Consider the following 115,343-nt stretch of genomic DNA (forward strand, 5'->3'; position numbering starts at 1 on the left):
TGGGTGGACTCTGAGTCTTTGCGACACTCGGGTGCCGCTAGGCTCAACTCGTTCAGCCCGGGGAAAGAGGCGCCATGTTGAGGATGAGTCGTTCGCGACGCACTCAAATGAGCCGGAATTGACGCGGCGACGACAGCGACCGAGCTTCTGGTTGGGAGTCTGCGGCGTGAGTGCGTGCGCCGTGTTGTTGGTGTACCGCGTCATTCGTGCTTCCAACGGCGGCCTTGGTGGAATGAGTGTTCTTGCGGTAGGCACCCCTCTTCTGTTTGTTTTCGGAGTGTTCGCCGTCTTCGGCTTCCAGAACGCACGCCGTTTGGCGCGAGCAGAACAGACCTTCCCTTCCGCCGTCGTCGTTCCGATGGTCGTTGCACCGCTTCTCGCCGAACGCCTTAATGTGCTTACGACTGCTTTAGAGCTGGCACGCTCTCGAGTGAAGCCGACTACATACGCGACGCTGGTCGCGGATGGGCAAGACGTGCACGTCCTGGCGGGCCGGGTTTCTGGGGCTCCTGCCGCAGTCTTCCCCTCGGATCGGGTGAGGAGTGTCGTCCTTGGATCGGCACTTGTTGGAATGCGGACGATGACTTCGATCACCATCGAGGTCGCCACCATCGAAGGGTCCGTGTCGCTCCCGGTGATACCGATGCGCCGTCGAGGCAACTGGTTGCGCGCCGTGCCTGATGCGGAAATCGCGAGGATTGCCGAAGATCTGCGGCGGATCATAGGCTGTCCAGCCAAGTCCGGGTGCGGGGAAGGGTAGAGGATACGGTCACGCAAGCCGGGGTCGCAACGGCAGCCACGGCTCTGGTCGTTGGGGCCATGGAGATCGTGGGTCGTAGTGTCCAGGCTGCGCAGTGGGGCGGCACTGAAGTGAGCTCGATCGCCCTCATCCATGCCTCGGTCGCGTCGGCCCGCGAAGCCAATTGGGGACCGTTTCACCGGCCTTCGATGACCACGCGACTATTTGAAGTGTGGGCAGAATCTGGCCAAAGGCCGAATTCGAGTCCGGAGAAAAGACATCCGTTAACGAGAAAAACCCCGGATAACCGGGGATTTCAGCGGGTGGCCCCGACGGGCGTCGATCCCGTGACCTCTCGATTTTCAGTCGAACGCTCTACCAGCTGAGCTACAGGGCCAGAAAGTAACTCGAGAAGTCGCTTTCCAAGGAAAAAACCCTCTCTCGCGAAAGGGCGTTTTACCTTTGCGACCCTGACCGGACTTGAACCGGCGACCTCCGCCGTGACAGGGCGGCGCGCTAACCAACTGCGCTACAGGGCCTCACAATGAGAACCAAACGTACGTTTTCATTTATTCGGTGTTACTTGTACTGATTTACTACCTGCTTATTGTTGCACATTCAGTTAGGCAGGTTGCGTAGCCCCAACGGGATTCGAACCCGTGTTAACGCCGTGAAAGGGCGCCGTCCTAGGCCTCTAAACGATGGGGCCGAGACGCCATAAACATCATGGCTACCGACGAGTAAGCATACGGTCTCTTGGGTGAAAACCCCAAATCGGCACGTGGACCGATGCCCGTGGCGTGTCGCCCGCGCCCCGGCGCGCCCGCGAATGGCGGCCGATCCGCCCGGTTGGGGGTTAGATTCGGGTCCGATAGCGGGCGATACTGGCGCGAACTTGTTACTGTGAAAAGAGTGGCATCGTGACCAGTGTGTTCACGCGGTGCCCAATCAGGGAGTTCTATGCGCAAGGCAGTGACGAGTGACCGCGGGGCCAGCGAACAGTCGGGTCCACTCCGGCCGGCCGGCGGACGCCGCGTTCACAGTCATCGGGGCCTGTTCAGAGGCACCGCCGCAACGGCCCTCGCCACGGCCCTCGCCCTCATCGTGACGCTCGTGATTCCCGCCGGCGGCGCCCAGGCTGTCGACTACCCGAGCTGGCAGGACGTGCAGAACGCGAAGTCGAACACGGCCGCCGCGTCCGCCAAGGTCACCGAAATCCAGAATCTGATCTCGAATCTTCAGACCCAGGTCGCCCAGACCCAGGCCGAGTCCGAGAAGCGCGGCGCCGAACTCCAGGTCGCCCAGCAGAACTACGACGACGCCACCCGGCGCGCATCCGACCTCCAGGCGCAGGCCGATACGAGCAAGGCGACAGCGGACGCCGCGACGAAGCAGGCCGGTCAGCTCGCGGCCCAGCTCTACCGCACGGGAGGCACCGACCTCACCGTCAACCTCTTCCTCGACGGTGATGCGAGCGGCCAGGGCGCCGACGCCCTGCTCGCCAAGCTCGGCAGCATGAGCAAGATGGTCGAGCGCAGCACCGGCGTCTACGAGGAGGCCCAGGCCGCCACGAACTCCGCCCAGGCGCTCGGAGACCAGGCCAAGATTGCCCAGACCGAACGCGAGACCCTGAATGTCGCTGCGCAGGCCGCGATGGTCGCCGCGCAGGCGGCCGCAGAGGCCGCCGCGAGCGCTCTCGCCGAGTCAGAGTCCAAGAGTGTCGAACTCGCCGCCCAGCTCGCCTTCATGCAGGACGCGCAGGCGTCCACCACCGCGGGCTATGAGGCCGGCGTCGCCGAGCGCGCCCGTCTCGCGGCGATCGAAGCCGCCCGGGCGGCGGCTGCTGCTGCCGCGGCCGCCGCAGCCAACCGCGGCAACTCGAGCGGCGGGGCAACCGGCAGCGCCGGAGCCGGCCTCGGCGGCGGGTACATCAGCTCCCAGGGCTGGGCCGTTCCGGCCAGCGGGCGCATCACCGATGGATTCGGCCCGCGCGCATCCATCTGCGGCTCGACCGGCTGCAGCGGAACATTCCACTACGGTACCGACCTCGGCGCCAGCTGTGGCGCTCCGATTTACGCAGCCCACGACGGTGTCGTTGAATACGCCGGCCCCAATGGTACGTACGGCAACTACATCCAGATCAACAACGGCGGCGGAATTTCGACCGGGTACGCGCACATCCGTCCCGGCGGCATCTTCGTGTCGAACGGCCAGAGCGTCAGCGCTGGACAGAACATCGGCAGCGTCGGGATGACCGGGGCCGCAGATGGCTGCCATCTCCACTTCGAAGTGCGGATCAACGGCGTCAAGTCCAACGCCGTGCCCTTCATGGCAAGCAAGGGAGCACCACTTGGCTAACGACGGCACGTCCTTCACGAAACGGAAGCCCGTGCGCCTCTTCGCCGCGGCCGTCGCGATCGGCGCGGTCTCGGCATCCGTCGGCATCATCGCTCCCGCCGCCTACGGCGACCAGGGTTACCCCAGCTGGGACGACGTACAGAACGCGAAAGCCAATGAGGCGACGAAGCAGGCCGAGATCGAGAAGATCACGGCGCTGCTGACCGGCCTGCAAACGGCGGCGGATGCCGCGTCCAAGGCCTCGCAGATCGCCGCGGAGGCGTACCGGGTCTCCCAGGACGAGCTCGACGCCGCCACCCTGCGTGAGACGAGCCTGACCGAACAGGCCGCGACCGCGTCGAAGAAGGCGGACACCTCGAAGATGCGGGCCGGCCTGATCGCCGCGCACCTGGCCAAGACCGGCGCGCAGGACCTCTCGCTCAACCTGTTCCTGAACGGCAGCAGCGCCGACGACCTCCTCGAGCAGCTCGGAACCGCGAGCAAGCTCAGCGAGCAGTCCGAGACCATCTACCGGGAGGCCGTCCAGGACAAGAACTCGGCAGAGTCCCTCGGCGGGCAGGCCGCCGCGGCGACCGTCGAGCGCACCCGGCTCACGGGCGAGTCCATGACGAAGTTCGATGCGGCAAGTGGCGCGGCCCAGGCCGCGGAAGCCGCCCTCGAGGCCGAGCAGCAGAAGTCGAACGATCTCTACGGGCAGCTCGCCCTCCTCAAGGACACCACGGCAGACACCGAGCGTTCCTACCAGGCCGGTGTGGATGCCGCGGCTGCAGCGGCCGCGCTCGCTGCGGCGCAGTCTGCGGCAGCGGCCAGGGCTGCCGCAGACCAGGCGGCGTCGGCCGCGCGGGCTGCAGCCGCGTCTGCTGCTGCTGCGGCTCAAGCCCAGGCTCCGGCCGCGGGGGGCGGGAGCAATTCGGGATCCGGCAGCTCCGGGTCCGGCAGTTCGGGATCCGGCAGCAGCTCCGGCTCCGGCAGCTCGGGATCCGGCTCGTCCTCGGGCGGCGGCGCGGCGACCGCGCCCGCTCCGAACGCGAGCGCCGTGCAGACCGCAATCGCCTTCGCCCGCGCTCAGCTCGGCGACCGCTACCTCCTCGGCGGCTCGGGCCCCGACGCGTGGGACTGCTCCGGTCTGACCAAGGCCGCCTATGCCGCGGCCGGGGTCTACATCGGCACCCATTCCGCCACGAACCAGTACAACACCATGGCAAGCCAGGGCCGGCTCGTCTCCTTCAGTAACGTGCAGGTCGGGGACCTCGTCTTCTGGGGCAGCGGCGGCGACTACTACCACGTGGCCATCTACGTCGGCGGTGGCCAGGTTCTCGAGGCCCCCGACGTCGGCAAGCCCGTGCGCATCCACTCAATCTGGTCGCCCGGCGACGTCGCGTCCTACGTGGGCCGCCCCACCGGCTGACCCGACCGCCCCTCGCCCGTCCCGTCCCGCAGCGCTCGCACCCTCCCGCGCGCCATTTCCGCCGCTACGCTGCCGGCATGCCTGGCGCGCAGTGGCGCACGTGGCGCGCGAGAGCGGATGCCGGGGGGTCCGCGACGCAGAAAGGCCCCCCGGAGCGATCCGGGAGGCCTTCGTGGTGCGGCAGCGCGCGAGCGCGACGCACGAAGCGCGCTAGAGGTCAGTGGCCCTCGGCGGCGAGCTTCTTGATGCCGTCTTCGACGATCTGGTTGGCTTCGGCGGCGTCGCCCCAGCCCTCCGTCTTGACCCACTTGTTCGGTTCGAGGTCCTTGTAGTGCTCGAAGAAGTGCTCGATCTCCTTGCGGGTGTACTCCGGGATGTCGAGGACGTCCTGGATGTGGTCCCAGCGGGGGTCGCCCGCGGGAACGGCGATGACCTTGGCGTCAGAGCCGCCGTCATCCGTCATGTTGAAGACACCGACCGGACGCACCGAGACGCCGACGCCGGGGAACAGCGGGAAGTCGAGCAGCACGAGAACGTCGACGGGATCGCCGTCGAGGCCGAGGGTGTTCTCGAAGAACCCGTAGTCCGTCGGGTACACGAAGCTCGTGTAGAGCACACGGTCGAGGTAGACCCGTCCGGTCTCGTGGTCGACCTCGTACTTGTTGCGGCTTCCCCGGGGAATTTCGATTACTGCGTCATATGCGGCCATGGCCTGGTCTCTCCCTTGTTCACAGTCTCCGGATAACGTTACTGGATGGAGTCAACGCGCCGCCCGAGACTGACACCGGAGATCGCCGACATCCGCCGGGCGATCCGCGCCGTGCTGGCGGACGCCGGGCTCGGCTCCTCAGCGACGCCGCAGGCTTCCGGGTCCGAACCCTCCGCCCCGGGCGCCTCCGTCCCCGGCGCCTCCGCACCAGACGCCGAAACGCGCGGCCTCGTCCTCGTCGGCCTCAGCGGCGGCCCGGATTCGCTCGCGCTCGCGGCCGGGACTGCCTTCGAGGCAGCGCGGGCGGGACTCCGCGCCGGGGCCGTGATCGTCGACCACGCCCTGCAGCCCGGGTCCGCGGACGTCGCCGCCGAGGCCGCCCGGCAGGCAGCGGCCCTCGGCCTCGACCCCGTGCTCGTCGTGCGCATCACCGTCGACCACGGCGAGAACCACCGGGGGAGTGCCGCAGACACCGACCCCGCCGAGACCTACAGCGGCCCGGAGGCCGCGGCCCGCACCGGCCGCTATGCCGCGTTCGTCCGTGCACTCGCCGACACCGGCGCGAGCCACGTGCTGCTCGGTCACACGCTCGACGACCAGGCCGAGACCGTGCTGCTCGGCCTCGCCCGCGGCTCCGGCCCGGTCAGCCTGCACGGCATGCTGCGGGTCAGCGGCGCGTACCTCCGCCCCCTGCTCGGGATCCGCCGCGCCCAGACCGTCGCCGCCTGCACGGATGCCGGCCTCACCCCCTGGACGGACCCGCACAACGCGGAACAACGGTTCGCCCGCGTCAGGGTACGCGACACGGTCCTGCCGTCGCTCGAGCGCGAGCTCGGACCCGGTGTCGCCGAGGCACTCGCCCGCACCGCGGACCTGTTGCGGGAAGACGCCGCAGCCCTCGACGAACGCGCGGCGGAGCTCGCTGGCGGATCCTTCGAGATCGTCGCAGGCGGTATCCGTGTGCCCGTCGAGGTGCTCGCCGAACAGCCCGCCGCGCTCCGGAACCGGCTGATCCGGCTCGCGGCGGCACGCACAGTCCTGCGCGCCGCCGGTGCCGGCGCTGGCACCGTCGTGATGGCCCTGCCCCGCGGGGCGACCCTGGCCGTCGGCCGGCTCGTGACCGATTGGCACGGCCAGGGCCCGCTCGACCTGCCAGGCGTTAGAGTTGTACGGCACGATGGCTGGCTCGTCTTCACCGGGCCCGGCCTCGCACGGCACGCACGGCCAACTGAATACGCACAAAGCAAAGGACCCTCCCTCCCCCATGGAACCCCGCGACATTGATGGCGACCTCACCGAAATCCTGATCGAAGAAGAGCAGATCCACGGCCGCCTCGCCGAACTCTGCCGCCGGATCGAAGCCGACTACGCGGGCAAGGATCTCCTGCTCGTCGGTGTCCTCAAAGGCGCAGTGATGGTGATGGCCGACCTGGCCCGCGAACTCAAGCATCCGATCGCGATGGACTGGATGGCGGTGAGCTCATACGGCTCCGGAACCCAGTCGAGCGGCGTCGTCCGGATCCTCAAGGACCTCGACACCGACCTGCACGGCCGCAACGTGCTCATCGTCGAGGACATCATCGACTCCGGCCTGACCCTGTCCTGGCTGATCGCGAACCTCAAGTCCCGCCAGCCGGAATCCGTCGAGATCTGCGCGCTGCTCCGCAAGCCGGACGCCGCCCGGGTCGACATCGACGTCAAGTACCTCGGCTTCGACATCCCGAACCAGTTCGTCGTCGGTTACGGCCTCGATTATGCCGAGAAGTACCGCAACCTGCGTTCCGTTGCCGTGCTCGCCCCGCACATCTACTCCTGAGAAGCGGATGCCTGCCTCGGCCTCGCATCGCGCTCAGGGCGAACACACGGTGACCGCTCAGTGCGGGCACGGTAGCCTGACAACACGATGAACGTCAAGAAGCTACTCCGCGGGCCACTCCTCTACATCATTCTGGCGATTATCGCCGTCTGGATAGGGTCGAGTCTGATCACCATGTCCGGGTTCCGAGAGATTCCGACCGCACAGGGACTCCAGTTCCTCAAGGACGGAAAGGTCTCGGAGGCCAAGATCGTCGACGGCGAGCAGCGCGTCGACCTCACACTGTCCCAGGCCGACGACAAGCTCGGCACCAAGGTGCAGTTCTACTACGTCGCTCCGCGTGGCACCGAGGTCGTCAACGCCGTCACGAGCGCCGACCTGTCCGGCGGCTTCACCGATGAGGTGCCGCAGACCAACTGGTTCGTGACCCTGCTCGGCTACCTGCTCCCCGTGATCCTGATCGGCGGGTTCGCCTGGCTGATGCTTTCGGGCATGCAGGGCGGCGGCAACAAGGTCATGCAGTTCGGCAAGTCGAAGGCCAAGCTCGTCTCGAAGGAGAGCCCGCAGGTCACCTTCGCGGACGTCGCCGGCGCAGACGAGGCCATCGAAGAGCTCGAAGAAATCAAGGACTTCCTCAAGGAACCCGCGAAGTTCCAGGCCGTCGGAGCGCGCATCCCCAAGGGTGTGCTGCTCTACGGCCCTCCCGGAACCGGTAAGACCCTGCTCGCCCGCGCCGTCGCAGGCGAGGCCGGGGTGCCGTTCTACTCGATCTCCGGCTCCGACTTCGTCGAGATGTTCGTCGGCGTCGGCGCGAGCCGCGTCCGCGACCTGTTCCAGCAGGCCAAGGAGAACGCCCCCGCGATCATCTTCATCGACGAGATCGACGCCGTCGGCCGCCACCGCGGCGCCGGCATGGGCGGCGGGCACGACGAACGCGAGCAGACCCTCAACCAGTTGCTCGTCGAGATGGACGGCTTCGACGTCAAGGCGAACGTCATCCTGATCGCCGCGACCAACCGCCCAGACATCCTCGACCCCGCGCTGCTCCGCCCCGGCCGCTTCGACCGCCAGATCGGCGTCGACGCCCCCGACATGCTCGGCCGCAAGAAGATCCTCGAGGTGCACGCCAAGGGCAAGCCGATGGCGCAGGGAGTCGACCTCGAGGTCCTCGCCCGCAAGACCCCCGGCTTCACCGGCGCTGACCTCGCCAACGTCCTCAACGAGGCCGCCCTGCTGACCGCACGCTCGAACGCGCAGTTGATCGACAACCGCGCCCTCGATGAGGCCGTCGACCGGGTGATGGCCGGCCCGCAGCGCCGCACCCGCATCATGCGCGACAAGGAAAAGCTGATCACCGCCTATCACGAGGGCGGCCACGCCCTCGTCGCGAGCGCAATGAACAACACGGACCCTGTCACGAAAATCACCATCCTTCCCCGCGGCCGTGCCCTCGGTTACACGATGGTCATGCCGCTCGAAGACCGTTACTCCGTCTCCCGCAACGAACTCCTCGACCAGCTCGCCTACGCGATGGGCGGCCGTGTCGCGGAAGAGATGATCTTCCACGACCCGACCACCGGCGCGAGCAACGACATCGAGAAGGCCACGGCGACCGCCCGCAAGATGGTCACCGAGTTCGGCATGAGCGCCGCCGTCGGCCCGCTCAAGCTGGGCCAGGCGTCCGGTGAGATGTTCCTGGGTCGCGACATGGGCCACCAGCGCGACTACTCCGAGCGCCTCGCCGAGAGCGTCGACACCGAGGTGCGCCTGCTGCTCGAGGCCGCCCACGACGAGGCATACGAGGTGCTCGGCAAGAACCGCGCCATTCTCGACACGCTCGCCGCGGAACTGCTCGAGCACGAGACCCTCGGCCAGACCGAACTCGCGCCGATCTTCGCCGGCATCGAAAAGCTCCCGCCGCGCCCGCAGTGGCTCTCGAGCGACAAGCGCCCGGTCTCGGACGTTCCCCCCATCGAGATGCCGCTGCCCAAGGCGCCCATCGAAGAGGGCATCGTTGACGGCGGAGTGTCCAGTGGAGACGCCGCAGAGACCAAGCCCAAGCGCGCGCCCGCCCGCACCCCGCGGCCCGCCACCGCCTAGGCCCCGGGTGGCAGTCGACAGGGCCCGAATCGAGGGTCTCGTCTCGGAGCTCCTCGCGGCGATCGGCGACGATCCGAACCGGCCGGGACTCGCCGACACGCCGCGCCGCGTCGCCGAGTCCTACGGGGAGTTCTTCGCCGGGCTCGGAACGGACCCGCTCGACCTGCTGCGCGACACCATCCCGGTCGGCCCGACGACGGGCGAGCTCGTGCTCGTGCGCGACCTCGACTTCCGGTCGGTCTGCGAGCATCACCTGCTCCCGTTCCTCGGCCGCGCCCACATCGCCTACCTGCCCGGCGAGAAGGTCGTCGGCCTCGGCCGGCTGCCCGCCCTTGTCGATTGCCTCGCCGCCCGCCCCCAGGTACAGGAACGCCTGACCGAGGAGATCGCGGAGGCGCTCCAGACCGGTCTGGAGCCCCGCGGCATCCTCGTTGTGCTCGACGCCGTGCACGGGTGCGTCACGACGCGCGGCGCCCGCCAGGTCAACAGCTCGACCGTCACACTCGCCGTACGCGGCGAACTCGCCGAACCGGCCCGCCGCGCCGAAGTGATGGCCCTGATCGGCGCAGGCTCATGACCCGCATCATGGGCGTGCTCAATGTCACGCCCGATTCCTTTAGCGACGGCGGCAAGTGGGCGTCGACGGATGCCGCGATCCGGCACGGTCTCCTGCTCCGGTCCGAAGGCGCGGACGTCATCGACGTCGGCGGCGAATCGACGAGGCCGGGCGCCGGCCGCGTCGCCCCCGCCGTCGAACAGGCCCGGGTTATCCCCGTGATCACCGAGCTCGCCCGGCAGGGCCTCGTGCTGAGCGTCGACACCCTCAACGCCTCGACCGCCCGCGCGGCCGCGGCCGCGGGGGCGAGCATCATCAACGACGTCTCCGGTGGCCTCGCCGACCCGCTGATGGCCAGCGTCGCCGCCGAGAGCGGCCTCACCTTCATCGCGATGCACTGGCGCGGCCACGCCCGCACCATGGACGACCTCGCGGTCTACGGCGACGTCGTCGCCGACGTCCGGGCCGAACTCGCCTGGCGCGTCGAGGCCCTCGTCGCCGCAGGGGTGCCGCGGGAGCGGATCGTGCTCGACCCCGGCCTGGGGTTCTCCAAGCTCCCCGCCCACAACTGGGCCCTGCTCGCCAACCTCGCGGCCTTCGACATGCTCGGCCTTCCCGTCATGATCGGCGCCTCCCGCAAACGCTTCCTCGCGACCGCGCTCCCGGACGACGCCCCGATCGCCGCCCGTGACCTGCCGAGCGCCGTGGTGAGCGTGCTCGCCGCCCAGGCCGGCGCCTGGGCCGTGCGCGTGCATGACGTGGCGGCAACCCGCGCGGCCCTGAAGGTGCTTGCGCTCGTGGAGTCGGCCAGAATAGAGCCATGATCCGCGATTGCATCACTCTCACCGGGCTGCGGGTCACCGCTCACCACGGCGTCTACGACTTCGAGCGTGAGAACGGCCAGGATTTCGTGATCGACGTCACAGTCTGGCTCGACCTGCACGCCGCGGCGTCGAGCGACGACGTCAGCCGCACCATCCACTACGGCGAACTCGCGATCGAGGTGACGGAGGCGGCGGCGGTCAACCCGGTCGACCTGATCGAGACGGTCGCGGAGCGGATCGCGGGCGTCGTGCTCGCCCACCCCGCCGCCGAGACCGTGCAGGTCACCGTGCACAAGCCGCAGGCCCCGATCAGTGTCCCCTTCACCGACGTCTCCGTGCAGATCACGAGGTCCCGGCCGTGAACCCCGCCCCCGTGACGCCGAACCCCGCCCCCGTGACGCCGAACCCCGCCCCGTGAGGTGTCGCAAATCGACGTTCACGAGGCTCGCGAAGGTCGATTTGCGACACCTCACGAGGCTGTGGACGCGGTGTTGTCGCTCGGGAGCAACCTGGGTGACCGGGAGGCGACCCTCGAAGCCGCCGTCCGAGACCTCGGGAAGGTGCCCGGGCTCTCCGTCACCGGGGTATCTCCGCTCTACGAGTCCGCTGCCGTGAAACCGGACGGGGTCGACGAGGACGCTCCCCGGTACCTGAACCTGGCCGTCGGCATCCGCTTCACCGGAGACGCCCTCACCCTGCTCGACGCGGTCAACACCATCGAAAACGAGCACGGCCGGGTGCGCTCCGAGCGCTGGGGCGACCGCACCCTCGATATCGACGTCGTCGTCTTCGGGGCGCTCGAACAGGCGGATGCACGGCTCACCCTCCCGCACCCGCGTGCGGCAGACCGCGACTTCGTCCTCGCCCCCTGGCTCGACCTCGACCCGGACGCGGTGCTGCCGGGCCGCGGACCCGTGTCCGGTCTCCTCGCCGCGATCGGTTCGACCGTGCGCCGCTATCCGGCCCAGGAGGCGAGCCGATGAAGCGCACGCGTGCTTCCGTGATCGTCGCCTGGGTGCTCGGCGCCCTCGTCGGCGGGCTGCTGCTCGAGCTTACGCTCGCGGCCGCCGGCCGTTCGATCCTGCTGCCGCCGGCGAGCCTCGCCCTCGCCCTCGTGCTCTGCGCGATCGTGGTCTTCGGCCTGGCCTGGCCGATCCGGAAGTCCACGAGAGGCGCCCTGGACGGCAAGCCGCGCAAGCCGGTCAACCCGTTCATGGCGGTTCGCGTCGCCGCGCTCGCAAAGGCATCCGCGTACAGCGGGGCCTTGCTGCTCGGAGCCGCCGGCGGCCTCGGCCTCTATCTGCTGACCCGTTCGGTGACTCCGGCGGTAGCATCGGTATGGCTCACCATTGGGATGGCGTTCGGCGCAGCGGTCCTCCTGGTGAGTGGTTTGGTTGCCGAGCATTTCTGTACTCTCCCTCCGGACGACGACGAGAACAGCAAACGAGGAGAAGTGCGTGCCTGACACCACTGAGGGATTCGCCGCCCCGCTACCCCCTGCCCCCGCACCCGTTGCCGTGTCGGTTTCCGAACCGGCACCCGAACTCGCCCAGACCCTCGACCCGGCCGGTCGCCTCGAACTGCCCGTCGCCGGCGAGTGGAAACGGGTCTCTCCGCGTTACGTCGTCGTCGAAATCGTCGGGACGGTGATCTTCGGACTCGTCCTCTGCGCCGGCGCGACCGCCCTCTGGCTCCTCGCCGAGGTCTCCTGGGCGCCGATCGTGCTCGCCCTGATCGTCGTCGTGACCCTGGTCGTCGTATTGTTCGAGCCCCGCCGGGTGCGCTCGATCGGCTACCAGCTCCGGCAGGACGACCTCCTCTTCCGCCGCGGCATCATGTTCCAGCGTTTCGTCTCGGTGCCGTACGGCCGGATGCAGCTCATCGACGTCACCCGCGGCCCGGTCGCCCGCTGGCTCGGCCTCGCCGACCTCAAGTTCGTCACCGCCGCCGCATCCTCCGGCGTGCTCGTTCCCGGCCTCGCCTTCGATGACGCCGAGGCGCTCCGTGACCGGCTCATCGAACTCGCCGAGAGTCGCCGGGCGGGACTGTGACCACCCTCGCCGACGGGGAGTGGCACCGGCTGCACCCGGCGAGCCCGCTGCTGCGCGGCGGACTCTTCATCGTGGCTATCCTCGGTTTCATCATCAGCAACCTCCGTGAGCGCCTGATCGACTTCTTCTTCCACGTGCCGACCTACGGCGACGACCCGATCGACGAGCTCTTCCGCCGTGGCGCGGTCGGCTGGGCGCTGCTCGGGGTCGTCGTTATCCTCGTCGTGATCCTGGTCGCCTTCTACCTGTCGTGGCGGATGCACACCTTCCGCGTCAGCGGCGAGGTCGTCGAGGTGCGCAGCGGGCTCGTCTTCCGCAGCAACCGCCGCGCCCGCCTCGACCGCATCCAGGGCGTCAACATCGTGCGCCCGTTCATCCCGCGGCTCTTCGGTGCAGCGAAACTCGAAGTCAGCGTCGCCGGCCAGGACGCCAACGTGCACCTCGCCTACCTCGGCTCCGCGGCAGCGGATGCCCTCCGCCGCGACATCCTGCACCTCGCCTCCGGAGCCCGCGCGGCCGCGGCACTTCCCTCCGACGCCGCGGCGGAGGGCGAGGACTGGGTCGAGCACGCGGGCACCCGGGCGGCGGGCAGTGCCCTCGGCCCGTCCCTCGGCAGTGCCATCGGCACCGCGGCCGGCGGGATCGCCGGCGGGATCGGCGGCTTCGCGACCGACCGGGCCCACGAGTTCTTCGCCCCCGAACTCGACCCGGATGCCGCGCCGCCCGAATCCGTTGTGCGGATCCCCCCGGGTCGCCTGATCGGCTCCGTGATCTTCAGCGGCTTCACCGTGTTCGTGCTGATCGCGATCGCGGTGCTGATCTGGAGCGTCTCCGCCGGCGGCAGCGGCTGGCTGCTCATCGCGATCTTCCCCGGACTGATCGCGAGCCTCAGCTTCTACGTCAACCGCTTCACGAAGTCCCTGCGCTACAGCATCGCGGGCACGCCGGACGGGGTGCGCGTGGGCTTCGGCCTGCTCTCGGTGAGCAACGAGACGCTCCCGCCCGGCCGCATCCATGCCGTGCGGGTCTCGCAGCCGCTGATCTGGCGCCCGTTCGGCTGGTGGCAGGTGCGCATCAACACCGCTGGCCACTCCACGAACAAGGGCGCCGCCGGCGAGGCGCACACCACCACCCTCCCGGTCGGCACACTCGCCGACGTCGCCAGGGTGCTCGAACTGATCCTGCCCGGTTTCGACAGCGACTCCGGCTCCGAGAACGGCCGGGAGAAGCTGCTCGTCGACCACGGCGTGCGCTCACCCGGCGGTGACGACGGCTACACCAACGCGCCGCGCCGGGCCGCGTGGCTCCGTCCGTTCTCCTGGCGGCGCACGGGCTTCACCGTCGCAGCCGACACGGTGCTCCTGCGCCGGGGTTTCGTCAGCCGGGAACTCACGCTCGTGCCGCTCGCCCGGCTGCAGAGCATCGCGATCGAACAGGGCCCGATCCAGCGGATGCTGCGCCTCGCGAAACTCCGGGTGCACACCGTCGCCGGCCCGGTCGTCGCCACCCTCCCGGTCATCGACGTCCGCGAGGGGGAGAGCCTGTTCGAGCGCCTCTCCGCGGGAGCGATCTCGTCCGCTCGCGCCGACACCAGTCATCACTGGGCCGACCCCGGGCATCCGCTGAACCGGGCGATGCCAGACCGGCCGGCGCAGACCCTCGCACCGGCAGCGGAGGCGGCGCTGTGAGCGCCCGCCCCGGGCGTCTCGGCATCGGCATCGTCGGTGCCGGCAGGGTCGGCCCGATCCTCGGAGCCGCCCTCGCCGGAGCCGGCCACGCGATCGTCGGCATCTCGGCGATCTCGCAGTCCAGCCGCGACCGGGCGGAGGCGATCCTGCCGTTCGTGCCGATCCTGACCGTGCCCGAGATCGTCGAACGCAGCGAACTCGTGATCCTCGCCGTGCCGGACGCCCAGCTCGCGAGCCTCGTCGCCGGGCTCGCCGCGACGAACACGTGGCAGGCCGGGCAGCTCGTGCTGCACACCTCGGCGAGGTTCGGCATCGGGGTGCTCGCGCCGGCGCTCGCCCAGGGCGCGATCCCGCTCGCCATCCACCCCGCGATGAGCTTCACCGGCACGAGCATCGACCTCGCCCGCCTCGCCGACAGCTATTTCGCCGTCACCGCGCCGACCCCCGTGCTCCCGATCGGGCAAGCGCTCGTCGTCGAGATGGGCGGGGAGCCCGTCGTCGTCGCCGAGGGGGATCGGGCCCGCTACGCCGAGGCCGTCGAGATCGCCACCGCGTTCTCGACGTCCATCGTCGACCAGGCCGCAGCCCTGCTGACCTCGATCGGCATCGACCGGCCGGGCGGCGTGATCGGCCCGCTGATGCGCTCCGCGATGGAGAACGCCCTCTCCCGCACCGCGCCGGACCGCCTCGACCTGTCGGCACTCGACGACGACCTCGACGACCTCGACGATGCCGTCGACCCCGAAGACCCCACCGGCCAGAACGACCGCACCGACCGCACCACAACGGAGGACGAGTGAACGTGCTCATCAAACCAGAAGTCATCGGCACCATCGACGGGCTGCGCGAGCGCATCGCCGCCGCGAAGAGGCGTGCAGAGCCCGGCCCGGCAGCGCGGGTCGTCCTCGTCCCCACCATGGGAGCCCTGCACGCGGGGCACCTGTCGCTCGTGCGTCGCGCCCACGCCCGCGGCGGCATCGTCGTGGTCTCGATCTTCGTCAACCCGCTCCAGTTCGGGCCCACCGAGGACCTCGCGTCCTACCCGCGCACCCTCGACGCCGACGTCGCGGCGCTCGCCGCTGAGGGTGTCGCGTTCGTGTTCGCGCCCGAGGTGTCCACGATGTACCCGGACGGCGCCGCGGACACCCGCGTCACCGCCGGCCCGGTCGCCGCCCTCCTCGAGGGCGCCGTGCGCCCTGGCCACTTCGACGGCATGCTCACGGTCGTGACCAAGCTGATCAACATCGTCGGCCCCGACGTCGTCGTCTTCGGACAGAAGGACGCCCAGCAGGTCTTCCTCGTGCAGCAGGCGTTCGCCGACCTCAACGTGCGCACCGAGATCGATGTCGTCCCGATCGTGCGCGAGGCAAGCGGGCTGGCCCTCTCCAGCCGCAACCGCCGGCTCGAACCCGCGGACAAAGAGGCGGCCCTGGCCCTCTCCGCGGCGCTCACGGCCGCGGTCGCAGCCGCCCCCGACGGGCTGCAGGCGGCCCAGGTCGCCGCGCACACGATCCTCGCCGCCCAGCCACTGGTTAAGCTGGACTATCTCGTGGTCGTGAGCCCGCAGGACTTCCAGCCGGTCGCGGCGGGCTTCACCGGCCCGGCACGGATGCTCGTCGCCGCGCATGTCGGCAGCATCCGGCTGATCGACAACGAGGCCATCGACCTCGGAAGCGTACCCGCCTGAAGCGCTCGCCCGAAGCATCCGCACGACCCGCATGACCGCACGACGCGCACGACCGCACGAGCACGACCTCGCACCTGCACGAACCTGAATCGCCAACGGAGATCCGCATGAGCCAGCACACCGAAACGACCGAGCCGACCGAGCCGACCGCCGAGCAGGCGGTGCAGGCCGAGCAGGCCGAGCAGGTCAGGGTCGAGCAGGAGAACAGCGAGCAGAAGCTCGTGCGCCTCGCCAAGCGCGACCGCCTCATCCAGGCGGCAACCACGCCCGGCGGTGGGGCATACCCGGTCGGCGTTCCCGTCACCGACACGATCCCCGCCGTTCGTGCCCGCTTCGGCGACCTCGAAGCGGATGCCGTCACGGGCGTCACCGTCGGCGTCGCCGGCCGCGTGGTGTTCCTCCGCAACACCGGCAAGCTGTGCTTCGCGAGTCTCCAGGCCGGCGACGGCAGCCGGATCCAGGCCATGGTCTCCCTCGCCGCCGTCGGCGTCGACTCCCTCGCCGCCTGGAAGGACCTCGTCGACCTCGGCGACCACCTCTTCGTCGCCGGAGAGGTCATCTCCTCCCGCCGTGGCGAGCTCTCCATCATGGTCACCGAATGGCAGGTCGCCGCGAAGGCCTTGCTGCCGCTGCCGAACCTGCACTCCGAGCTGAGCGAGGAGACCCGGGTGCGGAGCCGCTACCTCGACCTGATCAGTCGCGAGCAGGCCCGCCGCAGCGTCATCCAGCGCTCGCAGACCGTCGCGAGCCTGCGGAAGACCTTCACGGACCGGAACTTCCTGGAGATCGAGACGCCGATGCTCCAGGTGATGCACGGCGGAGCATCCGCTCGCCCGTTCTCGACCCACAGCAACGCCTTCGACACCGAACTCTTCCTGCGCATCGCGCCGGAGCTGTTCCTCAAGCGCGCGGTCGTCGGCGGCATCGACCGGGTCTACGAGATCAACCGCAACTTCCGCAACGAGGGTGCAGACTCGACGCACTCTCCCGAATTCGCGATGCTCGAGGCCTACGAGGCATACGGAGACTACAACTCGATCGCCGACCTCACCCAGACGCTGATCCAGAACGCGGCGACGGCGGTCTCGGGCTCGCACGTCGTGACCTGGGCGGACGGCACCGAGTTCGACCTCGGCGGCGACTGGGACCGGATCGGCATGTACGACAGCCTGTCCGCCGCGGTCGGCCGCACGATCTCCCCGGAGACCCCCCTCGCCGAGCTGCAGGAGCTCGCGGCCAGGGAGGACGTCGCGGTCGAGCACCCCATCCACGGCAAGTACGTCGAGGAACTCTGGGAGCACTTCGTCAAGGGCGGCCTCACCCGGCCCACCTTCGTGATGGACTTCCCCGTCGACACGAGCCCGCTCGTGCGCGGGCACCGATCGGTGGCCGGCGTCGTCGAGAAGTGGGACCTCTACGTGCGCGGCTTCGAACTCGCGACCGGGTACTCCGAGCTCGTCGACCCGGTCATCCAGCGGGAGCGTTTCGTCGAGCAGGCCCGCCTCGCGGCCGGCGGCGACCCGGAGGCGATGCGCCTCGACGAAGAGTTCCTGCGCGCCCTCGAGTACGGCATGCCGCCGACCGGTGGCATGGGCATGGGCATCGACCGGCTGCTGATGGCCCTCTCCGGCCTCGGCATCCGCGAGACCATCCTCTTCCCGTTGGTAAAGTGAAGGCCATGAACACCCAGCCGCAGGACGACACCACCCCGGACGAGCCTTCCCAGGCAGCGGATGCCATCGACAAGGCTCCGACGGACTCGGCCTCCGAGCCCAAAGCGCCCAAGGAGCGCCAGCCGATCACGACCAACCGCATCGTGCTGTGGGTGATCGTCGCCGCGATCGGGATCTACTTTGTCGGCACCGGCCTCTACGGCATCCTCGTCAAGTAGTCTGAGGGAACTATGGACTTCTTCTGGGGTGCGTTCTTCTCGATCCTGCCGACGGTCGCGCTCGGATTGATCTTCTGGGTCATCATGCGCTCGATCCTCAGGGCCGACCGCACCGAGCGGAAGGTGTATTCGGAGATCGAGGCCGAAGAGCGCGCGAAGCTCGGGCTCGAAAAGCCCGTCACCTAACCTCGCATGTTCGGCATCGACATCTCGACCTTCATCCTCATTGTGGCCTTGGTCGTCGATTTCACCATCCGCGTCGTCGCCATCATCGTCGTACCCCGCAACCGTCGCCCGACGTCGGGTATGGCCTGGTTGCTCGCGATCTTCTTCATTCCCTACATCGGTGCCCTCCTCTTCCTGATGATCGGCTACCGCACCCTGCCGAAGAAGCGGCTGGAGATGCAGGAGGAGATCAACCAGTTCATCCTCGAGAGCACCGACGGGATCGAGCAGGTGCGTCGCGACCACCCGTGGCCCGGCTGGCTCGAATCCGTGGTCGAGCTCAACCGCAACCTCGGGGCGATGCCGCTCGTCGGCGGCAACACCGCGCGCCTGCTCGGCGACTACGAGGCGACCTTCGCTGAGATGATCGTCGACATCGACAAGGCCGAGAGATGGGTGCACGTCGAGTTCTACATCCTCTCCCTCGACAAGACCACCGCACCGTTCTTCGACGCGATGGAGCGCGCGGTGCAGCGCGGCGTGACCGTGCGGGTGCTGATGGACCACATCCAGTCGATGCGTAAGCCCGGCTACCGCAAGACCCTCCGCCGGCTCACCGAATCCGGGGTCAAGTGGGAGCTCATGCTCCCGTTGCAGCCGTTCAAGGGCAAGTGGCAACGGCCGGACCTCCGCAACCATCGCAAGCTCGTGACCGTCGACGGCGTCGTCGGCTACATGGGCTCGCAGAACATCATCGACCGCACCTACAACATGAAGTCGAACATCCGGCGCGGGCTCAAGTGGAAAGACCTGATGACCCGGCTCGAGGGCCCGATCGTCGCCGGGCTCAACGCGATCTTCATCACCGACTGGTACGGCGAGACGAACGAGCTCCTCACCCGCGACATCCAGGCGGTGCAGCCCACGACGGCGCCGCACACCCTGGACTGCCAGGTCGTGCCGAGCGGGCCGGGGTTCGAGGGCGAGAACAACCTGCGGCTCTTCCTCGCGCTGCTCTACTACGCGCAGGAACGCATCGTGATCACGAGCCCGTACTTCGTGCCCGACGAGTCGATCATGTACGCGATCACGACCGCGACCCAGCGCGGGCTGCACGTCGAGCTCTTCGTCTCCGAGATCGGCGACCAGGCCCTCGTCTACCACGCCCAGCGGTCGTACTACGAGGAACTGCTCCGGGCCGGTGTGATCATCTACATGTATAAGGCCCCGTACGTGCTGCACGCCAAGCACTTCACGATCGACGACGAGGTCGCGGTGATCGGGTCGAGCAATATGGACATGCGCTCGTTCAGCCTCAACTTCGAGGTGTCCCTGATGGTGCGCGGCCGCAGCTTCGTGCGCGACCTGCGCGCGGTCGAGGACGGCTACCGGGCCGACAGCAAGTTGCTCACCCTCGATGACTGGATGAAGCAGCCGCTGCGCTCCACCATCCTCGACAACCTCGCCCGCCTCACCTCCGCCGTCCAGTAGCCCCCGCCCCCGCCCCCGCTTTCGCGAGCTGAGTTGCTGGGCGCGGCTCAGGCGCGGGGCTTGAGGCGCACCGTCGGGAGCTCGGGGGCGGGGAGTGCGGGCCCCGGGTAGCCGGCGACCGTGCCGAAACGACCGACGGCATCCGCCCCCTCGATGACCTCGGACTGCCACTCGGCCCGCCACCCGGCGATCTCCTCGTGGCTGCGGCCGATGAAGTTCCACCACATCACGAGCTGCTCCTGGAACGGTTCGCCGCCGAGCAACAGCACCCTGGCCGGGTGCCTGGCGTGATTCTCCAGGCGGATGCCGCCGCGCCCTGCCCCGAGGTAGCCCAGCTCGCTGCGCGCGAGCGTGACGCCCTCGAGGAGCACCGGGCCGCGATCGACGAGCACCCCGTGTTCGAACGCGGGGTCGAGGTCCAGGTCGAGCGTCGCGCCGGCAGGGAGGTCGACCTGGGCGCCGAGCACCGGGCTGTAGACCCGGGCCGCCGAGACGACGGGGCCGAGCGTGCCGATGAACACCCGCGCGGTCGCCCCGCCGCCGAGGGGCGTCTGCGGAACCTCGTGGTGCTCGAAGTGCGGCGCCTGGTGCCGGTGCTCCTCGGGCAGCGCGAGCCAGAGCTGAACGCCGTGCAGCACCCGGGTCTCCGGCGTCGACACCTCGGAGTGGCTGATGCCGCGCCCTGCGGTCATCAGGTTGAGCTCGCCGGGGAGCACCGGCGCGTGGCTGCCGGCGCTGTCGCGGTGCTCGATCTCCCCTTCGAAGAGCCAGCTGACGGTCTGCAGACCGGTGTGCGGATGCGGCGGCACGACCATGCCGCGACGGGCGCCGTCCGCGACGTCTCCCGATGCCTCCTCGCGAGCGCCGGTGCCGGTTGTGGTCGCCTGTGCAGTTTCGAGGGCGATCGGGGGTGCGATCTCGTCTGGCCCGTAGTGGTCGATGAAACACCAGGCCCCGATCGTGGACCGACCGCGTTGTGGCAGGGTGCGGCGCACGTTCATGGCGCGGGGGCCGCCGAGCGGCACGTCCCGCGGGAGCAGCAGGAGCACCGGGCCGCCGGCATCCGCCGTGTGGCCGGGGGCGGTTCGCGCACCAGCGGGGCCAGTGCTCGCATCCACCGAACCGGAGGGAGCCGTGGTCGCCACGGGTCCCTCGGCGCCGGCGATCACGAGCTCGGAGGGGTCACGTTCGAGGTTGCTCACGCTCGCAGCCTAGGCGCAACTGCGGCGCCGGCGCACGAAGCACTGGCGCCACACCCCCCGAACGGTCACGATGGACCTGTCGAGTCATCGTCGCGTCCGTAAACGCCTCTCTCCAGGAGCCGCAATGTCTGATCAGACCCCAGCCGCGCCCGCCCACGCTTCGCCCGCCCCCGCTCCCGCGACGGCCCCTCCGGCAGCGCCCGGCACGGGGGAGACGCCTGCCGCCGTCGAGGACCTGCTCCCCGGGCTCGGCGCGCTCTACGAGGACCTGCACCGGAACCCCGAGCTCTCCTTCGCCGAGCACCGCACCGCTGCCCTGCTCGCCGGGCGGTTACGCTCCCTCGGCTACGCGGTGACCGAAGGCGTCGGCCGTACCGGCGTTGTCGGTATCCTGCGCAACGGCGCCGGGCCGACCGTGCTGCTGCGCGCCGACATCGACGCCCTGCCCGTCGCTGAGGCCACCGGGCTGCGCTATGCGAGCACGATCACCCAGGTCGGCGTCGACGGCGTGGAGTCGCCGGTCATGCACGCCTGCGGCCACGACATGCACGCCACCTGGCTGATCGGCGCCGCCGCCATCCTCGCCGGGCAGCGCGCCGACTGGTCCGGCACCCTCCAGCTCGTGTTCCAGCCCGCCGAGGAGCTCGGCGCCGGCGCCGCCGCGATGATCGACGATGGCTTCTTCGACCGCTTCGGAACGCCCGACATCACCCTCGGCCAGCACGTCACCCCGTGGCCGGCCGGCGAGCTGCTCTACCGGGCAGGGAGCGTCATGACCGCGGCCGATTCGATCCGCATCGTGCTGCACGGCACGGGGTCACACGGATCCACCCCCGAGCAGTCCGTCGATCCCGTCGTGCTCGCGGCATCCGTCGTCTTGCACCTGCAGACGATCGTGTCGCGCGAGATCGCCGCCGCCGACTTCGGCGTGCTCACGATCGGCACCCTGCACGCCGGCACCAAGCAGAACATCATCCCCGACTCTGCCGAGCTCGGCATCAGCATGCGCACCTACGAACCGCTCGTGCGTGAGCGGATGCTCGCCGCCATCACCCGGATCGTCACCGGCGAGTGCGAGGCGGCCGGTTCGCCGCGCCCGCCGGAGATCGAGGTCACCTTCTCGGTGCCGGCCCTGGTCAACGAGCCGGCCGTGACGGCCGAGTTCGCTGCACTGTTCACAGAACGCTTCGGCGCCGGCCGGGTGGGCGTCGGCCCGCAGGCGGCGCCGAGCGAGGACTTCGGCCTCTGGGGCACCCGCGCAGGCTGCCCGTCCTTCTTCTGGTTCACCGGTGGCGGCGACCCCGCCGCGTTCCGTGCCGCGATCGCCGCCGGCCGCATGCAGGACGTGCACTTCAACCACTCGCCGTTCTACGCTCCGGTACAGGACCCCACGATCCAGACCGGCGTCGAGGCCATGGTGGCCGCGGCCCGCCATGCCCTCGCCCGCTGACCGTCAGGGTCGGTCGGGAGGGTCAGCGGGCGCGGTCCTGCCGGGGCACGACGACGGTCTTGATGATCAGCAGGATCGAGGCCGTGACCGGGATCGCGATGAGCGCCCCGAGCATCCCGAGCAGTGCCCCGCCGGCGATCGCCCCGATCACCACGAGTGAGCCGGGCACGGCGATCGCCTTGTTCATCACCCGCGGGGTGAGCACGTAGGCCTCGATCTGCAGGTACACGAGGTAGTAGAGGCCGATCCAGAGTGCCGTCGCGGGGGAGGCGAGCAGGGCGACCGCGACCACGATCGCCGCGGCGAACACCGAGCCGATCAGCGGCACGAGCGCGAGCGCGAAGACCACGACCGCGAGCACCCCCGCGAACGGCACGCCGATGATCAGCATCGCCACGAGGCCGAGGCCCGAATTCAGGCACGAGAGCAGCAGCATCCCGTTCACATAGCCGCCGATCGAGCCGGTGATCTGCTCGGAGATGTCGATGAAGCCCGGCCGGCGCGGGCGTGGCACGAGCGCGTACAACGCCTTCTTCATCGGGTCGAGCGACGCGAGGAAGTACAGGCTCAGGATGAGCACGATCATCCCGCCGGTGATCCCGTTGATGAGGCCGACGCCGACCTTGACCAGGCCGGAGCCCACGAACAACCAGCTCGCAGGGTCGGTCGCGAGGGCGATGAGTCCCTCGAAGAGAGCGGGCAGGTCGATGATCCCGAGCTGGTCCGACAACAGGATGAACCAGTCCTGGTGCTCCAGGCCGACCAGGTAGCCGGGCGCCAGTTGGGCGAAGGTCACGACCTGCCGCACGACCACGGGAACGACGAGCAGTACGAGCAGCACGGCGATGACGGTGAGGGTCACGAACACGAGCCCGATGGCGAGCGGGCGGCGCAGGCCCCTGCCGACGAGCAGCCGCACCACGGGATCGAGGCCGAGGGCGATGAACAGGGCGGCGCCGATCGAGATCAGGATCGTCGAGAGCGACGCAAGCGCGACCCCGAGCACCACGGCAGAGAGCACCCCGAGCGCCCCGACGAATCCGGCGATGAAGGGCGATCGCAGCGTCGTGGCGACCGCGAGCGGCTCGTCCTGCCGAGCGGATGCCGCCACGCGGCCCCAGCGCACCCCCGGCGTCACGCGCGGCCGGGACGCCCGGCTCCGGGCATCCGCCTCATGCGGCCGGTTCTTCGTGAGACCGTTTTTCGCCCGGGCCGTGACCTGCGGATTGTCCACGCCGTCCATGATGCTGCCTCTCGCCGCCGTCGACCCGGTGCGGCTGCCGCACGGACCCGATGATGAGGGTATTACCCACTCAAGCGACGCCGCAAGGATTGCCGGACGCAGACATCCGTCACGCCTGCGGCGAACAGAGGCGCGCTTTGGTTGCTTCCCTCGTTACTCTCGATGTATCGGCGCCACACCTGCCCCTGGTGCCAAGGGAGTGATCACATGTTTGAGAGATTTACCGACCGAGCTCGTCGTGTCGTCGTTTTGGCCCAGGAAGAGGCCAAGATGCTCAACCACAACTACATCGGCACCGAGCACATCCTGCTCGGGCTGATCCACGAGGGTGAAGGCGTCGCCGCCAAGGCCCTCGAGAGCCTGGGCATTTCGCTCGACGCCGTGCGCGAGCAGGTCCAGGACATCATCGGCCAGGGCCAGCAGCAGCCGACCGGGCACATCCCGTTCACGCCGCGCGCCAAGAAGGTGCTCGAGCTGAGCCTCCGTGAGGCCCTGCAGCTCGGCCACAACTACATCGGCACCGAGCACATCCTGCTCGGCCTCATCCGCGAGGGTGAAGGCGTCGCCGCCCAGGTGCTCGTCAAGCTCGGCGCTGACCTCAACCGGGTGCGCCAGCAGGTCATCCAGCTCCTGTCCGGCTACCAGGGCAAGGAGCAGGTCCAGGTCGGTGCCAACGAGACGGCGAGCGGACCGGCGGGCAGCCAGATTCTCGACCAGTTCGGCCGTAACCTCACCCAGGCCGCGCGCGAGAACAAGCTCGACCCCGTGATCGGTCGTGAGAAAGAGATCGAACGGGTCATGCAGATCCTGTCCCGGCGATCGAAGAACAACCCGGTCCTGATCGGGGAGCCCGGCGTCGGCAAGACCGCTGTCGTCGAGGGCCTCGCCCAGGCCATCGTCAAGGGTGATGTGCCCGAGACGCTCAAGGACAAGCAGCTCTACTCGCTCGACCTCGGCTCGCTCATCGCCGGAAGCCGCTACCGCGGTGACTTCGAGGAGCGCCTGAAGAAGGTCACCAAGGAGATCCGCACCCGCGGCGACATCATCATCTTCATCGACGAGATCCACACCCTCGTCGGTGCCGGTGCCGCTGAGGGCGCCATCGACGCGGCGTCGATCCTCAAGCCGCTCCTCGCCCGCGGTGAGCTGCAGACGATCGGTGCGACGACGATCGACGAGTACCGCAAGCACTTCGAGAAGGATGCCGCGCTCGAGCGCCGCTTCCAGCCGATCCAGGTCGCGGAGCCGTCCCTTCCTCACACCATCAACATCCTCAAGGGACTGCGCGACCGGTACGAGGCGCACCACAAGGTGTCCATCACCGACGGCGCCCTCGTGGCCGCGGCGAACCTCGCCGACCGCTACGTGTCCGACCGGTTCCTCCCGGACAAGGCCATCGACCTGATCGACGAGGCCGGCGCGCGCCTCCGCCTCTCGATCCTGTCGAGCCCGCCCGAGCTGCGCGAATTCGACGAGAAGATCGCCGTCGTCCGCGCCGCGAAGGAGACCGCGATCGAGGACCAGGACTTCGAGAAGGCCGCCGGCCTGCGCGACGAGGAGAAGAACCTCCTCGGCGAGCGACTGCGCCTCGAGAAGAAGTGGAAGTCCGGCGACGTCAAGACGACCGCCGTCGTCGACGAGGGCCTGATCGCCGAGGTGCTCGCCCAGGCGACCGGCATCCCGGTGTTCAAGCTCACCGAGGAGGAGTCGTCGCGGCTCGTCTTCATGGAGAAGGCCCTGCACCAGCGTGTCATCGGCCAGGAAGAGGCCATCTCGGCGCTCGCCAAGACCATTCGACGCACCCGTGCCGGACTCAAGGACCCGAAGCGCCCGAGCGGTTCGTTCATCTTCGCCGGCCCCACCGGCGTCGGCAAGACCGAGCTCGCCAAGGCGCTCGCCGAGTTCCTCTTCGATGACGAGGCCGCCATGATCTCGCTCGACATGAGCGAGTACGGCGAGAAGCACACCGTGTCGCGCCTGTTCGGTGCGCCTCCCGGGTTCGTCGGCTTCGAAGAGGGCGGCCAGCTCACCGAGAAGGTGCGTCGCAAGCCGTTCTCCGTTGTGCTGTTCGACGAGATCGAGAAGGCCCACCCGGACATCTTCAACTCCCTCCTCCAGATCCTGGAAGAGGGCCGGTTGACGGATGGCCAGGGTCGCGTGATCGACTTCAAGAACACCGTGATCATCATGACCACGAACCTCGGCACCAAGGACATCAGCAGCTCGCCCGTCGGCTTCCAGCTCTCGGGCGACACGACGACCGGCTACGAGCGGATGAGCGGCAAGGTGAAGGAGGAGCTCAAGAAGCACTTCAAGCCCGAGTTCCTCAACCGCGTCGACGAGGTCATCGTCTTCCCGCAGCTGACCAAGCCGGAACTGCTCCAGATCGTGGACCTGTTCATCAAGCGCCTCAGCGACCGCCTGCTCGACCGCGACATGACCGTCGAACTGACGATCCCCGCGAAGGAGCACCTGATCGAGGTCGGCTTCGACCCCGCTCTCGGCGCCCGGCCGCTGCGCCGTGCGATCCAGCGCGAGGTGGAGGACCGTCTCTCCGAGAAGATCCTGCAGGGCGAGCTCAACGCGGGTGACCACGTGCACGTCGACTTCCTCGCCGGCGAGTACGTGTTCACCACGACGGCGCGTGCCACGCCCGTGTCCATCGGCGTGAACGCCTCGGCCGCGCTCGGCACCGGGTCGGGCACGCCCGACCTCGCGGTCGCAACGGACTAAGCACCCGACGCACGACAACCTGGAGGGGCCAGGCGGAGACATCCGCCTGGCCCCTTCCGCGTGCCCGTGCTCAATAGACTGGGTGTGACGCACACGAGCACGGGCGAGAGGGCTGGCATGCAGGAGCAGGAGTATTCGGTACGCCGGGCGCGCACGAGCGACGTCCCGCGCATCCAGACCCTGGTGGCGCCGCTCGTCCAGGAGCGCATCCTGCTCGGCAAGGAAAGCGTCGTCTTCTACGAGGCCGTCCAGGAGTTCCGCGTGGTCGAAGACACCGCAGGCGAACTCATCGGCGTCGGTGCCCTGCATGTGATGTGGGAGGACCTCGGCGAGGTGCGCACCCTCGCTGTTACTGCCGACTGGCTCGGCCGCGGTGTCGGCCACGCTCTGCTCGCCCGCCTCGAAGCGGATGCCCGCGAGCTCGGCCTCTCCCGACTGTTCTGCCTCACGTTCGAGGTGCCCTTCTTCACCCGGCACGGATTCACCGACATGGGCTCGGAGACCGTCGACCCGCTCGTCTACGCCGAACTCGTCCGCTCCCACGATGAGGGCGTCGCCGAATTCCTCGACCTGGCCAGGGTGAAGCCCAACACGCTCGGCAACACCAGAATGGTGAAGCGGCTCGGCTGAGGCCGGGAATCCGCGCCGACACGCAGCGCCTTCCCGCGGCTGCCGGGCAAAGCTCGTTAGCCTTGGGGCATGTCGACGATCAAACATCCGGTCGGCCCCCAGTCAAGCAAGGTCTACTGGCGCCGCCGCCTCATCGTGGGTCTTGGCCTGCTCTTCGTGATAGTCATCATCGTGCTGATCGTGGTGCGCCCGGGATCCGGCGGTGGCCAGCCGGCCCCGACCCCCACGCCGACCACGACCGCCGGCGCTGACGCCCCCGCTCCCGCCGCCGCTGCTGCGGACGCCGCCCCCGCCGCCTGCGACCCGGCCGCCGTCACCGTCGAAGCGCTGACCGACGCCGTCACGTACCAGCCCGGCCAGAAGCCCGAACTCTCCCTCAGCATCACGAACACGGGCACCGTCCCCTGCGTGATCAACGCCGGCACCTCGAAACAGGTCTTCACGATCTCGAGCGGCCAGGACATCTACTGGACCTCGACGGACTGCCAGAGTGCGGCCGCCGACGCCGACGTCACCCTGCAACCGGGCGTTCCGGTGAGCTCGACAACACCGATCGCCTGGGACCGGGTCCGCTCCAACGCCGCCACCTGCGACGAGTCCACCCGCACCGCCGCGCCGGCCGGGGGAGCCTCCTATCATCTCGCCGTCTCCGTCGACGGCATCGCATCGGCGACACCCAAGCAGTTCATCCTCGACTGAACGATTGCCCGTACCGCACGTCAGCCCAGAGCGGAATAGTCCGCTCCGGTGCCCAGCCGGTGCGGACGGAATGATTGAATGGGTGGCGTGACTGACCCGACTGACATGACGCCGCCGACCCCACCGACCCGCTCCGTGGCCCTTGCTACCGCCCTCGCCGCCCAGGACGTAGCAGCCGTCGCATACGCCCTCCGCAACGACGTCGTGATCGTGCCGCAGCTCGTCGTCAACGGGCAGGGCGAGCAGGTTCGCGTCTTCGGCCGCGAAGGCACCGACAAGCGGATGCTGCTGCTCTTCTCCTCCGCCGAGAATTACGTCCGCATGGTGCCCGATGAAGTGGACCCCCAGGTCATGGTCGGCGACGCCCAGTGGCTGCGCGACTTCCTCACCGTGCATCGGAACGTGCTTGAGATGGTCTTCTTCGACATCGCCGGCCCGCACGTGATGCAGGCGGCCCCTGACGACCTGATGGCGGCGCTCGGCACCCTCCCGGAAACCGATTCCAGCGACGACGCCTGAGTCGGCACCCCCCATCGGCGGCATCCTGCGGCGTCCATTCGCCGGTGTCCGGGCTGGGCGCTAGGCTGAGCCTCGACAGTGTTCCTCCCTCTCTCGGAGAGGGTTCCCGGTGGGGAGATTGAAGGCCGGGAACACACGCCTGTCGGGGAGCAGGCCACGATGAACGCACCGCCGAATGAATCGATCGAGGCGAGACTCGCGCGCGTCGAGCGCCTCTTCTGGATCGACCGCGACGAGGCCAACCAGGCCGCCAGGGACTGGCTGATCGAGCTGCGCGTCGTCGACATCGATGGCGCGAACGGTGAGTTCGTCGACTACAGCAGCGTCGAGACCGGCCTCGGCAGGGGAGCCGTCGCGCGGCGCCTCCGCGTGCTCCTGGCCAACATCAGCCGCACCCGCGGAGATCCGAGCCGCAGCGCGGCCGAGGTGCAACAGATCCTTGCCTGGGCCGAGCGGCACGGCGAAGTCGCCCTGCAGTCCCGCTGTCACGACGTGCTCGGCTCGGTGTTCGAGATGGTCGGTGACCCCGCCCTCGCCCTCGAGCACGCCGTTCTCGTCAACGATCTGATCGACGAGAGCGAGGTGCCGCTGATGCGGGCCGCAGCCCGACTCTGCCTGGCCGACGCCCTTGGATCGGCCGGATCCTTCGACGAGTCGCGGCGCCGCTACAACGAGGCCCTGCGGCTCGTCATCGACGACACCGACACCAACATCCGCTACATGATCCTGAACAACCTCGCGTACACCGAGTATCTCGCCCACAACCACGTGGCCGCGCTCGAGACCGTCGAGCAGCTGCTCGCACTGTCCACGGCGAACTCCCGCCCGATCGGCATGTACGCGCGCGACACGATCGCCAGGGTCTACCTGACCGCGGGGCGGCTCGACGAAGCCGAGCGGATGCTGCTTCCGGCCATCGAAACCGCGAACGACGACCCCAACCCCGATGCGGTCTCGGCAGCACTGGTCACCCTCGCCGAGGTTTACCGGATCCAGGGACGGCTCGACGCGGCGCAGCGGGTGATCGACCAGTGCGCCACCCTCGCCGCCGGTCACGGCCTCGTCCGCTGGCTCACCGAAGTCGCCCGCGAACAGGCCGAGGCCTACGCCGCGAACCTCGACTACCGCCGGGCCTTCGAGGCCTACCGGAGCTATCACGCCCAGTCGGTCGCGCTCGGCGCGAGCGAGAACGAATCCCGCGGGCGGATCCTCGAGGCCATGTTCCAGACCGCGGAATCGCGGCGCGAGAGCGAACGCTACCGGGAACTCGCCGAGCGCGACCCGCTCACGAGCCTGCACAATCGCCGCTTCGTGGACGAACACCTGAGCGTCGCGGCGATCCGGTCCGGCGAGGGCGGGCCGTGCTTCGCCATCGCGATGATCGACATCGACCACTTCAAGCGCATCAACGACGCCCTGTCCCACGCGGTCGGCGACGAGGTGTTGCGCATGCTCGGCGAGATCCTGAAGCGCGCAGCCAACCGGGTCGCCGGCGGGATCGCCGCCCGCCTCGGCGGAGAGGAATTCCTGCTGATCCTGCCCGGCGCTGACGCGGCAGAGGCCCGGGAACGCTTCGAGGAGGCCCGCAGCGACATCTCCGACTACGACTGGACCCCGATCACCGCCGGGCTGCCCGTCACCGCGAGCATCGGGGTTGCTCTCGCCCCCGAGGACGGCGTCCAGGCTTCCGACCTCCTCCGAGCCGCGGACGTGCGGCTGTACGTCGCCAAACGCGACGGCCGCAACCGGGTCGTGCACACCGCAACCGTTCAGGCCTCGGTGTCGCGCTAGCCCGCCCGGCGCCCGTGCCTACCGGAACGCCGCGTCGAGCTCCGCGTCCCGTGCCGAGACAGGCTCCCGCAGCGCGAGGATGATCGCAGAGTCGAGCCGCCCGGCACCGGAGTCGATCCGGGTCACGAACCCGAGCCGAGCCGCCTCACTCGCACGCTGTTTGGCCGACGACACCGGCCGCACCTCGCCGGCGAGGCTGATCTCGCCGAACGCCACGACGTCATGCCCGATCGGCTTGTTCCGCGACGCGGAGGCGATCGCGAGCGCGATGGCGAGATCGGCGCCGGGTTCGGTCAGACGGATGCCGCCTACGGTCGACACGTAGACATCCGACGCCCCGAGGCCCTTCACCTCAGCCCTCTGCTCGAGCACGGCGATGATCATGGCGACACGCGATGAGTCCACGCCGTTGGTCACCCGGCGCGGGTTAGGGGCCGAGCTCGGCATGACGAGTGCCTGCACCTCGACCGGCATCGCCCTCCGTCCCTCGAGGGCGACCGTGACGCAGGTGCCGGGCACCAGGACGCCGCCGCGGGTGAGGAACAGGCCGCTCGGATCGGGGACCTCGGAGATGCCCTCGCCGGTCATCTCGAAGCAGCCGACCTCGTCGGTCGGCCCGAAACGGTTCTTGAGCGCTCGCACGAAGCGCAACGCGGTCTGCCGATCGCCCTCGAACTGGCAGACGACGTCCACGAGGTGCTCGAGCAGGCGGGGGCCGGCGATCGACCCGTCCTTGGTGACGTGCCCGACCAGGAGGATCGGCAGGTTGCGGTCCTTGGCGACCCGGATGAGAGTGGATGCGACCTCGCGCACCTGGCTCGGCTGGCCGGGAAGCCCGTCGGAGAGACCGCTCGCGACGGTCTGCACGGAGTCGATGATGACGAGGCTCGGCTGCACCGCGTCGATCTGGCCGAGGATGGTCGCGAGGTCGGTTTCGGCGGCGATGAACAGCTCGCGCTGCAAGGCCCCGGTGCGCTCGGCGCGCAGGCGCACCTGGCTCACCGATTCCTCGGCGCTCACGTAGAGCACCCGGGACTTGGCTGCCGCTGCCTTCGAGGCGACCTCGAGCAGCAGCGTTGACTTACCCACGCCGGGCTCGCCGCTCAGCAGGATGACCGAACCGGGAACGATGCCGCCGCCGAGCACCCGGTCGAACTCGCCGATGCCGGTCGGCCAGTGCGAGACCGCGGTGGTGTCCACGTGTGTGATCGGACGCGCAATGCCGGACCCGATCACGGCGACAGGCTTGACGGCGCGGGTGAGGCTCGCCTTCTCCGTCATGTCGACCACGGTGCCCCACTGCTGGCACTCGCCGCAGCGCCCGGCCCACTTCAGGGTGGTCCAGCCACACTCGGTGCAGCGGAAGGAGGAAACGGGTCTGGCCATGCTTGCGAGCCTAGCTTCGGCCACCGACACCCGGGCAATCGGCCGCGTGCCCACGCCGGTTGAAGCTCGAGCGCACGCCCTGGCCGAAGTCCGCGCGCCCACCCGGCCGGTCGGGCGCGCCTACCCCTCGCGCAGGTCGGCGAACTCCTCGGCGTCCTCGGGAACGAGCAGAGCGATGTCCTCGCTCAACGCCGGGAGGAATGCTTCGGCCCAGACCCGGTAGCCGCGGTCGTTCGGGTGGAACAGGTCGTTGGCCACGTGGGTGGCGACGCTGCGCAGCCCCGGCCGCTTCGTCGTCGCGTGCAGGGGCACAACGGTGAGCCCGTACTCGGTGGCGACCGTCCGCAGTATCCGGTTCCCGACGGCCACGATCCGTTCGTTGTGCGGCAGGTGGAAGCACGGCAGGTCGGCCACGAGGGCGTGTGGTGGTAACGCAGCGAAGATCGCGCGGATCCCTGATTCGAACACCGCAGCATCCCACACCGCCACGTTGTTCGCACCGATCGCGACCGTGACGATGTCGGGGGAGAGTTCCGAGAGGAGCGGCAGCTGGTCGCGAACGGCAAGCTCGACGGTCGCTCCCGAGACGCTCAGGTTGGCGACGCGCACCGTGCGACCGGTGGCCAGGCGGATGTGATCGGCGAGCAACCCGACGTAGCTGCGCCGCGGTTCGCTTGCCCCGATCCCCTGCGCGGCGCTGTCGCCGATGGCCACGTAGAGCAGCTCGCCCGGCTCCCGGCCATGCTCCCGCCACCACTGGGCGTGCGCGGGGAGGGTCTCGTTGAGTACCCGGGCGTTGCCTTGGCGCCATTCCCGGAATCCGCGCGCCCGAACGACGGCGGCAGCGGTCATTCCGGTAGCTGTGGTGACGGCGCCGAGGGCGACCAGGAGCGCGCGAAGGTTCGGTTTGACGTTAGACACGGGGGGAGCGTACCGCCGGTTTCTGGGTGCCGGCTTTCTGCTTCCTGTGTTCGCGTGTCGCGGTTTCCAGTGAAGCGGATGCCGCCCGCGAGCCCCGAATATCGGCTTGATTCGCGCAGACCCCTGTTTCTCACGTACAATCTCCCTCGGTACCGTGTCCGAGCGGCCGAAGGTGCAACTCTCGAAAAGTTGTGTGGGGGAGACTCCACCGTGGGTTCAAATCCCACCGGTACCGCCACAGTCAAACCCCCTGAATCCCTTGTAAACACTGGGAAGCAGGGGGTTTTTCATTACAGAGATTCGGGGTTTGCCCACGGTTTGCCCACATCTGAAACCTTCTTTGCCTGATTGAGCGCGATTCCGACAGCGTCAAGATCGTCGTCGAATAGATCCGCGTATGTGTCCAGCGTCATGGCGGCTGAAGCGTGTCCAAGCATCTTCTGGACGGCTTTCACGTTTGCGCCGGCGGAGATCGCCAGGCTGGCGGCTGTATGGCGCAAATCATGGACGGTGACTCGCTGAAGTGTCGCGTCAATGGCTTGGGCCTTTCTTACTGCCGAAACTCGCCAACCTCTTCTTGAGTCGGGAAGCGGCACATGGACGAGTCCGGCACCGAAGACAAGCTCATCTTGATCCTTTCCCGCGCATGCTTTGGCCAGCAGATCGGTTAGAAACTCAGGGTACGGAACGCTGCGGAATTCGTGCGACTTCGGCGTGCCAACGATGATCGGTCCGCCAACGCTCACGGCGTTTTCAGTGACGTTCGCACGGCGCCTCGTGGTGTCTAGACTTCTAACTCTTAGGGCTGTTGCTTCGCCCCACCGGAGACCCGTGTATGACAGGAATAGGAGCAGAGTCGAATGCCGACCAGCGTTGTCGGCGAGGAGTTGAACCTGCTGGTGGGAAAGATAGACATGCTTGTTGTGAGGTTTTCTCGGAAGATTCACCCCGCGTGCGGCATTCGAACTAATGCGGCGATCCTTCACAGCGACATCCAAGATCGACGCGAGAATCCCGAATGCTCGAATCACCAACGTTGCACCCTTGCGTTTGGATAGTTCGGTGACCCAACCTTGAACCTCGCTGTGACGGATGGAGCCAACCGAGCGCTTTCCCCAGAATGGCTGGACGTGCAGTCTCCAAGCGGACTCGATTGGGCGCAAGCTTGAGGGTTTTAGGTGTGATTGATTGTTCAACCACTCGTCTCCGAGGATATCGATGACTGACCTAGATGCGGTTGCATCCACAAACTCGCCTCTGGCCTTGGATACTTCGATTGAAGCCAAGAAGAGCTCGGCAGCTTTCTTCGTTGAGAAGCCGCGCCGCTCAGTGGAGGAGTGGTCGGGTTTGCGGTAGCGAGCCCGATAGCGCTTGCCGGCTACGGTCTCGTAAGGAGTGATGCTACCCATGTCTAGAAGGGGGTCTCGGGAGACGGGCCGATCGGATTTTCCAGGTTCACGCCCGCGGCGCGCAGCCGATTCTCGACCCGATAGAGGTTAGCGTGGTTGGATTCCTGATCACGCTGATACAAGAATTTCGCTGTCTGGTTGACTGTGAAACCCTTCCGCTGGGGCGCGAAGCGGTAACCGCTCTCTGGTCGGTCGAGTTGTTCAAGTAGTTCGCTTCGTTTGCGGAGGTCGATCAATATGATCTCGTTCTCTGAATAACCGAATCCCGGCGGGTTCAGCATGGGTTCACCGTTCAATAGAGAACTGGTCGTCTTTCTGCTGCCTGTTCCGGTGAACCAATCGCGAGCGAGCCACATTGGCGTGAGCACGACATTGTTCTCTCCGTTCGCGATTTCTATCCGCTTATACGGTTGCTTCAAGGGGAAGATCAAGTCAGCTGGCTGTACTTCCAGCACGAATGCCATCGCAAGGAGTTGCCTCACGGTCACATCCTCTTTTCGACCATTCTCTAGATTGGCGACTATCGATCTAGTCAGTCCGAATCCAGCCTTTTCGGCAAGTTCATCGGCGCTCATCTTGAGTAGTTTTCGGAAGTGGGCGATTTGCTTCCCAAGCTCATATTCAACCGTTTCAAACATGTAGACACAATATCGTGGATTATGTGTAGTGTATAGCCCGTACACAGAACGCTTCGGTTTTGTGTATGCGAGATGGAGCTGAATTGACTAGGTATCTCTCACCGCAGCAAGTCTGCGAGATTATCCCCGGCATGACGAAGGGATCCCTTGCCCAGTTGCGTTTCACCGGGAAGGGCCCTCGGTACCGCAAGCCAACTCCCAAGACGGTCATCTACGTCGAGTCGGAGGTCATCGACTGGATTGAAGTCAGCGCGCGGAGAGGCACAGCTCTGGAGGACGCGTGAAAAGGGCAACGAGGGTGCCGTCACCGACCTGTAACTCGGTGACGGCTTCGACAAATCACCACCGCTAGGAGAATGGTTCATGAACAATACCAAGAAATCCGCGAAGGCCCTTTTGCCGCGGAACTCGACTGCAGGGCGCACTAAGGACACGATCTTCGACATGTGCAATGCAGATAATCCGGGGCGTGAACAGCTCCGATCTCGTTGCCACCTCGAGGAGGCTTCCAAGTTCTTCGTCTCCTTTTCAGCACTAGAGTGCGGCGCCGATAGTCCTTTCACAGCTCGTCGAGTCGTTCGGCCCAGGTCGGATGCCGCGACACCAACCGGCCACTTCCGGTCCCGATTCGGAAGGGTTGAGTCCTAGTGGCCCGCATTCGAACCATTAAGCCGGCCTTTTTCCAGAGCGATGATGTGGTCGCTCTGAGCTTGCGAGCGCGTCTCACGTGGATTGGACTGTGGCTATTTGCTGATGACAATGGACGCAATATCTTCGACGCGCGAGTTGTGAAGGGCGACCTCTGGCGTTTTGAGGACAACGTGACGCGCAAAATGATCGAGGAGGACCTCGACGAACTTGTGGACGCCGGTCGTATTCGCACCTACGACTCCGGAAGAAAGACGTACTTCGAGGTCGTGAACTGGCTTGTTCACCAGAAGATCGATCGTCCTTCGAAGGTGGCACATCCGATCCCACCCTGGGGTCCAAACGCCGCAGAAAGTGCGGCATCAGCGAAGAGTGGGACGCGGGAGAGCCTCAACCGAGCTATGGGCCCAGTGAGTCATACGGGGCGAGTTCGCCCACCATTCTGCAGCCGCCATCCCAATGGAACAGACCTTCCGTGCAAGGATTGCGGAAATCTCAGGTTGGCGCTCATGGCTACCGCCTCGCAAGTCGCCCCGGTAGCAACACTGCCACTGCCGCCGCGGGCCGGCGACCGGTCCGGCTTCTGTGCATTGCACAACGAGTATCCGACTCCGTGCGACCAATGCATGAGGATCGGAGCCGAAGCGGCAGCTGCTGCCTAGCGCACGCACAGGTCCGCTCGGGTGAGTTGTCCGGTTGCCAGAGGTGCGTTGCTCATCAGTCTCCCCTTGTGCCCCTTCCTTGCGCGTGAAGCCTGCCCACAAGCGCAGACCTCGCGGGTCTGTCGTTCGCATTCGACGAGGACTCGGTGAGGGTCCACTGAGGGCTCGCGGATGTCCACACGAGCCCTCGATGCGAGAAGGAGAAGGACCAGTGGAAGGGGAAAATGGAAGGGGAGGGCGCACCCCTGGTCTTCGAGAGATCCGCTCCTGGGTCTGCGAATAGCTTGCCGGCCGTTCTGGTTGTTGGTCTTTGCTCTTCCTCGCCCCAAGGTCGAGACAGTGCGTGTGGATGCTTTGGATTCCGTGGAACAGCGTTCGACGAGAACTCGACGAGGCGTACACGAGCCCTCGATGCTGGAAGGGGAAATGGAAATGGAAATGGAAAAGGATGGGGAGGGGCGGGCGAGTGTCTGGCTCTCGGGAGTCACGCCTGTCGACCCATGGCAACTTCGCCGGCCGCTTGGTCGTTGGGCGCTACTCGATGCGGGACGCGTGACGTGGGCTTTGGGGATACCGAGGGACAGCATGTCGACGACGGCTTGACGAGCGCCGCGCGGAGTCCCTTCGGTGCGCTCTGCCCCGTGTTGAGAGATCACGTTGCTACGCGTTAGCGGGACATTCCTGGCTGTAGTCCGATGGTTGACTCATCGGCCTGCGTGATGCTTGCGCTCTAGTACGCCGACAGCGCGAGAGGGCGGCGCGGTCTAGGCGCCTTCGTTAGTCTTCACGCAGTTGCGTTTGACTACGATAAAGCCGTCGTGCCGATTGACGGTGATAAGACCGTCAAGTAATATGAAGGTGATATGACCGTCAAGAGGGGCACCTATGGCATCACGCGGTGAAGTGAGAAGCATTGAGGCGCTCGGCCGGATGCTGCAGCAAGGCCGCCTGGTCAGCGGGCTGACGCAGCGTGATCTTGCCGAAAGGCTCCAGACCGATCAGAAATACATCTGGGCTTTGGAATCTGGTAAGAGCACGATCGTTTTGGAGCGTATCTTCGCGGCAATGCGGGAGACCGGGGTCCGAATGTATATGGAGATCGACGACTCGCCAGATGCGCCACTTGGCAACGACATTGCGCGCGACTCTGATGGCTGACTTGCGGGTGGAAATATATGGCGAGCTAGTCGGTTGTCTAGTCGGCGCCGATCGTCGTGCCTTCGATTTCAACGCGGACAAGAACGCCATCGATGTCTTTGGGCTTGGTAGCACGATCCTCTCCGAGTCTGTTCCTTTCGACCTCGTTGTCAACCGCAGCAGAGCCGCACGCCGCCGCAACTTTTTCGCAGAGCTACTTCCCGAGGGAACTGCGCTGGATAATCTCGCCGCCGAGATCAGGGCCTCTACCGACGACATCATCTCGCTATTGGCTCAATTTGGCCGAGATGTCGCCGGGGCTGTTCAGATTTACGACCCTGAGGCGGCGGGCGAGCCTCGTACGCCAGATGTGGCCTTGGTCGACGGGGTCGAAGTCGGAAAGATGCTCACCAACGCGCAGGCTGCCCCGCTGGGAAACCGACCGAAGTCCGGTCGGACGTCGCTGGCCGGTGTGCAGGACAAGATCGTTCTGGCGCTCAAAGGTGATCAGTGGTTCCAAGTGCTTGAGGGCTACCCGTCCACCCACATCGTCAAGCCGCCGTCCGCTCGTTACCCGAGCATCACGTTTGATGAGGAATACGGCTTCCGCGCGGCCAAAGCTGCTGGCCTGACCACATTCGACGCATGGATAGAAGATTTCGGTGGGGTTCTCGGCCTCGTTATCGAACGCTACGACAGGTCACCGGATGCACCACAGGGACGAATACATCAGGAAGACATGAACCAGGCCCTGGGGGCATCGAAGAATGAGAAGTACCAGGAGTTCGGCGGGAAAGTGACGCTCAAGCGAGTGGCGCACGTCCTTGGGCGCAATGGTGACCGGCGCTCCGTAGACCAGCTCCTCGGGTTGCTGACCGTCTCGCAGGCCCTGGGAAACCTTGACATGCACGGCAAGAACATCAGCATGCTCCACATGCGGGACGGCAGCACGGAAATTACACCGGCCTACGATGTCGTGCCCCAAACTCACCTCGATAGCGACGGCAAGATGGCGTTGGCCGTCAACCGGAAGTACTTGCACGCGGCGATCACCATTGACGACCTCATCGCGGAGGGTCTCTCGTGGAACATTCGTTCACCGCGCGCGGTCATCATCTCAGCGCTTGAAGCCGTGGAGAGTTTCGCCCATTCGGAGAGTCCGGTCGACAACGCCTATGTCGGGCTGCAGGATGATGTCCGCAGGTTCACCCGAAACCTGCTCGAGGGACGCCCGACCGGGGAGACTCGGTAGATCGTCCTGTTCGCAGCCAAGCGACGATCGTCCGAGAAGAGTCACCGTTCACGGCGGGCAGAGGGGACTCTGTCGACGATGGCGGAGTAGTCGTTCCGGAGGATTGAGGCGTACATCGGCATTGTGACTCTATCCACTGATGGCGGGCGCCGGGCGCACTCGAAGTCGGTGTCAGAAATCATCGTCGTATTCCGTGGGCAGTCTCATTCTCGTGGGGAGCAGGGCCAGGCGAGTGTTGATTAGCTCTCGTGGGCCCTCCTCGGTGGCGCCAACAAGGGGGATGCCGAGCAGGGCCGCAACCTCGAATACCGTGCCGATCGATGTGGCGGTGGAACCTTTCTCAATGGCGATAAGAGTCCCCGCGGAGATGCCTGCACGCTCCGCTATGTCGCGTTGCCGCCAGTGAATTAGTCGGCGCTCGGCGGTGATTTGCTGCCCAAGGATCGTGATGGCTTCAACGGTCCAGGGTGAGTAAGTGCGGGCTTTTCTTGCCATGGCCATCTCCATAAAGTGCAATGTATTGGTGCTAAGAGTACTTTGGCAGCAATACATTGTGGTTTGAGGCTGAGTTCGCTGCAAGCCGGGTCTCAGCGAACCGAATGGATGTGCGCCTGGTGGGCATGAAGAATATGCGGAGCTGCAGGGTTCGGGCGGGAGTTAAGCGTCAAGGTTGATTTCTCTCTCCTGACGCCGATGACGGTCAAGTCCAAATGTGTGGTGTAACGGGTTTTCCGCGTGATTCTTGGATTTCTAGGCGCTGAGGGCGCCGAGTTCGGTTGTGGGTTCCTCCTTGTCGGTCGGGATGAGGGTGAGGCGTGAGCGGCTGAGGACGTCGAGGCCGAGGTAGCGGCGGCCTTCGATCCATTCGTCGTGTTGTTCGGCCAGGACCGCGCCGACGAGTCGGATCAGGGAGCCGCGATCGGGGAAGATACCCACGACGTCGGTGCGGCGGCGGATCTCGCGGTTGAGGCGTTCCTGTGGGTTGTTGGACCAGAGCTGACGCCAGATTTCCTTCGGGAAACCGGTGAAAGCGAGCACGTCCGCCCGGGCTCCCTCAAGGTGGGTGGCGACCGCGGGGAGCTTCTCCTCGAGGGCGTTCAGGACTCGGTCGAACTGGGCGTGGACGGCGTCCGCGTCGGGCTGGTCGTAGACGGAGTGGAGCAGGGTCTTCACCCACGGCCAGCTGGACTTCGGGGTCGCGGACATGAGATTCGCGGCGTAGTGGGTGCGACAGCGCTGCCAGGTCGCACCGGGCAAGGTGGCCCCGATGGCGGCCACGAGGCCGGCATGCGCGTCGCTGGTGACGAGTTTCACACCGGTGAGGCCGCGGGCGGTCAGGTCGCGGAAGAAGCCGAGCCAGCCGGCGCCGTCTTCGGCGCTGGTGACCTGCAAGCCCAGGATCTCGCGGTGCCCGTCCTTGTTCACGCCCGTCGCGAGGAGCGCGTGGACGTTGGCGACACGGCCGCCCTCGCGGACCTTCAGCACCAGGGCATCGGCGGCGACGAACGTGTAGGGGCCGGCGTCGAGGGGGCGGGTGCGGAACTGCTCGACCTGCTCGTCGAGGTCGTTGGCCATGATCGACACCTGCGACTTGGAGAGGCGGGTGATGCCGAGGGACTCGACGAGTTTCTCCATCCGTCTGGTCGACACCCCGAGGAGGTAGCAGGTCGCCACGACGCTGGTCAGGGCGGCTTCGGCCCGGCGGCGGCGCTCGAGGAGCCAGTCCGGGAAGTAGGTGCCGGTGCGCAGCTTCGGGATCGCGACGTCGAGGGTGCCGGTGCGGGTATCGAAGTCCCGGTGCCGGTAGCCGTTGCGGGAGTTGGTCCGGTCGGCGGAGATCTGGCCGTATTCGGCGCCGCAGACGGCTTCGGCCTCGGCGCTCATCAGCGCGTTGATGAAGGTGGTCAGCATCTGCCGCATCAGGTCCGGCGAGGCTTGCTCGAGTTGTTCGGACAGGAAACGGGCAGGGTCAATAAAATGGGGTGCGGTCATCGCGTGTACTCCTTCGGAAAAGACTTGATCGGTCTTTCCAAGAATCACGCGGTGGCCGCCTCACGTCGGTGCAACACGCCCATCAGGGCCGGGGTTACACCACGCTATTGGACGCAACCCCGATGACGTGGAGCCCGGCTATTTAGGATGGCGCCGCTCTGATGGCCTTTCTTCATAGTCCGACAAGTCACGCATCGAGAGCTGGGCAAATGCATACTCCGGACCCTGCGTGAGATCGGAAAGGGCTGACTGACGTCGACTCCGACCGACACTTCGACCTTGGGTTTGCCGACTGCACGCTAGGCACCGAGAACGGGAGAGGACTTGTCATATCGTCGCAGGAGGCACGGGACAATGATTCCGCGGTGCGTAGCGTCACCGAGGCCCTCGGGCGGGCCGGATTTCCGGTCATCGACGTAACGAGAGACGAACCCGAAACAACCACGTAGTTTCCGCGGCATCGAGGAAGACGGGTAGCAAGGCCGCAGCGCGAGCGAGCACCGGCGGCTATGGTCCAGTTGTTGCGCCGGCTAGTCCTGCCGAGAGATGGCCGAACGTCTGTCTGTATCCCTGCGGCTCTGTGTTTTTCAGTGACGCAAGATTTCTGCTCGGCGTGTGGCGCGTTGGACTACAGTCTCGGCGTCGCCCGACCGCAACCTTTCAAAATTGCTAATGCCGTCTTGGGGGTCTCTGTAGACGATCCAAAGGGCGATGCTCCAATCGTCAAGGGTGTCGCCCAGGGCTTTCAGTACTCTGTCCAAGCTGGGGAGGAATTCGCCATCCGGGCCGAATTGAAAGCTTGGGAAGAGCAAGTCACCCTCGAGGGTCCTGACTGTTAGGAGTTTCCCGTCTCGGGCCAAGCCAAGGACGGAGTCTTCCGTGAGGTCGAGCCATTCCTGCAGCCCTGCACGGTCGTAGAGCGGCCCGACTGCGTCAACGAGGAGCCGCGTCGCTTCTTCTCCGTCCATGGTCGGAACTCTACTCAGCGGTCATGTTGGAAGCCACTGATCGTTGACGCTTCTGGTCCCGATTTCAGCGCGTTTAGCCAGGCTCGCATCGCGTGGATGTCATCCGGGCGGAGGCCGACCATGGGGTGCGGGGGAATCATCAGGCTGGGTGTGCCGGCCGTGGCACCGAGCACTTTCCAGCCGTGCAGTTCAACCTCGCTGTCGTCCGTCCAGATGAACGGCCCCGCCTTGGCGGCTTGATCTTCGAGGAGACGTTGAGCCTTCCACCAGCCCCGGGCTTCGCCTGAACTGCGAGGCCCCGGAGGCAGAGGCAGGATCCGACCATTCGCCAGACCGCCCAGTTTGGGGACCAGCAGTCGCCTGACGGCATCGACTTCCACCCAAGTGGTCAGCCAGACCAGTTCCAGAGCGAACTCGGCCCGCAGCCCGTCGAGGGCCTCGATCAGAGCAGGTGCCCAGACCACCTCATAAGTCGCGGCCCTGTCGTCGTAGTCGACGAAGACTGAAGCAGTCGTGGCCGGACCCCAAGCTGCGTCTGGGCGCCCGAATGGGCAGACACACCCGTCCACATCCAGGTACAGTCGCGGCGCAATCGGTTCAGGCATCTCGGGGTCCTCTCTTGCGGGTTCTTCGACGCTACATCGCAACCTTGCCTCAGCTCACACGTGATGGAAGCATACGAACCATGACTGACAATCACGTACCCGACGATGCCGCTGACGGACCCGTCTCAGAGGCTGAGGCGCTTCGGGTCTCCGGCGATACTGTCAGGCGTCTAGCGGAAGCCGTGGCTCGATTGGCGGTCGATCCCGACTACTTCTTGCAGGCCCTCACGGACATGCTCCTGGCGATGGAGCCAATATCACGGGAGGAGCCGACTGAGAACGAAGTGCGTTTTCTGATCGAATCGGGCGCATTCACCGCTGAGGCGTGGGCCGCACCGTCGGCATCCGTGGACAGAGGAGATTGGCAACTCCGCAGAACTGAGGGATGGCTGCTGGACCTTTTCTCAACCATGTCGCTGGAGAGCGTGACAGGATTTCTGGGATGGGATGAGGGAAGAGTCCGGGCGGCCGTTATAGACGGGCACCTGTATGCGTTCGAGATATCCGGTCGGCTCCGCTTTCCCACCTGGCAATTTAACGTCGGATCCCCCGTGAAGCTTCTTCCGGGGCTCACCGAAATCATCGAAGTCATTGCCCCGCGATGGAGCTGGCAGAGCGCCGCGGGATTTATGGCCACGCCGCAATCAGAACTCGTCGCCGAGGGACGTCAAACCCCGGTTGAATGGCTCCGTGACGGAGGCAGCGTCAACGACGTGAGAGACATCGTCGAAGCTTCCGAATGGTTGTGAGAAGGTTGCGTCCTAGCTGAAGCGAAGATGTCGAGTAGTCGTCTTTGCGGGTTTGGAGGGTGGGGGATTTTACTGGCGCCACTGATCGAGCGTGGGCGGAAAGTGGGGTGTTTTGGTGGCGCCTGGGCGGTGTTTTGGCAGTGCCGAGCCGGCGAAGGTCTCAGGTGAGGCTTTTAAGTGTCACTAGATACCCACGGTGCGTCACCGATTACCCACGGTCGAGTAGTCGTCTTTGCGGGGTTGGAGGGTGGGGGATTTCGCTGGCGCCACTGATCGAGCGTGGGCGGAAAGTGGGGTGTTTTGGTGGCGCCGGGCGGCGTTTTGGCAGTGTCGAGCTGGCGAAGGTCTTAGGTGAGGCTTTTAAGTGTCACTAGATACCCACGGTGCGTCACCGATTACCCGCGGTGCGTCACCGATTACCCACGGTGCGTCACCGATTACCCACGGTCGACTGGTCGTCTTTGCGGGGCTGGAGGGGTGGGGTATTTCATTGGCGCCTGGGCGACGCTGCTCCGGGGGTCAGCGTTCTTCGGGTTGTGTAGCGCGGCATTCAATGGTTTCTTCGGCAGAGAGTCGCTCCGTTGAGTGAGCCCAGGCGAGTCCGTTGTTGAAAGGGTTTTCCTTCTCGAAGAACTGGAATCGTGACACGGCTCCCGAGCCGAAGAAGGCTTGCCACTCTCCATCAAAGGGCCACAGGGTCGGTCCCGTCTGTTGATTGCGGAAGAGGCGTCGGTCAAAGTCGACGTCGACGATTTTGCTCCGGCCAAAGCCAAGACGAACGATCCCTTTCAAGTCAATGTCTGCCAGCAAGATGTCGTCCGTGAAGGGAGGAAGGTCCTCAAAGAACATGCTGCGAGCTTCAGCAAGCTGGGCGTTTTGCCACAGGAACTCGGGCGTGCTGCTCGTTAGATCGCTTTCTGAACGTCGGTGCGGAGGAGTGCGGTTTTGGCTTTGGCAAGGTCGCGGTCGGTTTCGTTGAGGTAGCGCATGTCCGCTTCGCGGAGCCCGAGGTCGAGGTCGCGTACCCCCATCACGCGGACGTTGGATCCGGGGTAGTCAGCTGCGGCGGTGAGGACTCGGTTCGCGGTACGTGGTTTCTCGCAGACGTACCAGACGGCGGAGACCTTCTCGTCGCGTCCGTAGGCTTCGAGCTTGGAGCGGTAGGTGCCGAGGGCCCGGTTCAGGTCGCACTCGATCTCGATTGCGATGTAGCTGCGGCCGTCTTTGGCGAGGATGGCGAGGTCTGGCACCTTGGAGACCTGACCTTCTTTCCCGTCGTACTTGGAGTTGAAGTAGAGGGGTAGGTCGTCACCGTTTGCGAAGTGCCCGGTGGTCAGTTCTCGCTGGGAGAGGAGCGGGAGTGGGACGATGCCGGAGAACTGGATGGCTATGTCGGCGGCCAGGAGTGCATGGTGGGCGTTGAACCAGGAGACCGGTCCGATGGAACGCCACGGGGTGTCCGCGATGCGCGCACCGAACGCGGTGGCTGACCAAACCCTCTGACGGTACTCAATGGGCGTCTGGACGACCAAAGGTCCATCGCTGACGCCGTTCTTGATCGCTGCAACTTTGAGAAGGCGTCGGTAGACTCTACCAGCCTTCGCCTCGAGAAACGCCTGCAAGCCGGCTGCCGTATCCTCATTGCCGCGAGCCACGTCCGGATGCCAGGAGCGCACGGGGTTCTCCATCGCCGCGATCTGGACGCTCGTCATGCAGTACCAGCGGGCGAGCATCCGGACGCGGTCGAGGTCGCCGTCGGTGATGTCGATGCCAGCCTCGCGTCGTTCGCCGGTTCGGGTGGGGCGGCTCATGCGGGTCGGTGCGGGTGATCTACCCATTCTCTTTTGCTCCTTCGGTTCTACTTCACGCTAGGGCGGAAGAGGTGAGCACAGGTGGACCAATGCGAGGCGATATCAGCGCTTTTTGAAACGTAGGCCAGTTACGCCAACGACCTACTATTCAACGAGCGTCGACAGCCGGTAGTGCGTTCATTCACTTGTCCGATAGGCGGTCGGGTTTCGTTAGGGCAAATTCAGGGCAGAGCCTGCAATGGTGCGTCGTAGAGCGGGAAGACTACGTAGCCTTCGTGGCCAGAGTGATGGCTGGGAGGGCTCCATCACTCATTCATTTGAAGCGAATCCGCTCGGCTCGTCTCGTGAGCGTCGCGCAGGTTGGCTGAGGCCTGCTCTGGGAGCGCCCATGCGCTCTGGCCTGTCGGCCAGTACCAGCCTGGCCTTGCGTCGAGGATTGACTCGGTCCTCTCGTTTTCGGCGTGAGCTTCGCTCGGCCGGTTGCTCGACCGGTTGCTCGGTAGGTCGCGCTGATGAGGCAGCATCCGGTTTCCGGGCGGGGTACCTGAAGGCTTAGAAGGTGACGGTTCATTCGCTGGCTCGAGCTTTGTAGCGAGCTACTTCGTAGAGCAGCGGGAGGGTGGTGCGCAGGAGAGGTCGGGGCGCGTTCTCGAGATGGCTGGGGGGTCTAGAAGGTAGGTGTCCTTTTCGAGGAGGGCATGGGTACAACGCTGTCGTAGTTCGTCTCCGAAGTCTTCTTCAGCTGGTGCAGCGCTGCGGGCATCTGCTCGAGGCTGAAGGACAGGGTGGTCACCTTCTTGGGTTCAAGACTGACCCTGGCGGTGTCGACGTCGTGGGTTTCGTGGGAGCCAGATATGTGTCTTCGGTTGCGGTGGTCAAGCTGATCTGGCAGGTGCCGGTGTGTAGAACGTGGCAGCTTCTCGCCCTGATGGGGTGGCTGGCTCGTGGGCGTCGTGGTGTGGGGCGTGAGGGTCCTCCCGGGCTCAGGCCGGTTTTCGGGTCTGCCGGATTTGCGGACTTTGGCGGGGTTGTGGAGGCGGTCACCTGGTTGGGTGCGTCGCGGAGCGCGCATGGTCGTCCGGGGGCGCCTGGTTCTCCGTGCTGGACTGTGGCCTGGTCGGTGAACGTGGCTGCGGGTGCGGCGGGACGCGTGGTGGGAGCGCGGAGCGCGGGGGTCGCGGAGCGGCCCGGAGATGGGAACGTGAGTGCGCGGGCCCGGAGGGTCTGGGATGGGAGACGTGCTCGCTACAGTTCGGGAGGCCCCATCCAAGTCGGAAAGGTCGCGAAGCGAACACGTCGTCAAAAAGCCAGACGTGCATGGCCAAGCGAGGGCAAACGCACAGTCAGAAGACCAGGAACACCAGAGCAGAGAAGCGCACGCGAGTGCCCTCCCGTCAAGACGCAAGACAACGAGTGAACGCTGGGCAAGCAGCGGGAACCCCAAGCGGCGACACACGAGAACGAGTTCGGGAGGCGCCATTCCAGGAAGGTGACCACCGTTGAATGGTCCCGCCAATGGTGAGCCGGCAGAACAGAGTAGGAGTCCTGGGATTATCCGGCGGCGGCCGTGTGGTGGACGGCAGGCGTGAGCAACGTGAGGTGGGATCTCGGGTGCGGCGAGCAATGAGCATGGCTCCGACCGGGACACCAGGGGCCCCCGGCGATCTGGCGAGTTGCTCGGTGCCGGCGGCGGAAGGGACAAGGCCAGCCACCGGACACCTGATGGGCGCAGGATCAGCACGGCAGCAGGATGAGGGCGGGAGGGGCCACTCTCAGGTGGGCGCTCGCGCCGTCACCCGTGCACCGGAATGGTGGAGCCTGAGCGGATGAGCGCTGGAGCTGACACCTTCCCACGGTGGGTGGCAGGGCTCCACGCCCTGAGGTGGCAGGGGGCTGATCGCCCCCTGCACTCTGATTCACCTTCTCCCTGTCCCGTCGCTCAACTTTTCCCCTCGTCCTCCCATCCCTGACTCTCCGGCTTTCCTTCTACGGCCGGTCGACGCGAACTGAAACTGCGGGCAGCTCGATGGGCTCAACGGGGCGCATGCCCATCGCATACGCGGTGGCTGTCTCCTGCCACTCCCGCTGTGCTCGCAGCAACCGCTCGAACGCGCCCAGCTCGCTCGCGGCGTACACCAGGTGCTCGATCTCGGTTGCGTATGTGGCCAGCTCGGCGGGGGTGAAGTCTGCCGTCCAGGCGAACAGGTCCGAGAGGGCTGCCTGCACGTCGCCGCGGTTCCTGCCGATCGCGCGGATCAGTCGGCTGGACAGCGCGACGCCGTTCTCCAGGGCGTCGAGGTCGCGGCCGCGCAGGATCACGAGGTCGTCACCGTCCCGGCGGGTGATGCGCACCTGACCCTCGTCAATGCGGGACAGGACTTCCTTGGGCTTACGGAGCAGGTCGGTGAATGTGGCGGTAATCATGCTGGTCAGCTATATCAGATAAACATCAGATATCGGGTTCTCGCTACTCGTGTAGCACCAGCCCGGCGGCGGGTTGCTCGCGGGAGAGGCCGGCGCGAGCGCCGTGCGTAGGGTCAGTGGCCGCGCTTCACTCCCCGGTGGGGCCGACTCGTGTTCGCCGGGGGGACCTGCGCGGAGGCGTTGCACGCGGTCGCTAGAGTGACCCCGTGCCCACCGAGCCCCTCTCAGAACTTTCCCGCCTTGGCGTCTCCAACTCGCTCCTCGGCCTCTGTCGCGGCGCGTACCTCGTGACCCACCGTCTGAACCAGCATCCGCCCATGGACGACAGTCCGGTCCGCCAGTACGACCTGACTCCCGAGCTTGCGGAGCAGGCACGGGCGACGCGGGCCACGATCACGCTCGCGATCGGCACCGGCGTGCAGCAGGCGGAAGGGCGCGATTCTCCTCCGCAACGAGGAGGCGGTCGCCGCGCCACTGGCGAGCACCGCGCGGAGCTCCATCGAAGCGTGGGGACGGGCCTGGTACCTCATGGGCGTGGCTACTGCGGGGGAGTTCGCCCGGCGCCGGATGTCGTTGCGCTTTTCGGGGATCGCGTGGGCCCGAAGGAGTCGGTTCCACATTCGTTCACGTCAACGTGGACGGCAGTCGCCAATCCGTCCCAGCGCAGGAGACACACGCCAGTGAGATAACGAAGCTCGTTGGACCTCAAGGAGATCCCGCAGGCCCCTCGGTATACCGGGCTCGCCGTCGACCTGATGACGGCCGCTCGCTTGGAGAGTCCGCGCGAGCTGAACTCGGCACTGTCGGCCGTGGCGCACGGCGAAGGCTCCTCGCTCGGAGGGATGAGCATCCAGACGCGTGCCCCACAGGGGACACGGAAACTCACGGTCACGCATTGCGAATGTCCTCAGCGAACGTGCTCCAATACGTCTTCGGGGTGACCGAGTGCCGGCACGCCGTCATTTGGCGGTATCTCTCACTGTTGGGAAATCCGTTTGAGACTTCACAGAGGTGGGTCGAGGTTTTCACCCAGGCGAGCGCGAACCTTCAGCGGATCGACAACGCGATCGTGAGCCCGGGCGGCGGCACAAGGTGGGGATCGACGGTGTCCGCGCTCTTTGATAGGTGGACAGGTAACGCCAACGGCCTAGTTCTCAGCCGTCGTTGAAACAGGCGGGGGTTTGGGGGCTGGGTGTGCGGCGGTCAGGCTCGGGGGTGTGGCTGGTCGCGTGTTGATGGGGTATGAGGGGGACCGGCACATTAGAACCCGGCGATGTCCGCGTGGGTTCGCCGGGGGCTTCATGGAGCGGCCGCGAGGTGAGCTGCGGATCGGTGAGGGGCTTAGCGCCGAGCCGGAGTGCGAAGCGCTGACACAGGCCGTTGGTAGCTATCTCGGCCTTACGATTCCAGTGAGATAGGAATCGTTCGATCATGGCCGAACAGCTTGGGTTCAGGGGCAATTCAGATTTGGTCATCTCACTGAAATCGTAAGGCCGAGCTATCTCCGTAGGTTCGGGTTGCGCGGGCGGGTAGCGACCTCTGTGTGAATGCGAAAGTTCATATTGGTAGTTTCTAACGGGGCACGAGGCCAAGATCGATGCTAGCTAGCTAGCTAGCTAGCTAGCTAGCTAGCTACCTGCCTGCCTGCGTATCTACCTTTTTCGGGAGAGGAGCGGTGTTGCCGAAGATACTCGGCAAGTTCGGTTGGAAGTGGGAGGTGGGAGGACAGGCATTCGCCCGCTACCCTGCTATTGGTGACGACACGAGCGGTGGGCATCTCCGGTTGCAGGGCACCTGAGATCGACTTGATCCATCCCGCAGGAAGGTCGAGCCGTGCGAAGCCTGACTCGACCCTTGCGGTGTAGCCACTTAGAGGGAAGATTCTCCTCGCAAGGAATGTGCGTCCCCCTGGGCTCTGAGGGACACGGTAACCCCACGATCACTCCGTGAGGCTCTTCCGCCGAATGGCGATTCGGCGCGTCTCCGAGGCGACGCTCTGCCTGGGCGGCGGGGTGGGGCAACTGGTCGAGCCGGGCGGGATGAGATCACCGTTCACGAGGGATTCGACGATTCGGTCGCCAAATGCGACCTTCGGCAAGCTGGGCCGTGCCCACTTTTTGCCCACAGTTGTCGGAAATCGGCCTGATTCTGCTGGTGCCGGAGTGATCGAAAACGTTGAATTTACGCGGTTTTTAGCATGGATGGGAGCCCTAGCGGGCATAACAATAGGGTTCAAATCCCACCTGTACAGACTGCTGTGTGTCTTTTTGGGGTACACCCCAACTAGACATCAGGTGCAGGTACGCAGTTTCGTCCGAATAGGGTCCAATTCCTGTTAGTTGACAGCCCTCACTGTCGGGTCTTAGAGTTCAACCTGACAGAAAGGGCCGGAGGCTTCATGACGGGTCAACGAGTTGGATACGTGCGAGTCAGTACCCTCGATCAGAACACCGTCCGCCAACTGGATGGCGTTGACGTCGACCGGGTGTTCGAGGACAAGGCGTCGGGGAAAGATCTAAACCGGCCTGAGTTGGAGGAGCTGATCAAGTTCGTCCGGGATGGCGATACTGTTCTCGTTCACTCGATGGACCGCCTTGCCCGCAATTTGGAGGATCTCCGCTCGATCGTGCGCCAGCTCACGGCGAAGAAGGTCCGGGTCGAGTTCGTGAAAGAGCAGCTCTCCTTTACCGGGGAGGACAATGCGATGGCAAACTTGCTCCTCAATGTGATGGGGGCCTTTGCTGAGTTCGAGCGGTCTCTGATCCGTGAACGTCAGCGAGAGGGTATTGCCCTGGCGAAGAAGCGCGGCGTGTACCGTGGCCGCACCCCGTCACTTGACGCGCTCCGGGCCGCCGAGCTGCGCGAGAAGGCTGCTGCTGGCGTGCCGAAGGCCGCTCTCGCTCGAGACTTTGGGATCAGCCGCGAAACCGTGTACGCCTACCTCCGAGCCGAGGTCTGAAGAGCTGGCTGGTTGCTGCCGGAACACAGCTCCGCCGATTCCTCATCGGTCACGCCGGGCTAACGCCTTCTTCGAGGTGGGCTTTCTTTAGCCAGTTCGCCAGGCAGGGTTTGGAGATCCCGAAGCCTTTCGCGATCTCGTTATGGGGCTGCGTGCTTCCGGCGACTCAGATTTCTTTCTTGATAACTCGCGCGTATCAGTCGCGTGCGATCGCGACAAGGCCGCGCAACGCACTCTCCGCGCCGAGGTGGGGCAGCAGGGCGGCGCCGTCGAGGCCGTTCGCGGTCGGGAAGCGCAGGTCGACTGCGGGCCAGAACGCGCGCAGGTCCCGTTCGAAGCGACTCGCGATCTCGGGCGCGCGCAGCACCCCGCCGAGTCCGCCGACGACCGGTGCGGCACCATCGGCCTGTCCGACGCGCTGGAGTCCCGTGCGCACCGAGTGCACTAGCTCGGCGGCGGTGGCGTCGCAGATTTCCGCCGCGACGGCATCCGTTGGGGCAAGTCCGGTGACCGCGCGCGACCAGGACGCGATACGGCTGACCCGTAGTGGGTCGCCCTGCAGCTCTAGGTAAAGGGTCTCCAGGTTTGGGAATTCCGCGCGGACGGCCGCGGTGAGTGCCGTCGCCGGGCCTCGTCCGTCATAGTTGCGCATGACGGCGTCGAGGGCGGCGCGGCCGATCCAGTAGCCGCTGCCCGCGTCCGCGATCAGGTAGCCCCAGCCGTCGATTCTGGCCACGTTGTGGGCGCCGACCGCGAGGGTAACGACGCCGGTGCCGACTGCGATCACAGCGCCGAGGGTGTTGCCGAGGGACCCGAGGTAGGAGGTAACCGAGTCATGGGCGAGGAATACCTCCCGCACCCCGATTTCGCGGCCGAGCCGACGCAGTTCCGCGGCGTCGGCGTCTGATTGGGTGAAGCCGGAAATGCCAGCGCTCACGATGCCGATGGTGACGTCGGCGGCACCGGCTACCTGGGCTAAGACGTCAGCCAGTTGCGGGATCAGGTCCCGGTCGGTGCGGATGCCGTCGAAGTCAAACGTCTCCTGGCGGGTCTCACCGCTCTGCAGCACGGCACGGATGCCGGTCTGTCCGGCATCGATGGCGAGGTGACGGGATGCGTAATTCATGTGGTGCGGTGTCCTTGGAGAGTTTTGTATCGGTGGGTGAGGAACGTCCCGGCGGGTTTGCCGTACACACAGTAGTCATCGTTATCCGGCGCGGATGCGACCGGGTACAGGACGGCCGGCCAATCCCAGAACATGAAACCGATCATCCAGTCGCGGCTGGCCGTAGCGTTGAAGATGTGCTCGTAGTAGCGCAGCTGCTCGGCGCCGGAGGGCGTGCCCGGCAGCGCCCAGTCGTTGGGCTTGTCCGGTGATCCGGTGCGGCTTGGGCATCCCGCCTCGAGAAAGATGAATGGCTTGTCGAACTTTTCCACGACGCGCTCGATCCGGTCGAGCTCGGCCGGGAACGCTCCGATCGGGTAGTATCCACTCGACCCGATCACGTCCACGGCATCCCACCACGTGACGCGGTCTTCCTGGTATTTGTCGCAGTTGTAGGTCACGAGCCCCGAATATACCGAGCGCACCCGGGCGATGAGGTCACGCCAGTGCCGTACCTGCCCGTCGGCGCGCACCATCTCGCAGCCGATGCAGAAGAGGTCACAGCCTTCCTCCTCGGCGATCACAGCAGCGTGCAGGATGAACGCCGTGTAGGACTCGAACCACTCGGTCCAGGTGGGTTCACCGGGAACGTCCCAGTCGAAGAAGCCGATGAACGCCCGCCAGGTGCCGTCGGCGCAGTTGACGACGGGCTTGAGGCACACCTTGAGGTTGAGTGCCTTCGCCTCCCGGATCGCCTCGCGAATTTCCGGCTCGGTCACGGTTGGTTCTTCGTCGTACGAGATGTGCGTCGATTGGGCATTCTGCTGTATGGCCGCATAGGCGATCGCCGTCCAGTTGATGCCATGCTCGCTCATGAGCCGCATCGACGAGCGCGCTTCAGGGGTCGCCCAGGTGCCGCGCACGCCGGTCCAGCCCCAGGTCATTCCGCAGATGGGTCCGGTGAGAGCGGATGCCGGAGAGCGCCCGGCAGCTGCGGGCGCGGCCCCGGGAACGCCCATTCCGCCCTCGTTACCAGTCACGGCAGAACCAGCTGGTTCGCGCTGCGGAGCACGGCCGGAGCTGAGAGCCCTGCGATGTCGAGATCGAGAGTCGACGTGACGGCGAACACGACACTCTCGCCTGGAAGGAGGGTTACGAGCATGTCGTCGACCGTTCCGGCCGGGTCGACCTTGTCGACGAGAAGTGCGAGGTCGCGGGTGAGGCTTGCCGCGGTGACGGTGAGCTGGTACCCGCCGGGGACCTGCTCGAGGGCAGTCCCGAGCGCAGGCGCGTCGAGCCGGGTGTCGCGGGCCTCCGCGAAGAACCAGTGGCCGCGCACTCCGCCGAGGTCGGCGCGGATGAGCTCCGCCGCCGCATCCGTCGCCGCGGAAATGGATGCTGGTAGCGGCACGGACACTGTGGACCGCGGGGGCAGGGTGATCTGTTCGGTGTGTTCGGCCAGCAGGATCCCCGCGTACGTGAGTCGACGCACCCTGAGCTCGCCCGACCAGGGCTCGCTCGAGTCGTTGACGAGGACGGTCGAAAGGCCCATGCCCCCGTCGACGCTGCGGTCCGTAAGACCGTCGACGTCCGCGCTGGAGCGCTGCGGCTGCACGGTTACGAGCCGGTCGGTGTAGGCGTGGCGGAGCGCATAGAGCAGCGGTTTGGCCCGCCCGTACCCGTCGACGGCGGCCCAGCTTGTCACCGGCCAGCAGTCATTGAGCTGCCAGACGATGGAGCCCATACAGTGCGGCTGCAGCGACCGGAAGTACTCGATCGCCGTCTGGACCGCAAGCGCCTGGTTGAGCGACATCGCCCAGTGCCAATCGTCGATGTCCTCCGGCAGCGGAAAGTGCGCGAGGAGGCCATCGGTGAGCTTGACGTTGCCGTCCATTGCCTTCTGGTGCACGAGCATGCCGGGGGACTCGGGGGTGAGCGGCGCGTCGCTGATCGACTCGGTCATCGTCGACCAGGTCGGCGGGCCCTGCCAGCCGAACTCGGAGACGAACCGCGGGGTGTACGCGCGGTAGTCGGGGTAGTCGCGCAGGTTCCAGAGGTCCCAGATATGCATGGTGCCGAGATCGGGGTCGTTCGGGGAGTGGGCACCGGAGCGGCCGAGACCGTCGGCGTCACCGGGGGAAAAGGGGCTACCTGGCGTGTAACCCACGTGGGGGGCTAGCTCGGCGACGATCGCCGGGAACAGCTCGTAGTAGTACGTCTCGCCCCAGGTTTTACCGTCGAGGCGTTTCTTCCAGTTCCACTCTTCGTGGCCCCAGAGGTTCTCATTATTCCCGTTGAACACGACGAGCGAGGGATGCGCGGCGAGCCTCGCGACGTTGTCGCGCGCCTCCGCCTCCATTTCGCTGAAGAACGGCTCCTCTTCCGCATAGGCAGCGCAGGCGAGCAGGAAGTCCTGCCAGGTCAGCATGCCGCGCTCGTCGCACAGCTCGTAGAAGTCGTCAGCCTCGAAGATTCCGCCGCCCCAGACTCGCAGCAGGTTCAGGTTCGCGAACTCGGCCTGTTCGATCCTGGCGAGGTAACGGGTCCGGTCGACGCGGTGCGGAAAGGCGTCGTCGGGGATCCAGTTCGCGCCGCGCACGAAAATGGGCTGCCCGTTGACGACGATCGTGAACGGGGTGCCCGTGGTATCGGGGGTCGTCTCAAACGCCACCGTGCGGAATCCCACGCGCTTCGTCGCAGCGTCGAGCTCGATCACCTCGTCGTATCCGTCATCATCGCCGTGATGGGTGTTGAGGGTGACGTCGACGTCGTAGAGCGGTTGTTCGCCGTAGCCGCGCGGCCACCACAGAGCCACGTCCGTGACGTGCAGGGTCACGAGGGCAGTGGTGTCGCCGGCCTCGAGGATTGCGGTGCCCGACATGCCGTCGACGGATGCCGTAATGAGGAGCCGGACATCGCTCGCCCGTGCAACCTCGACGTTCACGGCGACTGTGCCGGCTGCGCGGACGGTGCCGGCTACGGTATCCGCTGGATCGACCGTGTCGACGGTCGCGATCGGCCGAATGCTCTCGATCCGGGCAGTCGACCATTCTTCGAGGGAGACTGGGCGCCAGATCCCCGAGGTCGAGGTGTCGATTCCCCAGTCCCAGCCGAAGCTGCACGCCATCTTGCGGATTGCATTGTAGGGGTGGTGGTTAACGTGCGGACGGTATCCGAGCTGGAGGCTCGCTGCGTCGGCGGCCCGGATCGGCGACGCGAAGAACACGTCGATTTCGTTGAGCCCTGCCCTGACGTACGGGCGCAGGTTGAACCGGTAGCTGCGGTGCATGTTGCGGGTGGTTCCGACCCGGTTTCCATTGACAAAGATGGACGCGATCGTGTCGAGGCCGTCGAAGACGATCTCGGACTGGGTCGTGGAGCCCGGCTGCCAAACGAAGGTGGTCGTGTAACGCCAATCGGTGAGGCCGATCCAGCCGAGCAGTTTTTCGTTGCCGTCGAGGTAGGGGTCGGGGATGAGCCCGGCCGCAAGGAGGTCGGTGTGCACCGATCCCGGAACGGTCGCCGGGATCGCACGTAGGCCAATGTTCGGGGGCACCGGCCCGCCCTGGGCAGTCACGGTCCAATCGACGCCGAGGGGGCGGCGAAACGGATGGCGGAGAATCGGAGCGGCGATGGTCTGTGCGGTGGCGGACATTGAGCGGTGACTCCAGACTTGTTGGTGAGGGACAGCAACCAACCTCGAAATGTCAACGCTGTCTCTGGTTTTTCGAGTGTAGCATTGGCGGAAATCCGGGCATGATATCTCTCGTAAAATGTGGCTTAAGAGCCGCTTGCGTTCACGTAGGTTCCGAGGCCTGTGTCTCACCTTGACATAGAGCACTTGCTAGACTACTCGTGGCCGACTGGGGAGATAGTATGACGACGCAAGCGAGAGCGACCCTGGCCGATGTTGCCCGGTTGGCCGATGTGAGTTCGAAGACAGTGTCGCGGGTTTTCTCCGGAGACGGCATCGTGAGTGCGGTCACCCGGGAGCGGGTGTTGAGCGCGGCGAAGCGATTGCGGTTCCGGCCGAATGTCCTCGCGCGCAGTCTCCGCCACGGTGGGGTGTCCAACACGGTAGCCTTCGTGATCGGCGACATCACAAACCCGTTTTATTTCCACGTTGCGGCCGGGATTGAGCGCGAACTGGCCGACAACGGGTTAACTATGGTGCTCTCTTCGACAGATGACTCGGCCGAGAGTGAGGAGGGTGTCGTTGATTCCCTGCTCGCCCAGCGCGTGCGTGCGCTTCTGCTGATTCCGATCGCGGCTGACCAGTCCTACCTCGATGGGGAACGCCAATTGGGCACCCCGATCGTGAGTGTCGACCGACCTGCCAGCAATCTGCTGGCCGACTCCGTCGTGCTCCAGAACCGAGAGGGAATGCGGGAAGCCGTGCGTTCCCTCATTAAGCTCGGTCACCGAAAGATCGGATTCGTGAGCAACCCCTCCGCCATCTACACCTTGCGCGAGCGGCTCGCGGGCTATCGTGAAGCCCTTGCCGAAGCCGGGATCGCCGACAACGCGCGATACGAAAGGTGCAACGACGACCCGGCCGTATCTGCAGAGAGTGCCGTCGCGAGTTTGTTTGATCAGGCCGACCCGCCCACTGCGCTTGTGACGGGGAATAACCGGGCAAGCTCGGGAGCGCTTCGCGTGCTCCGCGGTCGAGAGCCGCGGGTCGCGTTCATTGGTTTTGACGATTTTGACCTTGCCGATGCGCTGGACATCACCGTCGTCGCCTACGACACCAGGGAGATCGGGAGAGCGGCCGCGCGTCTCGCACTCGACCGTCTCGAGGACCCGACCAGCTTCATCCGGCAGATCGAAATTCCGACCCGCCTCATTCACCGCGGTTCAGGCGAGATCAGCCCGCCGACCTGACCCGCCGCCACGCACTCGTCCCAAACGGACGGGGATACGTTCTCAGGTCGTCTGACGCGAGACGATGTGGGCGTACCGGTTGCCGAGGTTCATGAGCTCGTCGTGGGTTCCAAGTTCGACGATGCGACCGTTCTCGAGGTACGCAATCCGATCGGCCGTGCGGATGGTCGACAGTCGGTGGGCAGCGATGATGGTCGTGCGGTCGCGGAAGAGAGTGGCGAGGGCGTCCTTGACCATTGTTTCGGAATCGGCATCCAGGGCGCTCGTCGGCTCGTCCAGAATGAGGATGCGCGGATCGCGGACGAGGGCGCGAGCGATCGCCAACCGTTGGCGCTGGCCGCCGGAGAGTCCGGAGCCGCGGTCGCCGATGATCCGATCGAGGCCGGTGGGCATCGGGACGGTGATGCGCCCGGTCACAAGCCCGAGACCATGGATAATTCCGGTGGGCGGATGCGGGGATTCTTGGTTCGACGACCCGCCCACGGCGTCCGTAACATTCGCTCCCGTTGGGCCGAGGTTCAGGAAATCGAGAGCATTCGCGCCGCGCAGGGCTTTGAGGATGCCGTCGTCGGTGATGCCCGTGAGCCCATAGGCGACATTGTCGCGGATGCTGCCCTCGAACAACACCGACTCCTGCGGCACGACTGAAACGAACGAGCGTGCACTGCGCATGTCGAGGCTGTTCATGTCGACGCCGTCCAGCAGCACCTGTCCGCTTCCGGCCCGCACGAACCCGAGGATGAGATTAAGCAGCGTCGACTTTCCCGAGCCCGAGGGTCCGACGAGCGCGATTGTCTCGCCGGCCCGGATAGACAGGGAGATATCGGTGAGCGCAGGCCGGCCACCGGGATAGCTGAAGCTCACGTGGTCGAGCTTGATCGTGCCCTCAACCTTGTCGACGCGGGTACGGCCCTCGTTGACTTCGACGTCAGGGTCCTGCATGACCTCGGCGATGGAACGCATTGATTCGAGCCCGCGAGTGAGCACCGGAGCCACATTGAGGAGGGCAACGATTCCACCGGTCAGGATGGTGAAGTACGTGCTGAGCAGTACGACCTGTCCCGGCGTGATGGAGATGACCTGGGTTATTGACGCCGCGGCGGCTCCGACCAGGCACGCGACCCCGAGTACCTGGTAAGAGACCCAAGAAAAGGCTCCAAACCGGCCGTTGAGGGTGTCGAGCTGTTGCCCGGCGATGCTCACGCTCTCGGCCTGCCCGGCGACCCGTTCGGCGGCGACGGCCTCGAGCCCGTGGCCCCGGGTGATCGGGATGAGGGCGGCCATTTCGCCGATGCCGGTCGAGAATCGTTCGACCTCGTGGCGGAAGGTCTCGTTGCGGATGGCCGCTCGGGAGCGGATCCAGCGTACGAGTATGGCCGCCACGGGCACGGTCACGGCGAACACCCCGACGAAGGCGGGAACTGAGATCGCTGTGACGATTACGGCGCCGGCCAGGGTGAACACGGTCGACAGTACGGTTGGTAAGGCTTGTTGCATCATTAGTTCAAGATTTTCGACGTCGCGTACGACTTTGCTTTGCACGATCGAGGCGCTGTGGCGGTTGTGAAAGCCAATGGAGAGGCGCTGCATCTGTTCGGTAAGTGCATTGCGCTGGTCGGCGGCCATCGATCGGGTGGCAAGGCTGGAACCACGCACGAAGATCATGTGGAACGGATAGTTGAGCGCCAGTAACGCAATGATGAATGCCGCGAAGACCCACAGGGAATCCAGCGATCCGCGGCGCACGACGAGATCGATGATCGCCGCAGTGAGCGGCGGAAGCACCCACATCGGAGAGTCCTTGATAAGAAACGCAAGCGCGGCGAACCACAGCCGGATGCGGTAGGGCCGCAGTAGCCTCAGGAACGACCGCAGCGGTTCGGACTTCACGACCTCGAGTTCGATCGCAGTCGGGCGGGGATTGGTGGCACTCATGGCGCAGCTTTCAGGGCCGCGCGGGCGGCCTACGGGACAGTCGCCCGGTGATCCGAGCGTCTGTCGATGAGGTTCTTGGAGAAAACCGGCTTCGCCGGGGTACCGCCACACCCCGGCGTCCGGCCACGGCGTCCGGCCTCGGCGGGTGATCAGGTTAAGCCTAGCGCCCGCGTTTGGAACGGAGTCCCGCGCCCGGTTAGATCACGGCGAGTCGATCCATCACGGTGGTGCCGGCATTGACAAAGAGGACCACGTCGCGGACCGAGGTGACTTGGCTCACGTCGCGGCCCGGGGTGGACCTCCTTGGAGCCGCCTCGTTGCGGCTACCTCCTATTTGAGGCCACCGAATCCTACATGTCAAGGTGGACACTTGTTTTGTCTCATAGAACATTGTGAGAGTTTTTTACGGTCTTTCATGGGCTTTCTACAAAATGACAGCGTAGTCATTGATTGCGGTTTGGCTTACATTGTTGTCATACTGAAGGCACGCGCGCCCGCGGGGGCGCGCGTGCCGGTCTTTCAGCGCAGGATCGTGCGTAGCTCCTGGCCGACATAGGCGATCTGGAGGGCGATGTCCGTCGATGTTGGCGCGTTGTTGGTCGGTTCGCCGATGAAGATGGGGATGATCGCGCGGGTGGCGGGCATGCCGGGGAAGCTGCCGGTTCTGGCGTCGACGATGAGCGTCCGCTCCAATTCCGACCATCGCAGAGTCATGGTGCTGAACTCGCCGTTCTCGTAGCCGTAGCCATCACCGGCATCCTCGTAGAGATCGAAGGTTACGTCGGCGCCGGGGTAGATCCGCACCTCCAGGGGGCCGAAGACATTCTCGCCGGTGTGCTGGACCGCGGGTCCAAGGGGCAGTAGGCTGCCGGCCCGCACGAAGACGGGGATCGTCTCCAGTGACGCGGCGACTTCGATGGTCTGGCCGCCCTCGAAGCGCTCGGAGGTCCAGAAGTCGTACCAGTTGCAGCCGGACGGGAGATAGACCGACCGGGTGGTGGGGCGTCCCTGTACGGGCTCCGAATCAGGGCCGAAATACATCGGCTCAGTGATGGGGCAGATCAGGAGCGACGGGCCGAGCATGAACTCATCGTCGACGTCGTACACCCGCGGGTCGTGGCGGAAGTCGAAGACGAGCGAACGCATCGGGGTGTAGTCGCGCTGGGTTGTCCAGCCGCTGAGCGAGTACAGGTAGGGGAGTAGTCGATAGCGCAAGCGGATGAAGGCGCAGATGGTGTCGTAGCTGGCGTCTCCCACGTCACCGAACCGCCACGGTTCGCGGGGCGTGTCCCGGCCGTGGGAGCGGAAGATGGGCAGGAAGGTGCCCATCTGCAGCCACCGGACGTAGAGTTCCCGGTAGCCTAGGTCGGCGCTGCCCTCCGCGAAGTCACCCTCCCAGAACCACAGCGGGCCCGGGGTGACGAAGTAAGCGCCTATATCGAATGTCCAGTATGGGGTGCCTGTGACGCACAGGTTGAGCCCGGCGGAGATCTGCCGTCGCAAGGCTAACCAAGTCGCCGAGGTGTCGCCGGACCAGGTGACCGCGCTGTAGCGTTGCTGGCCGACGAAGCCCGAGCGTGTGAGCAAGAACACACGTTTGTCGTTGCCGGCGGCTCGCTGGCCCTCGTAGAGTCCTTCGGAGTGCAGGAGTGAATAGGCGTTGATGTGCTCCGGGTCGAGGTACTTCTTCAGCTCGCCGGCATTGATGAGCAGGCGCTGCCAGGGCTCCGGTTTAACGATCCCCTTCCAGTCGCCCTCGAACGGTTCGGTGCAGTCTGCCCAGAACGCGTCGACGCCGTGGCTGAAGTAGCCCTCGTTCACCTGCTTCCAATACCGGGCCCTGGCATCCGCGTCGAACGCATCGTAGGTGGAGCCGTCGCCGAGGAGCTCCCCGTGGGCACGGAACTCGGCCTGGTTGGGTCCGTCGTTTTGCATGTTCGGCCAGATGGAGACCATCAGCTTCGCGCCGAGATCGTGCAGCTCTTCGATCAGCCGTGTCGGGTCGGGGTACCGGTCAGGGTCCAGCGACTTCTGTCCCCAGAGTCCCTCCGGCCAGTGCTTCCAGTCCTGCACGATGCAGTCGAGGGGGATATCCCGCCGCCGGTACTCGCGGACGATGTCGAGGAGCTCGTCGGCGTTCTCGTACCGGTCCTTGGACTGGATGTAGCCAAGGGACCAGCGAGGAAGCATCGGAGCCCCTCCGGTCAGGGTGCGGATGTGGTGGACGATGTCATCCAGTTCGGGGCCTGCAATGACGTAAAAGTCCATCTCGTCATCGACTTCAGTCCAGAAGTAGCTCCCGGCCTGGTCATCGTGGAAAGAGGCGAGAGCCTGGCTGTCCCACATGATGGCGTAGCCCCGCGTCGAGACGAGCACGGGCGCCACGATCTTCATGTTCTGCTGGTACAGGTCCTCGTGGTGACCGCGATAGTTGAAGACGCCCTCGTCATGCTGGCCGAGCCCGTAGAGGGCCTCGCCGTCGCTGAACTCAAGTCGGAGCTTCGTCGAGTACGCCTGGCGGTCGACCAGTTGCTTCGTCTGGCCCACGACGGACTTCTCGCCGTCGGCGCCGAGTGCGGTGGTGATCACGGTGTCTTCGGAGAAGACGGAACGCAGGACGTCGATCTCCTCAAGCACTTTCGTGTCCGCGCGATCGTGCGGCTCACGGAACAGGAGTCGCCCGGTCTCGTCGGTCCAGGTGAACGCGCCGAACTGTTTGTCGATGACGAGCCGCAGCCGGGGAATGGAGAGCACCAGCTGATCGGCGGAATCGGCGACGTCCGGAGCCGATCGCTCGTTACCGCCGACCACCATGAGGCTCTCATCGGAGCCGAAGACCGGTCGACCCGTGAAGACGACCCGCATTACTTGCTCACCGAGGCGCTGCACTTTCAGCCGCCCGGTTGATGTGACAATGACCACGCCATCCGCTTCACTGTGATGAGCCTGAATCTTCATACGGTCCCTTTCTGGGTGAGGGCGGCGGGGTGCCGGAGGTTGTTCGCGCTCTGGAGAACCGGTCGGGTGGTGAGATCATCGACGGGCAGTTCTTCGCCGCTGAGGACGAGGAATCGGTGACTCTCGCCGGGTAGCAGGGTCACGAGCATCTCGTCCACCGTGGCCATCGGGTCGAGGCGATCCGGATTTAGCACGATGTCCTTCACGAAATTGTTGGCGGTGACGGTGAGGGAATATCCGACGTCCTCACGCTCGACCGTGGTGCTGAACTCCGCCTGGGGCAGGCTCAACTCGACGTCTTCGACGAAGTAGGAGAATGCACGGGCGGAAGCATCCGCCTCGGCGACAATGAGCTCGTTCCGTGCGTCTGCAGGCACCGTCAGGGACTCGGAGAGGAGGATGGTCTGGTTGGTACGTGAAGCCACGTTGAACCGAAGGTGCTCGGCGGCGAGCTCTGTTCCGGTGAGGCTCAGGCGCCGGACGGCGACGGTACCCGTCCAAGCATGGGGACTGTCGTTGCTCACGATGAGGGCGAGGCCGGCGCCTCGGGGCTGGACTAGGAGCAGGCGGGGCGCGTTGAGTGCCCGCAGTGCGTACCACAGCGGCTTGCGTCTGCCAGCCTTGTCGACGGCCGCCCAGCTGATAGCGGGCCAGCAATCGTTGAGTTGCCAGACCAGCGAGCCGGAAGTGCGCGGGGAATGCGAACGGAAGTGCTTGACGCCGCAGGAGATTGCGCGGGCCTGGTTCAGCTGGGTCGCGAAGTGCCAGTCGTCGAAGGTCGTGGGTGCAGGCAGGTGCAGTGCATAGCCGCGGTCGAGCTTGCCATTGCCGTCGACCGCCTTCTGGTGGGCGGCCATGCCGGGGGAATCCGGCAGCATAGGGTCGTCGTCAATGGCGCTCGTGAGGGTTGAGTAGTCGGCGGGACCTTGGAAACCAAATTCGGCGACGAAACGCGGCACCGAGTTGCGGTAGGTCAGGTAGTCCTCGCTGAACCAGACCTTCCAGCTGTGCACAGGGCCGTGGTTTGGATCGCGAGGATCGGCGTAATCGGCGGGGGAGAATGGAGTCGACGGGAGGTAGCCACGCCCGGGGTCGAGTTCGGCCAAAATACTCGGGAGTAGGTCGTCGTAGTAGCCGCGTCCCCAGGTCTCGCCCTCCTGCATCCGCTCCTTGAAACCCCAGTGGAAGTAACCCTCGATGTTTTCGTTGCTGCCGTTCCAGAAGACAAGGGAGGGGTTTGGGGCAAGACGGGCGACATTCTCACGAGCCTCCGCTTCGACTTCGGCCCACATCTCCGGGGCCTCCGAGTAGATCGCGCAAGCAAACAGGAAGTCCTGCCACAACAGAATCCCCTCCCGGTTGCAGATGTCGTAAAGGTCGTTGCTCTCGTAGATACCGCCACCCCAGATGCGGAGCATGTTCATATTGGCCTCGACGGCGTCGCGAACCCCGCGTTCATAGTCGTCCCGGGTCACGCGGGGCAGGAAACAATCGTCAGGGATCCAGTTCGCGCCCTTGATGTAGACGAATTGCCCGTTGACGTGGAATTCGAAACCGGTGCCGAAGTCGTCGGGATTCATCCGCACCTCGACCGTGCGGAACCCGACATCGTGCGTCCAGGTGTCGAGTTCCTCGGCGTCCCGGGACACTCGCACGTCCAGGTGGTAGAGCGGTTGGTCGCCGTAGCCCCTCGGCCACCATAGTTCCGCATTATCAATCTTGAGGCTGAGGACGGAGGAGGACCGTTCAACTGTCCCGCTCGTGTGCACCGCGGTTCCGTCGGGGGCCGTGAGAATGGCCTCGAGGAGCAGCTCGGTATGCGCAGCAGATTCGAGGTCGGTACGTTCGAGCTCGACGTGGACTTCGACGAGACCGCCACCGTCGGAATCCACGCTGACTCGAGGAATGACCTGTGCCAGTCGGGCGACGGACCATTGGTGCAGGTAGAGGGGCCGCCAGATCCCTGAGGTCGTGAGTGTGGGCCCCCAGTCCCAGCCGAAGTTGCACGCCATCTTGCGCAGGGCGTTATAGGGCAGCGCATCGGCGACCAGCGGTTTGGCACCGATCCGTAGCTCCGATTCGCGCGCAGAGCGGAGGGGTGAAGCGAGATCGACCGTCAGTTCGTTGCTGCTCGCGCGGATCAATGAACGCACGTCGAAGCGATAGGACCGATGCTGGTTCTTGGTCTCTCCAACGAGCGCGCCGTTGAACGTTACGGTTGCAACCGTGTCCAGGCCCTCGGCAACGAGGTCGACGCGTTCGTGGCCCTCGTCGGTGAAGGCGAACGAGGTTTGGTAGCGTACGTCGGTTTCTCCGATCCACTTCACCGCGTTCTCGTTGGTGTTGAGATACGGGTCCGGGATCAAGCCCCGCGCTAGCAGGTCAGTGTGCACGGTCCCTGGAACGGTCGCCGGAATGTCCCGCGGAAGACCTTCGGGGACAGGGCCAGCCATCAGGTTCAGGGTCCAATTGTCGTTTAGCGGTGTGCGGTGCACAGTGTCTCTCCCTATTGCTCGTACAGGTAGTTCTCTTACAAGTGCGGAACGTGCGCGGCGGCCCGCGGCGGATACTCCCCCGACCCGCGCTGGACGACGTGTGTGGGGATATCGACCCGCACCGGGGGCCCGAGTCGATCCTGGAGCCGCTGCATCATGAGCCTCACGGCTTGGCGGCCAAGCTCGGCCGGGTCGTAGGTCACGACGCTGATGCCCCAGGCATCAGCGAGATCGAAGTCGTCGAAGCCGATGAACGCGAACTCTTGGAACCGTCGTCCTAGCTCCCGAATCACGCCAGCGCTCGCCCGGTTGTTCCCCGCGATGATGGCCGTTGGCGGGTCTGGCAGTGCGAGCAGTTCCCGCACCGATTCCTCTTCGCTTCGTCCCGTGACGGGTTCAAGGCGCTCCCAGTGGACGGAGTCGGAGACGCCGCCTTCTCTCATGGCCGAGCGAAAACCGCGCAGGCGTTCCTGGTGGGTGTAGAGCTCGGCGGGACTGCACACGAATCCGATCCGCCGGTGACCTGCCTGCAGCAGACTTCGCGTGGCATCCACTGTGCCCCGGAAGTTGTCTAGGACCACGGCATCGGCGATGAGGTTGCGGGCGGGACGGTCGATACAGACAACCGGCGTGCCGAGCTGGCGTTCGTTTTCGAGGTAGGCCTGATCATCGGCGATCGGCACCATCAGAAGCCCGCGAACTCGGTGCTTGAGCAGATTCTCGACAACCTTCCGCTCGCTCTGGGGGTCGTCGTGAGTGGCCGCCAAGATCATCATGAGCTCGTGCTGTGCAAGCTCCTCCTCGACACCCGCAGCGACCTTGACATAAAAGGGGTTCGCGAGATCGCCGATGACGAAGGCGACGGTATCCGTGACGCTTCCGTGACGCAAGCTTCTGGCCAGATGGTTGGGGCGGAATCGGAGTGTTTGCGCGGCGGAGAGGACCCGGTCCCTGGTCGCGACGGAGACACTGCCACTGTCCGTCACGACGCGTGAAACGGTCTTTGCGCTCACGCCGGCGAGGCGACCCACATCGGCGAGTGTCGCTCGCGACTGGGGGAGGGCGGCAAGATCCCGCAACACGGAGCCGGGATCGTGCCTCAGGGGTACCGACGGTGCACGCGCGACTGATGACGACTCCGGCTCGATCATGACGCAACCGTAGCACGGCGTCACTACTTCATGTCAGCGCTGACAAATTTTCCCGCGACAGGCCATAGAGCACTAATTCCGCGGGGTGTTTTTCATTGAAAAATGGCAGACGAATAGGCACTTGCGCGGTTGCGTAATCCGACAGTGCACTCCAAGCGCGCAAATTTAGCTCAATACTGAACACTGCAAATTGCTGATCAAGCGATAAATTTAAACCGACCTGGGTTGTCAAATCTATTGGAGGGTACCGGGATCGAGCGGTATGCGAGCGGCGGTTTAAACACGCTATAACGGTCCCGCCGCTGGCTCCGAAAATTACATTGACTCTTGTGTCAACGCTGATATGCTGTGCTCACTGATCGCGTCAGGCCGGGACTAATCCGTTCGCGCCGAGAGCGCGGTTGGTTGGATGAAGCTGACGACAGCGTTCACCGGTCACGCTCGTCCATTGACGCACCAACATTGGAGATCCAGAGATGGCAATGAAGCACATCACAGGCGTTGCGGGCGTAGTCGTAGCCGCGATGATGCTCGCCGGTTGTAGTTCCGGCGGCACCACGGCAACGGATTCCTCGGGCAATCCGACCGGCGATATCACGGTCCTGACGAATCGTACCGACCTTGTCGATACCGTGTTCGCAGACTACAAGGCCACATTCGAGAAGAAGTACCCCGACGTCAAAGTGACCTTCGAGGCCATCACTGACTACGAGAGCGAAGTGACCACCCGGCTTGGAACGAAGGACTATGGCGACGTCCTCGGTATCCCGGCGTCGGTCACCAAGGATCAGCTCGCGAACTTCTTCGAACCTCTCGGCAAGGTCACCGACATGGCGAAGGACTATCGCTTTATCGCCGAGCAGGCGTTCGACGGGACTGTGTACGGTCTGCCCACCTTCGGTGGGGCCAACGGTTTCGTGTACAACAAGAAGACCTGGGCGGATGCCGGAGTCACGACCAACCCCAAGACTCCCGAAGAGTTCATCACCGACCTCAAGGCTATCCAGGCCAAGGGTGCAGCGATTCCGCTCTACACGAACTATAAAGACGGCTGGCCCCTCGGCCAGTGGCAGGGGTTCCGCGGCACGTCGGGCGATAAGGAAATCGTACAGACGATGGACAAGTCGGACGCACCCTGGTCCGCAGGGAGCGACCAGTACCTCATTGATTCCCTGCTCTTCAATGCGGTGAGTAACAAGCTCACCGAACCGGACCCGCTAACCACAAGCTGGGAAGGCTCGAAAGGTCTGCTGGCAACCGGAAAGGTTGGCACGATGGCACTCGGGTCCTGGGCCATCGTCCAGTTCCAGAAGGCCGCAAAGGATGCCGGAGCCGATCCTGCGGACATCGGCTACATGCCGTTCCCGCACCAGGTCGACGGTAAGTTCCACTCTGTCATCGCGGGGGACTTCAAGAACGCCATCAACATCAATTCCACGCACAAGGCCGCCGCGCGGGCCTGGATCGACTGGTTCACCAACGATTCCGGATTTGCCGCCAGCCAGGGTGCAATCACTCCGAAGGTCGGCAGCGAGAACCCGTCAACACTGGCGGACTTCACGAAGGCTGATGTGCAATACCTCGAATTGACGCCGGCACCGACGGACCAAGCCACGGTCGATTCCGACATCTACAACGGCGCGAACATCGACCTCTTCGGTCAGGTCTATCGCCAGAAGCTCGTAGACATTGCCCGCGGGGCAGCGAAGGGCGACATGAACTCGTACTTCGACGAGCTCAACCAGCGGTGGGCGGCCGCCAAGGCCAAGGCCGGCAAGTAACACTCCCTCATCGCACGATCGCACCGCAGGGGGCAACACCTCCGGAAAGCAGACAACAATGTCTCAATTGACCGGCTTAGCCGGCACTACCGGGGGTGTTCCCCCCTTAACGGCGACCATCCCGGCCGCGGGCGTCGGCAGGAATGCCCCTTGGCGCCAGCGACCGAAATGGGTCACACCGTGGCTTTTCCTGCTCGCACCACTCGGGCTGTTGATCACGTTCACCTACATCCCCGTCGTGAACATGATCTGGTACAGCTTCACCTCGTGGAATGGCATCTCAAAGGTCCAGCAGGTGGTCGGACTCGACAACTACGGTCAAATCTTCAGTGATCCGACCATCTTCAACGTCTTCTACGTCAGCCTGTTCTATGTCGGCGCTTCTATCCTGCAGATGGGCCTTGCCCTCTACTTCGCGACAATCCTCAGCTTCAAGACGCGATTCCGGAACTTCTTCAAAGGAGTGCTGTTCTTTCCCTACCTGATCAACGGAGTCGCAATCGGCCTCGTCTTCTTGTATTTCTTCCAGCCCGGCGGAACGCTCGACCTAATCCTGAAAAACTTCGGATTGGCGCAGCTGACCACCCAGTGGCTCGGCAACCCCGACGTCGCGAACTTCTCGCTCGCGGGGACATCCGTCTGGCGGTACACGGGACTGAACTTCGTTCTCTTCCTGGGAGCGATCCAGTCGATTCCCGCGCAACTGTATGAGGCGGCTGACCTCGACGGCGCCAACAAATGGCAGCAGTTCCGATTCATCATCATGCCGGGGATCAAGCGCATCATCAGCCTGTCATTCATCCTCGCCATTTCGGGAAGCCTCGCAGTCTTCGAGATCCCGTTCATCATGACGGGCGGTGCCAACGGCACCGCGACCTTCGTGATCACGACCATTCAGCAAGCCTTCACCTTCCGGCACGTCGGGCTTGCGTCGGCGATGGCAGTCATCCTGCTCCTGATTGTGCTGATAGTCACCTACGTCCAGCGCAAGCTGGTACCAGACGATGAGGTAAACATCTCATGACCGAACTGAAAACCACGCCAGTAGCGCAGAAGCACGGCGCTACTCCGGTGCTCCCCAACCACCGCCTTCGGGCGGCAGTCATGACGACACTGAAGTACCTCACCCTCGTCGTCGCTGCAATCGTCACCCTGCTGCCGCTAGGCGTCGTGTTCATGACCGCGTTCAAAACGAAGAACGAGTACCTAAACTCGGGGCCGGCCGACCTGCCCCAAAACTGGTTCAACTTCGCCAACTTCGCCACTGCGCTAGACAAGGGGCACATGCTCCAAGGCTTCGCGAACACGGGTTTCATCCTGGTGATCTCCGTGCTGGGAACCCTCGTCATCGGCACCATGACCGCGTATGCAATCGATAGGTTCGACTTCCGATTCAAGAAGGTCGTCCTGATGATGTTCCTGCTAGCGACGCTCGTTCCCGCAGTGACAACCCAGGTGGCAACGTTCCAGGTGGTCAATAACCTTGGACTTTTCAATACCTATTGGGCGGCGATCGCGCTCTTCCTCGGGACCGACATCATCTCCATCTACATTTTTGTTCAATTCATGCAATCCATTCCCCGCGAACTCGACGAAGCCGCGATGCTAGACGGCGCAAACCGTTTCGTAATCTACTGGCGGATCATCCTTCCGCTCCTCAAGCCCGCGATCGCCACTGTCGTCATCATTAAGGGCATCGCGATCTACAACGAGTTCTACATCCCGTTCCTCTACATGCCCTCGCAACAACTGGGTGTCATCTCAACCTCACTCTTCCGGTTCAAAGGGCCCTTCGGCGCCCAATGGGAAGTCATCTCCGCGGGCACAATGCTCGTCATCATCCCCACGGTCATCGTCTTCCTGGTGCTGCAACGATTCATCTACAACGGCTTCACGCAGGGCGCCACCAAGTAAAACGATCGGTGCGGCGGATAGCCCAGGTCGTTCAAGATATACGCTCGCAAGATCCGCCTGCTGGTTGCGCCTCGCGTGCGGTGGGCTGGCCTCGGAGTAGTGTCGCGTTGTCGACCCGGCCGGGCAGGATGCCGCTAGTGAGCCGAGATCGGAGCGAGGTGGAGGTCGGCGGCGGCGAGCACGTCGGCACCCGCGTCGCGGAGGGTGGCCATGAAGGCGGCCTGGACGGATGCCCCCGGAACCTCGGTGCCTTCGAACTCGAAGTCGGGTGCGGCGCAGGCGTCGTGCACGACCGTAACGACTAACCCGAGGTCGAGGGCGGCCCGGGCGGTCGCGTCGATGCACATGCTGCTCATCATGCCCATGATGACGAGGTGTTCGATGTCCTCGTCCCGGAGCAGCTGTTCGAGTCCGGTGCCGATGAAGGCGTTCGGGGAGCCTTTGGTCAAGTGGTGTTCGGTCGCCACCGGCGCCAGGAGTGGGTAGATCTCGGCCCCTGCGGTCCCGGGGACGAAGAACGTCGCATCCGGTTCGGTGGCGAGGTGCTGGAAGTGGATGATGGGGGTGCCGGTGGCACGGGCCGTGTCGAGGACGCCCCGGGCGATGACCGCGGCGGACTCACTCCCGGTGAGGGGATATGCACCCCCGGGGAAGTAGTCGTTCTGAATGTCAATGACCACAATTCCAGTGCTCACATTTGCTCCGCTTCGTTTTTTTGTGCCATCTTCCCACATGACTCTTATCGTCACGGGCAGGAACTGATCGACGAGAACCAGGTCGACGCGCCGGCGTCGGCCTGTCGTTTTGTACACCCGTCTGCACGAACACGCTCGATCCGGACCTGCGAAGGGATCTTGACTGGGGGAGGGTTCGCCACACCCCACGCGCCCGAGAGTCCCGCAGTGCTCGCTGCGCGCACAACCGACCATCAGGCCGGGATCGCTGTGCTCCGCGGCCCAGGTCACCCACTGGGAAGTCATCTGGGCAGATTAGGCCACCACAACCGGTTGCGTCCCGTGGAGGGGTGTAGTTCCCGGTTCTTGGGGCGTTGGATTAACAACGTCGGAAACCATCGCGCGATGGTCAGTGAGAACCGTTCAAAGTTCCTCACAGAAAGACACATCACACGACCCTTCTATGGTTGAAGTCAAGCAGTAAGGGTCGCCAGTGAGCGATAGATGCTGCGGGCGATGAATCGTTTGAGGCAGCGGTGGATCTCTCGCCGGGTCTTGCCTTCGGCGGTTCTTCTGTCAACGTAGCTTTTCGTCGTGGGGTCGGTGATCATGCGGCAGCGGGCAATGATGTGGAGCGCTCGGTTCAGTTGACGGTCGCCGTGGCGGTTGAGGCGATGCCGGGTCGTATTTCCCGATGATGCCGGAATTGGGCTAACGCCCGCCAACGCCGCGAAGGCGGCTTCCGAGCGCACTCTGCCTTGGTGGGAATAAGCGGTCAGGATGATAGCGGCCGTGAACGGTCCGACACCGGGGATGTCCTGGATGCCTGGAGCGAGTTCGTCGACGTGCTTTGACAGGGCCGCGTGATTCGTTTCCAACTCGCGAGTGCGCTGGTGGATCGCGGAGGCGAGCCTGCGGGCTTCAGATCGGGCGACGGCAGCGGCAGTGTCATCGCTGGAGCGATCGCGCCATGCGGCGATGATGTCGACTTGAGTGTTGGTCAGGGGTGCGCGGACGTCGAGGCCCAGGTTGATTATCCGCAGGAGCGCGTTGCGGTCGTTGCGGTCGCTGGTGCGTTGGGAATCGATACTGTGTCTCGCGACGAGCAGAACTCGAAGGGCGCTGCGAAGCCCGTCGGCGCGCGGCAGAATCAGCGCGGTCGCATCGGTGCCAAGCGCGGTGCGGGCGGCAGCCACGGCATCGATTTGGTCGGTTTTGCCGTGACCATCCCGGGCCTGCCGTTTGGGTGGTTTGACCTCGCAGACGCGGATCCCCGCGGTGGTGAGAGCGCGAGTCACGGTGGCTCCGTAGGAGCCGGTGCCCTCGACAGCGGCAAGCTGCTGCCCATCCGAGCGTCGCTCAATCCATGCGATCGCGCGGGCGGTGCCAGCGTCGGTGGTGGGAAATGAAGCGGTGTCAATGACTGCGCCAGTAGCGGCAGTAACGACTGCGTAGGTGTGACTATGGCAGCGTTACTGGGACCCACCAGGGCAATCTAAGCCGGACCCACTTCGGGCGAAGCGGGGTGTCGCGGGCAACCTAACCGGGACCCACCTCCACCGTTGTTGCAACGTGTTTTCTGGTTGCTCAGGGTGGAGGTTCGGATGGAGTCTCGGGTGGAAATTTTCGCGCAGATCCGGCGTGACGCACGGGTGGAGGGCGTCTCGATCCGGGAGTTGGCCCGACGTTATGGCGTCGGGCGGCCAACGGTGCGGCAAGCCCTGCTGCAGGCGGAGCCGCTGCCACGGAAACCGCGGGTCCGGTCCGCACCGCGGCTGGACGCGTTCAAGAGAGTGATCGACGAGATGCTCCGCCTGGACACGGAGGCACCGAGGAAGCAGAAGCACACGGCACGGCGTGTCTTCGCCCGCCTCGCGGACGAGCATGGTGCGACGGATCTGTCGTATTCGACGGTCCGGAACTATGTCCGCCGGCGCCGCCCTGAGATCGATGCGGCCGCGGGCCGGCTGCAGGAGGTGTTCGTCCCGCAGGAGCACGCGCCAGGGGCCGAGGCGGAGGTTGATTTCGGGGAGGTCTGGGTGATCTTGGCCGGAGTGAAGACGAAGTGCCACATGTTCACCTTCCGCCTATCCCACTCGGGGAAAGCGATTCACCGGGTCTATCCAACGCAGGCGCAGGAGGCGTTCCTCGAGGGGCACATTGATGCGTTCGAGGACATCGGCGGGATCCCGACCCGGCACATTCGTTACGACAACTTGACGGACGCGGTCGTGAAAGTCATTTACGGCACGGGCCGGCAGCGCACCGAGAACGACCGCTGGGTGCTGTTTCGGTCGCACTACGGTTTCGACGCGTTCTATTGCCACCCCGGAATCGAAGGCGCCCATGAGAAAGGAGGCGTCGAAGGTGAAGTCGGCCGGTTCCGGCGCACACACCTGTCCCCGATGCCGGTCGTGGATTGTCTTGAACAGTTGAATGAGCGGATCCGTGGCTGGGATCTCGACGACGAGAACCGGCGCATCAGCGACCGAATCCGCACTGTCGCTCAGGACTTCGCTCTCGAACGACCGCTGCTCGCTCCGGTGACCGCGGATCGGTTCGAGCCTGGTTTGTCGTTGACTCCGCGGGTGAACCGGTCGAGCCTGATCCGGGTGCGGATGGCGAGTTACTCGGTGCCGGCCCGGTTCATCGGACGGCCCGTCCGTGTCGCGCTGCGGGCATCGGAGGTGATCGTCTTCGACGGCCGCACGGAGATCGCACGGCACCCGCGGGTGGTGGCTCTGCATGGTCAGAGCGTGAACCTTGACCACTATCTCGAAGTTCTCCAGCGCAAGCCCGGCGCCCTTCCCGGGTCGACAGCGCTGGCTCACGCCCGGGCGTCGGGCGCATTCACCTCGGCGCATGAAGCATTCTGGGCTGCCGCCCGGAAAACAGACGGTGACGCGGGAGGCACCAAGGCCCTGATCGATGTTCTCCTGCTGCACCGGACAATGGCAACGAACGACGTCGTCGGCGGGATCATGGCCGCGCTCACGGTCGGGGCTGTCACTGCGGACGTTGTCGCGGTCGAGGCCCGTCGCCACGAAGCCTTGGCTGGAACAGGTCGTCCTCCGGTCGAGGAAGTTCGAGGCCCTGAGCGGCGGGTCGTCAGTCTGACCCAGCGCCGCCTCGCGGACCCGGCCGCGGTGATCGCTGGCCTTCCCGCTGACACCAGGCCGTTGCCGAGCGTTTTCGCCTACGACCAGTTGCTGCGCTTACCCGATCGCACGACCCCACCCACAGCCGTCCCGGCTGGACAGAAAGGAACAGGCTCATGACCTCGGCTACCACCAGCATCACTACCACCCTCCGACGCCGCCGAGGGTTGACTGAAGAAGCCGCGAACGCTGCCATCGACGGCGCCTGCCGAAAGCTTCGACTGCCGACGATTCGCGCCGTCGTCGACGAGGCCACGACCGCAGCCGAGAAAGAACAGCTCTCCTATCAAGGGTTCCTCGCGGAACTGCTGCTGGCCGAATGTGATGACCGCGACCGACGCTCCTCTGTCCGCCGCGTGAAGGCCGCCGGGTTCCCCAGAGACAAGTGGTTGGGCGACTTCGATTTCGACGCCAACCCGAACATCAACCCCGCGACGATCAACACCCTCGCCACCGGAGAATGGGTGCGGAAAGGCCAACCTCTTTGCCTAATCGGGGACTCCGGGACCGGAAAATCACACCTGCTGATCGGCCTCGGAACCGCGGCGGCAGAGAAAGGGTTCCGAGTGAAATACACCCTCGCGACCCGGCTCGTGAACGAACTGGTCGAGGCCGCAGACGAGAAGAACCTCGCCCGCACCATCGCCCGCTATGGCCGCGTCGACCTCCTCATGATCGACGAACTCGGCTACATGGAACTCGACCGGCGAGGCGCCGAGCTGCTCTTCCAAGTCCTCACCGAAAGGGAAGAGAACAACTCGATCGCGATCGCGTCGAACGAGTCATTCTCCGGCTGGACGAAGACCTTCACCGACCCCCGCCTTTGCGCGGCGATCGTGGACCGCCTCACCTTCGGCGGGACGATCATCGAAACTGGCACCGACTCCTACCGCCTCGCCCACATGCAAAGACAGCAAGAGCAGATGCCCGTCTGAAGGCGTTGGCCAACAGAAGCAGTCGTCGTGTTCGACGGCTGCTCACCGGAGAGGGCTGACCAGAACGAGCCCGACCGGGCGGTGTTCCACCTGAAGTCAGGACGAGGGCAACCCGGCCAGACGCAGAACAGCAGCCAGACCAGCCGGGGTCCCCGGCCAGTGCTTCGTGATGGAATCGCTGCCCGCGCGCCTGGTCGCGAAGCGAAGAGCGATCGCTACGACCAACGCGTCGTCGGCATATCCCAACACCGGGATGAAATCCGGGATGAGGTCGATAGGCGAGATCAGATACACCAACAGCACGCCCAACCAGATCCGGACCCCGATCGGCACGGACCTGTCTGAAGCGAGACGCTTCAGCAGGCGCACGACGTCCGGGGCGAGACGAAGAAGATCCAGCAGCGACGCACGACCCGAGTGTTTGCGTTGCTCGAACCACAGCACAAGGACAAGCACCAGCCAGAACAGGACCAGCCCGACGACGACGCCGACAACAACCTGCCACCACTCCGACACGACTACGAATCCTCAGGGACTGCGCCGGCGTTCGGATTGGTGGAAATCCTCATGACACTATTCTCCCAGAGGATGACCGCAACAGGTGGAGGTGGGTCCCGGTTAGGTTGCCCGTGACACCCCGCTTCGCCCGAAGTGGGTCCGGCTTAGATTGCCCTGGTGGGTTCGACTTGGGTTGACATAGCCATAGGTGTGCGTTTTGGCGTGGGTATCCACGCCGATGACGTATTTGTATGTGTCAGCTACGGTGCTCACGAAGTGTCTTCTTCCGGTAAATGGTTCGTTATCCGGGCCTGGGAGAATCGTCGCGAGGCAGATCTCTAATGAGTCACACCCCCGCCGGAGCGTGGGTGGACGACCTTCTATGAAGCCATCGAAACGGGTCAGGCCGGCACCGACCTAGCCCAGCGGACAGGTCGTGTGAAAGCCACCGCTTGCGCGGGACAGATGGCTCTTGAGTCACGTTGGGAAAGGCCGATACCAGCTTGCCAGCCAGCCCCAGGCCAGCTACTAACCATTAGAGATGGCTCTAGACCAGTCTGCCCTGCTCGACCTGTTGGGAGAACTCAAACTCACCGACGTCACCGACCGAATCCGCGTCGCGACCGAAACGCTTTACCAAGAACTCATCAATGCGGAGGCCACCGCCCTCATCGGTGCCGGCCGTTTCCGACGTTCCGAGGACCGCACCACCCAACGCAACGGTACCCGCCCGCGTCTGTTGACGACCACGGCCCGAGACCTGCACCTGAAGATCCCCAAGCGGCGCCAGGGTTCATTCTTCCCCGCGCTCCTCGAGCGCCGCCGCCGGGTGGACCAGGTCCTGTTCGTCGTCGTTATGGAGGCTTGCCTCCACGGCGTCTCGACCCGGAAAGTCGACGACCTGGTCAAGGCCCTCGGCGCGGCTCATCGGGATACCGGCGGGCGTCGGCGAGGGTGTCCTCCCAGAACTCGTCGAAGTCGTCTGGTTCGGTAACGAGCGAGCGGTACTCGCGGAGTTCCGGCAGGCTGCGGTTGTAGCGGGCATGGGAAAGGACCTTTCAGGCGTGCAGTGCACGAGCCCAGCTTCGAGCTCGTGAACGGTAGGGCGGATGCCGCCGGTACTACGGACCCTATGCGAGCGCAATCCCCGACGGACTTTGCACCTTGACGGCAGGACCGACACGCCTAAGAATCCCTGGTCAGCCCCGGCCCGTCGCGCGCTTCTTGTAGTAGTCCCGCCAGATCAGCCGGTGGACCGGGATCCACCGTGGGATGTCCCGCAGGCCGGGGATGAAGGGAACGAGCGTCAGTAGCACGCTCAGCAGGAGCATCAGGAGAACGACGAGCAGGTCGGCGTTCGGGGCGGAGGCGAATGGCTCGACCTGATACCAGAAGGAGAAGAGCCACAGCCACGATTGTCCGGGTGTGTTCCCCGTTTCGTTCATCATGCCCCACTGGTCGCCGGTGAGGTGCTGGGCGGTCGCGAGGTCGCCGAAGTACGCGCCGTCGCCCAGGAACAGGATGGTGCGGGTGTAGTCGGAGTTGTAGAACGACTGCTGGGCGTTCAGGACGCCGTCGAGTGCGCCCTGGCTCGCCATCCTGAGTAGGGCACCGGTCAGGACCGGGACGGGCCCGTAGTCGCCGGTGGCGACCTGGGCCGGGTCGCCGTCGGGGGCGTTCGTGAGGGCATCCGTGTATGCGGCGGTCCAGTCGGTCTTCTGGGTGTCGATCGCGGTGTTCCACGCGTCGAGGGCGGCGCTCGGGGGTACGTTGAGGGTCGTCAGCGGGGTGATCACGAGGTCCTGCGCCGTGTCGATCGGCAGTCGCACTCCGGAGAAGCTCTGCAGGTCGAAGGCCCCGATGGTCTGGGTCGCGTCAGGAGTGTTGTTGTAGGGCGGCCCGTAACCTGCGGAATCACTCGTTCCGCCGAGCTCGGCGGTCGCCGTCGCGACGAAGTCCGCCGGTTCTGCCTGCGCCCAGGACTTGAGGGTGACGCTCGGTTCGTCCGGCGAGCCGACGATCGCCGAGAGACCCACGATCAGGAGTCCGACGACGACGAGGGCAACGGTGAGTTCCTTGAAGAGGTCGTATTCGCGCACCCTTCCGCGCCAGGGGCGTCGGGCGAGGGCGTCGCGATTGGAGCGGGACGTCGTTGCGGTGCTCATTGCGTCGCCTCCGCCTGTTCCGGGTTCGCGTCCGGTCGGGCCGCTGGACTGTGGCCGAGCGCTGTACCGTCGCCGAGCAGCACTTCGCCACTCAGCTGGGCGTCGCTCTCAGCCGCGTCGATCGGGGGGACGACCCCGTGCATCCGCACCAGGATCACGTGCAGCGCGACGACGGCTCCGACCGCGAGGGGCAGCAGCACGATGTGGAAGCCGAAGATCTGGCCGAGGTTGGCCACGTTGAACCAGGCTCCGATGCCGGAGGCGTTGAGTGCGTCCTTGCCTTCGAAGGCGATCCACTGCGAGTCGAAGTTGGTCTGGAGCAGGTACCCGGTGAATGCCGCGACGATCGAGACGAGGAAGGCGGCCATCCCGGTGATCCAGGTGAGCGTTCGCCCGCCTCGCCAGGCGGCCATCCAGTACTTGCCCCAGAGGTGCACGACCATGGTGATGAAGAAGACCTCGACGCTCCAGAGGTGCACGCTGTTCACGAAGTGGCCGAAGTCGGAGATGTGGTACCAGGCCGGGCCGTTCAGGCTGAGCACGACCCCTGAGACGACGATGAACACGAGCGAGACGATGGCGCCCATGCCGAAAACGTAGATCCAGGATGCGACGTAGCTGGGCTGGTCCTGTGGCAGCAGCTTGTCGGCGGGCAGGTGCTTGAGCAACCAGCCGCGAGCTTTCCCTGTCCAGGTGTAGTACTCCTCGGCGGGTTCACTCTTCTGCTCCTCGCGGATGCTCATGGGCGTTTCTTCCCACTCGGGAACGGGAGAACGAGGGCCAGCAGAAACAGCAGGATGATCACGATGATCACGATGAGATTGCCGAGTTGGATCTGGAATGCCCCCCAGCCGACATAGATGCCTGGACTGTCCTGAGTCGCAAAGTAACTGATGAGCGGATTCATTGCGGCTCCATTGCTCGGGATATCGGCCAGCCACGGGTGGATCCGAGCGACTGTGTCCCGATGAAACTCACGTTATTCCCGTTCGGGAAAATCTGCTCATCGTTCCGTGGGGAAAGAACCTGAGACTACGTTCAGGAAGGAGTGCTGCGGAAGGCGCGGTCAGGACTCCGGGTGGGCGCCGAGTTTGGCGCGAAGAGATCAGCCCTGGCCTTCGAGGATGATCTGCGCGCATCGCCCCGTCGCAGCGTTCACGACGATCGGCGCCATGAGGTTCACGGTCGTGCCGCCCTCGCGCGGGTTGGTCACGACGAGAACGAGTGCCTGGTCGGGACCGGCGAGATCGAGGGCGCGGTCGTCGGTGACGACGGGGGATTAGTCCGGCAGGTAGATCACGGCGTCGAGCACGAACGCCGGATGTGCCGGTCGTCCGCGGACGGCAGCGTGGACAGGCCGTCCGCGCCGGCGATCTCCGTGAGGTCGAACTCGGTCAGCGAGTCGAGCCCGGGCGGTGGGAGACGAATGTCAGAGTGGCGCTCACTGGACGCGGTGTGATGTCGGTGAGCCAGAGCCGGTTATCGGCATCGGCGGTGAACTCGTGCCGAGGTCGCAGCCCTCCGGGTCTTTTGCAACCACGGGCCGCTGCCTGGCACACGTGCGTGCCAAGACCGACCTGCGCGCCGATGGCCCGCGCGGTTTTCACAACATCGCCGGTAGCTATGCGCATGCGCACGCCGAGTCGGGTCAACTGGGCTATCAGCGCGGCCGCGTCAGGCCGGGGCGGATCAGCCAAACCCACAACTCCCAACAAACACAACCGGAGCTGCTAGCCATCGGTAGTGGGGCTGACTAGAGAGCTTAAGGACCCGACACGTCACCGTGATGGAAATCCCGTCAACGGCGAGCTCAGCCACGAGAGGGTAGAACCTTTTCCCGGCGGGTTCGCCTGCGACAAATACGCAGCCGCCCGCCGCAGGATTTCGACTTCCTTCAGCAACCGGATCCGCTTCTGCGCCTCCCCATGCCCGGCCGACTCGGTGCGTATCTGGCCAGATTTGGTTCCGTCATCTCACTGCGGGGCGCTGCAGCCACTTCTGCAACGTCATCGCGTGAGCGCCGAATTCTCTCGCGATCTGCTCGATCGTTGTCACACCAGGTTCACGGTTACGCGCCGTGCCCACAACGCAACACGGACACCCTAATACTGAACGGTCTTGAGGCTAAGCGGTATGGGGCCGCACTGGTGCGCTGAACCACTCGGGCCCGCATAAACTTTTGGCGGTTCTGGACATCGGACTTCTCCTTGCGTCCCGGGAGATTCTCGTCCGGCAACTGCGCACGTGCACACGTGCGCACGTGCACACGACCGAAAGGTGAACGCGGTGCTTCACACCAGCATTCCGAGCCCGACTATCAGTTATTTCGATCTCGGGCCCCTCCGCGTTCACTTCTACGCGCTGTGCATCTTGACCGGCATCATTATCGCCGTCTGGATGTCTTCGGCCCGGTTGACCGCCCGCGGCGGCAAACCGGGCATGGTGATAGACATCGCCATGTGGACCGTCCCGATCGGAATCGTCGGAGGCCGCCTGTACCACGTCGTCACGCATCCGACCGATTACTTCTTCCCCGGCGCAGACCTGTGGAAGGTGCTGTTCGTCTGGGAAGGCGGACTCGCCATCTTCGGCTCGATTCTGTTCGGCAGCATCGGGGCATACATCGGCTGCCGCCGGGCCGGGATCCGGTTCTTCTCCTTCGCCGACGCTCTCGCACCCGGGCTGCTCCTCGCGCAGGCATTCGGCCGCTTCGGGAACTACTTCAACCACGAGCTCTACGGCGGCCCGACGACCCTCCCCTGGGGCCTCGAGATCGAATCGACCAACGCAGCCTTCCCCGCCGGGTTGCCGGCCGGGACCCTCTTCCAGCCGTTGTTCCTCTACGAGATGATCTGGAACACGATCGGCGTCGTCCTGATCATCTTCGTGCTCGAGCGCCGCTTCAACCTCCGCTGGGGCAGGGCTCTCGGCTTCTACCTGCTCTGGTACGGCGCCGGACGGGCGTTCCTCGAGTCGCTCCGCCTGGACCCGACCGAGTATTTCCTCTTCGGCCTCAAGATCAACGTGGACGTCGCGCTCCTCGCCGCCATCGCCGGGATCGTGCTCATCATCGTCCAGACCCGACGACACCCCGGCCCGGAAACATCCATCTACCGGAACCCACAGTTACCCCCGATCGATGACCTGGCGGTGATGGAGGCCCCGTCCGGTTCACACACGGGTGGAGGCACAGCCGTGGATCTGCCGGGTGGCCAGGTGAGCGACAGCCGCCGGGACGCCTGACACAGTCGGGAGCAGATTAGTGGCGTCCAGTCAGACGAACCTCATGCTGTTCTGGGTAGACGAGTGAACGGTGTTGCGAGAAAACGAAAGGCTCGAGCCGTCGTTGCGAGGTAAGCGAAGTCCGATGGTCTGCGGCCCCGGGTCCAGCGGCTGGCGGCCATCCTGGAATTGGATCTCGATGCCTTCTCCGGGCGGGCGGAGCTCTGGGCGTTGCTCGCGGCGTACCACCGCCGCTGACCGACGCCGTTCACCATCGCCGAGCCGACCGGGCGGTGGTCTACCGGGGTGCGACGACCTCGCTATACAGCTCCGGCCTCCGGTCGCCGAACGCATCGCACAACGGCGTGATGGTCTTGTCCCGGGACAGGAGCAGATCCAGGTCGGCCATCGCGATCCCCGACGCGTCGGCGGTGGCGACGACCCAGCCGTGCTCGTTGATGATGGAGCTCGCCTCGTTCCAGTCCTGGCCGCGCTCGGTGCCGCTGCGGTCGCAGCAGACGACGCCGACATGGTTGGTATATGCGGCAGCCATGGCGACCGTGACCTCTGGGACTCGCTCGCCCTCTGGTACGGTTTCCCGCGGCCAATTGGTGGGCACGACGATCAGCTCGGCCCCGCGCAGAGCCAAGCTGCGGGTCATCTCGGGGAACTCCAGGTCGTAACAGATGAGGACGCCAAGCCGGCCGAGCGCGGTGTCCACGACAGGGGGGACGGCCGTGCCGGGCGTGAAGACGAGCTTCTCCCGATCCCACAGGTGAGTCTTGCGGTAGCTCCCCAGGACGCCGGAGCCGTCGACGACGGCGAGGCTGTTGTAGACGAGGCCGTCGGCACCGAGTTCGGCGAAGCCGCCGACGACGACGCCGTCGACGCCGGCCACCGCTAGTGCCCACTGCGCGAACACGGGATGGTCCGTCGTCACGGCGACGGACCGGGCCTCCTCCTGCGAGGAGAACATGTAGCCCGTGGTGACCAGTTCGGGCAGCACGACCAGTCGGGCGCCTGCCGCCACCGATTCGCGCACGGCGGCCACGGATCGTTCGACGTTGCCGGCCAGGTCGGGAATGACCGGTGCCAGCTGTCGACACGCAATGCGGATCATGTCTTACTCCTTGTCTCGTGGCCGACGTGCGTTGTGTTGCTCCGTATCGCGGCCGGAGGTGATCATTCGTGAAAGGGCCGGGCCGGTGACCAGGGAGGTCACAGGCCCGGCCGTTTCACCCCGTCAGGCCCTAGTCGATGAGAGCGCCCGCGAGGTCTTCCTGCTCCTGCGAGGCGAGCTCGAGAGCGTCGGCCTGCTCGTCGGCGAGTTGCCGTTCGGCCGCGACGTCCAGGTTCCTGGTGAACAGCCAGTAGAGCAGCGCACCGATCGGCAGGCCGACGAAGAGCGCGACGTCGACGCCGCCCATCGCCTGCGAAACGAACCCGACGTAGAAGCCCGAGATGTCAAAGAACGGGGTCATGCACGCAAACGCGACCAGGTAAGCGGTGATGCCCGCCCAGCCCCAACGGCCGTAGATGCCATTGGGTTTGAAGATCTCCGTGATCGCGTAGTGGCCCTTCCGCACGATGAAGTAGTCGGTGAGGTTGATCGCCGTCCACGGGATGAAGAAGTACAAGACGAGCAGGAGGAAGTCCGCGAAGAAGACCGCAAAGTTGCTCGAGGCATAGAGCGAAAGGACGCCGGAGATGCCGGCGGTGATCGCGACGGTGACGATTCGAACGGTTACGGTCGGTCTCACCTTGCGGATGCTGTCGATCGAGGAGATGAGGGTGAGGGATCCGCCGTACATGTTCAGCACGATGACCGCGACCAGGCCAAGAGCGATCACGAGCAGCGCGATCGTGCCGAAGCCGGGAAAGAGGCTATCGGCCACGCCCTGGATGGCGGTGATCGGATCGCCGGCGTCGAAGTCCGTGACGGCCGCGGCGAGGTACGCGCCGAGGAAGATCAGCCAGGCGCCGCCGATGGCGCTGCCCCAGAACGTCCAGCGGAAGGTACTGCGACTGGGCGTTTCGGCGGGCAGGTAGCGCGAGTAGTCGGAGACGTAGATTGCCCAGGAGATCTGGTACCCGGCGACGACGCCCAGCTGGGAGAAGAATGCGACTGGATTGAAATCGCCGAGATCGAAGGCCCCGGTGGGCAGGTGCAGATTGACGAGCGCCGAGAAGGTCAGGAGTGCCAGGACGACGACCGTCACGTACGTGAGGTAGCGCTCCATCTTGTGGATGAGGTCGTAGCCGAAGAGGGCGACGACGGCGCCGACGATGGTGACCGCCCAGAACCAGAATGGAGAGACGACCGGGTCGGAATGGAGCGCTCCGCTGATCGCGTTGCCTGCGAGGACCGTGTTGAACACGTTGAAACCTGCGTACTGGAGGAAGGCGAAGAGCCACACGAGGAGGGCGCCAACGTAGCCGAACTGCGGTCGCGACTGGATCATTTGCGGCAGACCGAGCTTCGGGCCCTGCGATGAGTGTGCCGCCATGAAGACGGTGCCGATGACCAGCCCGATGGTGATCGCGATGAGCGACCAGACCAGGTTTCCGCCAGCGGCGAAACTTACGACTCCGATCGCGAGGGTCGCGATCTGTGCGTTGCACATGAACCAGAGCGGCCCGATGTGCCAGACCTTGCCGTGCCGCTCGTTTTTGGGCACGTAGTCGATGGAACGGACTTCCAGACCACGGTTCTTGGTTGGGCTTTCTTCGGTCACAAATCTCTCCTTTGAAATTTCGGGACGCTCAGCGCTGATAGGTGAAAAAAGTACACGCTGCCTTACCCAAACGATGTTGCCATAACGGCAGATTGGAGATTCCTTGTGCCAGTTTGGCAGCCGATTGACCGCCTCGCGGGAGTATCCGTCGTATTTCACCGGGTTTCATCCAAAGTCGTAGAATTGGGGTTCGTGAAGATCGACCAAGACTGTCCGGGTGAGCCTCGGTGAACCGGAGGATTTCGCCGTGACAGTATCAGCGGCATTGCCCCTTGATGACTCGGACCGATTCAATGGTGTGATCACAGGGGTGCGCGATCCTCGCCGGCTCAAGGCTGTCGCCGACGCAGACCTGCACGGGTCTTTGGCTGACCCTGATCTGGACGCGGTGGTTGCCACCTTGCGCCTGGCTTGCGCGGCGCCGATGGTCGTCGTGAACATCGTCAGTGCCGACCGGCAAACTTACGCGGCGGAAGTTGGTGTCGGGGCAGAATGCACCTCAGTACCGGACGCACTGTCCTTTTGTGCGGAGGTAGTTGACACGGGTCGGGCCACGATGGTCTCCGATGCCGCTGCGCATCCCATCTACTGGCAGAACCCGATGGTACTTAGCGGCGTCATCGGTTCATACGCGGGCGTCCCGCTTATCGATAACGGCGTGGTTCTTGGCAGCGTGGCCATCTTCGACCACCATGCGCGAGTGTTCTCCGCTGACGTCCTGGACATTCTTCGTCACCAAGGGAAACTGGCTGGGTCTGTCCTCGCACTGCGCCGTTCGGCCCGCACGGACGCGCTGACCGGGTTGCCCAACCGTGCCCTTTACGGGGACCGCCTCGCAGGTGCGCTGGCCAGACTTGAGCGCAACGGCGGAATGGTCTGCGTGATGTACCTCGACATCGACGACTTCAAGATCATCAACGACACTCTCGGGCACGGTGGGGGCGACGATATCCTTATCGAGCTGGGGAGGAGACTGGCCAGCGTATTGCGCCCCACCGATACGGTCGCGCGCTTCGGTGGGGATGAGTTCGTGAGCCTTTGCGAGAACTTCGGTGGCGTCGGCGATGCCGAACAGTTGGCGGCTCGGGTCGTGGCCGCTACCGCCGAGCCATGGGACGTCCAGGGCTGGTTTATGCCTGTGCACGTGAGCATTGGATTCGCCGTGACGGATTCTGCCACAACAGAGCCAGCGGCATTGCTCGATGACGCCGACACCGCTATGTACATGGCGAAGAAGGTTCCTGGCTCCATGTGGGTATAGGCACCCGCCAGCGGACAGAGCCGCAAACGCCTCATCGTTGAGCCGTCCCACCAGGGGGCTATGGCTTAGCCGTTGGTGGGTGGCGCGGGCGTCGAGGACTGATCAGATGATGGGGCGCCTGGCGGAGTGCCGGTTAGCCAAGCGACGACCAAGAATGCGCCGATCAACCCAACGACGATGAGCACCCCTGCCACAGAGCCTCTGAAAGCAACCCCGGAGACCACAATCAGGGCCACGAAGGCTGCAGACGCGACGGCTCCTTTCCAGCTGAGTATCCGCCATCCCCAACCAACGTATTTCTTGGGCCCGAACCAGGCTTTCTTCGTGAACCGTCCCGCTCTTGCGTCCATGACGAAAATCGTAGCCCGGTATCCCGTGCTCGTTCCGAAAACAGTGGAAAGCATCTCCGATTTTGAGCCACGCAATTTTGCTGGCCGGGATGTGCAACGGAAATGTCGTGAGTCCCGTCCTCCCCGCGGTCACGGATGAGGTCGTGCGGCGAGAGTTCCGCGTCGTCCGCAGGAGGGTGTTTAGTGCGTCCGGTCCGGCCCGGTCCTTGCCACGTCTGAGCGCGGCGACGTTTGAGGGGTGGGCGGCTATGTGGTAACCGAGGAGCCCAAGAGCAAGCCGATTGCGAACGTGGACAACAGTGCCAGCGCGCCGCCTAGGACCATCCTGAACGTGGCCCGTCCTCGTGAGCTGCCTCCCAGATGACCTGCAAGTGCCCCTGAAATGGCGAGAACGAGGAGCACGGCCAGGAATGTGACCGGCACCCTCCATGCGTCAGGTGGGAGCAAGATCGCTGCTAGGGGAATGATCCCACCACAAATGAACGCGACAGCCGACGCCAATGCAGCGTTCCACGGGCTTGCAACATCGTTTTCGTCGATGTTTAGCTCAATCGCGAGATGCGCCGCCAAGGCATCATGTTCGGTCAACTCTCCCGCCACTTGTCGCGCAGTTTCAGGGGACAAGCCCCGCGCTTGGTGCATGCCTGCGAGTTCTTCCAGTTCTTGCTCCGGCGTTTCAGCGAGTTCGCGTTTCTCCGTCGCAATCAACGCCTGTTCACTGTCACGCTGGCTGCTCACAGACACATATTCGCCTAAAGCCATTGAAACAGCGCCGCCCATGAGCGCCGCAACGCCAGCAGTCAGAATAGGTCCGACCACGTGGGTTGCACCAGCTACCCCGACCACAATCGCCGCCACTGACACGATGCCGTCATTGGCCCCCAGCACTCCCGCGCGCAACCAGTTCAGCCGGGTCGACAGGCCCCCACCCTGATGGGGCTCATCAGGGTGCGAGTCTAGAGGCTCCCGTTTGCCCCGATCCGACATAAGCCGAGTAAACCACATCTCACTCCGCCGAACGCACCGTGGCGCTCCACGCTTTGGCCATCGCTTTGGCCACGGTTGTCTTGGCCGCAATCATCGGGGCCGTCAGCCGATTGCATCTCCTCCGCGGTCCCACGCTGACCGGACAGCGACACTTTCCGTAGCGCGCCTGCATTCCGAAATGCACACCGACGAAGGTGGCCGGACTCACCGACAAGGTACTGTAACCATGGTATGCCTTGGCCACCTCGGCGCTGCCCGGATTTAATCGCTGACGTGAGGAACGCTATGACGGTCGAGGAATTGCCTGAAAGTGTCCTGCCGGGCGCGGACATTGCCTCGGAACGGACCGGTCAGGGAAACGGAAAGAGAAACCCGGTTTCGCGTTTTTTCGGTCTCCTTGGTCCGGGTTTAGTTACCGGTGCCGCCGATGACGACCCATCAGGGATCGCGACGTATTCCCAGGCCGGCGCGACGTACGGCAACAGCATGTTGTGGACGGTCCCTTTAACGCTTCCGTTAATGATGGCTGTGCAAGAGATCTGTGACCGGATGGCCCTAGCCACCGGGCAGAGCCTCGGCGCGCTGATCCGTCGACGCTTCAGCCGCGGATTCCGGGTTGCGATCGGGATTCTTTTGGCCTTGCTGATCATTGCGAATTGTCTGAACCTGGCCGCGGACCTGAATGCGATCGGTCAGGGCATGAACCTGCTGCACGCGGGACCCGCGTTTCTGTGGGCCGCGATCGCCGGTATTGCCATTGTTGTGGCCGTGACGGCGGGGTCCTTCGCGATGATCGGCCGGATCTTCAAATGGTTGTGCATGGTTCTTCTGGTCTACGTCGGAGTCCTCTTCGTTTCCAACGTAGATTGGGCCGACGTTGCCCGCGGCCTCACCGGCGGGCAGATCCAGTTCTCCCCGGCGTACTTCGGTTTGATCGTCGGGGTCTTAGGTACCACCATCTCGCCGTACATGTTCTTCTGGCAGTCCGCGCAACGCATCGAGGAACTCCGCGCCGAAAAACGTGGCGGCGATCACGCGCCGGCCCTGGACGAGAGGCCAAGGCCGGAAGCGGCCCGACGGCTACGCAATGGACGAGTGGACGTGTTCACCGGGATGGCCTTTAGCGTGCTGATCATGTTCGCCATCATTGCCTCCTCCGCAGCCACCCTCGGCGCACACAACACCCCCGTCACCAGCGCAGCCGAGGCAGCCCAAGCACTCGAACCAATTGCCGGCAACTACGCCGGTATCCTCTTCGCTCTGGGTTTCATCGGCTCTGGGGTACTCGCAGTGCCCGTGCTCGCCGCATCCGGCGCTGCGGGGATGGCAGGGCTTTTGAACAAGAACTGGGGTCTTGACCGGTCCCCCCGGAGAGCACCCCTGTTCTACGCCCTCCTCGGCGTTGGTATCATCGCCGGCACCATCCTCGCTATCGTCTCCACCGACCCGATCGGACTTCTCGTGCTCTCCGCGATCGTGAACGGCATCGCCGCCGGCCCGTTCCTGATCGTGATGATGCTCATCTCCCGCGACAGAACCATCATGGGTAAATACCGAAACGGTAAGCTCGCCGCAACCATGGGCTGGACCGCCACCGCAATCATGTGCGTCGCCGGCGCATACGGCATCTGGTACACCCTCATCGGAAACTAACCAGTCGAAGCGACAGCTGAAGTTTGGACCCAATGGCTTTGGTAGCAGAAACCGGCCTGCACATCCTCGTCGACGAGCGGGCGGATACGTTGATGCGCACGCGGGCATAAAACAGTGGCACCTCACGCCGGAATGGTCACAGGCGCAGATCCCATCCGAAACGAAACCCTCGTCTGGCCGCCGTTTCTTCGCGCCCGATCGAAAACTCCGATCGGGTTCCCGACACGAGGGACTGTGCCTGCTGGATTCTTAGGCCGGCATAGAGCAGCGTGATGTAAGCGAGTTGGAAGGGAAAGACCATCGAAATCAGCACCGCGTCTTTGGCCGCAGCGACCGGCTCGTCGTGATCGAGCTCTAGGTGCTTGCCGCGCAGCACTACCTTGCCCACCTTTCTCAATCGCCCGAGGTCCCGGCTGACGCTTTCGCGAAGACGGCGATTCAGTGGCAGAGCCACGAGTATGCAGGCAAGGGCCTCGGCGAAGAACGCAGATTCTGCCGCGAAGGACAGCTGCACGCCGATTTCCGAGATGGCGGAAGTGCTCCACCGGGCGAGAACGGTGAACAGTACGCGCTGAGTGTCCTCTGGCGTGACGAGCGGCTTGCGAATCACGCCGGCGCCCGTACTTCGGCTGAATTGACCGGCACCACCCCCGAAGTCAGTTCAGGGGACGTGAGATCGGACGACGCTGATGTCATTGTCTCGCGGCGGAGGAATATGCAGAGGCCCGCGCGCTCGGATTGGTTGGGGAGCCATGACGATAGCTCGCGTTTCGCGGCGGCTGGGCGGGTACTTAGAGCGTATTAGTGGACTCAGCGTGGAGGACGCATTATGCAACACAGTGTGGAATCCGGCGGATTCGAGGATCTGAAAGTTGTACGGGTCTCGGCCACCGAATGGCGGGTCAGTGGGCGTTCGTTCGAAGAGCAGAGCCCCGCAGCATTCTGGGGCCTCGTTTGCCAGTGTGGTGAAGCATTCAGTGTGATGCGTCCCGGACGTTTTCCGGAATGGCGTACTTATTGCAGCTTCGATAGGGCGTTGGCGAGCTTTGCAGATCACTCTGACTGAACCGTGCCTGGATGTGGCCCGTCCTACGGTTTCGCTTTACACCAGGGTCACGTCCCGCTGGGTGTAATTCATTGTCGTCCTGCGATCAGCTCAATTTGGCGCCGTCGCTTGTCAGAATCTGGCCATCAGATTGATCTGGCAGTAGTCCCAAGGCGCGCACTCGGCGGTAGATGGTAGCTCGGGACATTCCGAGGTCGAGCGCGACCTGAGCTGCTGTCTCTCCACCCTCTATAATTCGGCGGGCGTTGCGGACCTGGCTGTCAGTGCTGATCCGCGAGCGACCGCCCAGATCCTTGCCCGCCGCACGGCGTTTAACGATCGAGCCAACCACACGCTCTCGCTTGATTTCGCGTTCCATCTGTCCGAGCGCCGCCATGATCGTGAACAACATGGACCCCATCGGAACTTCCTGATTCTCGCCCTACGTCAAACGGCGGACTTGCTCTGAGCTACTGGCCTCACTCACCCTGACGTAGGGAGGCTAGCGACAAAGACCCAGTAGGGGACATCGACAACACACCGGCGGTTGGTTCTAAATCGTGCGCTTTGTGCGAGGATCTGGGGATGGAGCAGGTGCAGGACTTTCGATCAACAATTTTTCATGCTGGCACGAGGGCGAGCGTGGCTTTCATCGTTGGCGTGCTCGTTGGCGTCGCCTCTGGTCTGATTGTGAAATGGGCATTCGCGCCGGCTATCGGTTGGGTTGGGGCGGCGGTCGTCTTCCTGTCGTGGACGTGGATAGCGGTAGGTCGACTGGATCATTCTGAGACCGCACGATATGCCACTCGAGAAGATCCATCCCGGTTCGCCGCCGAGGTACTCATTCTGTGCGCAAGTATCGCCAGTTTCTGGGCCATTGCGCTTATCCTCATTGAGGCTGGCACCGTGGAAGGACTGGCCAAAGCCGGACTCGTCGCCTTGGCGTTGTCAACGATCGCGGCTTCTTGGCTGATGGTCACCACCGTGTTCACCTTGCGATACGCGCACCTGTACTACAGCAACGAAACCGGGGGCATTGACTTCAATCAACGCGAGCCGCCCCGGTACTCCGACTTCGCTTACCTGGCCGTGACGATCGGGGCCACGTTCCAAGTTTCGGACACCAATCTGCAAAATCACGATATCCGCATCACCGCGCTGCGCCATTCGTTGCTTTCTTACGTCTTGGGAGTCGTTGTCCTAGCGACAACGATCAACCTCGTTTCCGGACTCGCCCACTAACCATCTGCTTCAGCGCACCACGTACTCGCTCGAGACAAAACGTCTGGAGAAGGAACGAAGCATCCCCAGTGTTGCCAGAAAGGCGCTCGGGTCCCGGTTTCGTGTTCTGCTCCATACCGGTCAGGGCCCCCGTCCCGGGGCTTGATTCGCGCGCGAGCTCCGTCTCGAAAACTCAGAACTAGACAGCCGTTGCCTGGCGGCCTTCCGAGCCCAGATGCGTGCGAGCCTCCCTCAACCCTTTTCGTTCTTCTTCGGCCAAAGGGTCACCGTTGACGGTCTTCCTTGGCGATCGCTCTTTGCCTGTCCTCTGACCCAACGATGTGGCCGTGAACTTCAGCAAGTGTTAGCGGCCTGGGGTTGTGGGATCGTCAACCGTTTCTTTGAGTTGGTCCGAGGTTTAGAGGAGTGCTTCGCGGGCGAGGACGATGGTTCTGTCTCGGGGAAGCTCGATGACGTCGACGGGGTCGGGTGCGAGCCTGTCGAGGGCTAGGAAGAGGACTTGGGCCCAGCGAAACATTTTGCTCCGCCGGTTGTAGCGGGGTACTGGGGTGGAGATGAAGAATGTTGCGCGTGAGGAAGCGAAATTTACTAGCGCTGTCTTGTCGACGGTGTGAGCTTCGGTCAGGAGTTCTGTCATCCGGGGTTGCTCAAGGAATCCGACTTTCGCGACGACGCGAACGATTCCGGAGGGGAACGTTTCGACGTTGATTCGTTGTTTCATCCCGACGGTGGAGGGGACGTCGATCGTTGACCAGCTCAAGAGGATGGAGCGTTTCTGGAGGGCATGATTTTGAGTGACCATTGTGCGCAGGGCAACGGGCACAATATTTGGATTCCGGGTAATGAACACTGCGTCTCCGGGAACCCGGAACAGGTCCCCTTTGGCGCGTGTGAGGAATGACTCCAGGTCGCTGAGGGGGAGCTCGCCGATGCGTCGTGCGGCGCGGATGCGTTGCTGTCCTATCCACCATGAGCCCATCACTGTGAATATGATTGCGCCGATTGCGAGTGGGAGCCACCCTCCCGAGGTCGCTTTGGGTAGGTTCGCAACGAGGAACGCGACAGTCACCAGGAGGATTGCGCCTGCGGCGAGAATTCTTGGCGTGAGGCGTCTGGAGTGTGCCCAACTCCAGGCCAGGTAGACGATAGTGGTGATGGAGATGGTAGTGGTGACAGCGATGCCGTATGCGGAGGCTAACGCGGCGGATCCTCGGAAGCCAATTGTCACGGCGAGCACAGCAAGTGCAAGTAGGACGTTGATGGCTGGAACGTAGATCTGGCCCTCGTTCTTTTCCGATGTGTGAACTACTCGAAGTGGAGGGAAGAGCCCCAGACGCCACGCTTGATGGATGACGGAGTATGTCCCTGAGATCACAGACTGGGAAGCGATGATCGTGGCGGCCGTGGCGAGGATGACCATGGGGAGTTGACCCCACGCGGGAACGAGGCCGAAGAAAGATGAGGTCGCCTCCTGCGGGTGGCGCAGAGCCAAGGACGCCTGCCCAAGATAGTTGAGGACTAGGGCGGGAAAGACGACCCACATCCATGCGCGCGTGATCGCTTGTCGGCCGAAATGGCCTAGGTCGGCGTAGAGGGCTTCGGCTCCCGTAACGGCCAGAACGATCGCTCCGAGGGCGAAGAATGCTGTCCCGGGCTGGTCGATGAAGAAAAGTACAACCCAGTGCGGTGAGAGCGCTTGAAGGACCGCGGGGTCCTCCAGGATCGATGCGCCACCCGTCACTGCGAGGACAAGAAACCAGAGCAACATTATCGGGCCGAAGAGCCGTCCGATTGTTCGGGTGCCAAATCTTTGTATCGCAAAAACACCCAGCAAGATCACGACTGCGATCGGCACCACAAGGGCGGACAGGGTCGGCTGGATCACTTCTAGACCTTCTACTGCGGACAGGACCGAGATCGCGGGGGTGATCACGCTATCGCCTAGAAACATTGCGGCACCCAGCATGGCAACAATAGTGAAGGTCGTGAGGGTTCGAGCTTTCAGACCGCTCCGGCGGAGAAGCCCGAATAGTGCGAGAAGCCCACCTTCGCCTCGGTTGTCAGCCCGGATCAGGAAACGCACGTAGAGGATCGTGACAACCAAAGTGAGCGCATAGAGGATGGTCGCCGTCGACCCATACACATATTCGGCCGACGGTCCGCTGACATCGAAACTGCCGGCGTCAAACGTCGTCGTCGCCGCGTAAAGCGGGCTGGTGCCAATATCGCCGAAGACGACACCCATCGCCGCAATCATGGGACCCACAACCAAAGCCGGACCGCGTGCGCTCAATTTTTCCAACTTCACGAATCTTTCTACATCCAAGACAGGCTCACGGCAGCTGGGACCGCTGTCGATCCGGTTAACGGTTAGCGTGCGAAGCGGTCTTGAAGGCGCCGCGTCAACTAACTCCTGAATCCTAGGGTGCGTGGAGAGCGTTATGTGCCGCAACGGGTATCGTGCGACGTGTCGGCAACCATCGGTGAGCACCAAGTCGACCTGGCCGGCGCCCACTCCAAAGTTCCCACGGACCGCCCCTCTCTGTGAACCTCCGGAAATAGATGGAAGGCCCGGCGGCTGGGGTGCGTGAAGCCCTGGTCGTCATCGAAGGCGGTAACACCACGAGCAGGGCGGCGATGCGGGTCGAGACGCGGTGTCGGGTTAGAGCACGGTAGGTGGTCATCGCGCATTCGTCTGCGGTGTTTCGTCCCGCGAGCTCGACGAAAGATCTTTGAGCAACACGTACATTTTTCGACATGATCTCCAACACCATCCCGTCGTTGCGGCAGAGCAGATCGACTGCATACGCCACCCCGACCGGGCTGCGGGCAACGGCGGTTCGTGGTCGATTCCCGGCCCGATACGGCAGCATGGACCCCATGCAGGCCAACTCAGAGTTCAAGCCGGAGTTCTTAGAGATCAACCCGCTCTTCGCCCGCCCGGGGGAGGACAGCGTTGTCCCACGCTATGTCCTCGGCGCGGACCCGATGGAGCCGGACACCGCGTACCAGATCATCCACGACGAGATCATGCTCGATGGCAATGCCCGGCTGAACCTCGCGACCTTCGTGGGCACCTGGATGGATGATCACGCCGGCCGGCTCTACACGGAGGCCTTTGACAAGAACGTCGTCGACAAGGACGAATACCCCCAGACCGCGGCGATCGAGGAGTATTGCTGGCGGATGATCGCGGGCCTCTGGCATGCGCCGGAGCCGATGGACACGATCGGCACGTCGACGATCGGATCCTCGGAGGCGTGCATGCTCGGCGGACTGGCCCTGAAACGACGCTGGCAGCAGGCCAGGCGGGCGGCCGGGAAGCCGACCGGGCAGCCGAACCTCGTGATGAGTTCCGCGGTGCAGGTGTGCTGGGAGAAGTTCTGCAACTACTGGGACGTCGAGGCGCGCTTCGTGCCCATCAGCGAGGAGCATCCGAGCCTCGACGGGCACAACCTCGAAAGCTATGTCGATGAGAACACGATCGGCGTCGTCGCGATCATGGGCGTGACTTACACCGGGGTCTACGAGCCGGTCGCGGCGATCGCCGCAGCCCTCGACGAGGTCCAGGAACGCACCGGACTGGACATTCCGATCCATGTCGACGCGGCATCCGGGGGCATGATCGCGCCCTTCCTGCAGCCGGAACTGGCCTGGGACTTCCGGTTGGAACGGGTGCATTCGATCAACACGTCCGCGCACAAGTACGGTCTCGTATACCCCGGCCTGGGCTGGATCGTCTGGCGTTCGAAGGACCTGCTGCCGGAGGACCTGGTCTTCCATGTCAGCTACCTCGGCGGGAGCATGCCCACGTTCGCCCTCAATTTCTCCCGTCCCGGCGCGCAGGTGCTCCTGCAGTATTACCTCTTCCTCCGGCTCGGGTTCGAGGGATACCGTGCCGTGCAGCAGGTGTCCCAGGACGTGGCACGATTCCTTGCGCGCGGCATCGAGAAGATCGGCGCCTTCACCCTGTGGAATGACGGTTCCGATATCCCGGTGTTCGCGTGGCGGCTCACCCCCGGCCACACCCGGAATTGGAACCTGTTCCACCTCTCGGACCGGCTGCGTTCCCATGGTTGGCTCGTTCCCGCCTACCGGATGCCCGACGACCTGTCCGAGATGACGGTGCAACGCATCGTTGTGCGCAACGGGCTCAGCATGGACCTGGCCGCACGCCTGCTCACGGTCATCGAGCAGGAGACGGCCTACCTCGACAGGCTCGAGGGGCCGATGCCGGTCGAAGGGCAGCAACCCGGCTTCACGCACTGACACCCCGCGGCGGTCATCCGCACAGCAGATTCCCCGTAGGTTCGGTTGGGCGCCGCGATGCCAAATGCAGCCATGAAGGAGACCCGGTCACGGCAGGCGTGGTGGCGGCGTCGACCATAAGGGGGGATCGCGGAGGGGAAGCACTGAACGAGAACTGAACGAGAACTGAACCGCACTCCTAGAGCGAGGGATTCTCTGGCAGGCGCCGGTAGACAGTGTGGTGAGAAGCCTCGCTCAGCCAAACACCCGGCAGCCTGCGGCCGGCGGTGTCGATTGGGTTGACGAGGACCGTTGGAACGTGGCCGTGCTGGTCACGTTTGACCACGACAACAAAAGTTTGGCCCAAAACATCGTCCGTCCGGAGAGTCACGGCCGTCCACATTGTTGACATCGGGTTTCCCTCAGCGTAATAGGTCTTGTCGAGTGTAGAAGTTCGGTGTGCCTCCTCACAGCAGTTCGCGAGGTCGGGCGTGGACAGAGGTTAGTCAATGCATGCGTTGCCCGCGAAGTGTTGGGGCGCTCCGGACGGTCAGCGGGACGGTCAGTGGACATGACGGTGCTTCCGATAGGACAGCAGGCAGTCGAGGAGGCAACAATGAAGCACGTCCCCATATAAGGCCCTCGACCCGGGAAAGGCCCGAAGGACACTCCCGCACCGCGCCAGAACGCAGCCTGGTCCCAGCTACACTCTCGATTCCCCATGCTCCGGCTGCTGACAGAGCCACGAACCGCTCGGTGGGTTCCCAGCAGTTGCCTACTCGCGTTGTATAAGGTGCGGAGCAAGCGTGTTGTTTTTGACGGGGTAGCCGCTTTCGGACCGCAGGAGAAAGCCGGGGTCAACGTGACGGAAAAGCCGCCGCAACCGCTTCGGACGCGAGCGCATTCCTTGGGTGCCCCTATTCGGCACGGACGGTTGCAGCGGCGTGGCCCATGGCAAACCGTGAGGGTCGCGCTCGTGTTCTCCGTGAGCGTTCTCCTGGTCAGTGGGGGGACTATTGCAGCTGTTGCCACGTGGGATGTTGCCAGCAGCGTGAAACCGGGCGTGCATCTCGCCCACCTTGCGGACACACCCGGGAGCACTGCTGCGCCTGCGGCAGACGTCGCAGCCATTTCCGGCGGGGTCGATCTACTCCTGACGGGAACGGATACCCGGTCCGGGCAGGGTGGGGCTTTTGCGACGGGCGCAGGTTTGGCGGGAAGTTCCGGTGCGGGCAATAACGATGTCACCCTGTTATTACACATTTCGAAAAACCATCAGAACGTGAGTGTGATCAGTTTCCCTAGGGATCTCATGATCCCTGTTCCCGCGTGTCCGCAATCTGATGGGTCGACGGCGTCGGCGTCCAGTCGGGTGATGTTGAACGCGACGCTCGCCCGCGGAGGGCTTTCCTGCGTGGTGCTCACGATCGAAAAACTTACCGGCGTTCAGATTCCCTTCGCCGCCCAGATCAGTTTCGACGGGGTCTCAGCGATGTCCAACGCCATCGGCGGCGTCACCGTGTGTGTGGCCTCCCCGATCGATGACCTCTACACGAATCCGCCCTTGCATTTGGCGGCCGGACAGCAGAGCATCGTCGGTGACATGGCCTTGTCGTTCCTGCGGAGCAGACACGGTGTCGGTGACGGCAGCGACCTGGGCCGCATCAGCAACCAGCAAGTGTTCATGGCTGCGTTGGCCCGGAAAGTCGAAACGGGCGGCGTCCTCGGTAACCCTGTCATGCTGTACTCCCTGGCCAAGGCGGCGACAGACAACATGGTCCTCTCTGACACCTTGACCAATCCCACGACTCAGGTCCAAATTGCGCTCGCGCTCAAAGATACCGGCTTGGCGAACATGGTCTTCCTTCAGTACCCCGCTGTGGCCGACCCTCAGGATGTGAACCGTGTCATCCCGCAGAAGGAGGGTGCTGCTGTCGTGAACGCAGCTCTCGTCGCTGACCAGCCCATTCAGCTCAGCGGTGCCCCCGGTCGGGCAGCCGTTCTGGACAAATCTGCGCCCGCGGCCCCGAATCCCACGCCCACTTCCCTCTCAACTCCTGTGCCGGGCAAGACTGTACCGGCCACCACACCCACCCCTGTGCAGGCGGCCACGCCCGGCCCCGGGGGCGCCGTCCTCCCGACGACCGTGACGGGACAAACAGCAGCTCAACAAACCTGCAGCAAAGGAAACTAGGGCGCTCGACCCATCCCGGAAATCCACGCTGGGTCACAACGAAAATAGCGCTTTGAGACACGCGGATACGGTACCTGTCTGACGCGAAAGCCTATTTTCTGGCGGGAGCAGGGGAGAGGGATTGCTTCTTGGGCAGAAAGTCCCCGGACCACGGATACCGCCCGCATCCCTGTTGGCCTTGTCCCGGCGTCGATATTCGCAACTCGACGCTTTCATCCCTTGTTAGCGGCCATGCCAAACTGCCCATAGGCGGCCACGGAACTGCCCACTGATGGCCAGTAGAAAGGCCCGTTGGTGGCCATTAGATCTGCCCACTTCTATTTCTGAACCCCCGCCCGGTTACGTGGCGGGAGCCCCTTCCTGGGATTTGATGACGGTGTCTAGTCGCATCAAAGTCGCCCAGGAAGAGGCCCTGAATGAAGTTTGACGGAGAAATCATGGAAATACTCGCTGCCTACGACCTGACCGAGTCGTTGCGTGCTGCGGCCGAGCTCACCGGGTGCTCGCATCACACCGTCGCCCGGCACGTCGCCGCGCGCGACGCGGGCCGGCCGCTCGCGGAGCCCGCCTACCGGGGCCGGGTCACGGACCCGTTCCTGCCCAAGATCGAGGAATGGGTGGAGGCCTCTCAGGGCAAGATCCGTGCGGACCGGGCCCACGCGAAACTGATCGGCCTGGGCTTTGCGGGGTCGGAGCGGTCGACGCGGCGCGCGGTCGCGCAGGTCCGTGCTGCGTTCCGGCTTGGCCGGGTGCGGGTGCACCGGCCGTGGATCACGGAGCCGGGAATGTGGTTGCAGTATGACTTCGGCGACGGCCCCGTCATCGACGGGAAGAAAACGGTGTTGTTCGTCGCGTGGCTAGCGTGGTCACGGTTCCGTATCGTGATCGCGTTACGGGATCGGACGGCGCCGAGCGTGTTCGCCGCGCTGGACCGCTCGTTCCGGCTCCTCGGCGGCGCCCCGACCTACGTCCTGACCGATAACGAGAAAACGGTGACCGTCTCCCATGTCGCCGGGGTTCCGGTGCGGAATCCACAGACGGTGGACTTCGCCCGCCACTACGGGGTGAGCGTGCTGACGTGCCAGCCGGCGGATCCCGCGTCCAAGGGCGGGGTGGAGTCCTCGGTGAAGCTCGCCAAGGCTGACATCGTGCCCAAAGACACCAACCTCCGGCCCGACTACGCCTCGTTTGCCGAGGTCGAAGCGGCCTGCGAGGCGTTCATGGCCGTGGTGAATGCCCGGGAGCACCGCGCGACCAGGCGGAAGCCGTCCGCGATGCTCGAGGAGGAACGGCCCCGGTTGCACCGGGTCCCTGACACCGCGCACACCGTCGCGCTGGGCTTGACGCGGGCCGTTCCGGAGAACACGCCGATGGTCACGTTCGAGAACGGCCAGTACTCGGTGCCGGCGCACTTGCTCGGCGCCCGTGTGTTCGTCCGCAGCCACGGCGTCGGAGCCTCTGAGCAGGTCGTCATCGTCCACGTCGGCAGTGACGGTCCCGTTGAAGTCGCCCGGCACCACCGGGCCCGGCCCGGCAGTCCGAAAATTGACGACGCGCACTTCCCCGATCACCGGGAGAAGATCCCGGGAGATTACACGATCACCCCGCGCAGCGCGGCCGAGACGGAGTTCCTGGCCATCGGGGCTGGCGCGCACGCGTGGTTACTGGAAGCGGCCGCGGCCGGGACCGCGCGGATGAACGTGAAGATGGCTGAGGCCGTCGCGCTGGCCAAGATCAGCGGCACCGCCCCGGTCGACGAGGACCTCGGCCAGGCCGCGACCTATGGTCGGTTCGCGACCGGTGACCTCGCCTCCCTCCTCAGCGCAGGCTCGATCCGCCCGCCGGCACGCACGGCGGGCGAGACCAGCTCGCTCGCGCAGGGCACCGCCGGGTGGGCCGCTATCGGACAAGCCGCCGATGACGAGTTGGAGCAGAGCGCGTGAGCGTCACCGCGACCGCCGCGCCCGCGCTGCCCGCGGACCTGGAAGCGTTGATGCGGCAGTTAAAGATGCCCTACGCCCGCGCTCTGGCGCCGGAACTGATCGCGACCGCCCGGGCGCAACGCTGGGAACCCGTCGAGATCATCAAGGCCCTCTTCGTTGAGGAAGTCACCGGCCGGTCCCGGTCAATGCTCGCGACCAGGCGCCGGGCCGCGGGGTTCCCAACGGGGAAAACGTTCGACACGTGGGATGAGGCCGCGTCCTCGATCCCGGCCCCGACGCAGCAGGCCCTCCGCACGTTGGAATGGATCGGCCGGAAGGAGAACGTCGTCGTTTGCGGGCCCTCCGGGACTGGGAAGACGTTCTTCCTCGAGGCCCTCGGCCAGCAAGTCGTCGAGGCCGGGATGCGAGTCGCCTGGTTCCGCCTCGAAGACCTCGGTGCTCTCGTCCGCGCGCACCGCGCCGACGACTCCGTCGGCCGGGTCGTGGCCCGGATCCTGCGCTCGGATCTGATCGTGATCGATGACATCGGGCTGCTCGAAGTCGGGGCCGACGCCGCCGAGGGCCTCTATCGACTCGTCGATGCCGCCTACGAGAAACGCTCCATCGCAGTCTCGTCGAACCTGCATCCAGCAGGCTTTGACGAGCTCATGCCCAAGACCCTCGCGACCGCGACCGTTGACCGGCTCCTGCACCACGCCCACGTCTGCCAGACCTCGGGCGACTCGATCCGCCTCACGCAGGCCCTCGCCGGGAAAGGCGTCACGAAGATGAGCTAGACCAACTACGACCGCGCATGGCCAACGCCACCAACACCCAGGTGGGCAGATCTGTTGGCCATGACCGGGCAGTTCTCGTGGCCACCAGCGGGCAATTCTGCTGGCCGCCTACGGGCAGTTCCAAATGGCCATTGACAATCCCTCGGGTCCTCGGGTTCTAGGGCACTCGAATGCAACCCAGACCAGCGACTTCTGTGCATTCATCACCACTCGTGGGAAAGCACCACTTGGATATCGGCGAAGACGCCGGTCGACAGCACCTCAGCTGCCAGTTTGCTCGGTGTTGGCATCGCTGGCACGCTTGGCAGCGTCGTGCTGGAGTGGCGGCTACCAGCGTGGAGAACTGGAGATCGCCGGTTAGAGGGAGCTTCCCAAGGGGTTGAGGGGGTGCAGGTTGCGGTCGAAGTCGTATCGGAGGAGTTGCCCGGTCGGGAGTTCAGCGTCACGGGTCTGCCGAGCATTGCTGTCGTTGAGAACGATCCGTAGTTGAGCAATAACGTGCGGATCTGCCATGAGAAGTATGGTTTGCCGGTCGGACAGCAGGGGACTGCCCCGGGTTTGGTTGACTCCTGACCTGTGGAGATTCGTCTTCGCTGGAAAGATGTCATCATGCCCAAGCCTTACCCACCCGAGTTCCGCCGCGATGTTGTCGCGGTCGCCCGGAAGCACGAAGCCCCGCTGAATCAGATCGCGAAGGACTTCGGGATCTCGGAGTCCTGCCTGGCGAACTGCCTCAAGAAAGCCGACGTCGAAGAAGGCGTCAAGCCCGGCGTGACCGAGAAGGAATCCGCGGAAATGCGCGATGCCAGGAAGCGCATCCGGCTGCTCGAGCAGAAAGCTGAGGTCATGCGGCGGGCCGTGGCCTATCTCTCCCGGGACGTCAACCCAAAATGATCTACCCGCTGGTCCGTGAACTGGCCGTCGACGGTGTCCCCGTAACGGTGACCTGCCGGGTGTTGCGCTTCTCCAAACAAGCGTTCTACCAGTGGAAGCGCAACCCTATCTCCCAGCGCGATTGGGACACCAACGCCGCCTGGGATATCCACCGGGACGACCCTGCGTTCGGCTACCGGTTCATCGCCGACGAGCTCCACCAGGCGGGCCTCAGCGCCGGCGAGAACCGGGTCTGGCGGCTGTGCTCGCAGCAGCGGCTCTGGTCCGTGTTCGCGAAGAAACGCGGCCTCACCCGTAAGGCCGGCCCGCCCGTCCACGACGATCTCGTCGAGCGGAAATTCACCGCGACACGCCCGAACCAGCTTTGGCTGACCGACATCACCGAACACCGCACCGACGAGGGCAAGCTCTACCTCTGCGCGATCAAAGACGTCTACTCGAACAAGATCGTCGGCTACTCCATCGACTCCCGAATGAAAGCATCCCTGGCCGTCGCAGCGGCCCGCAACGCGATCGGCCAGCGCACCATCGACGGCACGATCCTGCACTCGGACCGAGGCTCTCAATTCCGCTCCAACGCGTTCCTTCGGGTGCTGAAGAACAACGGCATCACCGGGTCGATGGGTCGCGTCGGCGCCTGCGGCGATAACGCCGCGATGGAGTCGTTCTTCGCCCTGCTGCAGAAGAACGTCCTGGACCGGCAGCGGTGGTCAACCCGGGAAGAACTGCGCCTGGCGATGGTGGTCTGGATCGAGAGGACCTACCACCGCAAGCGCCGACAACGCCGCCTCGGCAAGCTCACCCCGATCGAGTTTGAGACAATAAACGTGGCCCTCAAGGCCGCCTGAAACCACTAACCCTTTGAGTCAACTGAACTCGGGGCAGTCCCCAGCGGCATGAGCAAATCTGTGACGAACGACCGCCTCGAAGTGGATACGACGTCCTTGGTGTCCATGTTTGCTGATAGTTCGAGTCTGCTCGGCGGGCTGAACGAGGTCGAAGTCGCGTCACCGGTGTCGCCAGCTTCGGGGGACGACTCGGTCCGCGACAACCAGCCGGGCCGGAGTGAGGGGTCTTGGCGCCGTGCGCTTTGGTGACGATCCCAGGCCTCTTCAACGTCCAGTCGACGGTCGGAGCGGACAACGCGCGGTAGGTGACGCAGTTCCGTCAGTACCCCTTGAGTGAGCGGCATCCAGCCCGGTTCGCAGGGCGTGAGGACCATGTCTGGTGCGATCCGGAAGAGATTTAGTCGGTGAGCGGCCAGACGCGCCTGGGCGGTGAACGTCGGGTCCGTCATCGTGCCGAGAGGAAGGTCAGGCCCGGGATCAGACCGGGAACCGGCTGCGACCTGGTTCGCGTTCAGTGGCAGCAGGATGAGTGATCCGAATGAGTGCATCCCTGTCCTCTGCTTCCTCAAGTCTTGGTCTCGACTTAGGTCCTCGCCCTTGGCGTTCTGGTCTTTCCGGGTCCGATGAAGGGTTGGACCGGGGGATCTAGTCGAGTTGAGCACTTTAGAACGCGGCGCGCTAGCAAGGTAAAGCTATCCATGTTGCCGCGCCGCCCAGACGGCGGCCGTTTAACGTCGCGGCAAGGTGAACGCTTGTGGAACATTGACAGCCGCGATTGCTTCTGTTGGGGTCTCCGCGTACAGTCATCTTTGCAGGGCGCCGTTCGTTAGCTGAGGCTCCTTTGTGGATATAAGCCAGCGACCCCCAACGTCCAGAGACGCCCCGGGTCAGGACAGGTTTTCCCGGAACAAGGGATTGCCCCGATTGGCTCCCGGTTTCCGGGTTAACGCCGCAAAGTGCCAAAGGTCTTACGAGGAGAGGTTACCTCGGCCGGTCTGGTCGGACTCTTCGTGTGCGCTGAGCAAAGCGGAGGGAGCACGTCAATGAGCGAGAGCCATAGACCCTACCTCCTGCCGACCACGCGCACCAGGTAGCAGTCTGCCTGCACACGCCTTTCTGGTGGCGTGCCCCGCGGTGATCGCATCCCGGCCAGGTCATATATTCTCGCCCGGCCCTGTGGTTTCCGCGGTGTTCCCGACATCGCCGGCCCTCGTGGGGCCGCGTTTGATCGGCTCCCGGATCCTGTCTTTTCATTTCCTGCAGAAAGTTCACCATGGATACAACGTCAAACCTCGTTCCTCCGACCGGGCCCGTGTCAGCGGTCCTGGATTCCGCGCACGTGGGCGATATTGAAGGGGCCATGGGCACGATTCGACTCGGCGATGATGCGCCGCGGCGGGGCGTGCGGGCAAAACTGCGTACCCTTTTGGCCATTCTGGGTCCTGGACTGATTGTGATGGTCGGCGACAACGACGCTGGCGCGTTTGGGACCTACACGCAAGCTGGCCAAAATTATGGGACCACATTGCTGTGGACGTTGCTGCTGCTGGTACCTGTCCTCTACGTGAACCAGGAAATGGTGTTGCGGTTGGGGGTGGTCACGGGGGTGGGCCATGCCCGGCTCATCTTGGAACGTTTTGGAAAGTTCTGGGGAGCCTTCAGCGTCATTGACCTGTTCATCCTGAACGCGCTCACCATCGTGACCGAATTCATCGGTATCAGTTTGGGCTTGCAGTATCTGGGCATCCCCCAAATTCCCGGCGTAATTGTTGCAGCCGTGCTCGTGCTCGGCGCCGTCAGCACCGGGTCTTTTAAACGGTTCGAACGCGTCAGCATGGTTCTTGTTGCCGGGTCCCTCTTGTTGGTCCCCATTTTCTTTCTGTCGGGTCCGAATCTGGGCGAGATGGCGACCAATTTTGTGCTCCCCGGGATGCCACCCGGGTCCCAACTTTCCACGGTGATGCTGCTCATCATCGGGATCGTCGGCACGACCGTCGCCCCGTGGCAGTTGTTCTTCCAACAGTCCTATGTCATTGACAAGCGCATCACGCCCCGGTTCATGAATTACGAAAAGGTCGACTTGTGGATCGGGATCTTGATGGTCATCGTCGGTGCGGCCGCGATCATCGGCTTCACGTCCGCCACCTTCACGGGCCGGCCCGAATTCGGCAACTTCACTGACGCACTCGGGGTCGCAGAAGGCCTCGGCAAGTTTGTCGGACGTGGCGTGGGAGTGATGTTCGCGATCGCGTTGATCGACGCGTCCATTATTGGTGCGGCCGCAGTAGGTTTGTCTACTTCATACGCGTTGGGCGACGTGTTGGGGTTGAAGCACTCCCTGCACCGCAAACCGTGGGAAGCGAAGGGCTTCTACGCCGTATTCGCTGCCCTCCTCGCCCTGGCAGCCACGATTGTTCTGATTCCCGGTGCGCCGCTGGGACTCTTGACCGTGGGAGTACAGACTCTCGCCGGGGTGCTGCTACCTTCAGCCACGGTCTTCCTCTTATTGCTCTGCAACGACAAAGACGTGCTGGGCCCCTGGGTCAACGGCAAATGGTTGAACCTGTTCACGTCTGTTGTCGTCGCCGTGCTGGTCATGCTTTCCATCATCCTCACAGCCAGCGTTCTCTTCCCAGACATCACGGGAGAGACAATCTTGTCCATCCTCGGCGGGGGCAGCGTCTTGGGAATTCTTGTCGGAGCGACCGCCCTGGTCCTTCGCCGGCGACGCCCGGCCGGTGATGCGGTGCTCCCGATGGAACACAGTCAACGTCTCCGTTGGCGGATGCCACCCCTCACCCTCCTCGCCCGCCCGGAGCTCTCCACCGGTCGGACCATCGGATTGGGCGTGCTGCGCGCCTACCTGATCCTCGCTATGGTCCTAGTCGTCGTCCGCGTCATCCAGCTCGCACTGGGCCACTAGCCGCGAGCACCATATTCTCAATACCACCCCGACAACGTGCCACCTCTACCTAGCCTTGTTCGTGAAAGAAGCCACTGTGTCTAACTCTCCCGTTCCAACAACAACTAAATCCGCTCTCCGTCTTTCCCAACTCCTGCGCCATGCCGTGGTCGACAGCCAAGGAAAACAACTTGCCAAACTCGCTGACGTCATTGTTCGCCTCAGGGGAGATGACTACCCCCTCGTGACCGCGCTCGTGGTCAAAGTGGGTTCCGAAACCATCTACGTCCCGATCGCCGACGTCAGAGCCTTGGAACCCAATCGAGTCGAGCTCACCACAGCCCGCTTGAACGTGCGGGCATTCCAGCGCCGCCCGGGCGAGGTCCTACTCAACGCTGACGTCCTGGGCCACCGCCTCATCGACGTGCACATGGCCTCCCTCGTCCGTGCTCACGACATTTATCTCAGCTCCGACACCGCCACGTGGGCTGTCACAGGATTGAACGTGCACCAAACCCACTGGTGGTCCACCCGGAAGACCATCTCCACCGACCCGGCACGGGACTGGAAATCCTTTGAAGCCCTCATCGGCCACGAACCCTCGGTCCTCGTTCGCGCCCCGTTTGGGAAATTACGCCGTCTCAAAGCAGCCCAAATTGCAGACCTCATCGAAACGGCAGACGCTAAAGAGCAAAGCGAACTCCTCACTCAAGTCCACAACGACCCGGAATTCGAAGCAGACGTCTTTGAAGAACTCGACGAAGACAGCCTCACCCATCTCCTCAAATCCCGAAGTACTGCTGACGTCGCTTCTGTCCTGACCCGGATGCGGGCAGATGACGCGGCCGACGCCATCACTGACCTTCCCCAGGCGCGACGCCGGGAAGTCCTCGCTCTGCTCCCTGAACCCCAACACACCAAAGTTCTGGCCCTGCTGGGCTACCACACCGCAACGGCAGGGGGCCTCATGGGTGTGGAATACCTCGCTCTGGCGGAGCACGCGACCATCCAGGACGCCCTTGATCTCATTCGCACCTCGACAACTCAACAACCGGAAGCCCTCACCACCATTTACAGCACCGCCGACGACGGAACACTCCGTGGTGCGATCAGTATCATCCGCGCCCTCCAAACAGACCCGCACCGTCCCCTTCGCGAAGTCGCTGACCCTGATCCCGTTCACGCCGCACCACAAGATGACATCATCGACGTCACCACCCGCATGGCTGACTTCAACCTCCTCACCCTCCCGGTCCTCGACGAAAGCGGCCACATCCTCGGCATCATCACCGTCGACGACGCCCTCGAAGCCGCCCTGCCCCAGGACTGGCAACGCCGCGAACCCCAAACTCACGCCTCCCTCACCCCGGGCGCCGTGTGAGATCGTGCCGTCTTTTCGAACAGTGGCTCCTCCCAGTGAAGGATCGTCTCATCCAGAGCAGCGTTACGATTTCACTGAGATAGCGGCGGAGGAAATGGGCTCGGATCTCCGCTGACACGATCTCAGTTCCGCGCTACGTAGAGGCGATTCGGCGACACCGGCTGTGAAGTGTTTCCTTCTCTTCCCTCCGTCTCTCTTCTCACCGAATTCGTAAGGGTGACCGAGAGCTCAGCAGAATCACATCACGGGCGCTATGTTCGCCAGAGGCAAGTACAAGCTCTACCGCGAGGTAATCCATACGCTAAACGGCATGGGGCGTCGTGACCGCTGGGCGCGGTGGCCCCGAGGCTCTCCCTGACTGGTGTTTCCACCGCGAGGCCGACGGCGATCTTGACATTGAGATGGAACGACGAGCTCCGCGGGGGCTACGAGCCAGCGGGCCGTATGGCGGGGGACGTGTGGAGCTTGTCGCTAACTCTTGTGTTTTGACCGTTCCTGGCGAAGGAGAGCACGACGCCGATTGCCACGAGGGTCGTGAGCAAGGCTGTGCCTCCGGCCGAGATGAAGGGGAGGGGAACTCCGAGCACGGGGATGAACCCCAGAACCACACCAATGTTAACGAGGGCCTGGCCGATGATCCAGACCATGACTGTTGCGGTGGACACTTTGGCTTGCAGGTGTGTTGTGGCGCTCATGATTCGGATGAACCCGACTGCGAGGAGTACGAACAGGAGGAGAACGGCGACGGCGCCGATGAGGCCAAGTTCTTCGCCGATGATGGCGAAAATGTAGTCGTTGTCGGCGGCCGGTAGCCAGGACCATTTGGCCTTGGAGTTGCCAAGGCCAACGCCGAGGACTCCGCCATTGGCCAGCGCCCATGTGCCGTGCAGGGGTTGCCAGCATGAAGCCGAGATCGTCCCGGTCGTGGTGTCGCATCCAGTTCCAAAGAAGCTGAGGATACGCGTCAACCGATTAGCGCTTCCCGCGGCAGCGGCGATAGCGCCCACAGCGCCAATTCCTAGGGGAATCGCCAGCATGCGCAACCGTACGCCAGCGAAGAAGAGCGAACCAAAGAGCATCCCGGCCATTATGACGGTCGTACCGAGGTCACCTCGGATCATGACAAGCATGACCGCGGTCCCGCCGACTCCGAGGACGGGGATGAGGACGTGTCGCCAGTCGTCGAGTTGGTTTTGCTTGTGAGCGAGGATCGTGCCGAGCCAGATGGCCAAAGCCACCTTGATGGCTTCGGAGGGCTGGAATTGGAAACTGCCCACTGATAGCCAATTGGTGTTTCCGGCGACGGTCACGCCCAGCGGAGTGAATACCAGGCATTGCACGAAGCAAGTGAGGATCAAGGCCGGCCACGCGATCCGTCGCCAAAATTTGAGCGGAGCCCGGCTGACGAGGAGCATCAACGGGATGCCGACCAGGGCCACGAAGCCCTGGTGGAGGAGCACGCCAAAGAATCCGCCACCGCTCAGGTATGAATCCACCGACGAGGAAGACAAGACCATGGCCATTCCGAACACGACCAAGAACACTGTCGTGCCCAACAGCAGGAAGTAATTCGTTGGCAGAGCATGAAAAATTCGCCTCACCCGAATCATTCGCACTTGGGGTATCGGCGCCGACGCGGTGTCTGCCGTGGCAGGGCGAACGGACCTCAAAGTGGAGCGAGTGCGCAGTGAATTTTTCATGTGGTCTCAGATTTCCCGCGTGCCCCATCAGTAAATGGCACTTGTTGGAAAGAACCAACCAACCATCAAAAATTGTGGCCGGTCCTCCTGTGACATGCCCGTTGGACTATCCTCCCTCAGCGGCACAAGAATTATCGCAGGGTGGAAGCGTGTCGCACGACGCCATCTACGGGCTGGCTTCAGCTGTCATAGGCCCGGGACAGGTGACATCGATCCCTTCATCGTCGCGCCGATACACCTGGATGCGGACTGGGCAACCGGGCCACATCACGAGCAACCCGGTGAGGCAGCCTCACGGTTTCAGCGAGACAACGTCAGAGGAAATGGGCACTGACCTCCGCTGAAGCGACGTCAGTGCCGAGCCAAATATGGGTGATTGGGAGCCCGGTGTTGAGTGCTCTCCTCTCTTTTTTTCCTCATCTTCACATCCAGGCGCCAGCCTCTGACGGACAAAGTCGCCAGGTGATTTCGGATTCGGATCGTGGTCGGCGCGACGAAGTCGATGGAAAGTGGGTGACCAGTGCCGCGCCAGTCCACTGACATGTGGTCGAAGAGGCGGCGTTTGATCGTGTTCCACCTGCCGGTACCGGTACCGGTGCCGGGAGGCAGCAGCCGATCGTAATGCTCAGTCCGCGTTTCCTGAGCCATGGCGCCGAGACCTGCCCTGCACCGGGTCACGAAGACCGACACGGGACACCATGACCAGCTAGCCTGGTTCCTCAACCGCAATCTGGTGTGTTTTCGTGCTGGTCTTTTGGCGGAGCGTTCACAATCGGTTATCGGGGTGGGGGTGTCGTTGGCTGGGTTGCTCGGGGTCGGTTCTTCCCTGGGCGGCTTTCGTCCCCGTGGGTCCGCCACCTGGGCCGCGTAGAAAATAGGCTGAGCCCACGGCTAGGAGCGTTCCGATTGAGGGTCCGAGGAGGTATACCCAGGTGTGGGTGAAGTCGCCGCGAACGAGGTCTGGGCCGACAGTCCGGGCGGGATTCATCGAAGCCCCGCTGACTGGGCTCGCCCATAGCCCCGCCAGAATTATGTACCCGCCCACCGCAATCGCCGAGAAGGATCCAACGTTCTGCGCCCCGGATGCGGAGCCCAGAATTGTGCTCACCAGCCCCATAGTCAACAAAGCCTCGACGACGAGCGCTTGCGAGTCCGTGAAGGCAGGACCGGGGACTGTCTCGCCGTTACCTCCGTGTGGGCCAAACACGGCTATCAGGGTTAGTGATGCCAGGATCGCGCCGGCCAACTGGGCGAGGACATATCCCGGCACTCGGCGCCAAGGAAAGTCACCTCGCAAGGCGAAGGCAACACTGACCAGCGGGTTGAGGTGAGCACCGGATACGGCGCCCATGAACAATATGATGGCCGCGACCATTAACCCTGGCGCCGTGACACTGGCGCCGCGGCCGACGTCCCCGTGGGTGAGGGAATCGACTGTTCCTGCTCCAGCCGCGACCAGAACCAAAAAGTACGTCCCGAACATTTCAGCGCCAAGTCGAGTCCATTCTCGATTCCGGTTATTGAATTCATGGACCCAGCCGCGGTCCCGTGGCGACAGCCCCAAATGCCCCACGTCACGGCCCGCAGAAATGATCACGGCACGCCTACGCGCTGATGATCTGCACGGGGACCTCGGCGTCCTCGTCCACGTAATTCGCCGCGCAGATCCGGTGATAACCATCGGCGATCTGCGCGACGCGACCCTTGCCGATCTGACCTCGAATGATCAAACACGGCGACAGCTGGACGCCTGCGGCTATGCGGTCCAATTCCTTGGCAACATCCGGGTTGCTGCGCGGCAAGAGCGGCAACCCACAACCCCGCAACAGGTCCTTGGCCTTGAAATGGACGACCCGCGTCCCCCTCAACTGTTTCACAAGCGCGTCAATCGCCTTGGGCTTCGCGTTCAGCGACAGATACGATCTCGCCGCCGCATAATCGTGTCCCGCCACATCGACCCGCCACCGGAGCACCCCGGCTTTCGGCGCCTTTTTGTCAGGGACCTGTTTCACACTCGTGCTCATCATGATTTCTTTTCCCTTCCTCGCGGCCGGGACGTCATCTTCTTGGTCGTAAAGCTGCACGGCGCGACCGGACGCCAACGCGAGCTGGCTCCGAAGCTAGTGTGGATCGCATGTCCGGTCAAGAGCCTCCCCGATCCAACTCGCCCCGACAAGCGCCCGGCGGACGTGAACGCCACTGGAGTAGCCGGTTCATCCATCGAGTTGGCGATATCACTGCACATGCTTCTTTCGGTCTCACTGCCGCGTTCATCACTCTGCTGTGGTTGTTTTCGGGCCTTCTCCTAGGCTTTCCTGCCTGGTGGGAGACGGCCCTCACGACCGTGACCGCCACTATCACCCTCGTCATGGTTTTCGTCATCCAGCACACTCAAGCTCGACAACAGGCCGCGACACAACGAAAACTAGACGAGCTATTACGCGCCCTACCCACAGCCGACAATCGCCTCATAGCCGTGGAAGCAGCACCAGACAAAGAACTCGATGATCTCGCCGACCGCAACCTCACCCACCGCGAACAAGCCGTCCACAATGCCACGCCACAGCCCTAAAAATCGTCCAGGAGCCTATGGCATGGTCCCGGGCCCCGCCGCCTGTGCCGGGAATCTCAGGAGCAAAACAGTGGGTGTTCGAGATGAACACGTCTTCGACACGCGCTGCCAGCCAAGCTGCGTCTTTATACTGGGCGCAGTAAAGCGGCAATCCGCTTGAACCCTGAAAGAGGAGATGGACATGACGCTCACTGAAGAGATCGATGCTTTGGCAGAAGACGTGCGCGCCAAGTGGTTGCTCGTTGACTACGGTCTGCCTCTGGACGTGTTCATGAAAATGGTCGCGGCCGAGAGCACGCGCACGTGGGAGGCGCTTCGCCTCATCGCGAGGCGTGTTGACGCCGGAGAATAGATCCGACAGAGCCCAGCATTGGCGTGGAAGACGAATTATTTCACCCGGGTAGCGGCACAGTCCACAAAGATCAGATCGGTGTCGGCCGGGGTGGGCGACACCTGCGTATGTGTTTCGCCGGCGATGAGGTTAGCTTCGGTCCTGCCCACTGCGTCTCGCGCTTTCGAGAAAGGCTTTCACGAGGGGTGACCTCGTGCGGTGTATTTCGTTGACGATGTGGATGGTGCTGCCCACTAATTGCCGCGAAGGGTGAATCGGCGCCGGGTCAGGGGCTGTTGGTCGTCACGATCGTCGTCCGTGCCGGTCTCTGGGTTGTTGGAGTGCCAGGAGAGGCTACTCACACCCTGCTCGAGAGAGAGCCGGGTGACCAGTGTGTCCAGTAACTCAGGTGCATTTCCCTCGATCAGGAGCTCAACCTGGAGTTGGACAAGACTGGTGCCGGTGAGGGACTCTTCCGGGGAATGATTTGCAACACTTCGCAAGACGAATGCCGGTCCTGACAAAGCCTGAACGAGTTGAGCTCGAAGGTGCGGTTCATGTTTGCGGCGAACAAGGATTAGGAGAGTGTAGGAGCCGACTGACTCTTCCTTCGTAGCGGGGGCGCGATCAACCAACCGCCCAAGCGGACGAAGTAGCAGGTGTATCGCCAGCACGACCGCCGTTGTTGTCAGGGCGGGTATGAGATGTCCGGCAGCGGCTTGACATCCCACGGCGGCCGAGCACCAGAGAGTTGCCGCGGTGTTCAGCCCCTGCACGGTAAAGCCCTGCCGCAAAATCACCCCACCGCCGAGAAAGCCCACTCCCGAAACGACATACGCCGCAATTTGCAGCGGTGCCTGGGGAACACCGGCTTGCTCTCCGAACAGCACAAATACTGCGGCACCCGCCGCTACGAGGGCCTGAGTCCTCAGCCCAGCCGTTCGTGAGCGAAATTGACGTTCGAGACCGATCATCAGGCCACACCCGGTGGCTAGAAGCAGGCGAAGCGCGAATTCAAAATCCGTTGGGTTCACAGCCACTCACTCTTCTTTGTATGTTTTTTAGAATGTGACGGTGGGCAGTGTTTGTCTGATGGGGTGGTCTTGGGGGGCTTCGGATTCGATGTAGTTGCAGATAGCGACTATTGCTTTGTCTTGTTGTGTGAGGTGGCGCTGAAGTCTGCGGCATTCATGGACGACTGCTTCTGCGTCAAGGTAAGTCTGCTCGGCGCGTTGGGTACCGGCCCGGCCGAGTACATCTTGCCCGACCATGATGACGAACATGAACACCAGTTGGAGGAGGCTGGAAATAAAGAGGAGAAACGCGAATGGGTAGGGGTCGAAAGTGATGATTCCGGTCAAGGCCAATCCGATCCACCCGAACTGGAAAAACACAGCAAAATAGAAAGCCCACATTGTGCTGACGGCCCTTGTAATTGCGGCAGCGATACGACCATTGAGTCCCACATATTGCTCCCCGACCGTAGTCGGTGTTATCGTCTCCCTTTCCTTCACCCGCGGGTGCGCACTCGATTTGACCAGATCGACGCCCTTGTTGAGGATGCGGTCTTGTTCCACCAGGTGGGAATGCAGTGTGAGGACCTCGCTGAGAATCGTTTCAGCGTCTCTGAAGGTGCGTTCGGAACGATGATCAGAACTGCGGCCGAGTACACCCTGGCCTACGAGGATCACGAACACGAGTACCAGCTGCACCAAGTTACCCAGGAACAGTAGGAAAGGGAACGGGTAAGGGTCAGTCTTATGTAACGGTCCGACGCTGGCCAGGACAATCCAGACGAATACGAAAACGATAGTGATATAGACGGACCACATAGATCCGACCTTGCTGGTAAGGAAAAGTCCAAGTCGAGCATTTAGGCCAAGATGTTCATTCTCACTGGCCGCAGCAGCGTCAGTGGGCGCCGTTCTCTTGGAAGGTCTCAATTCGCGGGTGTGGTCCATGACGCTCATGATAAGCGACGTGTAGATCCTCACAGACCTGGGTTGCCAGTGTTGGGGCGGCGGTTTGACTGGCGCTTGGTGGCCGGTCGCTCCCCACGGCCTCCTCGCCCGGGTCACAGCCCATGGACTTATAACCGCCTGACCCCCGACGAACTGAAAGGCTCCACCGCGAACCTCGTTTGGGGGGTGCGTTCCGCGAAGATGATCGGCACGCACTCCGAGTGCGCCGTAGCCTGTACTCGGACCGTCTCCCGTAGTAGTCGGCTGCGAGGGGGACCGAAGTGCCAATTTCTGCTGGGTTGAGAACCCGTGCCTGGGTGGCCGCGCTGGCCATCGTCGGTGGGGCATTGGTCGCGATCCCGCTCGCCGCGGCCCCACAGGCCGCCGAAGCGCTCACCGGATCCGAGTTTGATCCGGGCTACATCATCTCCGACCAGAACTTCTTCGACACCAGCACCATGTCGGTAGGGCAGGTCCAGGACTTCCTCAATGCGCAGGTTTCGTCCTGCTCGAGCGGTTATGTCTGTCTGAAGGACTACACGATGGCGACCTATGACCGGGCCGCCGTCGAACCAGGGCACTGCTCCGCCTACGCCGGTTCCGGGAGCGAGTCGGCCGCCAGCATCATCTTCAAGACGGCGCAGGCCTGTGGGATCAACCCCCAGGTGCTGCTGGTGCTTCTGGAGAAGGAGACCGGGCTGATCACGGACACGTCGCCGACCGACTCGACGTACCGCAAGGCCATGGGCTACGGATGCCCGGACACGAGCTCGTGCGACGCGGCTTTCTACGGCTTCTACAACCAAGTTTACAAGGCTGCGTGGCAGTTCCGGCAGTACTCCAACTACCCGGATCGCCACTATCAGATCGGCAATGTTTCCGTCGGATACCACCCGAATGCCGCCTGCGGGGCGACAGACGTGGACATCCGGAACCAGGCAACGGCTGACCTCTACAATTACACGCCCTACCAGCCCAACAGTGCGGCACTTGCCAACCTCGGCGGTACCGGTGACGGTTGCTCGTCCTACGGCAACCGTAACTTTTGGGTCTACTACTCGAACTGGTTCGGTTCGCCCACCGGCGTGACCGCCAGTCCCTTTGGCGTCGTCGACTCCATCACCGCCTCACCCGGTAACTTCAGGGTCAGCGGCTGGGCCATTGATCCCGACACCTCTGCCCCGGTGGCCGTGCACGTTTACGTGGGGAGCGTGGGGACCGCCTTCAGCGCGGACCTCGTACGTAACGACGTCGCGGCCGTCTACACGGGCCTCGGATCCAACCACGGCTTCGACGTGACCGTGCCGGTGACGTCCGAGGGACCGAACACGGTCTGCATCTACGCGATCAATGTCGGTCCTGGCTCGAACGTGCAACTCGGCTGCCGATCCATCACTGCGATGAGCGGCTCACCGATCGGCTCAATCGACGGGATTAAGGGCGTGACCGGCGGCGTCAACGTCTCAGGGTGGGCTCTGGACCCGGATTCTACGGACCCGATCGCGGTACACCTTTACGTTGACTCGGTCGGTAAGGCCGTCTCGGCGGGGATGTCACGCCCCGATATCGCGGCGGCATACCCGGCATACGGCGCGAATCACGGTTACAGCGATACCCTCGCGGCGTCGCCGGGACCGCACTCCGTCTGTGCGTACGCGATCAACACCGGTATCGGCGGGACCACCGTGCTGGGCTGCCAGAACGTGGTCGTCCCCGATAGCGGGTCGGGCGTGCAGGATCTGGGCCGGGCGCCGATTGGTGCACTTGATGCGGCAACTGTCGCGAGCGACGGCGTGACTGTGTCGGGTTGGGCCATCGATCCGGACACGACCGCGTCCATCCGGGTGCATATTTACGTGGACGCGGTGGGTGCGGCGTTCATGGCGGACAAGGACCGTCCGGATGTTGGGGCGGTTTACCCGGTCTACGGTGGGGCGCATGGTTATTCGGAGAAGATCGCGGTCGCTCCCGGATCTCATCGGATCTGCGCGTATGGGATCAACACTGGGGCGGGCGGCAATACTCAGTTGAACTGCAAGGACGTCGTTGTGCCTGTTGCGACGATCCCTGATCTGGGCAGGGCGCCGATTGGTGCGCTTGATGCGGCAACTGTCGCGAGCGACGGCGTGACTGTGTCGGGTTGGGCCATCGATCCGGACACGACCGCGTCCATCCGGGTGCATATTTACGTGGACGCGGTGGGTGCGGCGTTCATGGCGGACAAGGACCGTCCGGATGTTGGGGCGGTTTACCCGGTCTACGGTGGGGCGCATGGTTATTCGGAGAAGATCGCGGTCGCTCCCGGATCTCATCGGATCTGCGCGTATGGGATCAACACTGGGGCGGGCGGCAATACTCAGTTGAACTGCAAGGACGTCGTTGTGCCTGTTGCGACGATCCCTGATCTGGGCAGGGCGCCGATTGGTGCGCTTGATGCGGCAACTGTCGCGAGCGACGGCGTGACTGTGTCGGGTTGGGCCATCGATCCGGACACGACCGCGTCCATCCGGGTGCATATTTACGTGGACGCGGTGGGTGCGGCGTTCATGGCGGACAAGGACCGTCCGGATGTTGGGGCGGTTTACCCGGTCTACGGTGGGGCGCATGGTTATTCGGAGAAGATCGCGGTCGCTCCCGGATCTCATCGGATCTGCGCGTATGGGATCAACACTGGGGCGGGCGGCAACACCCTGGTCGGGTGCCTTACGATCACAGTCTAAACGGCCGTACGCGGGGCGTACCCTGGTCACCGTTACAGGTAGCAGGGTCGAGGCCGGGAACGGGCGCCGCGTGCGTGGCCTCGCCCTGGACTCGTCATTGGACGGAGCTAGGGAACAGGCATTCGCGTTATTCTAAATGCCGTCCGTAGGAGAGCTTGGCTGACATTTGTATCGCTGGGGCCGGCCTTACCGTCATCGCCACGGCCTGGTGGTCGTGACCTCGCTCGGGGAAAGCCGGACGAAGCCGGGCAAAAACGCGCACAGCATCGAGGCAGTTTCTGTCGCTCGCGGCGAGTTCCTGGATTCACCTACGGGCACGCCGGGCGGGACGGAGGTGACGGTACGCACGCTGCGAACCCAATAGTGCGGATGTCGGCACGGCAGCTGCTACTACTTCGGCGGGACTCGACAGCCGGGTTGAAGACATCACTGCACGTGCCCTTTTTCGATCACACCGCGGACGGCCCTTTTCATTTTGAAAGTTCTTACACACGGCTTCGCGCTCGCGCGAACGGCTCGCGTTCTTAGAGACATCTCTCCGGCTGACGATTGCATATCCTGCGGGACAACCCCATCCAGGGGGCATGGGAGCATTAGTGTCGGAAATTGGCCTCAGTGAGTTTGCAGGGCGCTCCACCATAGTTGTGACGAGCGCCGCCTTGCGCGCTTTCGTACGGTGGCCTTTCGCTGCTGGCTGATGAACGGACTCTCCGATGACCTCTTCAACACCCGATGCCCGTCCGATCGCTCATCGTGGCGAGGCGAGTAAGCGTGTGCGTCGACGTCGGAGGATCCTGGTGTCGCGGGCGCGGGCGCGGTCGTTGTGATCGTTGGGCGGATGGCGGCCTTCGCGATCTACAGTTACAACGATCTGTCCAACCTCATCCACCGTTCGACGATCACGATGTCGACCGCGTCGGCAACGCCGGGGGTACCGCAGAATACCGGCGAGACGAAGGACGCCTACACCGACCGGGCCACTCCGCTGCAATCCGGGTCGATCCCGTGCGTCGAATAGGCCCGGTCACAGCATTACCCATTGACCGTGCGGCACGATTGCGCGGCGCGGTCCCCGGAGTTCGGACCCGGAATGTTGAACTGTTCTTGTTGCTGCTGGCCAGTGTCATTGTGCTCGGCAGTGTGCTGCTCGTGCAGCTGGGAGCTACCGGACACACTGATGCGGCGTTCATCGGTGTGAGCGCGACACTTCCAGCCCTGTCGCTCTTGACGCACGTGGTGATGCGGTTCGCGGCACCGTTATCTGATCCGTTCATTCTGCCGATTATGACCGTCCTCAGTGGGCTTGGGATCGCGGAAATTTATCGGATCGATCTTCATTACGGCTCTACCGGCTGGGCAAGTGCGAGCGTTCGACAAATCGTCTGGTGTGCGATCGCGGTCATTTGTGCACTGGTGACGCTATTGGTTGTACGGAACATTCAGCTCCTGCACCGATACACGTTCACCTTCGGGCTCATTGCCGTGGCCTTACTCGCGCTTCCCCTGGTACCCGGAATCGGAAGAGTCGTCTCCGGCGCTCGGGCCTGGATCAGCATCGGTTCGCTCAGTTTCCAGCCCGGGGAGATCGCGAAGATCGCTTTGGCGGTCTTCTTCGCAGGATACCTTGTGCGACACCGCGACGCGCTGTCGCTCTTGGGGAACAAACATCTCGGATTTCGATTTCCCCGCGTTCGCCATACGGGCCCGATCGTTTTGGTCTGGCTGCTCTCTATCCTTGTGGTGATCGCCCAACACAATCTCGGCCCTGGCCTGCTTTACTTCGGGATCTTTCTCGTCTTGATCTACGTTGCCACAGCACGGCTCAGCTGGCTCATCATCGGTGGTCTACTCATCGTGGCGGGCACCGCTGCTGGCAATGCCAGCCTCAGCTACGTGAACCTTCGGATCACTAACTGGTTCACCCCATTCGACACCCAGGTCTACAACGCGACCGGCGGAAGCTACCAGCTCGTCCAAGGTCTATTTGGCTTCGCGCACGGTGGCCTGATTGGCACTGGCCTTGGCCAAGGGCAGCCTTGGATCACCCCGGTCTCGCAAAGCGACTACATCTTCGCAAGCCTCGGTGAAGAACTCGGCCTCGCGGGGATCTTTGCCATTCTCTCCCTCTACCTTCTCTTCACCGCGCGCGGCCTGCGAATCGCGCACGACAGCGCCGACGACTTCAGCACTCTCCTCGCCGTCGGGCTTGCCTTTGTCGTCGCCCTGCAGACGTTCATCATCATCGGCGGACTTACCCGCATCATTCCACTCACCGGACTCACCACCCCCTGGCTCTCTGCCGGCGGATCCTCCGTCATCTCCAACTGGGTCATCGGGGCCCTCCTCCTACGAATCTCCAATCAACGCCGCCCATCACGCCAGCGGGCGGGACCTAAAAGTTCATGATCCGAGATGCCAGTGACCAAGCCCGGTTCACGTCTTGACAGATCCTCGGTTGCGTCCCGCGGAGCGGTGCACTTCCCGGTCTTGGGGCGTTGCCACTCTCGTAGGTCAGCAAGGCGTCGTGACCGGCCGCGGCCCGCGCAAAAGTCCTCGTGCGTTTCCACTATTTTAGGCGTGCCAGAATTCCTCTATGAGGCATTCCGTCTTTGCCAGGTCCCATCCAATGGTTCGCGTCCGCCCAGCGCGAGGGTGTGCCCTGTGCGCGTCCGATTTCGTCCGCCGGGCCCGGTGGTGATCCTCTTGGATACTAATGGGCTGCCTCTGACGCGGGAGGACGTGGCGCGTTCCTCTGACCGTGCCCGGGTCTCCCGGGCACGGCAGTCCAGTAAGGGGTATCACCTGGCGTGGCTGCTGGCCGGCCCGGGACTGCTGGTCATGCTGGGCGAAAATGACGGGCCAAGCATGGTCTCCTACGCCGCGGACGGGGCCAACTATGGCACGGGGTTCTTTCTGCCTTTCATCGTTGTTCTTTTCGCGATGTCTTACCTCTGTCAGGAAATGTCCATGCGGGTAGGCGCCGTGACCCATCGTGGCTACGGCGAACTGGTCCTGCAACGCTACGGTCGTCTCTGGGGGTGGTTCGGGGCAGTGGACCTCGTGCTCACAAATCTCGTCACCCTGGTCTCCGAGTTCGTCGCGATCCGGGTCGGTCTGGCCTTCTTCGGCCTGGGAGCGCCGGTCGCTGCCAGTCTGGGGATCGTGTTGGTCTTCCTGACCCTCGCCGGGGGACGGTACCGGCGGTGGGAAAGAATTGTTTTGGGACTGGCCATGTTCAACGGCCTGTTCCTGGTCGCCGCGATCATGGTGCACCCGGATCCGGGTGCCATCGGCGGAGCGTTCGCGACGTGGTCACCGTTTCCCTTTGATGGTCTCACCCCGCTGCTGCTGCTGCTGACTGCAACCATCGGTGCGACCGTCACACCATGGATGGTGTTCTTCCAGCAGAGCGCC

At 64.1% G+C, this 115,343-nt stretch carries 96 protein-coding genes, 4 tRNA genes, 3 pseudogenes and 1 riboswitch (2 of these 104 cut by a window edge); of the genes and pseudogenes, 56 read left to right on the top strand and 47 right to left on the bottom strand.

The annotated features are described in order from the left end of the window. On the top strand, positions 1–14 hold the 3' portion of the coding sequence (locus RHM57_RS18980) for a hypothetical protein (protein ID WP_134559232.1). The gene continues 292 nt to the left of window position 1, outside the view; 14 of the gene's 306 nt are visible here — the last part of the coding sequence; its start codon lies beyond the left edge, outside the window; its stop codon occupies positions 12–14. Positions 15–580: 566 nt separating this feature from the next. After that, positions 581–760 (top strand): hypothetical protein, encoded by a 180-nt coding sequence (locus RHM57_RS18985; RefSeq protein ID WP_134559234.1) that lies wholly within the window; start codon positions 581–583, stop codon positions 758–760. A gap of 303 nt (positions 761–1,063) precedes the next feature. Here RHM57_RS18985 and RHM57_RS18990 read toward each other — a convergent pair. From RHM57_RS18990 to RHM57_RS19000, 3 genes are all read right to left on the bottom strand, one after another. Continuing rightward, positions 1,064–1,136 (bottom strand) — tRNA-Phe (locus RHM57_RS18990). Positions 1,137–1,204: 68 nt separating this feature from the next. Next, positions 1,205–1,278 (bottom strand) — tRNA-Asp (locus tag RHM57_RS18995). A 97-nt stretch (positions 1,279–1,375) separates the two neighbouring features. After that, positions 1,376–1,448, bottom strand: a tRNA-Glu gene (locus tag RHM57_RS19000). A gap of 251 nt (positions 1,449–1,699) precedes the next feature. Between RHM57_RS19000 and RHM57_RS19005 the strand changes: the two genes are divergently transcribed. After that, a complete protein-coding gene (locus RHM57_RS19005; protein WP_134446286.1) occupies positions 1,700–3,097 on the top strand; it encodes a M23 family metallopeptidase in 1,398 nt (465 codons plus the stop codon). After that, the gene (locus RHM57_RS19010; protein ID WP_322189203.1) at positions 3,090–4,505 is read left to right on the top strand and encodes an NlpC/P60 family protein; all 1,416 of its coding nucleotides are present in this window, start codon (positions 3,090–3,092) and stop codon (positions 4,503–4,505) included. The genes RHM57_RS19005 and RHM57_RS19010 overlap by 8 nt, the downstream gene beginning before the upstream one ends. Before the next feature lie 217 nt (positions 4,506–4,722). Here the strand turns inward: RHM57_RS19010 and RHM57_RS19015 are convergent, their stop codons facing one another. Then, positions 4,723–5,214 carry an inorganic diphosphatase gene (locus tag RHM57_RS19015; RefSeq protein WP_134446288.1) on the bottom strand — a complete coding sequence of 164 codons (492 nt, stop codon included), beginning with the start codon at positions 5,212–5,214 and terminating at the stop codon, positions 4,723–4,725. Between the two features lie 45 nt (positions 5,215–5,259). On the opposite strand from RHM57_RS19015, the gene tilS reads away from it, so the two are divergent. From tilS to cls, 16 genes are all read left to right on the top strand, one after another. Further along, complete coding sequence (gene tilS / locus RHM57_RS19020; protein ID WP_322189205.1) at positions 5,260–6,498, top strand: tRNA lysidine(34) synthetase TilS; 1,239 nt, start codon at positions 5,260–5,262, stop codon at positions 6,496–6,498. After that, positions 6,479–7,030 (top strand): hypoxanthine phosphoribosyltransferase, encoded by a 552-nt coding sequence (gene hpt, locus RHM57_RS19025; protein WP_134446290.1) that lies wholly within the window; start codon positions 6,479–6,481, stop codon positions 7,028–7,030. The genes tilS and hpt overlap by 20 nt, the downstream gene beginning before the upstream one ends. A gap of 87 nt (positions 7,031–7,117) precedes the next feature. Then, positions 7,118–9,130: an ATP-dependent zinc metalloprotease FtsH gene (gene ftsH, locus RHM57_RS19030; protein ID WP_134446291.1), complete on the top strand. Its 2,013-nt coding sequence runs from the start codon at positions 7,118–7,120 to the stop codon at positions 9,128–9,130. Positions 9,131–9,137: 7 nt separating this feature from the next. Then, on the top strand, positions 9,138–9,707 hold the full coding sequence (folE, locus tag RHM57_RS19035; RefSeq protein WP_134561768.1) for a GTP cyclohydrolase I FolE: 570 nt from the start codon (positions 9,138–9,140) through the stop codon (positions 9,705–9,707). Further along, positions 9,704–10,510, top strand: a complete 807-nt coding sequence (folP, locus tag RHM57_RS19040) for a dihydropteroate synthase (protein WP_134446293.1) — start codon at positions 9,704–9,706, stop codon at positions 10,508–10,510. Before folE ends, folP begins: the two co-directional genes overlap by 4 nt. Further along, positions 10,507–10,872, top strand: a complete 366-nt coding sequence (folB, locus tag RHM57_RS19045; protein ID WP_134446294.1) for a dihydroneopterin aldolase — start codon at positions 10,507–10,509, stop codon at positions 10,870–10,872. The genes folP and folB overlap by 4 nt, the downstream gene beginning before the upstream one ends. Before the next feature lie 117 nt (positions 10,873–10,989). Continuing rightward, entirely contained in the window at positions 10,990–11,493 is a 504-nt protein-coding gene (gene folK, locus RHM57_RS19050) for a 2-amino-4-hydroxy-6-hydroxymethyldihydropteridine diphosphokinase (protein ID WP_134446385.1), read from the top strand. After that, entirely contained in the window at positions 11,490–11,975 is a 486-nt protein-coding gene (locus RHM57_RS19055; RefSeq protein WP_322189208.1) for a DUF3180 domain-containing protein, read from the top strand. Before folK ends, RHM57_RS19055 begins: the two co-directional genes overlap by 4 nt. 115 nt (positions 11,976–12,090) lie before the next feature. After that, the gene (locus RHM57_RS19060; RefSeq protein WP_174774641.1) at positions 12,091–12,561 is read left to right on the top strand and encodes a PH domain-containing protein; all 471 of its coding nucleotides are present in this window, start codon (positions 12,091–12,093) and stop codon (positions 12,559–12,561) included. Then, a complete protein-coding gene (locus tag RHM57_RS19065) occupies positions 12,558–14,249 on the top strand; it encodes a PH domain-containing protein (protein ID WP_322189210.1) in 1,692 nt (563 codons plus the stop codon). The genes RHM57_RS19060 and RHM57_RS19065 overlap by 4 nt, the downstream gene beginning before the upstream one ends. Continuing rightward, positions 14,246–15,049, top strand: coding sequence for a Rossmann-like and DUF2520 domain-containing protein (locus RHM57_RS19070; RefSeq protein ID WP_134560058.1), 804 nt, complete (start codon positions 14,246–14,248; stop codon positions 15,047–15,049). The genes RHM57_RS19065 and RHM57_RS19070 overlap by 4 nt, the downstream gene beginning before the upstream one ends. Continuing rightward, entirely contained in the window at positions 15,046–15,936 is an 891-nt protein-coding gene (panC, locus tag RHM57_RS19075; RefSeq protein WP_322189212.1) for a pantoate--beta-alanine ligase, read from the top strand. Before RHM57_RS19070 ends, panC begins: the two co-directional genes overlap by 4 nt. Before the next feature lie 107 nt (positions 15,937–16,043). Next, a complete protein-coding gene (gene lysS, locus RHM57_RS19080; protein WP_134446298.1) occupies positions 16,044–17,609 on the top strand; it encodes a lysine--tRNA ligase in 1,566 nt (521 codons plus the stop codon). A gap of 5 nt (positions 17,610–17,614) precedes the next feature. Continuing rightward, a complete protein-coding gene (locus RHM57_RS19085) occupies positions 17,615–17,827 on the top strand; it encodes a hypothetical protein (RefSeq protein WP_134446299.1) in 213 nt (70 codons plus the stop codon). A gap of 12 nt (positions 17,828–17,839) precedes the next feature. Further along, positions 17,840–18,013 carry a hypothetical protein gene (locus tag RHM57_RS19090; RefSeq protein ID WP_166787248.1) on the top strand — a complete coding sequence of 58 codons (174 nt, stop codon included), beginning with the start codon at positions 17,840–17,842 and terminating at the stop codon, positions 18,011–18,013. Between the two features lie 6 nt (positions 18,014–18,019). Further along, the gene (gene cls / locus RHM57_RS19095; RefSeq protein WP_134446300.1) at positions 18,020–19,483 is read left to right on the top strand and encodes a cardiolipin synthase; all 1,464 of its coding nucleotides are present in this window, start codon (positions 18,020–18,022) and stop codon (positions 19,481–19,483) included. Positions 19,484–19,530: 47 nt separating this feature from the next. Here the strand turns inward: cls and RHM57_RS19100 are convergent, their stop codons facing one another. Then, positions 19,531–20,685, bottom strand: a complete 1,155-nt coding sequence (locus tag RHM57_RS19100; protein WP_416173097.1) for a pirin family protein — start codon at positions 20,683–20,685, stop codon at positions 19,531–19,533. Positions 20,686–20,809: 124 nt separating this feature from the next. Here RHM57_RS19100 and RHM57_RS19105 point away from each other — a divergent pair, with 124 nt between their 5' ends. Further along, a complete protein-coding gene (locus tag RHM57_RS19105; RefSeq protein WP_322189215.1) occupies positions 20,810–22,135 on the top strand; it encodes an amidohydrolase in 1,326 nt (441 codons plus the stop codon). A 22-nt stretch (positions 22,136–22,157) separates the two neighbouring features. Here RHM57_RS19105 and RHM57_RS19110 read toward each other — a convergent pair whose 3' ends face one another. After that, positions 22,158–23,378, bottom strand: coding sequence for an AI-2E family transporter (locus RHM57_RS19110; protein WP_134446302.1), 1,221 nt, complete (start codon positions 23,376–23,378; stop codon positions 22,158–22,160). A 207-nt stretch (positions 23,379–23,585) separates the two neighbouring features. Here RHM57_RS19110 and RHM57_RS19115 point away from each other — a divergent pair, with 207 nt between their 5' ends. The 5 genes from RHM57_RS19115 to RHM57_RS19135 all read left to right on the top strand — a co-directional run bounded on the left by RHM57_RS19115 (position 23,586) and on the right by RHM57_RS19135 (position 29,750). Continuing rightward, positions 23,586–26,111 carry an ATP-dependent Clp protease ATP-binding subunit gene (locus RHM57_RS19115; protein WP_134446303.1) on the top strand — a complete coding sequence of 842 codons (2,526 nt, stop codon included), beginning with the start codon at positions 23,586–23,588 and terminating at the stop codon, positions 26,109–26,111. 117 nt (positions 26,112–26,228) lie between these two features. Continuing rightward, positions 26,229–26,741 carry an amino-acid N-acetyltransferase gene (locus RHM57_RS19120; protein WP_134446389.1) on the top strand — a complete coding sequence of 171 codons (513 nt, stop codon included), beginning with the start codon at positions 26,229–26,231 and terminating at the stop codon, positions 26,739–26,741. A gap of 69 nt (positions 26,742–26,810) precedes the next feature. Next, complete coding sequence (locus RHM57_RS19125; protein ID WP_134446304.1) at positions 26,811–27,440, top strand: hypothetical protein; 630 nt, start codon at positions 26,811–26,813, stop codon at positions 27,438–27,440. An 87-nt stretch (positions 27,441–27,527) separates the two neighbouring features. Next, positions 27,528–27,959, top strand: coding sequence for a dehydrogenase (locus tag RHM57_RS19130; protein ID WP_322136741.1), 432 nt, complete (start codon positions 27,528–27,530; stop codon positions 27,957–27,959). A 159-nt stretch (positions 27,960–28,118) separates the two neighbouring features. Further along, positions 28,119–29,750, top strand: coding sequence for a sensor domain-containing diguanylate cyclase (locus tag RHM57_RS19135; protein ID WP_134561764.1), 1,632 nt, complete (start codon positions 28,119–28,121; stop codon positions 29,748–29,750). An 18-nt stretch (positions 29,751–29,768) separates the two neighbouring features. Here RHM57_RS19135 and radA read toward each other — a convergent pair whose 3' ends face one another. Continuing rightward, positions 29,769–31,136 carry a DNA repair protein RadA gene (gene radA, locus RHM57_RS19140; protein ID WP_134446306.1) on the bottom strand — a complete coding sequence of 456 codons (1,368 nt, stop codon included), beginning with the start codon at positions 31,134–31,136 and terminating at the stop codon, positions 29,769–29,771. A 120-nt stretch (positions 31,137–31,256) separates the two neighbouring features. Next, positions 31,257–32,057: an SGNH/GDSL hydrolase family protein gene (locus RHM57_RS19145; RefSeq protein ID WP_241984969.1), complete on the bottom strand. Its 801-nt coding sequence runs from the start codon at positions 32,055–32,057 to the stop codon at positions 31,257–31,259. A 148-nt stretch (positions 32,058–32,205) separates the two neighbouring features. On the opposite strand from RHM57_RS19145, the gene RHM57_RS19150 reads away from it, so the two are divergent. Continuing rightward, positions 32,206–32,295: transfer RNA gene (locus tag RHM57_RS19150), tRNA-Ser, on the top strand. Between the two features lie 52 nt (positions 32,296–32,347). Here the strand turns inward: RHM57_RS19150 and RHM57_RS19155 are convergent. Then, a complete protein-coding gene (locus tag RHM57_RS19155) occupies positions 32,348–33,466 on the bottom strand; it encodes a tyrosine-type recombinase/integrase (protein WP_134559193.1) in 1,119 nt (372 codons plus the stop codon). A gap of 2 nt (positions 33,467–33,468) precedes the next feature. After that, entirely contained in the window at positions 33,469–34,104 is a 636-nt protein-coding gene (locus RHM57_RS19160; RefSeq protein WP_134559191.1) for a helix-turn-helix domain-containing protein, read from the bottom strand. Between the two features lie 131 nt (positions 34,105–34,235). Between RHM57_RS19160 and RHM57_RS19165 the strand changes: the two genes are divergently transcribed. The 3 genes from RHM57_RS19165 to RHM57_RS19175 all read left to right on the top strand — a co-directional run bounded on the left by RHM57_RS19165 (position 34,236) and on the right by RHM57_RS19175 (position 37,803). Further along, the gene (locus RHM57_RS19165) at positions 34,236–34,388 is read left to right on the top strand and encodes a hypothetical protein (protein WP_241975362.1); all 153 of its coding nucleotides are present in this window, start codon (positions 34,236–34,238) and stop codon (positions 34,386–34,388) included. Between the two features lie 1,911 nt (positions 34,389–36,299). Continuing rightward, positions 36,300–36,572, top strand: a complete 273-nt coding sequence (locus RHM57_RS19170) for a helix-turn-helix domain-containing protein (protein WP_134558626.1) — start codon at positions 36,300–36,302, stop codon at positions 36,570–36,572. After that, entirely contained in the window at positions 36,529–37,803 is a 1,275-nt protein-coding gene (locus RHM57_RS19175; RefSeq protein WP_322136737.1) for a type II toxin-antitoxin system HipA family toxin, read from the top strand. The genes RHM57_RS19170 and RHM57_RS19175 overlap by 44 nt, the downstream gene beginning before the upstream one ends. Before the next feature lie 171 nt (positions 37,804–37,974). On the opposite strand, the gene RHM57_RS19180 is transcribed toward RHM57_RS19175, so the two are convergent. The 4 genes from RHM57_RS19180 to RHM57_RS19195 all read right to left on the bottom strand — a co-directional run bounded on the left by RHM57_RS19180 (position 37,975) and on the right by RHM57_RS19195 (position 41,368). Further along, positions 37,975–38,298: a helix-turn-helix domain-containing protein gene (locus tag RHM57_RS19180; protein ID WP_166790624.1), complete on the bottom strand. Its 324-nt coding sequence runs from the start codon at positions 38,296–38,298 to the stop codon at positions 37,975–37,977. 255 nt (positions 38,299–38,553) lie between these two features. Then, positions 38,554–39,795 (bottom strand): IS256 family transposase, encoded by a 1,242-nt coding sequence (locus RHM57_RS19185; RefSeq protein WP_322136736.1) that lies wholly within the window; start codon positions 39,793–39,795, stop codon positions 38,554–38,556. 587 nt (positions 39,796–40,382) lie between these two features. Beyond that, positions 40,383–40,763: a hypothetical protein gene (locus RHM57_RS19190; protein ID WP_322136735.1), complete on the bottom strand. Its 381-nt coding sequence runs from the start codon at positions 40,761–40,763 to the stop codon at positions 40,383–40,385. Between the two features lie 14 nt (positions 40,764–40,777). Continuing rightward, a complete protein-coding gene (locus RHM57_RS19195; RefSeq protein ID WP_322141104.1) occupies positions 40,778–41,368 on the bottom strand; it encodes an HAD domain-containing protein in 591 nt (196 codons plus the stop codon). Between the two features lie 80 nt (positions 41,369–41,448). Here RHM57_RS19195 and RHM57_RS19200 point away from each other — a divergent pair, with 80 nt between their 5' ends. Beyond that, a complete protein-coding gene (locus tag RHM57_RS19200) occupies positions 41,449–42,117 on the top strand; it encodes a hypothetical protein (RefSeq protein WP_134558631.1) in 669 nt (222 codons plus the stop codon). A gap of 519 nt (positions 42,118–42,636) precedes the next feature. Here RHM57_RS19200 and RHM57_RS19205 read toward each other — a convergent pair. The 4 genes from RHM57_RS19205 to RHM57_RS19220 form a co-directional block, all read right to left on the bottom strand. Next, entirely contained in the window at positions 42,637–42,966 is a 330-nt protein-coding gene (locus RHM57_RS19205; protein ID WP_322136733.1) for a hypothetical protein, read from the bottom strand. 56 nt (positions 42,967–43,022) lie between these two features. Beyond that, positions 43,023–43,955 carry a hypothetical protein gene (locus RHM57_RS19210; RefSeq protein WP_322136732.1) on the bottom strand — a complete coding sequence of 311 codons (933 nt, stop codon included), beginning with the start codon at positions 43,953–43,955 and terminating at the stop codon, positions 43,023–43,025. 1,959 nt (positions 43,956–45,914) lie between these two features. Next, a complete protein-coding gene (locus RHM57_RS19215; protein WP_322189218.1) occupies positions 45,915–46,352 on the bottom strand; it encodes a hypothetical protein in 438 nt (145 codons plus the stop codon). A gap of 224 nt (positions 46,353–46,576) precedes the next feature. Further along, a complete protein-coding gene (locus RHM57_RS19220) occupies positions 46,577–46,972 on the bottom strand; it encodes a hypothetical protein (protein WP_322136729.1) in 396 nt (131 codons plus the stop codon). Between the two features lie 1,778 nt (positions 46,973–48,750). Here RHM57_RS19220 and RHM57_RS19225 point away from each other — a divergent pair. Next, entirely contained in the window at positions 48,751–49,311 is a 561-nt protein-coding gene (locus tag RHM57_RS19225) for a recombinase family protein (RefSeq protein ID WP_322136728.1), read from the top strand. Positions 49,312–49,507: 196 nt separating this feature from the next. Here the strand turns inward: RHM57_RS19225 and RHM57_RS19230 are convergent, their stop codons facing one another. Genes RHM57_RS19230 through RHM57_RS19240 form a run of 3 tightly spaced genes read right to left on the bottom strand, consistent with a single transcriptional unit; the run spans position 49,508 to position 54,071 of the window. Beyond that, the gene (locus tag RHM57_RS19230) at positions 49,508–50,437 is read right to left on the bottom strand and encodes an N-acetylglucosamine kinase (protein ID WP_322136727.1); all 930 of its coding nucleotides are present in this window, start codon (positions 50,435–50,437) and stop codon (positions 49,508–49,510) included. Then, positions 50,434–51,456 carry a glycoside hydrolase family 113 gene (locus RHM57_RS19235; RefSeq protein WP_416172969.1) on the bottom strand — a complete coding sequence of 341 codons (1,023 nt, stop codon included), beginning with the start codon at positions 51,454–51,456 and terminating at the stop codon, positions 50,434–50,436. Before RHM57_RS19235 ends, RHM57_RS19230 begins: the two co-directional genes overlap by 4 nt. Then, positions 51,453–54,071: a glycoside hydrolase family 2 protein gene (locus RHM57_RS19240; RefSeq protein ID WP_322140450.1), complete on the bottom strand. Its 2,619-nt coding sequence runs from the start codon at positions 54,069–54,071 to the stop codon at positions 51,453–51,455. The genes RHM57_RS19235 and RHM57_RS19240 overlap by 4 nt, the downstream gene beginning before the upstream one ends. A gap of 221 nt (positions 54,072–54,292) precedes the next feature. Between RHM57_RS19240 and RHM57_RS19245 the strand changes: the two genes are divergently transcribed. Then, positions 54,293–55,300 carry a LacI family DNA-binding transcriptional regulator gene (locus RHM57_RS19245; protein ID WP_322136724.1) on the top strand — a complete coding sequence of 336 codons (1,008 nt, stop codon included), beginning with the start codon at positions 54,293–54,295 and terminating at the stop codon, positions 55,298–55,300. A gap of 42 nt (positions 55,301–55,342) precedes the next feature. Here the strand turns inward: RHM57_RS19245 and RHM57_RS19250 are convergent, their stop codons facing one another. From RHM57_RS19250 to RHM57_RS19270, 5 genes are all read right to left on the bottom strand, one after another. Continuing rightward, positions 55,343–57,235 (bottom strand): ABC transporter ATP-binding protein, encoded by a 1,893-nt coding sequence (locus tag RHM57_RS19250; RefSeq protein WP_322136723.1) that lies wholly within the window; start codon positions 57,233–57,235, stop codon positions 55,343–55,345. A 519-nt stretch (positions 57,236–57,754) separates the two neighbouring features. Next, on the bottom strand, positions 57,755–60,193 hold the full coding sequence (locus tag RHM57_RS19255) for a TIM-barrel domain-containing protein (RefSeq protein ID WP_322136722.1): 2,439 nt from the start codon (positions 60,191–60,193) through the stop codon (positions 57,755–57,757). After that, positions 60,190–62,646, bottom strand: coding sequence for a glycoside hydrolase family 2 protein (locus RHM57_RS19260; RefSeq protein ID WP_322140451.1), 2,457 nt, complete (start codon positions 62,644–62,646; stop codon positions 60,190–60,192). The genes RHM57_RS19255 and RHM57_RS19260 overlap by 4 nt, the downstream gene beginning before the upstream one ends. A gap of 77 nt (positions 62,647–62,723) precedes the next feature. Further along, positions 62,724–63,839: a LacI family DNA-binding transcriptional regulator gene (locus RHM57_RS19265; protein WP_322136719.1), complete on the bottom strand. Its 1,116-nt coding sequence runs from the start codon at positions 63,837–63,839 to the stop codon at positions 62,724–62,726. Positions 63,840–63,867: 28 nt separating this feature from the next. Next, positions 63,868–64,071, bottom strand: a complete 204-nt coding sequence (locus tag RHM57_RS19270; protein ID WP_322136718.1) for a hypothetical protein — start codon at positions 64,069–64,071, stop codon at positions 63,868–63,870. A gap of 250 nt (positions 64,072–64,321) precedes the next feature. Between RHM57_RS19270 and RHM57_RS19275 the strand changes: the two genes are divergently transcribed. The 3 genes from RHM57_RS19275 to RHM57_RS19285 are packed head-to-tail and all read left to right on the top strand — an operon-like array spanning position 64,322 to position 67,534. After that, entirely contained in the window at positions 64,322–65,620 is a 1,299-nt protein-coding gene (locus tag RHM57_RS19275) for an ABC transporter substrate-binding protein (protein WP_322136717.1), read from the top strand. 58 nt (positions 65,621–65,678) lie between these two features. Continuing rightward, entirely contained in the window at positions 65,679–66,644 is a 966-nt protein-coding gene (locus RHM57_RS19280) for a sugar ABC transporter permease (RefSeq protein WP_322141105.1), read from the top strand. After that, positions 66,641–67,534 carry a carbohydrate ABC transporter permease gene (locus RHM57_RS19285; protein WP_322136715.1) on the top strand — a complete coding sequence of 298 codons (894 nt, stop codon included), beginning with the start codon at positions 66,641–66,643 and terminating at the stop codon, positions 67,532–67,534. The genes RHM57_RS19280 and RHM57_RS19285 overlap by 4 nt, the downstream gene beginning before the upstream one ends. A 134-nt stretch (positions 67,535–67,668) precedes the next feature. Here the strand turns inward: RHM57_RS19285 and RHM57_RS19290 are convergent, their stop codons facing one another. Then, on the bottom strand, positions 67,669–68,229 hold the full coding sequence (locus RHM57_RS19290) for a cysteine hydrolase family protein (protein ID WP_322136714.1): 561 nt from the start codon (positions 68,227–68,229) through the stop codon (positions 67,669–67,671). A 452-nt stretch (positions 68,230–68,681) separates the two neighbouring features. Next, positions 68,682–69,671 (bottom strand): annotated as a pseudogene (locus RHM57_RS19295) (IS110 family transposase); the annotation flags it as partial. Between the two features lie 141 nt (positions 69,672–69,812). Between RHM57_RS19295 and istA (RHM57_RS19300) the strand changes: the two are divergent. Together istA (RHM57_RS19300) and istB (RHM57_RS19305) are read left to right on the top strand one after the other, a co-directional pair. After that, positions 69,813–71,486, top strand: a complete 1,674-nt coding sequence (istA, locus tag RHM57_RS19300; RefSeq protein ID WP_322136713.1) for an IS21 family transposase — start codon at positions 69,813–69,815, stop codon at positions 71,484–71,486. Continuing rightward, positions 71,483–72,301 carry an IS21-like element helper ATPase IstB gene (gene istB, locus RHM57_RS19305; RefSeq protein ID WP_322136712.1) on the top strand — a complete coding sequence of 273 codons (819 nt, stop codon included), beginning with the start codon at positions 71,483–71,485 and terminating at the stop codon, positions 72,299–72,301. Before istA (RHM57_RS19300) ends, istB (RHM57_RS19305) begins: the two co-directional genes overlap by 4 nt. Positions 72,302–72,397: 96 nt before the next feature. Here the strand turns inward: istB (RHM57_RS19305) and RHM57_RS19310 are convergent, their stop codons facing one another. Continuing rightward, on the bottom strand, positions 72,398–72,817 hold the full coding sequence (locus RHM57_RS19310) for a YkvA family protein (protein ID WP_322136711.1): 420 nt from the start codon (positions 72,815–72,817) through the stop codon (positions 72,398–72,400). 523 nt (positions 72,818–73,340) lie between these two features. Between RHM57_RS19310 and RHM57_RS19315 the strand changes: the two are divergent. Continuing rightward, positions 73,341–73,739: pseudogene (locus RHM57_RS19315) on the top strand (transposase); the annotation flags it as partial. Here RHM57_RS19315 and RHM57_RS19650 read toward each other — a convergent pair. The 6 genes from RHM57_RS19650 to RHM57_RS19655 all read right to left on the bottom strand — a co-directional run bounded on the left by RHM57_RS19650 (position 73,705) and on the right by RHM57_RS19655 (position 76,667). Continuing rightward, positions 73,705–73,824, bottom strand: coding sequence for an acetylxylan esterase (locus RHM57_RS19650; protein ID WP_369125155.1), 120 nt, complete (start codon positions 73,822–73,824; stop codon positions 73,705–73,707). The pseudogene RHM57_RS19315 and the gene RHM57_RS19650 sit on opposite strands and share 35 nt — an antisense overlap. A 174-nt stretch (positions 73,825–73,998) precedes the next feature. After that, positions 73,999–74,964 carry a hypothetical protein gene (locus tag RHM57_RS19320; protein WP_322136710.1) on the bottom strand — a complete coding sequence of 322 codons (966 nt, stop codon included), beginning with the start codon at positions 74,962–74,964 and terminating at the stop codon, positions 73,999–74,001. Beyond that, a complete protein-coding gene (locus tag RHM57_RS19325; protein WP_322136709.1) occupies positions 74,961–75,707 on the bottom strand; it encodes a cytochrome b N-terminal domain-containing protein in 747 nt (248 codons plus the stop codon). The genes RHM57_RS19320 and RHM57_RS19325 overlap by 4 nt, the downstream gene beginning before the upstream one ends. After that, on the bottom strand, positions 75,704–75,871 hold the full coding sequence (locus RHM57_RS19330) for a hypothetical protein (RefSeq protein WP_322136708.1): 168 nt from the start codon (positions 75,869–75,871) through the stop codon (positions 75,704–75,706). Before RHM57_RS19330 ends, RHM57_RS19325 begins: the two co-directional genes overlap by 4 nt. A 198-nt stretch (positions 75,872–76,069) precedes the next feature. After that, entirely contained in the window at positions 76,070–76,177 is a 108-nt protein-coding gene (gene fliW, locus RHM57_RS19335; protein ID WP_322136707.1) for a flagellar assembly protein FliW, read from the bottom strand. A gap of 181 nt (positions 76,178–76,358) precedes the next feature. After that, positions 76,359–76,667 (bottom strand): HAD family hydrolase, encoded by a 309-nt coding sequence (locus RHM57_RS19655; RefSeq protein ID WP_369125154.1) that lies wholly within the window; start codon positions 76,665–76,667, stop codon positions 76,359–76,361. 583 nt (positions 76,668–77,250) lie between these two features. Between RHM57_RS19655 and lgt the strand changes: the two genes are divergently transcribed. After that, entirely contained in the window at positions 77,251–78,207 is a 957-nt protein-coding gene (lgt, locus tag RHM57_RS19345) for a prolipoprotein diacylglyceryl transferase (protein ID WP_322136706.1), read from the top strand. 277 nt (positions 78,208–78,484) lie between these two features. On the opposite strand, the gene RHM57_RS19350 is transcribed toward lgt, so the two are convergent. Further along, entirely contained in the window at positions 78,485–79,306 is an 822-nt protein-coding gene (locus RHM57_RS19350) for a nitrilase-related carbon-nitrogen hydrolase (protein WP_322189222.1), read from the bottom strand. 130 nt (positions 79,307–79,436) lie between these two features. Next, on the bottom strand, positions 79,437–80,921 hold the full coding sequence (locus RHM57_RS19355; RefSeq protein ID WP_322136705.1) for a cytosine permease: 1,485 nt from the start codon (positions 80,919–80,921) through the stop codon (positions 79,437–79,439). Positions 80,922–81,138: 217 nt separating this feature from the next. Here RHM57_RS19355 and RHM57_RS19360 point away from each other — a divergent pair, with 217 nt between their 5' ends. Beyond that, positions 81,139–82,182, top strand: coding sequence for a sensor domain-containing diguanylate cyclase (locus RHM57_RS19360; protein WP_322136704.1), 1,044 nt, complete (start codon positions 81,139–81,141; stop codon positions 82,180–82,182). Positions 82,183–82,778: 596 nt separating this feature from the next. On the opposite strand, the gene RHM57_RS19365 is transcribed toward RHM57_RS19360, so the two are convergent. Further along, positions 82,779–83,519 (bottom strand): VIT family protein, encoded by a 741-nt coding sequence (locus RHM57_RS19365; RefSeq protein ID WP_322189224.1) that lies wholly within the window; start codon positions 83,517–83,519, stop codon positions 82,779–82,781. 285 nt (positions 83,520–83,804) lie between these two features. Here RHM57_RS19365 and RHM57_RS19370 point away from each other — a divergent pair, with 285 nt between their 5' ends. Further along, the gene (locus RHM57_RS19370; protein WP_322136702.1) at positions 83,805–85,172 is read left to right on the top strand and encodes an Nramp family divalent metal transporter; all 1,368 of its coding nucleotides are present in this window, start codon (positions 83,805–83,807) and stop codon (positions 85,170–85,172) included. Between the two features lie 136 nt (positions 85,173–85,308). On the opposite strand, the gene RHM57_RS19375 is transcribed toward RHM57_RS19370, so the two are convergent. Together RHM57_RS19375 and RHM57_RS19380 are read right to left on the bottom strand one after the other, a co-directional pair. Then, entirely contained in the window at positions 85,309–85,782 is a 474-nt protein-coding gene (locus tag RHM57_RS19375) for a hypothetical protein (protein ID WP_322136701.1), read from the bottom strand. 541 nt (positions 85,783–86,323) lie between these two features. Further along, positions 86,324–86,641: pseudogene (locus RHM57_RS19380) on the bottom strand (helix-turn-helix domain-containing protein); the annotation flags it as partial. Positions 86,642–86,802: 161 nt separating this feature from the next. Between RHM57_RS19380 and RHM57_RS19385 the strand changes: the two are divergent. Continuing rightward, entirely contained in the window at positions 86,803–87,459 is a 657-nt protein-coding gene (locus tag RHM57_RS19385; RefSeq protein WP_322187940.1) for a DUF1345 domain-containing protein, read from the top strand. A gap of 397 nt (positions 87,460–87,856) precedes the next feature. On the opposite strand, the gene RHM57_RS19390 is transcribed toward RHM57_RS19385, so the two are convergent. Continuing rightward, the gene (locus RHM57_RS19390) at positions 87,857–89,716 is read right to left on the bottom strand and encodes a KUP/HAK/KT family potassium transporter (RefSeq protein ID WP_322187938.1); all 1,860 of its coding nucleotides are present in this window, start codon (positions 89,714–89,716) and stop codon (positions 87,857–87,859) included. Between the two features lie 614 nt (positions 89,717–90,330). Here RHM57_RS19390 and RHM57_RS19395 point away from each other — a divergent pair. The 4 genes from RHM57_RS19395 (at position 90,331) to istB (RHM57_RS19410) (ending at position 96,620) form a co-directional block, all read left to right on the top strand. Further along, a complete protein-coding gene (locus RHM57_RS19395) occupies positions 90,331–91,728 on the top strand; it encodes a glutamate decarboxylase (protein ID WP_322189852.1) in 1,398 nt (465 codons plus the stop codon). A 700-nt stretch (positions 91,729–92,428) separates the two neighbouring features. After that, positions 92,429–93,901: an LCP family protein gene (locus RHM57_RS19400; RefSeq protein ID WP_322189226.1), complete on the top strand. Its 1,473-nt coding sequence runs from the start codon at positions 92,429–92,431 to the stop codon at positions 93,899–93,901. Positions 93,902–94,317: 416 nt separating this feature from the next. Then, positions 94,318–95,844: an IS21 family transposase gene (gene istA / locus RHM57_RS19405; RefSeq protein ID WP_322189228.1), complete on the top strand. Its 1,527-nt coding sequence runs from the start codon at positions 94,318–94,320 to the stop codon at positions 95,842–95,844. After that, complete coding sequence (gene istB / locus RHM57_RS19410) at positions 95,841–96,620, top strand: IS21-like element helper ATPase IstB (protein ID WP_322189230.1); 780 nt, start codon at positions 95,841–95,843, stop codon at positions 96,618–96,620. The genes istA (RHM57_RS19405) and istB (RHM57_RS19410) overlap by 4 nt, the downstream gene beginning before the upstream one ends. A gap of 357 nt (positions 96,621–96,977) precedes the next feature. Here istB (RHM57_RS19410) and RHM57_RS19415 read toward each other — a convergent pair whose 3' ends face one another. Beyond that, positions 96,978–97,133, bottom strand: a complete 156-nt coding sequence (locus RHM57_RS19415) for a hypothetical protein (protein WP_322140582.1) — start codon at positions 97,131–97,133, stop codon at positions 96,978–96,980. 96 nt (positions 97,134–97,229) lie between these two features. Between RHM57_RS19415 and RHM57_RS19420 the strand changes: the two genes are divergently transcribed. The 3 genes from RHM57_RS19420 (at position 97,230) to RHM57_RS19430 (ending at position 102,645) form a co-directional block, all read left to right on the top strand. After that, positions 97,230–98,362, top strand: a protein-coding gene (locus RHM57_RS19420; protein ID WP_322189232.1) for an IS3 family transposase whose coding sequence is annotated in 2 segments (ribosomal slippage) — positions 97,230–97,509 and positions 97,509–98,362 — 1,134 coding nt in all. Because the reading frame shifts where the segments join, the coding sequence is not laid out codon by codon here. Between the two features lie 815 nt (positions 98,363–99,177). Beyond that, positions 99,178–99,347, top strand: a riboswitch (M-box (ykoK) riboswitch). Between the two features lie 354 nt (positions 99,348–99,701). Then, positions 99,702–101,285 carry an Nramp family divalent metal transporter gene (locus RHM57_RS19425; protein ID WP_322135568.1) on the top strand — a complete coding sequence of 528 codons (1,584 nt, stop codon included), beginning with the start codon at positions 99,702–99,704 and terminating at the stop codon, positions 101,283–101,285. Between the two features lie 76 nt (positions 101,286–101,361). Then, positions 101,362–102,645: a magnesium transporter MgtE N-terminal domain-containing protein gene (locus RHM57_RS19430; protein ID WP_322187931.1), complete on the top strand. Its 1,284-nt coding sequence runs from the start codon at positions 101,362–101,364 to the stop codon at positions 102,643–102,645. Between the two features lie 425 nt (positions 102,646–103,070). On the opposite strand, the gene RHM57_RS19435 is transcribed toward RHM57_RS19430, so the two are convergent. The 3 genes from RHM57_RS19435 to RHM57_RS19440 all read right to left on the bottom strand — a co-directional run bounded on the left by RHM57_RS19435 (position 103,071) and on the right by RHM57_RS19440 (position 106,429). Beyond that, entirely contained in the window at positions 103,071–104,255 is a 1,185-nt protein-coding gene (locus tag RHM57_RS19435; protein ID WP_327014470.1) for an FtsW/RodA/SpoVE family cell cycle protein, read from the bottom strand. Between the two features lie 856 nt (positions 104,256–105,111). Beyond that, a complete protein-coding gene (locus RHM57_RS19660; RefSeq protein ID WP_369125156.1) occupies positions 105,112–106,026 on the bottom strand; it encodes an MIP/aquaporin family protein in 915 nt (304 codons plus the stop codon). Continuing rightward, positions 105,950–106,429 carry a hypothetical protein gene (locus RHM57_RS19440; RefSeq protein WP_322136696.1) on the bottom strand — a complete coding sequence of 160 codons (480 nt, stop codon included), beginning with the start codon at positions 106,427–106,429 and terminating at the stop codon, positions 105,950–105,952. The genes RHM57_RS19660 and RHM57_RS19440 overlap by 77 nt, the downstream gene beginning before the upstream one ends. A 50-nt stretch (positions 106,430–106,479) precedes the next feature. Between RHM57_RS19440 and RHM57_RS19445 the strand changes: the two genes are divergently transcribed. Both RHM57_RS19445 and RHM57_RS19450 read left to right on the top strand, forming a co-directional pair. Next, a complete protein-coding gene (locus RHM57_RS19445) occupies positions 106,480–106,917 on the top strand; it encodes a low affinity iron permease family protein (RefSeq protein ID WP_322136695.1) in 438 nt (145 codons plus the stop codon). A 181-nt stretch (positions 106,918–107,098) separates the two neighbouring features. Continuing rightward, the gene (locus RHM57_RS19450; protein WP_322136694.1) at positions 107,099–107,269 is read left to right on the top strand and encodes a hypothetical protein; all 171 of its coding nucleotides are present in this window, start codon (positions 107,099–107,101) and stop codon (positions 107,267–107,269) included. A gap of 233 nt (positions 107,270–107,502) precedes the next feature. On the opposite strand, the gene RHM57_RS19455 is transcribed toward RHM57_RS19450, so the two are convergent. Further along, positions 107,503–108,288: an MgtC/SapB family protein gene (locus RHM57_RS19455; RefSeq protein ID WP_322136693.1), complete on the bottom strand. Its 786-nt coding sequence runs from the start codon at positions 108,286–108,288 to the stop codon at positions 107,503–107,505. A gap of 21 nt (positions 108,289–108,309) precedes the next feature. Beyond that, positions 108,310–109,209: a DUF1003 domain-containing protein gene (locus RHM57_RS19460; RefSeq protein WP_322136692.1), complete on the bottom strand. Its 900-nt coding sequence runs from the start codon at positions 109,207–109,209 to the stop codon at positions 108,310–108,312. Positions 109,210–109,526: 317 nt separating this feature from the next. Here RHM57_RS19460 and RHM57_RS19465 point away from each other — a divergent pair, with 317 nt between their 5' ends. The 4 genes from RHM57_RS19465 to RHM57_RS19480 form a co-directional block, all read left to right on the top strand. Next, a complete protein-coding gene (locus RHM57_RS19465) occupies positions 109,527–111,929 on the top strand; it encodes a hypothetical protein (protein WP_322189235.1) in 2,403 nt (800 codons plus the stop codon). An 838-nt stretch (positions 111,930–112,767) separates the two neighbouring features. Beyond that, positions 112,768–112,947 (top strand): hypothetical protein, encoded by a 180-nt coding sequence (locus tag RHM57_RS19470; RefSeq protein WP_322136689.1) that lies wholly within the window; start codon positions 112,768–112,770, stop codon positions 112,945–112,947. Positions 112,948–113,033: 86 nt separating this feature from the next. Continuing rightward, positions 113,034–114,335, top strand: coding sequence for an FtsW/RodA/SpoVE family cell cycle protein (locus RHM57_RS19475; protein WP_322136688.1), 1,302 nt, complete (start codon positions 113,034–113,036; stop codon positions 114,333–114,335). 432 nt (positions 114,336–114,767) lie between these two features. After that, positions 114,768–115,343 carry the start of an NRAMP family divalent metal transporter gene (locus tag RHM57_RS19480; protein WP_322140583.1) on the top strand. Its footprint extends 630 nt past the window's final position, so 576 of the gene's 1,206 nt are visible here — the first part of the coding sequence; the start codon lies at positions 114,768–114,770; its stop codon lies off the right edge, out of view.

It is taken from the genome of Cryobacterium sp. 10S3 (genome assembly GCF_034344045.1).
GTDB classification, from domain to species: domain Bacteria; phylum Actinomycetota; class Actinomycetes; order Actinomycetales; family Microbacteriaceae; genus Cryobacterium; species Cryobacterium glucosi.

Bases quoted from the DNA above. Each gene is read 5' to 3' on its own strand.
- RHM57_RS18985 (WP_134559234.1), top strand. From the start codon at position 581: ATGACTTCGATCACCATCGAGGTCGCCACCATCGAAGGGTCCGTGTCG.
- RHM57_RS19005 (WP_134446286.1), top strand. From the start codon at position 1,700: ATGCGCAAGGCAGTGACGAGTGACCGCGGGGCCAGCGAACAGTCGGGT.
- RHM57_RS19015 (WP_134446288.1), bottom strand. From the start codon at position 5,214: ATGGCCGCATATGACGCAGTAATCGAAATTCCCCGGGGAAGCCGCAAC.
- tilS (WP_322189205.1), top strand. From the start codon at position 5,260: ATGGAGTCAACGCGCCGCCCGAGACTGACACCGGAGATCGCCGACATC.
- hpt (WP_134446290.1), top strand. From the start codon at position 6,479: ATGGAACCCCGCGACATTGATGGCGACCTCACCGAAATCCTGATCGAA.
- ftsH (WP_134446291.1), top strand. From the start codon at position 7,118: ATGAACGTCAAGAAGCTACTCCGCGGGCCACTCCTCTACATCATTCTG.
- folP (WP_134446293.1), top strand. From the start codon at position 9,704: ATGACCCGCATCATGGGCGTGCTCAATGTCACGCCCGATTCCTTTAGC.
- folB (WP_134446294.1), top strand. From the start codon at position 10,507: ATGATCCGCGATTGCATCACTCTCACCGGGCTGCGGGTCACCGCTCAC.
- RHM57_RS19055 (WP_322189208.1), top strand. From the start codon at position 11,490: ATGAAGCGCACGCGTGCTTCCGTGATCGTCGCCTGGGTGCTCGGCGCC.
- lysS (WP_134446298.1), top strand. From the start codon at position 16,044: ATGAGCCAGCACACCGAAACGACCGAGCCGACCGAGCCGACCGCCGAG.
- RHM57_RS19085 (WP_134446299.1), top strand. From the start codon at position 17,615: ATGAACACCCAGCCGCAGGACGACACCACCCCGGACGAGCCTTCCCAG.
- RHM57_RS19090 (WP_166787248.1), top strand. From the start codon at position 17,840: ATGGACTTCTTCTGGGGTGCGTTCTTCTCGATCCTGCCGACGGTCGCG.
- cls (WP_134446300.1), top strand. From the start codon at position 18,020: ATGTTCGGCATCGACATCTCGACCTTCATCCTCATTGTGGCCTTGGTC.
- RHM57_RS19105 (WP_322189215.1), top strand. From the start codon at position 20,810: ATGTCTGATCAGACCCCAGCCGCGCCCGCCCACGCTTCGCCCGCCCCC.
- RHM57_RS19110 (WP_134446302.1), bottom strand. From the start codon at position 23,378: ATGGACGGCGTGGACAATCCGCAGGTCACGGCCCGGGCGAAAAACGGT.
- RHM57_RS19115 (WP_134446303.1), top strand. From the start codon at position 23,586: ATGTTTGAGAGATTTACCGACCGAGCTCGTCGTGTCGTCGTTTTGGCC.
- RHM57_RS19120 (WP_134446389.1), top strand. From the start codon at position 26,229: ATGCAGGAGCAGGAGTATTCGGTACGCCGGGCGCGCACGAGCGACGTC.
- RHM57_RS19125 (WP_134446304.1), top strand. From the start codon at position 26,811: ATGTCGACGATCAAACATCCGGTCGGCCCCCAGTCAAGCAAGGTCTAC.
- RHM57_RS19135 (WP_134561764.1), top strand. From the start codon at position 28,119: ATGAACGCACCGCCGAATGAATCGATCGAGGCGAGACTCGCGCGCGTC.
- radA (WP_134446306.1), bottom strand. From the start codon at position 31,136: ATGGCCAGACCCGTTTCCTCCTTCCGCTGCACCGAGTGTGGCTGGACC.
- RHM57_RS19155 (WP_134559193.1), bottom strand. From the start codon at position 33,466: ATGGGTAGCATCACTCCTTACGAGACCGTAGCCGGCAAGCGCTATCGG.
- RHM57_RS19160 (WP_134559191.1), bottom strand. From the start codon at position 34,104: ATGTTTGAAACGGTTGAATATGAGCTTGGGAAGCAAATCGCCCACTTC.
- RHM57_RS19165 (WP_241975362.1), top strand. From the start codon at position 34,236: ATGACGAAGGGATCCCTTGCCCAGTTGCGTTTCACCGGGAAGGGCCCT.
- RHM57_RS19170 (WP_134558626.1), top strand. From the start codon at position 36,300: ATGGCATCACGCGGTGAAGTGAGAAGCATTGAGGCGCTCGGCCGGATG.
- RHM57_RS19175 (WP_322136737.1), top strand. From the start codon at position 36,529: ATGCGCCACTTGGCAACGACATTGCGCGCGACTCTGATGGCTGACTTG.
- RHM57_RS19180 (WP_166790624.1), bottom strand. From the start codon at position 38,298: ATGGCAAGAAAAGCCCGCACTTACTCACCCTGGACCGTTGAAGCCATC.
- RHM57_RS19185 (WP_322136736.1), bottom strand. From the start codon at position 39,795: ATGACCGCACCCCATTTTATTGACCCTGCCCGTTTCCTGTCCGAACAA.
- RHM57_RS19190 (WP_322136735.1), bottom strand. From the start codon at position 40,763: ATGGACGGAGAAGAAGCGACGCGGCTCCTCGTTGACGCAGTCGGGCCG.
- RHM57_RS19195 (WP_322141104.1), bottom strand. From the start codon at position 41,368: ATGCCTGAACCGATTGCGCCGCGACTGTACCTGGATGTGGACGGGTGT.
- RHM57_RS19200 (WP_134558631.1), top strand. From the start codon at position 41,449: ATGACTGACAATCACGTACCCGACGATGCCGCTGACGGACCCGTCTCA.
- RHM57_RS19205 (WP_322136733.1), bottom strand. From the start codon at position 42,966: ATGTTCTTTGAGGACCTTCCTCCCTTCACGGACGACATCTTGCTGGCA.
- RHM57_RS19210 (WP_322136732.1), bottom strand. From the start codon at position 43,955: ATGGGTAGATCACCCGCACCGACCCGCATGAGCCGCCCCACCCGAACC.
- RHM57_RS19215 (WP_322189218.1), bottom strand. From the start codon at position 46,352: ATGATTACCGCCACATTCACCGACCTGCTCCGTAAGCCCAAGGAAGTC.
- RHM57_RS19220 (WP_322136729.1), bottom strand. From the start codon at position 46,972: ATGTGGAACCGACTCCTTCGGGCCCACGCGATCCCCGAAAAGCGCAAC.
- RHM57_RS19225 (WP_322136728.1), top strand. From the start codon at position 48,751: ATGACGGGTCAACGAGTTGGATACGTGCGAGTCAGTACCCTCGATCAG.
- RHM57_RS19230 (WP_322136727.1), bottom strand. From the start codon at position 50,437: ATGAATTACGCATCCCGTCACCTCGCCATCGATGCCGGACAGACCGGC.
- RHM57_RS19240 (WP_322140450.1), bottom strand. From the start codon at position 54,071: ATGTCCGCCACCGCACAGACCATCGCCGCTCCGATTCTCCGCCATCCG.
- RHM57_RS19245 (WP_322136724.1), top strand. From the start codon at position 54,293: ATGACGACGCAAGCGAGAGCGACCCTGGCCGATGTTGCCCGGTTGGCC.
- RHM57_RS19250 (WP_322136723.1), bottom strand. From the start codon at position 57,235: ATGAGTGCCACCAATCCCCGCCCGACTGCGATCGAACTCGAGGTCGTG.
- RHM57_RS19255 (WP_322136722.1), bottom strand. From the start codon at position 60,193: ATGAAGATTCAGGCTCATCACAGTGAAGCGGATGGCGTGGTCATTGTC.
- RHM57_RS19260 (WP_322140451.1), bottom strand. From the start codon at position 62,646: ATGGCTGGCCCTGTCCCCGAAGGTCTTCCGCGGGACATTCCGGCGACC.
- RHM57_RS19265 (WP_322136719.1), bottom strand. From the start codon at position 63,839: ATGATCGAGCCGGAGTCGTCATCAGTCGCGCGTGCACCGTCGGTACCC.
- RHM57_RS19275 (WP_322136717.1), top strand. From the start codon at position 64,322: ATGAAGCACATCACAGGCGTTGCGGGCGTAGTCGTAGCCGCGATGATG.
- RHM57_RS19280 (WP_322141105.1), top strand. From the start codon at position 65,679: ATGTCTCAATTGACCGGCTTAGCCGGCACTACCGGGGGTGTTCCCCCC.
- RHM57_RS19285 (WP_322136715.1), top strand. From the start codon at position 66,641: ATGACCGAACTGAAAACCACGCCAGTAGCGCAGAAGCACGGCGCTACT.
- istA (WP_322136713.1), top strand. From the start codon at position 69,813: ATGGAGTCTCGGGTGGAAATTTTCGCGCAGATCCGGCGTGACGCACGG.
- istB (WP_322136712.1), top strand. From the start codon at position 71,483: ATGACCTCGGCTACCACCAGCATCACTACCACCCTCCGACGCCGCCGA.
- RHM57_RS19320 (WP_322136710.1), bottom strand. From the start codon at position 74,964: ATGAGCACCGCAACGACGTCCCGCTCCAATCGCGACGCCCTCGCCCGA.
- RHM57_RS19325 (WP_322136709.1), bottom strand. From the start codon at position 75,707: ATGAGCATCCGCGAGGAGCAGAAGAGTGAACCCGCCGAGGAGTACTAC.
- RHM57_RS19330 (WP_322136708.1), bottom strand. From the start codon at position 75,871: ATGAATCCGCTCATCAGTTACTTTGCGACTCAGGACAGTCCAGGCATC.
- RHM57_RS19350 (WP_322189222.1), bottom strand. From the start codon at position 79,306: ATGATCCGCATTGCGTGTCGACAGCTGGCACCGGTCATTCCCGACCTG.
- RHM57_RS19365 (WP_322189224.1), bottom strand. From the start codon at position 83,519: ATGTCGGATCGGGGCAAACGGGAGCCTCTAGACTCGCACCCTGATGAG.
- RHM57_RS19370 (WP_322136702.1), top strand. From the start codon at position 83,805: ATGACGGTCGAGGAATTGCCTGAAAGTGTCCTGCCGGGCGCGGACATT.
- RHM57_RS19385 (WP_322187940.1), top strand. From the start codon at position 86,803: ATGGAGCAGGTGCAGGACTTTCGATCAACAATTTTTCATGCTGGCACG.
- RHM57_RS19390 (WP_322187938.1), bottom strand. From the start codon at position 89,716: ATGATTGCGGCGATGGGTGTCGTCTTCGGCGATATTGGCACCAGCCCG.
- RHM57_RS19395 (WP_322189852.1), top strand. From the start codon at position 90,331: ATGGACCCCATGCAGGCCAACTCAGAGTTCAAGCCGGAGTTCTTAGAG.
- RHM57_RS19400 (WP_322189226.1), top strand. From the start codon at position 92,429: ATGCTCCGGCTGCTGACAGAGCCACGAACCGCTCGGTGGGTTCCCAGC.
- istA (WP_322189228.1), top strand. From the start codon at position 94,318: ATGAAGTTTGACGGAGAAATCATGGAAATACTCGCTGCCTACGACCTG.
- RHM57_RS19415 (WP_322140582.1), bottom strand. From the start codon at position 97,133: ATGGCAGATCCGCACGTTATTGCTCAACTACGGATCGTTCTCAACGAC.
- RHM57_RS19435 (WP_327014470.1), bottom strand. From the start codon at position 104,255: ATGATTCGGGTGAGGCGAATTTTTCATGCTCTGCCAACGAATTACTTC.
- RHM57_RS19660 (WP_369125156.1), bottom strand. From the start codon at position 106,026: ATGGTTATCACCGGATCTGCGCGGCGAATTACGTGGACGAGGACGCCG.
- RHM57_RS19445 (WP_322136695.1), top strand. From the start codon at position 106,480: ATGTCCGGTCAAGAGCCTCCCCGATCCAACTCGCCCCGACAAGCGCCC.
- RHM57_RS19450 (WP_322136694.1), top strand. From the start codon at position 107,099: ATGACGCTCACTGAAGAGATCGATGCTTTGGCAGAAGACGTGCGCGCC.
- RHM57_RS19460 (WP_322136692.1), bottom strand. From the start codon at position 109,209: ATGGACCACACCCGCGAATTGAGACCTTCCAAGAGAACGGCGCCCACT.
- RHM57_RS19470 (WP_322136689.1), top strand. From the start codon at position 112,768: ATGGCGGCCTTCGCGATCTACAGTTACAACGATCTGTCCAACCTCATC.